Here is a 112,758-nt window from a genome sequence, read left to right as displayed (position 1 = left end):
CGCCGCCTCCCCCGCTGACGTGACGGAAGGGTCAGTACGCGTGATCGAAGGGTCATCACTCGTGATTTGAGGGTCGACACGGCGCCGGCCGCAAGCCCAGCCGTGTCGACCCTTCAATCACGAGTGTCGGCTCGGCAATCACGCGTGTCGACCCTCTGATCACGCGTGTTCGGCGGTGGGGGCCGTCAGGAGGCCGCGGTCGTAGGCGATCGCGACCGCTTCCGCGCGGCGGCTCGCGCCGAGTTTCGCCATCACGCGGGACAGGTGGACGCTCACCGTCTTTTCGCTGATGTACAGCTCTTCGCCGACCTGGCGGTTCGTGCGGCCCAGGGCCACGCGCTCGAGGACGTCGCGCTCGCGGTCGGTCAGCGGGTCGGCCACCGTGCGGGCCGGGGCCGCCGGCTCGACGCCCGCCAGCTCGACGCGGGCGCGGTGCGCCAGGTCGCGGACGGCGTCGCGCAGCGGGATCGCGCCGAGGCGGACGGCCACGGCGTGGGCCGCCTCGATGGCCGCGCCCGCGTCACCGTCCGCGGCCAGCAGGGCTTCGGCCTCGTGCCAGTGGCAGATCGCCTGCTCGTACACGGCGCCGTAGCCGAACGCCGCCGCCGCGGCCGCCCACTTCTCCGCGTCGCCCCGGCCGGTCAGGCAGGACGCCGCCGCCTCCAGCCGGGCCAGCCACGCCCGGCCCTCCGGCCCGAGCGTCCCGGACCGCGGTTGCCCGACGACCGCGCACATCCGGCCGTGCGCCAGCATCCGCTCGCCGGCCGCCACCGCGGCGGCGGCCGTGGCCTGGTCGCCGCGGACCCGGGCGTCGGCGGCGTGCGCGGCCGCGGCGGTCACCCCGACCGCGGCCACCCGGATGCCGGCCAGCAGACCGGGTTCGATCCGTTCCAGCCAGCCGATGAGGTCCTCGGCGCGGCGCACGGCCTCGGCGCGGTCGCCCCGCCAGTACGCCAGCTGGATGCCCGCGTCCCCGACCGACAGCGGGATCTGCATGTCCGCCGTCCAATGCCGGCGCAACCCGGCGACGAGCTTCGCGGCTTCGTCGAACCGGCCGCGCGCGACGACGAACAGCGACCAGATCGCCAGGATCCGCGCGGCGACCGCGCTGGACACCCCACGCCCGGCCCGGCTGGCGCTCTCGTCCGGCCAGTCGCCCATCAGGTAGCGCAGGGTCAGCTGCCGGGCGCGCAGCTCCAGCCCGTAGACGCTCCAGCTGAGCCCGGTCTCTTCCGCCCGGGCGACGCCGCTCGTGACGTGGTCCAGCGCTTCGGCGAAGTCGGCGTGGTCGTCGTAGCTCAGTGCCAGGAAGTACGTCGCGCGCATCTCGGTGTTCGGCGCGCCGGCGTCCCGTGCCTTCCGCTGTGCCTTGCGCAGCCACTCCCGTGCCTCGGCGGGATCGCCCGCGGAGTCGGCGAGCGTGCCCAGGGTGACCAGGGCCGCGGCCTCCGCGGCCGCCGCCCCGACCGCCTGCGCGTCGGCGACCGCGGCGCGCGCGCTCTCCAGCGCCGCCTCCGGCTGTTCGAGGATCCGCAGGAACCCGGCGCGGCCCGCCAGCACCCACGCGCGCGTGCCGCTCGGCTCGGTGTCCTTCACCAGGTCCCAGGCGCGGTCGATGGCCGCGGTCGCTTCGTCGAGGGTGCCTTCCAGCGCCAGCAGGGCCTCGGCGAGCCGCCGCCACGTCTTGGCCGCGCGGTCGGCCGCCGTGTCCGGCTTCAAGGCTTGCGTGGCCGACCGCGCGAAGGCCACAGCGCGCTCGGGCTCGCCGGACGTGCCCGCGAAGTAGGACGCCTCGTGCAGCAGCCGCAGCTCGTCGAACCCTTCGGGCCGCTCGGCCTCCGGGACCGCGTCCCAGATGGACAGTGCCTGCTCGACGTGCTGCAGCGCCGACCCGGGCGCGCCGAGCTTCTCGGCCTCGTCCATCGCGCGCAGCAGCGCCGGCAGCGCGGTGACCAGGTCGCTGCTCTGCATCGAGTGGTAGGCCAGCTTCGCGTCGTGGCCGCGGCCCTGCGGCCGCGCCCGGATCCGGGCGGCGTACGCCGCGTGCGTGCGCGACCGCTCCCCCGGCAGCAGGTCGCCGTAGACCGCTTCCTGCAGCAACGCGTGCCGGAACGTGTAGGAGCCGTCGGACAGCACCACCAGGACGTGGTGCTGGACGGCTTCGCGCAGCGCCTCGTCGAGCTCCAGCTCCCCCAGCCCCGAGACCTCGGCGAGCGCGCCGTGCATCACCGGCTCGTTCGCCACCGAGATCACGCGGGCCACCCGGCGGGTGTCCGGCGAGAGGCGCTCGAGCCGGGACAGCAGCACTTCGGCGAGCCCGGCGGGCAGGTCGTTGCACTCGGTCTGGGTGGCAAGCAGCTCCTCGGCGAAGAACGGGTTGCCCTCGGACCGGGCGACGATGTCGGCCACGACGTCGGCCGGCATCGGCTCGTCGGCCAGCGCCTCGACGAACTTCCGGGCGTCGGCGGTACCGAAGGGGTGCAGGTCGACGCGCTCGACGGTGGCGAGGCGGACCAGCTCCGACAGCAGGCCGCGCAGCGGGTGACGCCGGTGCACGTCCTCCTCGCGGTAGCTGCCCACGACCAGCAGCCGCTGCGCCCGCAGCCTGCTGAGCAGGAAGGACAGCAGGTTGCGGGTCGAGGCGTCGGCCCAGTGGAGATCCTCCAGCAGGATCACCACCGGGCGCGCCTGGGCGATCTCGGTCAGCACCCCCAGTACCGCGTCGAACAACTGCAGCTGGCCGAGATCCTGCTCGGGCCGGGGACGCACCATGGTCTCCCGGTCGTTCGAGGTCATCGGCGGGTGTTCGGCCGGGCGCGGTTCCTCCAGGCCCTGGCCCTGCGGCAGCAGCCGCCCGAGCGCGGGCCGGAGCCGCACCGCGGCGGCCACCGACGGGTCCGCCGAGCTGCCCAGCGGGGCGAGCGCTTCGGCGAACGGAAGATAAGGAAGACCGCCTTCGCGGACGTCGATGCAGCGGCCGGTGAGCACCAGCCCACCGCTCGCCTCGACGTGCTCGCCGAGCGCGGTCAGCAGCCGGGTCTTGCCGACCCCGGCGTCCCCCGAGAGCAGCACCGCGCCGGCTTCGCCACGTTCTGCCCTGGCGAAGGCGGCGCGGAGCCGCCGCATCTCGTGGGTACGGGCGACGAGCGGGATTCCGGAGCCGAGTCGGGGCACGATCAGCATTCTTGCCTACCCCACCGACAGTTTCCGACCGCTTATCGCCTTCGACACCATCTCGCCGCCCCTACCGGGCGGTCTCGCCGACGCCCGCGGTCTCCCGCGCGGCTTCGCGGCGCTCCTGCGCCGGCACGTCGACATCGGTGCGCGCGGCCCGCAGGTGGCGGACGGCGCGACGGGCGCGGACGGCCCAGGCGCTGCGCCCGGCCTTCCGCAGTTCCTCGGCCCGGTAAGCCGCTTCGGCCCGGACCGCGTCGAGCAGCAGATCGCTGTGCATCGTGTTTCCCCTTTGTCCCCGAGTTCTCCGGTTGGTAGCACTCAGGTTCGTCCTGAGGGTCGGCCTCAGGCATCGGGTGATCACGTGGCCCTGGACGCGAAAAGACCCCTTACTCCCGGCCGAGCCCAGCTCGACGGGGGTAAGGGGTCTTCGAAGCCGCCTCAGTCCTGCACGGGGCCGCCGGGCCGCACCGCGGCCAGCAGCCCCCGCCAACCGGATGCGGGGAGGCGGAAAGCACCACCTTCGGGGTCCTTCGAGTCGCGCAGCGCGGCACCGCCGGCGACGAACGCGACCTCGACGCAGTCGTTCCCGCCGCCGCTGTGGCTGCTCTTGCGCCACCGCACCCCGGACAGTGCCTCCGAAAACTCGTTCTCCATGGTCCCCAACTCCCTTACTGTGTTCTCGGTTCCAGATGGTGCACCGGAGCCGGTGCGGCAGCCTGTTCGGCGAACCGCCCGGCTGCCTCGGCGATCAGCTCCACCGAGTCGTCCGGCTTCAGTGCGGCCGCGCGCAGATGGTCGAACATCAGCCCGTAGCGCCGGACGTCTGTGGGTTCCTCCAGGTAGAGGCCGCTGGACGTGCTGTCGTCGACGTAGACGACGTCCGGGTCGGCCTGCTCGGGGAAGCCCATGATCAGGAAGGGACCCTCCATGCCCGGGTGCGCGCCGGCCCCGAACGGCACGACCTGGATGGTCACGTTCGGCTTCTCGGCGATCGCGAGCATGCGGTAGAGCTGTTCGGCCATCACCTCGGGGCCGTCGACGACGCGGCGCAGGACGGCTTCGTCCATCACCGCCCAGTACTCCGGCGGCGGGGTGTCGGACAGCAGCTCCTGGCGCGCCATCCGGGCGGCGACGCGGCGGCGGATCTCGGCGTCCTCGGCGTCCGGCCGCAGCGCCCGGATCACCGCGCGGGCGTACCTCTCGGTCTGCAGCAGGCCGGGCACCAGCAGCGCCTGGAACGCGCGCAGCGAGCTGGCGTCGGCTTCGAGCCCGACGAACGTGCCGGTGAAGACCTCGTTGTAGGCGTGCCACCAGCCACGCTTGCGGGCCTCCCTGGCCAGCTGGACGAGCGCCTCCTGCTCGTCGCCGGTGATGCCGTAGAGGGCCAGCATGTCCCGCGCGTCACGCGGGGTGACCCCGACGTGGCCGGTCTCGATGCGGCTGACCTTCGACGCGGAGCACTCGAGCTTCTCGCCCACCTCGTCGATCGTCAGGTCCGCGGCTTCGCGCAGCCGGCGGAGCTCACCCGCGAGCCGCCGGCGGCGAACCGTGGGGCTCTGTCCCCTTGCCATCGCGCACCTCCGGATGTCGACGGCGTCGTAGCCGTTCGCTCGCTGCCAGTATCCAACATGAACGGCCGGGTAATCGCACGGCACCGATTACCGGACCCCGACGCGCGTCGTATCTGCAATTTGCAGAATGCTTCTGTATGCTCGCATCCTGCACTGAGACAGGATGTGACAAGGGCGCGGCGGGATTGCTCCCCCAGCCCTGCTCAGGGCCTGTGATCAGCGTAGACGATGACCGCGCGGCTCGCCGTGTGATCATCGGGAGTGGAGGTCCGGGACCGTCCCCCGATCGGTCCCGGCCCTCTTCCACCACGCCGTTGCCTTATTGGCAGAACGATTATTCCGCCCATTCGTCGCCCGCAAGGGTGATTTCCGGCAAACTTTTTCAGAGGACGCGCAGGAGTCCTTCTTGGACGACCGTCGCGATGAGCGTGCCGTCCGCACCGAAGAACCGTCCCGTGGCGAGGCCACGCGCACCGGAGGCGGTCGGCGACGCGCTGTCGTAGAGGAACCACTCGTCGGCACGGAACGGCCGGTGGAACCAGAGCGCGTGGTCGAGGCTCGCACCGAGCACCTTGTCGGTGTCCCAGTAGACGCCGTGGCGCGCCAGCACCGAGTCCAGCAGGGTCATGTCCGAGGCGTAGGTCAGCACGCAGACGTGCAGCAGCTGCTGGTCGGGCAGCTTCCCGTCGGCGCGCATCCACACCTGGTTGCGCGCGGGCCGCTCACCGGTCTCGCGGGTGACCCACGGCGGTTCGTTGACGTACCGCACGTCGATCGGCCGCGGCCGGCTGTGCGCGCCGATCGCGTAGCCCTCGGCGCGTTCCATCAGCGTCGGCAGCGTGTCCGGGGCCGGGACGCCCTCGGGCATCTCCTCCGCGTGCTCGATGCCCGGCTCGTCCTTCTGGAACGACGCCGAGAGCGAGAAGATCGCCTTGCCGTGCTGGATCGCGATGACGCGGCGGGTGGTGAACGACCGGCCGTCCCGGATCCGGTCGACCTCGTAGATGATCGGCACGCTCGGGTCGCCGCCGCGGATGAAGTACGCGTGCAGCGAGTGGACCCGCCGCTCCTCGGGGACCGTGCGCCCGGCCGCGACCAGCGCCTGGCCGGCGACCTGCCCGCCGAACACCCGTACCGGCGAGTGGGCGGGCGAGACGCCGCGGAAGATGTTCTCCTCGATCTTCTCGAGGTCCAGCAGCGCGATCAGGCGGTCCAGCACCGGCTGGCCGCCACCCGGGATCTCCAGCTCGGTGGCGGCCGTCCTGGCCATTTCAGTCATGGCCAGACCTTATGTGCTGCGGGGGTGGGACGTCCCTTATGCGTGGTCGTCTTCACCGAGGCGGTGCACGTGGATGAGGTTCGTCGAGCCGACGGTGCCCGGCGGGGAGCCGGCCACGATGACGACCAGGTCGCCCTTCTGGTACTTGCCCATCTCCAGCATCGCGTGGTCGACCTGCTGGATCATCTGGTCGGTCGAGTCCACCCGCGGCACGATCTGGGTGGTGGTACCCCAGGTCATCGACAGCTGGCTGCGCACGCAGTCCTCCGGCGTGAACGCCAGCAGCGGCAGCCGCGTGTGCAGCCGGGCCAGGCGGCGCACGGTGTCACCGGACTGGGTGAAGGCGACCAGCGCCTTCGCGTTGAGCCGCTCGCCGATGTCGCGGGCGGCGTAGGAGATCACGCCGCGCTTGGTGCGCGGGACGTGCGTCAGCGGCGGCACGATCGGCGAGTCGGTCTCGACCGCCTCGATGATCCGGCCCATCGTCTGGACGACCTCGATCGCGTACCGCCCGACGCTGGTCTCGCCGGACAGCATCAGCGCGTCGGCGCCGTCGAGGACGGCGTTCGCGACGTCGGAGGCCTCGGCGCGGGTCGGCCGGGAGTTGTTGATCATCGACTCGAGCATCTGCGTCGCGACGATGACCGGCTTCGCGTTCTCGCGGCAGATCTGGATGGCGCGCTTCTGCACCAGCGGGACCTGCTCCAGCGGCAGCTCGACGCCGAGGTCGCCGCGGGCGACCATCACCGCGTCGAAGGCCAGCACGATGGCCTCGAGGTTGTAGACGGCCTCGGGCTTCTCGATCTTGGCGACGACCGGGAGCCGTCCCTTGCCGACGCGGTCCATCACCTGGTGGACCAGGTCGATGTCGGCGGGCGAGCGGACGAAGGACAGGGCGATGAAGTCCACGCCCAGCTCGAGGGCGAACTCGAGGTCCTCGATGTCCTTCTCGGACATCGCCGGCACGGAGACGTCCATGCCGGGCAGCGAGACGCCCTTGTTGTTGCTGACCGGGCCGCCCTCGGTGACCTCGCACACGACGTCCTGGCCGTCGACCTCCTTGACCACCAGGCCGACCTTGCCGTCGTCGACGAGCAGGCGGTCACCGGGCTTGGCGTCCTTCGCCAGGCCCTTGTAGGTGGTCGAGACGCGGTCGTGGGTGCCCGCGACGTCCTCGACGGTGATCCGGACGATGTCGCCGGTGTGCCACTCGACCGGGCCGCCGGCGAACGTGCCGAGGCGGATCTTCGGGCCCTGCAGGTCGGCGAGGATGCCGACCGCCCGGCCACTCTCGGCAGCCGCGGCCCGGATGAGGTCGTAGACCTCCTTGTGGTCGCCGTGGCTGCCGTGGCTGAAGTTCATCCTGGCCACGTCCATGCCGGCATCCACCAGGGCCCGCATCTTCTCCGGCGTGGCAGTGGCAGGACCCAGGGTACAAACGATCTTCGCGCGTCGGCTCACGTTCGCACAGCGTAGTCCCTCTCCCCGCGTTCGTCTGTACCGATCCCGAAAAGTTCAAGAAAACTGTTCAGAAACCTGCGGGTTCGGACTCTCTTCGGGGGTCCGGGTGGCGGTGACCCCGCCGGATGTCTCAGGAACGCTGACGGCGCGGCTGCTCGCTGGGTCCGACCCGGTCACGGGCCCACTCGTTGAACTCGCGCAGCTGCCGCCAGGCCTTCCGCACCCGTTCGAGGGCACCCCGCTCGTGCAGGACGTCGTCCGGCTCCCAGACCCGGACCGCGTACACCGAGCGGTAGCGCAGCAGGTCGAGCCGCGGGTGGTCGGCGTCGAACCCGCGGGGCTTCGACTTGAGCCGGTCGCCGCGGATCTCCCAGCCGGTCTTCTCGAGCTTCTGCAGGATCTTCCCGAGAGCTTCGCCGTGCAGCTCGGTGTCGACGGCCTGGCGGAACCGGGCGATCTGGTCGGAGGCCAGGTAGAAGCAGCCGCCGCCGGCGCGCAGGCCGGCCGGCCCGACCTCGACGTAGTAGGCGCCGCCGCCGCGGCCCTGCTCGATCACGCCGCCGCAGTGGGTCTTGTACGGCGTCTTGTCCTTGGCGAACCGGACGTCGCGGTAGGGGCGGAACACCTTGGGGTCGCCGAAGCCGTCGGAGAACTCCGGCGCCAGTTCCGCGAGCAGCGCCTCCATCGGGGCCCGGACGTCGGACTTGTAGGTCTCGACGTGGTCGTCCCAGTAGGGCTTCGAGTTGTCTTCCACGAGGCCGTCGTAGAAGTCGACGGCGTACTCGCCGAATCCGCTGAACGTCACGGGGTGGACCCTAATCCCGCGCACCGACAGGAATTGTCGGTCCCCCGGCGTAGCGTCCCGCCGCATGACGCACGAGGAGTACTTCGCGGCACTCGCCGAACCTCGGCGGGGCGAGCTGCGGGCGTTGCACGCGTTGATTCGCGAGTCGGCGCCGGACCTGGCGCCGACGATGGAGTTCGGCCTGCCCGGCTACGGCCGCTACCACTACCGGTACGCGTCGGGCCGGGAAGGCGATGCGGCGACCGTGTCGCTGGCCGGCCGCAAGAACCACATCTCGCTGTACGTCTCGTGCCTGGCCGGCGACCGGTACCTGCCGGAGCTGTTCGCCGACCGGCTCACCGGGGCGTCGGTCGGGAAGAGCTGCGTCCGGTTCAAGCACCTGTCCGATGTGGACATCGGCGTGCTCGGGGAGCTGCTGCGGGCCGCGGCGGAGACGCCACCCGCCGGGGCGGTGTGAAACCCGGTGCGACCGGCACGCCGCGCGCGGCCGGTCGCACCGGGAGCCCTTACTTCGCGACGGCGCCGATCAGCTCGCCGTCGGTGGTGTCACCCGAGAGTTCCCAGAACATCGCGCCGCCGAGCCCCTGCTGCTTGGCGTAGTCCACCTTGCCGCCGATGGTCGACGGGGTGTCGTAGCTCCACCAGTCGTTGCCGCACCTGGCGTACGCGGTGCCGGCGACGGTCCCGGTCGACGGGCACGACGTCTTGAGCACCTTGTAGTCCTCGATGCCCGGCTCGTACTTGGCCGGCGCCGCACCGGTCGCGGTGCCGCCCGGGGCGTCCTGGGTGACGCCGGTCCAGCCGCGGCCGTAGAAACCGATGCCCAGCAACAGCTTGCCCGCCGGGACGCCCTTGCCCTTGAGCTTCTGGATGGCGGCGTCGGAGTAGAAGCCGGCCGTCGGGATGCCGTCGTAGCTCGTGAGCGGCGAGTGCGGGGCGGTCGGGCCCTGCGCGGCGAACGCGCCGAAGTAGTCGTAGGTCATCACGTTGTACCAGTCGACGTACTGCGCGGCGCCCGCGTAGTCGGCCGCGTCGATCTTGCCGCCGTCGGTGCCGTCCGCGGTGATCGCCGAGGTGACGAGCTGCGAACCGAACTTGGCGCGCAGGGCGCCCATCAGGTTCTTGTACGCCGCCGCACCGCTGCTGTCGCAGCTCAGGCCGCAGGCGTTGGGGTACTCCCAGTCGATGTCGATGCCGTCGAAGACCCCGGCCCAGCGCGGGTCGTTGACGAGGTTGTAGCAGGAGTCCGCGAACGCCGCGGGGTTCTGCGCGGCCTGCCCGAAGCCACCCGACCAGGTCCAGCCGCCGAACGACCAGATGACCTTCAGGCCGGGGTGCTTGGCCTTGAGCTTCTTGAGCTGGTTGAAGCTGCCGGCGACGGGCTGGTCCCAGGTGTCGGCGACGCCGTCGACGCTGCCCGCGGCGTCGTAGGTCTTCTGGTAGTCGGCGTAGGCGTCACCGATCGCGCAGCCACCGTTCGTCACGTTGCCGAACGCGTAGTTGATGTGGGTCAGCTTGCTGGCCGAACCCGACGTCTCGATGTTCTTGACGTGGTAGTTGCGGTCGTAGACCCCCCACTCGGTGAAGTAGCCGACGACCTTGCCGACGGAAGCCTGGGTGGTTTCGGCGTCAGCGGTGGCCACCGGGGCGGTCGCGACCCCCGCGACCAGGCCCGCGGCGGCGGCCACGGTCAGCAGCGCCGAGAAGCTCTTCCTGCGGAAACGGGACATGCCTTCTCCCTCCGGAGAATTACTCACGGCCACGGTGCCGGAGTGGTGGGGACCACACCACCGTAAGTGGACTAGACCATTAGGTCAATGGTTCAGACCAAGAAGCCCTAGGCCGAGCGGCCCAGCGGCCCGGTCACGCATGCCTTGACAGGAATATGCCGCGCGGAGCACATTTCAGGGGTGATGCAGACGTTCGAGGTGCTGGCCGAGCCCCGCCGCCGCACGATCCTGGACCTGCTGCGCGACGGCGAGCGGTCGGTGGGCGAGCTGGTCGACGAGCTGGAGCTGAGCCAGCCCGCGGTGTCCAAGCACCTGCGGGTGCTGCGGGAGGCCGGCCTCGTGACGGTCCGGGTGGCGGCCCAGCGAAGGTGCTACGCGCTGCGGCCGCAGCCGCTGGCCGAAGTGGACGCCTGGCTGGCGCCGTACCGCCGGTTCTGGTCGGACCGCCTGGACGCGCTGGAACGCCGCCTGGACGAAACCGACCCGCGCTGACCGGCGCGCCCCCGTGTGGCCTGGGGGTGCTTACGCCTGGGCCTCGAACGTGATGCCCGCGGCCGCCGCGCGGCGCTCACCCCACTCGTACAGCGCCGTCAGCGCCGGGCGGAGCTCCTCCCCCACCTCCGTCAGGTGGTACTCGACGTGCGGCACCCGGCCGTCGAACTCGACCCGGCGGACGATCCCGTCCGCCGCCAGCTCGCGCAGCTGCTGGGTCAGCATCTTCTCGCTCACCCCCGGCATCCGGCGCCGCAGTTCGCCGTAGCGGTGCGCGCCCTCCTTCAGGTGCGCGAGGATCACCGGCTTCCACTTGCCGCCGATCAGGTCGACCGCCAGCTCCACCGCGCAGTGGTACCGCTTCATCCGCCCTCCCCACGAACCGGAAAGTACGTGGTTGCCCGACCGGGGCGACCACTGGTTGCCTGACCGGGTGATCGTGCCAGAAACCCCGCCGACGCCGACCCTCTACGACTGGGCCGGCGGCCACGAAGCCCTCGTGAAGCTGCTCGAGATCTTCTACGGCCACGTCCTGGAAGACCCGCTGCTCGAACCCGTCTTCCGCGGCATGGACCCCGACCACCCGAAGCACGTCGCGGTCTGGCTCGGCGAGGTCTTCGGCGGCCCGGCCGCCTACTCCGGGAACCACGGCGGCCACGCCCACATGGTCGGCCGCCACCTCGGCCGTGGCATCACCGAAGAGCAGCGCCGCCGATGGGTGAACCTGCTGCTCGACGCCGCCGACGAGGCCGGCCTGCCCGCCGACCCCGAGTTCCGCGCCGCCTTCGCGGGCTACCTCGAGTGGGGCAGCCGCCTGGCCGTCCTCTTCTCCGCCCCCGGCGCCGAGCCGAACCCGCACGAACCGGTGCCGCACTGGGACTGGCCGATGCCGCCCTGGCAGCCACCCGCGTCCTAGCCGCATAGTGAGGGCAGCCGGGAAGGAGGCTGCCGTGATCCGGGTCGACGGCCGGACCCTGCGGTGCGCGGACGTGGTGACCGCGGCGCGCACCGGGGGCCCGCTGGGTATCGACGTCTCGATCGCCGCGCTGCGCGGCGCCGAGAACGCGTGGAAGCTCGCCGAGGACCTCAGCACCCGGCGGCGGGTCTACGGCCGGACGACCGGCGTCGGGGCCAACAAGGACGACACCGTCGAAAGCTCGCGGGAGCACGGCCTCCGCCTGCTGCGCAGCCACGCGGGCGGCAGCGGCGACCCGATGCCGCCCGGCCAGGTCCGCGCGATGATGCTGATCCGGCTCAACCAGCTGCTGGCCGGCCGGTCGGGGATCAGCCCCGAGCTGATCGGCGCGCTGGCCGACGCGGTCCGCGCCGGCGCGCTGCCGCTGGTGCACCGGCTGGGCGCGATCGGCACCGGCGACCTCGCGCCGCTGGCCGAGACGGCGCTCGCGCTCACCGGCGAACGCGCGTGGGTCGAGGGGCACGTGCCGCCGGTGCCGGTGCACGCCGGCGACGCGCTGGCGTTCATGAGCAGCAACGCCGCGACGCTCGCCGAAGCGACCCTCGCGACCATGCGGCTCGACGCGCTGACCCGGGCGAGCCACGCCGTCGCGGCGCTGACCTACGTCGCGCTCGACGGCAACCCGGAGGCGTACGCGACGCCGGTGCACGAAGCGCGGCCGCACGCGGGGCAGGTCGCGTGCGCGGCGGAGATGCGGCGCCTGCTCGGCATGCACCAGACGCCGAAGCCGGGCCGGCGGATCCAGGATCCCTTCGGACTGCGGGCTTTTCCGCAGGTCCAGGGCCCCGCGCTCGACGCGATCCACTACCTGCGCGACGTCCTCGCCGTGGAGATCAACGCCAGCACCGAGAACCCGATGATCTCGACGGTCCACGGCGACGCCTACCACCACGCCCACTTCCACACGGCGTACGTGTCGACGGCGCTCGACCAGGCCCGGGCGACCGTGCACCAGGTGGCGGAGCTGTCGGTGGCCCGGCTCGGCGACCTGGTCGAGCCGGAGTTCACCGGGCTGCGGCCGTTCCTCGCGGCGGGCCCGGCGGGCAGCTCCGGCGTGATGATCCTGGAGTACGTCGCCCACGACGCGCTCACCGAGCTGCGGCAGGCGGCCCTGCCGGCGACGCTCGGCACGGCGGTCGTCTCCCGCGGCCTCGAGGACCACGCGAGCTTCTCGACGCAGGCAGCCCGCGCGGCGACGGCGGCGTGCGCGGCCTACCAGCAGGTGCTGGGCTGCGAGCTGGTCGCGGCGGTCCGCGCGCTGCGGATGCGGGACGCCGACCTGGTCGATCTCCCGGTCCGGGACGCGTTCGAAGCGGCGTCGGCGGTCCTCGACGCGAGTGTCGACGACCGGCCGCTCACCGACGACATCGCCGCCGCGGCCGGCGTCCTGGACGCCCTCGCCCGGATCTGAACGCGCCGCGGGGCCGCCCCCCGGTGGGGACGGCCCCGCGGCGGAAGTGCTCAGCCGAAGAAGACTTCGGCTTCCTGGTAGCGCTCGGCCGGGACGGTCTTCAGCTCGGCCGTCGCCTCGGACAGCTTGACGCGGACGATGTCCGTGCCCTTCAGCGCCACCATCACGCCGAAGTCGCCGTCGGCCACGGCGTCGACCGCGTGCAGGCCGAAGCGCGTCGCGAGGACGCGGTCGTACGCCGTCGGGGTGCCGCCGCGCTGGACGTGGCCCAGGACCACAGCGCGGGACTCCTTGCCGGTGCGGTGGGCGATCTCGTCGGCCAGCCAGGTGCCGATACCGCCGAGGCGGACGTGCCCGAAGGCGTCCTTCTCACCGGTGAGCAGCCGCTCCTCGCCGCCCTCGGGCAGCGCGCCCTCGGCGACGACGATGATCGGCGCGAACTCCTTCTCGAAGCGGCTCTCGACGTACGAAACGACCTGGTCGACGTTGAAGTGCCGCTCCGGCACCAGGATCACGCTCGCGCCGCCGGCGAGGCCGGAGTGCAGCGCGATCCAGCCGGCGTGGCGGCCCATGACCTCGACGACCAGCGCGCGGTGGTGCGACTCGGCGGTGGTGTGCAGCCGGTCGATCGCCTCGGTCGCGATGGAGACCGCGGTGTCGAAGCCGAAGGTGTAGTCGGTGGCGCCCAGGTCGTTGTCGATCGTCTTGGGCACGCCCACGACGCCGACGCCGTCGTCGGTGAGCCGCTTCGCGACGCCGAGGGTGTCCTCGCCGCCGATCGCGACCAGCGCGTCGACGCCCTGGTCGGCCAGGACCTGCTTGATCTTCTCGACGCCACCCTCGACCTTGTACGGGTTGGTGCGCGAGGACCGCAGGATGGTGCCGCCGCGGGTGAGGATGTCTTCGACGTCGTTGAGGCCGAGCGGCCGGCTGTCCCCGGTCAGCGGGCCGTTCCAGCCGTTGCGGAAGCCGACGAGGTCCCAGCCGTGGACCTCGATGCCCTTACGCACCACCGCGCGGATGACCGCGTTGAGCCCCGGGCAGTCGCCGCCGCCGGTCAGCACACCGACACGCATGAGAAGCCTCCGTCTGTTTTCTGGAGATGACAGTCACATTTCGTCGTCCGCCAGAGTAGCGGCTCACGTCTTGATCGGTGCAGCCCGTACCACCTGGAGAATCGGTCCGGCTCCGGCGTGTGCTAACTTGACGGCGTGCAGCGCTATTACTGGTTTACGAAGCCGGCCCCGGGTGGGCACGGCGGCGTGAACCTGCGCTGACCTCCACCCCCGAGCCGGATTTCGAACCGGCTCGGCGAGGGTCCCCCGCGCGGGTCGGTGTCCACCAGGAAGGAACACCCCCGCGATGACGCTCTCCGCCGGACCCGCCACCATCGGTGACCTCGACGCCGCGCGCACCACGTCGATCAGTCCGCTCATTTCGCCCGCGATGCTCCGGGAAGACCATCCCGTCGGCCCCGCCGTCGCCAAGGTCGTGAAACAGGGCCGCGCCGAAACGGTCGACATCCTCGACGGCCGGGACGACCGGCTGCTCGTGGTCGTCGGCCCGTGCTCGGTGCACGACCCCGAAGCCGCCCTCGACTACGCCCGCCGCCTCGCCGCGAAGGCCGAGGAACTGCGCGAAGACATCCACGTCGTGATGCGCGTGTACTTCGAGAAGCCGCGCACCACGCTGGGCTGGAAGGGCCTGATCAACGACCCGGACCTCGACGGCACGTTCGCCGTCAACAAGGGTCTGCGGATGGCGCGCAAGCTGCTGCTCGACGTCTCCGAGCTCGGTCTGCCGGTCGGGTGCGAGTTCCTCGACCCGATCACGCCGCAGTTCATCGCCGACATCGTGACGTGGGGCTCGATCGGCGCGCGGACCGCGGCGAGCCAGGTCCACCGCCAGCTGTGCAGCGCGCTGTCGATGCCGGTGGGCATCAAGAACTCGACCGAGGGCGACGTCCAGGTGGCGGTCGACGCGACCCGCGCGGCCGCGGCGAGCCACGTGTTCCCGGGCATCAACACCGACGGCCTGGCGGCGCTGCTGACGACGTCGGGCAACCCGGACTGCCACGTGATCCTGCGCGGCCACGCGGGCGGCCCCAACTACGACACCGCGACCGTCACCGAAACCCTGGCGCGGCTGGCGAAGGCGGGTCTGCCGGAGCGCGTGATCATCGACGCTTCCCACGGCAACAGCGGCAAGGACCACGTCCGCCAGGCCGCGGTGGTCCGCGAGCTGGCCGCCCGCATCGGCGGCGGCGAGCGCATCACCGGGCTGATGATGGAGAGCTTCCTGGCGGGCGGGCGGCAGGACCTCGACCTGGGCCACCCGGAGAAGCTGACGTACGGCCAGTCGATCACCGACGCGTGCATGGCGTGGGACGACACCGCGCCGCTGCTGGACGAGCTGGCTTCGGCGGTGCGGGCGCGCCGCTGAGAGGTCCCCGGCCCGGGGGTCCCCCGGTTCTTACGTTACCGGGGACCCCCGACAGTTTCGGGCGGTCAGCGCAGCAACGGCAGCGACCCGACCAGCCGGTCGACGCGCTTGCGCGGGCCGTGCAGCGCGACGCCGACACCGGCGAGGTCCGCGGTGGCCGTGGCCGCCATCTTGGCCGTGTACTCCTCGTACGTGCGGCAGCTCTGGGCGAGCGCGCTGAAGGCGACGAAGAACAGCTCGTCGTCTTCGGCGGCCGCCCGGACGATGGCGGCGATCTCCGCACGCGAGGCGGTCAGGATCGGGAGCGGCACGTGGATGATCCCGGCGTGCGTGACGCCGTCGGCGTCCTCGACATCGGCTCCGACGAGCCCCTCGACCCGGTGCCCGAGGGTCACCGAGAGGACGCCCGCGGCGTTGGCCGCCAAACCCGCGGGCAGCTCGGTGCCGACCACGACGGCGCACTTGTGCTGCGCCTTCACTTCCGGCTCCCGACGAAAACTCCGGCGAGCACCACGGCTCCACCCAGCAGCTGCCACGGCGTCACGCTCTCCCCCGCCAGCACCACCGCCCAGCCGAGCCCGGCCACCGGGACGATGTTGAGCAGGTTGACCGCGACGCTCGGCTCCAGCCCGCGGAGTCCGTGGTTGTACAGCAGGAAAGCCGCCACCGAGCACACCACCGCGAGAAAACCGATCCGCAGCACCGTTCCGCCGGACGGGACGGTCCACCGGGAAGTCTCCGTCAGCGACAGCAGGACGAACCCGCCCGCGCCCGCCAGCGTCTGGTAGTACGTCACCACGATCGGCGACGCGCCCGAGCCCTCCCGGCGCGCGACCAGGTTGTAGGCCGCCCAAGCGACGCCGCCGGCGACCAGCAGCACGTCGCCCCACAGGCGGTGGCCGCCGCCGGAGTGCTCCCGGACCACCAGCCAGACCCCGGCGAGCGCCACCAGCATGCCCACCAACCGGACCGGGGAGAACGCGGCGCGGCCGGACAAAGCCAGCGTGATAATCGGGTAGGCGGCGACGATCAGCGTCGCGTCGGACGCCGTCGCCAGGTCGACGCCCGCGTTCTCCAGCGCGAAGTACGCTGTGATCCCGAGCAGGCCGGCGCCGCCGATGGACAAGCGCTGCCGGGTGGACGGCCGGGGAAACCGGCGCGCCGCGACGCCGAGGACGAGCGCCGCGAGGACGAACCGCAGCGCGCCGAGCGTCATCGGGGGGACCTCCGCCAGCGCCACCTTGGTGACCGCGAACGAGCTGCTCCAGATCAGCGCCGCGGCCAGGACGGCGGCCACCGAGAGGCCGCGCGTTTCTGTGATCATGGCGCGAGACTAAGCAGCGAACGGGAAGCCCTCGACGAACGCCGTGCTAATTTCGGCCACACCGGCGAAACACCGAACTTCACGAGCCGGAGGGAGAACGGAGCGGTCCCGTGGACGAACTGGATTCGGCGCTGCTGACCCTGCTGCAGGAAGACGCCAAGCAGACCAACAAGGAGCTGGCCCGCAAGCTGCACATCGCGCAGTCGACGTGCCTGGAACGGGTGCGGGAGCTGACCCGGCGCGGGATCGTGCGCGGGCACCACGTCGACGTCGACCTGAAGAAGATCGGCCGGCCCGTGCAGGCGATGGTGGCGGTACGGCTGCGCCCGCCCGACCGCGCGGTGATCGAGTCGTTCCGCGCCTTCGTGGCGGGGCTGCCCGAGGTGCTGTCGGTGTTCGTGATGTCCGGCAGCGACGACTTCCTGCTGCACATCGCGGTCGCCGACAACGACCACCTGAGCGGGTTCGTCCTCGACCGGCTGACCCAGCGCAAGGAGATCGTCGACGTGCGGACGTCGGTGATCTTCAACCACTTCCGCCGCACGGTCGTCACGCCGGCCGGATGACCGTCAGCGGCGCCGGAAGTACTCCTCGATGATCTCCCAGCGCGCGAGGTTGTGCTTCGCGTCCGCGAGCGCGTCGTGCTGGTCGGTGGGGGCCGACGGCAGCTTCGGCTTGCCCGCGTCCTCCCACCGCTGGCGCAGGTCGCGGGTGAAGCGCGGCAGCTGCCTCGGCAGCGCCGGCATCGGGCCCCACAGCTGGGCGAGCGCGACGTGGTCGTACGCGGCGAACCACGCCCACAGCTCGATCCCGCCCGGCGGCTTGCCGAAGAACTCCAGCAGGTCGGCGCGGATCTTCTCGCGGCTGCGCCACGCGCGGTCGGCCGGCGACGGCAGCTTGTTCAGGACGTTGTCCCGGACCCATTGGCCGGCCTTCGCCGGGTCGAACTCGGTCGAGACCGCGTAGAACTCGCGGCCCCGTTCGTCAACGACACCGATGGACACCAGATCGATGGTCACGCCGTCTTCGATGAACTCGGTGTCGTAGAAGAAACGCACCGGTGAACCCTAGTGGGTCAGCCGACCTTGGATTCGGGCACCCGGGCCGCGTCCTTCGCGGACGGCTGGGCGGGCACCTCGGGCTTGACCCCGGCGGCCTCGGCGGCCAGCAGTTCCTTGGCCTTCGCCGCGTAGATGTCGACGTACTCCTGGCCGGAGAGCTCCATCAGCGCGTACATGATCTCGTCGGTGATCGACCGCTCGATGAAGCGGTCGCCCGCGAGACCCTCGTACCGCGAGAAGTCGAGGGGCTTGCCGAAGCGGACCTCGAGGCGGCGCGGCCACCACATCTTGGAGCCGATCGGGTTGACCTTGTCCGTGCCGATCATCGCCACCGGGACGACGACGCCGCCGGACTCCAGCGCGATCCGGGCGACCCCGGTCTTGCCCTTGTACAGGCGGCCGTCCGGGGAGCGGGTGCCCTCGGGGTAGATGCCGAGCAGGTGTCCGGCCTTGACCAGGCGGGTCGCGGTGTCGAGGGCGGCCTGGGCGGCGTTGCCGCCGGAGCGGTCGATCGGGAACTGGCCGACGCCGGTGAAGAACCACTTCTTGAGCAGGCCCTTGAAGCCGGGCTCGGTGAAGTACTCGGACTTGGCCGGGAAGGTGACCTTGCGCTTGACCCGCAGCGGCATGAAGAACGAGTCCGCGACCGCCAGGTGGTTGCCGGCCAGGATCGCGCCACCGCTCTCCGGGATGTTCTCCGCGCCGACGACCTTGGTCGGCCACAGCGTCTTGAGCAGCGGTCCGATGAATACCCACTTCATGAGCCAGTACAGCACCGGTGCCTCAGTCCTCCATCGCAGCTCAGCCCCATCAACCCGCGCGAGACAGCCTACGAACCCCGGTGGCCGCCGCACAACGGAGACCACCCGGTTACCACGCGGGCGCGATCGATCTCACAGGGAATTCCGGGCCCGGGCGGAGCCCCACAAGGTCCGCGAGCCGTGAGAGCATGGGGGAATCCACCGCTCACACGGAAGGCGATCGCATGGGCGTGCTCGCCGGCGCGGAACCGTTCGCACACACCGGTTCGGCCGAGACCGGGTTCCTGCTCTGCCACGGGTTCACCGGTACCCCCGCGAGCATGCGGGCCTGGGGTGATCACCTGGCCGGGGCCGGGTTCACGGTGCGCTGCCCGCTGCTGCCGGGGCACGGCACCCGCTGGCCGGACCTCAACCGCACGACGTGGGAAGACTGGTACGGCGCCGTCCGCGAGGCGCTGCTCGCGCTGCTGTCGACGTGCAAGACCGTGTTCGTCGGCGGCCTCTCGATGGGCGGCACGCTCACCCTGCGCCTCGCCGAGGAGTTCGGTGACCGGATCGCCGGGATCGTCCTGGTCAACCCGTCGGTGACGCGGCTGAAGTGGGACACGAAGCTGCTGCCGGTGCTGGGCCGGATCGTGCCGTCGGTGCCGGCGATCGCGAACGACATCAAGAAGCCGGGCGAGACGGAGCTGGCCTACCCGCGCACCCCGGTGCGCGCCGCGGCGAGCCTGGCGAAGCTGTGGGCGCTCGTGCGCGCGGACCTGGGCAAGGTGACGCAGCCGGTGCTGCTGCTGCACTCGGCGGTCGACCACGTCGTCGAACCGGAGAACTCGCGGCTGGTGCTGGCGGGCGTCTCGAGCACCGACGTCACCGAGGTCGTGCTGGAGAACAGCTACCACGTCGCGACGCAGGACAACGACGCCGAACTCATTTTCACGCGTAGCGTCGAATTCGCGAAGACGCACGCCGCACAGCCCGAGGAGACCGCATGAGCCGGGGGAAGGACGGACCGGAGGACGTCGACGCGACGTTCGCCGAGATCGTCGCCGACCTGCGGGCCGACGGGTTCGGGCTCCCCGAAGAAGACACCGCGGACAAGGCCGACAAAGCCGACCGGGCTGACCGCGCCGACAGGGCTGACAAAGCCGACAAGACCGGCACCGCGGGGCCCGGCTTCGGGGTGGAGAGCGAATCGCGCCGGAAGCCGGACCGGCCCGCCGAACCGCCGGTCGTGGACACCCCGCCGGAGCCCGGCTGGCGGTCCGGCGGCACGTCGTGGGACGCGACGATGTTCTCCGACGACCCGGCCGGCGACGACGAGCACTACGTCCCGCCGGAACCGCCACCACTGCCGCGGCCGAAGATGGGCGCGTTCCTCATCCTGCTGCTGTTCCTGGCCGGGCTGTTCCTGCTGATCCTGCCCGGCGCGATCGGCGTGGGCCCGACCGTGGCGACGCCGCTGGGCATCCTGGCGCTCGCGACGTCGATCGCGTTGCTGCTGCTGCGCGTGCGCCAGGGACCGCCGCCCGGCGCCGATCCCAGCAACGGCGCCCAGGTCTGACACAGGCGCGATGAACATCGAGTTCAGCCCCTCGCGGCGATCGACCGTCGGCGCGGAATGGGAGCTCGGCCTGGTCGACCGGCGCAGCGGCGAGCTGTCCTCGGTCGCCGAGCGGATCCTCGAGGCCGTCCGCCCCGACGGGCGGGCCGAGCACCCGAAGATCAAGCAGGAGCTGCTGCTCAACACCATCGAGATCATCACCGGGGTCTGCGACACGATCGCCGAGGTCAAGGCCGACCTGAACGAGTCGCTCGACGTCGTGCACGGTGTCGCCGACCCGCTCGGCGTCGAGATGTTCTCGGCCGGGACGCACCCGTTCTCGAACTGGTACCAGCAGAAGGTCACCGACAAGGAGCGGTACGCGAAGCTGATCGACCGGACCCAGTGGTGGGGACGCCAGATGCTGATCTACGGCGTGCACGTCCACGTCGGGGTCGACCACCGCGACAAGGTGCTGCCGATCCTCGACGGGCTGCTGAACTACGCGCCGCACCTGCAGGCGCTCTCGGCGTCGTCGCCGTACTGGGGCGCCGAGGACACCGGGTACGCATCGAACCGGGCGCTGATGTTCCAGCAGCTGCCGACGGCCGGGCTGCCGTTCCAGTTCCGGAAGTGGGCCGAGCTGGAGAGCTACACCGAGGACATGTTCACCACCGGCGTGATCGACTCGTTCTCGGAGATCCGCTGGGACATCCGGCCGGCGCCGCACCTCGGCACGATCGAGATGCGGGTCTGCGACGGGCTGCCGACGCTGGAGGAGGTCGGCGCGATCTCCGCGCTGACGCAGTGCCTGGTCGACGACTTCAGCGAGCGCTTGGACGACGGCGAGATCCTGCCGTCGCTGCCGCCGTGGCACGTCCAGGAGAACAAGTGGCGCGCGGCCCGCTACGGCACCGACGCGATCGTCATCCTGGACGCGGCCGGGCGCGAGCGGCTGGTCACCGACGACATCGCCGACCTGCTGGACCGGCTGGAGCCGGTGGCGCGGCGCCTGGACTGCGTCGCCGAGCTGCGCGACGTCGAGAAGATCCTGCGGTACGGGCCCAGCTACCGGCGGCAGCGCGCGGTCGCGCAGGCGCACAAGGGCAGCCTCAAGGCCGTGATGGCGTCGCTGGTCGCCGAGATGCGCGACGGGACGCTGAAGGGCTAGAGCTTGTCGAGCCGGGTGCGGAGCGTGCCGGGGCCGAGGATCGACGCGCCGAGGGCTTCGACGCGCCTTTTGAGCTCCCGATCGGCCGTCGCCACCAGGACCTTGGCCTTCTCCTGGGCGACGACTTCGACGATCTTCGAGTCGCCATCGGTGTCCGCGGCGACGACCTCCACGCCCGGGACACCGGTGACGTGCTTGGCCTTGCCCTCGACGACCAGGACGATCCGCGGCCACCAGGTGACGGCGGCGTCGTCCGGGTCCGGCACGCCGGCTTCGACGAGTTTCGCGAGCTGGTCACGCAGGCGCTCGGCGGCACCGTGCCGATCGCGCCACCAGCCATCCGGCCGCGAGCCGACGACGTTGGCGCCGTCGACGACCAGGACCAGCTCCTGCCCGACGCGGTCGCGCAGGTCCGGCCAGGCGGCGGCGAAGTCGCGGTGCAGCCGGTAGGAGGGCACATCGTCGGGATCCACCCAGCGCACCTCCGCACTTTCGGTGTTGGCGACCCGCGCCTCGGCCCCATCGGCCAGGGCGAGGACGGTGGTGTAACTCCACTCCCCATGGTCCACCACGGACGCCGACACCGCGCGGAAGGCCTCGGCGGGAACAGAGGCTTCTTCGAACGCTTCGCGGGCAGCGGCGGTCACGGCGGTCTCACCGGCTTCGATGGCCCCGCCGGGAAGTGCCCAGGTCCGGCCGTGGTGCACCCACCAAGCCCGGCGCTGGAGAAGAACGCCACGCGCCGGATCGACGAGCAGCAGGCCGGCCGCACCGTACCGGCCCCAGTGCAGATGCCCGCAGGAACACCGGACGAAGACGCTCGCGGACGGGGCACTCACCGGTCCAGCCTGTCACAGGTCGGCCGCGGATCACGTCTCAGAGGAAGCCGAAGCTGGCCCCCGGCGCCCGCGAGCGAAGAGCCGCGGGAAAGGCCACGGCAGCAGACGGACGGCAACACGAACGGGGCCCACACCCCCCGCAACCCCGATCCGAAGCCAGAACACGGCCGGCGTCGCCGGCCGTAGTCACAATCGGGCTTCGGGGTGGCGGGGAAGACCCACGACGGGGTCGGCTACGGCCCGAGTCAGACCGGAGTCTTCGCCGCTTCCAACGCCAGCGCCGCCGCGCCCACGATCGCCGTGTCATCGCCCAGGTGCGCGGTCCGAATCCGAGCCAACGGCCGGTGCCGAGCCCCTGTGATGGCGCCCGCGTAGTGCTCGCGCGCCTCGTCCAGAAACAGCGGAGCCGACTCCGACACTCCCCCGCCGATCACGATGATCTCCGGGTCGAACACATCCGCCACCAGCGCCAAACCCTCGCCGAGCCACTTGGCCAGCTCGGCCATCGCCAGCTGCGCGATCGGGTCGCCATCACGCGCCGCGCCGGCCACCCGGCGGCCGGTCACCGAACCCGGGTCGCCCGCCACCTGCGGGGCCAGCACCGTCGAGCGGCCCGGGTGGCGCGTCAGCAGCTCCACCGCCGTCGCCGCCAGGGCCGTTCCGCTGCAGTAGCGCTCCCAGCAGCCGTACTTGCCGCACGGGCACGGCCGCCCGCCGCGGACCACCGTCAGGTGGCCCAGCTCGGGCGCCACGCCGTACGCGCCGCGGAACAGCTTGCCGTCCAGCAGCAGCCCGGCGCCGATGCCCGTGCCCAGCGCCACCAGCGCCGCCACGTGGGCGCCGCGGGCCGCGCCGAACCGGTGCTCGCCCACCATCGCCGCGTTGACGTCGTGCTCCAGCAGCACCGGCAGGCCGACGCGCTTCTCGATCCGATCCGCGACCGGTGCGCCGCGCCAGGCCAGGTGCGGCGCGAACATCACCGACCGGCGGTCGCGCGCCACGAACCCGGCCACGGCCAGGCCCACCCCGGCCACCTCGTGCCGGTTGCGCAGGCCCTCGATGACGCCGGCGATGGCGTCCTCGAGGGCGCCCTCCTCGCTCGGCGTCGCGACGCGTGCCGTGTCCAGCAGGGAGCCGCGCTCGTCCACCACGCCGGCCCGGACGCTCGTCCCGCCGACGTCCACCCCTATCGTCCGCACTCAGCTCTCCCACTCGTCGCGCCGGCGGACGGCGATGTGCTGCACCCGCACCGACACCGAAGCGTCCGCCGGCGGTCGCGGCGCGGGGCGGAACCCGGGCATGTGCACGCCCTCGTCCGGCTCCCAGCGGTCCGCGAGCACCGCTCGGAGCAACGCCACGAGCTGCGCCAGCTGTTCCAGGAGCCTCGCGGCGAACTCGGGACGCTCACCGCGCACCACCGCGACGATCGCACACAGCGGGCACCAGCCGCACCCCGAGCCGTCCGGTTTCGCCTGGTCAGGGTCCCCGTGCCCGGCGGCGACGACCCCTTCGAGCCACGGCGCCGCCTTCTCCACGACCATTTCGACGAGCAGGCGGATCTCCTCGGCCAGCCGCGGCCCGGCCGCCTCGTCCTCTTCGCTCACCCGCGTCCCCGGTTCCCGGCCAGGTTCACGACCAGGCCGTCGGCGTCGGATTCCGCGCCGGTGATCCGGCACGGCCGCAGCGACTCCGGCAGGGCGATGAGCCTGCGGAAGCCGTCCACGGTGATCGCCAGGTCGTCGTCGACGCGGGCGAGGTCGACCTCGGTGTCCCGCGCGAGCGGGATCGCGATGCGCAGCGTGTAGCCGTCCGGCGCCGGGCGGACCCGCAACAGCGGCGTGACCGGGGTGCCGTCGCCGGCCAGCGGATCGCCGTCGCCGTAGAGCCCGGCGGCGATCTCCAGCAGCGCGGGCAGCCCGACCGGCTCGACGGCCCGGTGCTCGACGCGGGACACCGCCGTGAACCCGGCGGCGGACAGTTCGGCCAGCACGGCGTCCTGCTGCGCCCGCCGGGTGCGCAGCCAGGACCCGGCGCCGCCGCGCCAGAACCCGGGCGCGGGCATCAGCCGGTTGGCGATCAGGCCGTCGACGGCGATCCCGCGCAGGGCCAGGGAGCTGAGCGTGCGCCGCGCTTCGGCGACGACGACCCGCTCCGGCGTCAGCACCAGCCGGACCGTGGTCACCGACGGCTCGGTGAGCAGTGCGCGCAGGGCGTCCAGGTGGACGCCGAGCCGGCGCACGGAGTCCGAGACGCGGCGGCCGAACACGCGGGTCAGGTAGCCGGAGAAGGCTTCGGGCAGGGCGAGCAGCCGCAGTGTCTCGGCCGTCGGCCCGCAGTCGACGACGATGGTCTCCCACGGCCCGTCTTCGGCGAGCCGCCGGACTTCGGTGAGGGCGAGCAACTCGTCGACGCCGGGCAGCACCGTGAGTTCCTCGGCGTCCAAAGTGTCGAGGCCGGCGCCGGACAGGACCGACTGCACCTCGGCCCGCAGCCGGTGCCAGGTGGTGTCGACCAGCGTCCGCGAGTCGATCTGGACGGCGGAGAGCAGAGCGTCCACTTCGGACGGTTCGGCGCCGAGACCGCGCCCGAAGGCGTCGCCGAGCGAGTGTGCCGGGTCGGTGGACACGACGAGCGTCTTCCTGCCGCGAGCGGCCAGGGCGGCGCCGGTGGCCGCGGCCAGCGTCGTCTTCCCGACACCCCCCTTGCCGGTGAACAGCAGGATCCGCACGCGGCTACCCCTCGGCCCGCTTCTTGAGCTCCTTCAGCGCGGTGTCCATGACCATCTTCTCGGCCTTGCGGCGCAGCAGGCCGATCATCGGCAGCGCCAGCTCGACCGACAGCGTGTACGTCACGCGGGTGCGGCCGCCGAGGTCCTCCAGCGCGTACCGGCCGTTCTGCGCCTTCTGCATCTGGCCCTTGACCAGGTGCCAGCTGACGCCGAGGCCGTCACCGTCCCAGTCGTACTCGAGGGTGTAGACGTCCTTGATCGGGCCCGCGTCGAGGGTGAGCTTGACCTGCTTGGCGCGCCCGTCACCGTCGGTGTCGAGGACCTCGGTCTGCCGGACGGCCTTGGCCCATTCCGGGTACGCGGGGAAGTCGGCGATCACGGCCATCACCCGGCTGGGCTCGGCGTCGACCTCGATGGACTGTGTGGACTGCTCGGCCATGGGACGAAGCGTAGCCGCCGCGGTCGGTCACCAGCGCAGCACGTACGGCTGCCCGGTCTCCTTGAAGTGACCGACGTTACGGCACTCGGTCAGCCCGACCCGGGCGCGTGGGGCGAGCGGCTGGTGCACGTGCCCGAACACCGACCAGCGCGGCCGCTGGGCGTGGATGAGGTCGAGCAGGGCCGTCGAGCCGATCTCGGCGCGGCGCGCGACGACGTCGTAGGTCAGCTCCGGCAGCGCCGGCGGGCCGTGCGTGCAGAGGACGTCGACCTCGGTGAGCTGGGCCACACTCGCGTCGTAGTCTTCGCGAACGCGCAGGTAGGGACGCCAGGCGGCGCCCTTGCGGGGACGCGGCACGACGCCGTCGGGCAGCAGCGCGCCGCCGACGAACCCGAACCGCAGGCCGCCGATCTCGGCCACCTCCCCGTCGAGGACCCGGATGCCCTCGCCGGCGAACTCGGGCCACAGCGCCGGGGTGTCGACGTTGCCGGGGGTGGCGTAGGTGGGCGCGGTCATCGCCGCGAAGAGCGCCGCGTACTGGGTGCGGATGGCCTCGTCGACGGCGCCGGCCGGGTCGTCGAGGCTCGCCCAGAGCGTCCGTGAGTAGGCAACGGTTTCGTCACGGGTGCCCTCCCGGCGCAGGCGGGCGAACCCGGCCACCTTCTCCGCGCCGAACAGGGCGCCCATGATGCCCTTTTCGTGGTCGTGGTAGTCGACGAAGTCGACCAGGTCGCCGAGCACGACCAGGGCGTCGGCCCCGTCTCCCGCGCGCTTCAGCCCGTCGACGTTGCCGTGCACGTCCGAGACGACGTGTACCCGCACCCCTGGCCCCCTCTAGCTTTCGCCGCGTGGAGGAACGCCGGGCTCGCGCCCGTCCTCCAGGATCTCCTTGAGCCCGAGCGCGATCTCCTTCGCCGCGCGGGCCCGCCGGTCGAACTCCCGGCGCAGGTCGCGTGGCGCCAGTTCCCGGGGCGTCCCGGCCGCGTCAGCGGGCGTCGCCCGCAGGAAGTAGTGCAGCAGGGTGCCGTCGAGCACCGGCTCGAGCCAGACCTCCATCGTACCGACGAGCGCGCCCCGCACGGTCCAGCGCAGGCCCTTGTCACCCCGGTCGGTGTAGACCTCGAGGACCAGGTCGGGCCAGTAGCGCCGCCAGGACGCCGGTGCGGCGAAGACCGCGGCCACGGTGGCCGGCGGAACGGCGAGGAACGTCTCGTCGACGATGTCGAGTGAGGGTGGCGCGTTCACGTGCGAAGAATGTCACGCCCTCGCCGTGCGACGGCGATCAGCATGGTCTTAAGGTGCTCACCACGCTAAGTTGACTGGCGGGTAACAGCGGTGTCGCCTGCCGCACGCGTTGAACACGGAGGTCCACGTGCGCGAATACAGCGCTCCCGCCGGCAAGCCGGTGGCCGACGACGAGAACATGTCCGATGTCGTCTGGGCGAACGCCGAGCGGTTCTCGGACGTGGTGAGCTTCCGCCGCCAGGTCGACGGAACCTGGCTGGACGTCACGGCCAAGGAGTTCGCCGGCCAGGTGCTGGCGGTGGCCAAGGGCATGGCCCAGGCCGGGATCGGCCGCGGCGACCGCGTCGCCATCATGTCCAAGACCCGCTACGAGTGGACGCTGATCGACTTCGCCATCTGGGCGGCGGGCGCGGTCACGGTGCCGATCTACGACACCTCCTCCCCCGAGCAGGTGTACTGGATCCTCTCCGACTCGGCCGCGAAGGGCGTGTTCGTCGAGACGAACGCCCACGCCGCGGCGGTCGAGGAGATCCGGGACCGGCTCACCGAGCTGGACAACACGTGGCAGATCGAAGGTGACTCCCCCGCCGTCGAAGAGCTGGCCGCGATGGGCGCGTCGCTGTCGGACGACGAGCTGCACGAGCGCCGCCGCGAGGTGAGCGCGGGCGAGCTGGCCACGATCGTCTACACCTCGGGCACCACCGGCCGCCCCAAGGGCGTCGAGCTGACCCACCGCAACCTGCTGGCCGAGATCCGCGCCGACATCGAGGCGTTCCCGCAGCTCATGGAGCAGGGCAACTCGCTGCTGGTGTTCCTGCCGCTGGCGCACGTGCTGGCCCGCGCGATCGCCGTGACCGCGCTGTCCGCCCGCGTCACCCTCGGGCACACGCCGGACGTCAAGAACCTGGTCGCGGACCTGGGCACGTTCCGGCCCACGTTCGTCGTCGCCGTGCCGCGCGTGTTCGAGAAGGTCTACAACTCGGCGAAGCAGAAGGCCCACGGCGACGGCAAGGGCAAGATCTTCGACGCCGCCGAGGCCACCGCGGTCGCCTACAGCGAGGCGCAGGACAAGGGCGGCGCCGGGCTCGGGCTCAAGCTGAAGCACCTGGTCTTCGACAAGCTCGTCTACGGCAAGCTGCGCGCGGCCCTCGGCGGCCGCTGCGTCGCGGCGGTCTCCGGCGGTGCCCCGCTCGGCGCGCGGCTCGCGCACTTCTTCCGCGGCATCGGCGTCCCGGTGTTCGAGGGCTACGGCCTGACCGAGACGTCCGCGGCGGCGAACGTCAACACGCAGACGGCGTTCCGCGTCGGCACGGTCGGCAAGCCGGTCAACGGCACGTCGGTCCGCATCGCCGACGACGGCGAGGTCATGCTCAAGGGCGACGTCGTGTTCGGGGCGTACTACAACAACCCGCAGGCGACGGCCGAGTCCCTCACCGACGGCTGGTTCCACACCGGCGACCTGGGCGAGCTCGACTCCGACGGCTTCCTCAAGATCACCGGCCGCAAGAAGGAGATCATCGTCACGGCGGGCGGCAAGAACGTCGCCCCGTCCGGCCTCGAGGACACGATCAAGGCGGCCCCGCTGGTCAGCCAGGCCATGGTGGTCGGCGACCAGCGCCCGTTCATCGCGGCGCTGGTGACGGTGGACGAGGAGTACTTCCCGTCGTGGAAGTCCCAGCACAACAAGCCCGCCAACGCTTCGGTCGCGGACCTGGCCACCGACGCCGATCTCCTCGCGGAGATCCAGGCCGCGGTCGACGAGGCCAACCGGCAGGTGTCCAAGGCCGAGGCGATCAAGAAGTTCACGGTGCTGGCCAACGACTTCACCGAGGCGGGCGGGGAGATCACGCCGAGCCTCAAGCTGAAGCGCAACGTGGTGACGAAGAACTACGCGAACGACATCGAGAGCCTGTACAAGAAGTAGCGAACCGCCGTCGAGGCCACCTCGCGGACGTCCGCGAGGTGGCCTCGACGGGTTTCACCGGGCGCGTTCCGCCGCGATGTGGTCGCGGTACCAGCGGTAGCTCGCTCTCGGGGTGCGGGCCTGCGTCGTGTAGTCCACGTGGATCAGGCCGAACCGGTGCTTGTACCCGTGCGCCCACTCGAAGTTGTCCAGCAGGGACCAGCAGAAGTACCCCCGCAGGTCCACCCCCGCCGCCGCGGCCGTGCGCGCCGCTTCGATGTGCTCGCTCAGGAACGAAATGCGCTCGTAGTCGGCGAAATCGCTGCGGTCGGCGTACACGCAGCCGTTTTCCGTGACGTACATCGGCGGGAGCCCGGGATAGCGGTTGTGCAGGCCGACCAGGGCTTCGGTGAGCCCCTCCGGCTCCACCGGCCAGCCCATGCCCGTGCGCGGGACTTCCGGCAGGCGGGTCGTGTCCACGCCGATGTCGGCCACGGTCCGCAGCGCCGGGTCCGGCTCGCGGTGCGGGGCGTCCGCGACGTGCAGCCGGTAGTAGTAGTTGACGCCCAGGTAGTCCAGCGGGACGCCGATCGTCTCCAGGTCGCCGTCGTGGCGGAACGAGAAGTCCGAGACGCCGGCGAACATCGCCGCCAGTCCCGGCGCGTACCGGCCGCCGAACAGCGGGTCGGTGAACTGGCGCCGCAGCAACGTGTCCTGGCGGGCCGCCGCCGCGGCGTCCGCGGCCGAGTCCGACACCGGCACCGCCGGCGACTGGTTGAGCACGATCCCGAACCGGTGCTGCGGCGACGCCTGCGCGCGCATCGCCCGCACCGCCAAGCCGTGGCCCAGCAGCAGGTGGTGGGCGGCGGCGAGCGCGCCGTGTCCCTCACGCGCTCCCGGTGCGTGCCGCCCTTCACCGTACCCCGCGATGGCGCACGGGTACGGCTCGTTCAGCGTCGTCCAGTGGTCGACGACGTCGCCGAGCTCCTCGTGCACCAGCGCCGCGTATTCGGCGAAGCGCGACGCCGTGTCGCGCGAACGCCACCCGCCGGCGTCCTCCAGGGCCTGCGGCAGGTCCCAGTGGTACAGCGTGAGGAACGGCTCGATGTTCTTCTCCCGCAGCGCTTCCACCAGCCGCCGGTAGAAGTCGAGGCCCCGGCGTTCGGCGTGCCGGCCGTCCGGCTGGATCCGGGGCCACGAAACGGAAAAGCGGTAGGAGTCGACGCCGAGGTCGCCCAGCAGCGCGAGGTCGGCGCGCCAGCGGTGGTAGTGGTCCGCCGCCGGCTCGCCGGTGTCACCCCCGGCGACCGCGCCGGGGACCGCGGCGAAGGTGTCCCAGATGGACGGTCCACGGCCGTCGGCGGTCGTCGCACCCTCGATCTGGAACGCCGAGGTGGCTACGCCCCAGCGGAAGCCGAGCGGGAAGCTGGAAGTCACGATGAGCTCCGGGAGGTCAGCCCTTGAGCGCGCCCTGCATGATGCCGCCGACGATCTGGCGGCCGAACAGCAGGAACACGAGGAGGACGGGGACGGTGCCGATGGTGGCGGCGGTGAGCACGAGGGTGTAGTCGGTGGTGTAGCCGCTGGCCAGGCTGGAGAGCGCGGTCTGGACGGTCGGGTTCTCCGGGACCAGCACGACCAGCGGCCAGAAGAAGTCGTTCCACGCCTGCATGAACGTGAACAGCCCGAGCACCGCCGCGGCCGGGCGGGCGGCCGGCAGCGCGACGTGCCAGAACAGCCGCAGCGAGCCGCAGCCGTCCATCCGCCCGGCCTCCAGCAGTTCCAGCGGCAGTGCCCGCTCGAAGTACTGGCGCATGAAGAACACGCCGAACGCGGTGACCAGGCCGGGCACGATCACCGCCTGCAGCTGCCCGGCCCAGCCGAAGTCGGCCATCATCATGTACAGCGGCACGACGCCCAGCTCGGTCGGGATCGCCTGGGTGGCGACCACGAGCAGCAGCAGCACGGTCCGGCCGCGGAACTTCAGCTTGGCGAAGGCGAACCCGGCCAGCGTCGAGAACAGCACCACGGACACGGTGATCGTGCCCGCGACGATCATCGAGTTCCCGAGCGCCAGCGCGAAGTTCGACTCGTCGAAGACACGGGCGATGTTCTCGAACAGGTGCCCGCCCGGCACCAGCACGGGCGGGACGCTGCCGACGGCTTCCGTCGTCTGCGACGAGACGACGAACGACCAGTACACGGGGAACGCCGAGCCGGCCAGGATCGCGATCAGCGCGGCGTAGGTCCACGGGCTCGCGACCCGGCGCACGAGGCGCCGGGCCCGCCCGGGGGCCGCCGGCGGCGCGGGCGCGGCCGGGGTCAGCACGGTGGTCATGTCGGCTCCTCAGTCCGTTTGGATGCGCCGGGTCACCAGGTACGACACGCCCGCGACGAGCATCGTGGCCACGGCCAGGATCAGCGCGATCGCCGAGCTGTAGCCGAAGTCGTACTTGGTGAAGCCCTGCTCGTAGAGGTAGAGCGCGGCCGTCTGGAACTGCCGGTCCGAACCCCCGGTGGCCGCGGCCGTGCCGGGGTTGAACAGCAGCGGCTCGGCGAGCAGCCGCATGTTCCCGGTCGTCGCGATCACCGTCGAGAAGATGATCTGCGGCCGCAGCAGCGGCACGGTGATCCGCCAGAACTGCTGCCACCCCCTGGCGCCGTCGAGCGTGGCGGCCTCGTACATGGTCGACGGGATCGCCTGCATCGACGCCAGGAAGATCAGCGCGTGGTAACCGGTCCAGCGCCACACCACCATCGCCGCGATGGCGGTGTGCGAGCTGGCCGTGCCGGCCTGCCAGTCGACGTGGCCGCCGCCGAACCAGCTCAGCGCCCAGTTCACCAGCCCGAAGTCGCGGCCGAAGAGCTGCGCGAAGATGATCGTCACCGCCGCCACCGAGGTGATGTTCGGCAGGATCATCCCCATCCGGAACAGCGTCCGCCCGCGCAGCCTGCGGTTGAGCAGGTGCGCGATGCCGAGCGCGAACAGGATCTGCGGGATCGTGGTCAGCAGCCAGAGGCTGACCGTGTTCCCCATCGCGTTCCAGAAGTACGGGTCGTGGAACAGCAGCTGCTCGTAGTTGCCGAAGCCGATGAACGTCGCGCCCTCGGCGTCGAGCAGGTTGCGCTTCTGCAGTGACACGAAAGCCGTGTACAGCAGCGGGAACAGCCCGAAGACGCCGAAGATCAGGAAGTACGGGCTGATGAAGCCGAACGGCGACAGCTTGACGTCCCACTTGTGCCGCCGGTCGGCCCGGGAGAGCGTCATCACTTGATCTTCGCGACGTCACCGACCAGCTGCTGCCACGCCGCCGCGCCGTCCTGCTTGCCCTGCTCGACGCGCTGCATCGCGTTGCCGAACTCGGTCTGCACGTCGCCGGCCTTCGGGCCCTGGTACTGCGGGTTCAGCTTCTTCGCGGCGTCGGTGAAGAGCTTGCCGACGGGCGCGTTGTTGAAGAACGGGTTGGTGTAGCCGGTGATCTTCGGGTCGGTGTAGAGCGACGGCGTCGAGGGCAGCAGGCCCTGGCTGGTGAAGACCTTCGCCTGCTGCTCGGGCGCGGTCAGCCACGCGGCGAGGTCGGCGGCTTCCTTGGTGTGCTTGCCCTGCTTGGGGATCGTGAGGTACGAGCCGCCCCAGTTGCCGCCCCCACCGGGCACGCTCGCGACGTCCCACTTGCCCGAGGTGTCCGGCGCCTGGTCCTTGATCTTCGTCATCATCCAGGCGGGGCAGGTGACGGTCGCGAACTGGCTCTGCGTGAACCCGGTGTTCCAGGTCGGCGTGCTGTAGAGCAGGCCGGCGCTCAGGTTCGCCTTGACGGCGTCGACGACCTGGTCCCAGCCCGTGCGCAGAGCCGGGTTGCTCGCGACGACGATCTGGTCGCTCTGGTCGTAGTAGCCGACCGGAGCCTGGCCGAAGATCGCGTTGAGCACGGTCGGGCCGCCGTCCATCCACTTGACACCGTTCGGTGCCTTCGCCTGGAATCGCTTGCCCGCGTCGAAGAACGCCTGCCAGGTGGGCCAGAGCGCGGAGACGGCGTCGCGGTCGGCGGGCAGCTGGGCGGCCTCGAACAGGTCGCGGCGGTAGCAGATGGCCAGGCCGCCGACGTCGGTGCCGTAGCCGATCTGCTGGCCGCCCTTGGCCAGCGAAGCCGACCACTTCCAGCCCAGCCAGCGGTCCTTGAGCTTGTCGCCGCCGACGGTGTTGAGGTCGACGAACTTGTCCGGCGTCGCCTTGAACTGGGCGACGTACCCGGTGTCGATCGCCTCGATGTCCGCGGCGCCGCCACCGGTGGCCAGGTGCGCGGCGAGGCTCTTGTGGTGGTCGGAGTACGACGCGGTCCGCTCGGTGATCTCGATGTCCGGGTGCGCGGCCTGGTACTCCTTGATCAGGTCGGTGTAGCCGAAGTTGCCGAAGAGGCCGAGGCTGAGCTTGACCTTCTCACCGCCGGCGTCACTGCTCCCGCAGGCGCTCAAGGCGGTGACCGCGGCCAGGACAGCACCCGCCACGGCGATCAGGCGGGTCCGTCGGGTTGTCGTTTTCGGGCGCATGAGATCTCCGTTGTTCTGCGGGCCGGTCGGAAAACGCGGGACCTATGAGAGCGCTCCCAGTAGTGTTTCGTCAAGTAACGAAAAGATAACACGCTCTGGCATTTACCCAGCCAGAGATCATGTGCTAGGAATGTAACCGGTTACAAGGTAGGAGGCCCGCATGGTTACCGCCCGGGAGATCGCCCAACTCTGCGGGGTGTCGGTCGCGACCGTGTCGCGGGTCTTCAACCGCCCCGCCACGGTGAGCGCGACGACGCGCGAAAACGTCGAGCGCGTCGCCCGGGAGCTCGACTTCTCGCCGAACGAGTCGGCGCGAGCGCTGTCACGCCAGCGCTCGGCGATGGTCGGGCTGGTCTGGGACACCGACCACCGGCGGCCCGGCTGGCGGCACCCGTTCCTGCAGGACCTGTTGCTGGGCCTCAAGTCCGCGCTCAGCTCGCACGGCTACCACCTGCTGATGCTCGCGACGAGCGACGACGCCCGCGACCGCAACCCCGGCGTGTCGCTGGCCGACCCGATCGGGTACGTGAGCATGACCCGGCGCCACCACCTGGCCGGGCTGGTGCTGATCGACAGCGGCACCGACGCCGAGGCGTTCACGACGTTCGCCCAGTCCGGGCTGCCGTGCGTCGCGCTCGACGTGCCCCTGTCCGGGCCGCGCGCGACCTACGTGACCTCGGACAACGCCGCGGGCGCCGCGGAAGCCGTCCGGCACCTCGCCGCGCTCGGGCACGACCGGATCGCGACGATCACCGGTCCCCGCGGCAACTCCCCCGCCGCCGCGCGCACCGAGGGCTACCGCCGCGGGCTGGCCGAAGCCGGGCTGCCGGCGCGCGAGGACTTCGTGGTCACCGGGGACTTCTACCGCGAAAGCGGGTTCGTCGGGATGCGGCGGCTGCTGGCCCGCAAGGACCCGCCGACGGCGGTGTTCGCGGCCAGCGACGAGATGGCGGTCGGCGCCCTGCTCGCGGCCCGCGCGGCCGGGTTGTCGGTGCCGGCGGACCTGTCGGTGGTCGGCTTCGACGACATCGAGGTGGCGTCCCTGGTCGACCCGGCGCTGACGACGGTGGCCCAGGACAAACCGGGCTTCGGCACCGCGGCGGCGGGCGCGCTGCTGGCGATGATCGACAACGCCGGCGCCCCGGAACCGGTGCGCCTGCCGACGAAACTGGTGGTCCGCGACTCGTGCGGCCCTACGCGGTGATCTTCGCGTCCCAGTCGATGTGGTGCTCGTAGACCCAGCCCGGCTTTTCGCCGACGTCCTGCCCCGCGCTCGACGCGACCAGCTTCTCGACGCGCTCGCGGCGAAGTCCTTCGTACGCCGCGAAAGCCGACGCCGGGTCCCGCAGGTCGCGCAGGCACTGCGCGAGCACGACGCTGTCTTCGATCGCCATCGACGCACCCTGCGCGTCGGCCGGGGCCGCGGCGTGCGCGGCGTCGCCGACGAGCACCATGTCCGGCGTCGACCAGATCCGCGTGCTCGGGACGTCGTAGGAGTGACCGCCGAAGACCTCGTCGCCGGTGGCGGCGATGATTTCCGTGCAGGGCAACGGTTCCCCGGCGAACGCCGCGTACGCGAACTCGCGCCACCCCTCAGGAGTCACCGCCGCGATCGCCTCGCGGGAGCGCTCGGCGTCGGGGATGCGGGCGAACCAGAACGTCGCGCCGTCCGGGGCGGTCGTGAACCCGAAGGCCGCCTTGCTCCCGCGGACCATGCGGTAGATCCCGGCCGCCGACGGCAGCCCGCGCGCCCGCGTGTAACCCCAGACGACGGTCTGGCCGGTGTAGCGCGGGGCGTCGGCGTCCGGGTCGATCAGCTTCCGGACCACCGAGTGCAACCCGTCCGCGCCGACTAACACGTCACCCGTTTCGGTGGTGCCGTCGGCGAACTCGACGGTAACGCCGGTGCCGTCCGGCTTCACGCCGACCAGGCGCTTGCCGCGTTCGACGGGGACGGCCCGGCGCGCGGCTTCGTCCTGCAGGACGCGGTAGAGCGTCGCGCGGGTCAGCGTGCGCGGTCCGTCGAGGCCTTCGGTGCCGAACTCGCGCCGCCCGGCCGTTTCCCCGTTCGGGGCGACGAGCTCGACGCCGTGGGCGGCGAACGAACTGTCGATCACCGGCCGTTCGGCACCGATCGCGCGCAGGGCGTCCATGCCGTTGTGCATGATCGTGAGGAACGCGCCGGCGTCGTCCCCGCCGGCCGGGTAGGCCTCGAAGACCACCGGATCGTGTCCCGCGAGCTTCGCCGCCATCGCCGTGACCGTGCCGGCGATCCCGCCACCCGCGACCAGTACCCGCACTTCGCATCCCCCCGTGAACTCCGCGTGCCGCCGATCACGACGTTACCGTGACGGCGGCACGCGGCGCTCACTCCTTGGCGCCACTGGTGGCGATGTCGCCGTTGAGGCCGCGCGGGTAGAAACCGCCCGAGGACACCTTGTCCGGGTTGAGGTAGGCGATGTTGAGCACGCGGTCGGCCGAACGCCCGAACGCGATGCCGTTCGCGTCCGCGGGGACGAGGTTCGCCTTGCCGTCCTTGAGCACGCCTTCGTCGTCGTCGGCCTTGCCGTCCAGGCTGTCGCGGGCGTCGGAGATCTTGTTCGTGATGTCGCCGAGGCCGCGTTCGAACAGCTGCCCGCGCACGATGCCCGCGTGGTAGGCCTCGACCGCGAGGATGCCCGCCGCCGCGTCGAGGAACGTCTTGTTGTTCACCAGCGGCGCCGCGCCCTTGTAGGCGGACACGCCGACGTCCTCGAAGAGGAACGCGGCGAGCAGGAAGTTGTTCTCGCTCGCGAACGGGTCGAAGGTCTGGCCTTCCTTGATGACCCCGGCGGCCTGCATGGCGGCGGTGAAGCTGTTCTGGAAGTCGATCTCCGGCTGCGCGACGGCGGCCTTGTCGAGCGCCTTGCGCAGGAACGTCACGTGGGCGACCTCGTCGCCGGCGATCTCCTGGACGATCTGCTTGGTGTGCTCGCTCTTGAACTTGACCGCGTGCCCACCGGAGACCTTGCCCAGGTTGCCGACGCCGTTGACGTACTTCTCGTTCAGCCCGTAGCCGTAGACGGCGAACGAGTACAGGTTCGCCTCGAGGTACTCCAGGTTGAGCGCGAAGTTCAGCACCGCGGCGTCGCTGGCGGCGGCGTCCTGCGCGTTCTTCTCCGGGTACTGCGAAGTCGCGCCCGCCGAGCCGAGGCCCAGCGACAGCGCGGTTCCGAGCGCGCCGGCTCCCGCGACGCCGAGCCCCGCTGCTCCCGCAGCCTTGAGGAAGCGGCGGCGGTCGGTCGCGTTCTCCGCGCTGCGCTCGACGAGCTGCTGTGTGTAGCGTTTTCCGAACACCGGGGGACGTCCTCTCGTGACGAGTTCGTCCACCTCACCCAACGGTGATACGTACCTGGACGGCCCCCGGCTCGGTCAAATCGGGAAAAAGTTCTTCCCGATTTCGTTTGCCCAGGTCAGGCGCGTTCGGCCGCGGCGAGCCGGACGCACACGGCGAGTGCGCGGACGGCCTCTTCGACGTCGGCGAGCACCGGGAACGTCGGCGCGATGCGGATGACCGCGTCGGCCGGGTCGTCGCCGTGCGGGTGGGTCGCCCCGGCGGGGGTCAGCGCGACACCGGCCTCCTTCGCCAGCCGCACGACCTCCTTCGCGGTGCCCTCGGGCACGGTCAGCGACACGAAGTACCCGCCGGTCGGCTTGGTCCACGTCGCCAGGCCCGAGTCGCCCAGCTCCTCGGTGAGGATGCGGTCGACGGCCTCGAACTTCGGGCCGATGATCTCGGCGTGCTTGCGCATGTGCGCGCGGACGCCGGCCTCGTCCTCGAGGAAGAGGGCGTGGCGCAGCTGGTTGACCTTGTCCGGGCCGATGGTGCGCTTGCCGATGTTGCCGACCCACCAGGCCAGGTTGGCCTCGGAGGCACCGAAGAAGCCGACGCCGGCACCGGCGTGGGTGATCTTCGAGGTCGAGCCGAAGACGAACACGCGGTCGGCGTTCCCCGCCTCGGTGGCCAGCGCGAGCAGGTCGGCCAGGGCCGGCTCGGCGTCGGTCAGGTGGTGCACGGCGTAGGCGTTGTCCCAGAAGATCCGGAAGTCGGGCGCCGCGGTGGTCATGGTGGCGAACCGCTTGACGACGTCGTCACTGAACGTGACGCCGGTCGGGTTGCTGTACTTCGGCACGCACCAGATGCCCTTGACGGCGGAGTCCTCGGCGACGAGGCGCTCGACGACGGCCATGTCGGGGCCCTGGTCGGTCATCGGCACCGGGACGAGCTCGATGCCGAAGCGCTCGGTGAGCGCGAAGTGGCGGTCGTAGCCCGGGACGGGGGCGAGGAACTTGAGGGTGGGCTCGTCGGCCCAGCGGCGCTCGGCGCCGGGGAGCTTGGAGAGCAGGGCCTGGACGACGGCGTCGTGCATCAGCTCGAGGCTGGAGTTGCCGGCGGCGAGCAGCTGCCCGGCCGGGACCTGCAGCGCGCCCGCGAAGATGCGGCGCAGCTCCGGCAGGCCCTTGAGGCCGCCGTAGTTGCGGACGTCGGTGCCGTCCTCGGCCTTGAAGGTGCCGTCGCCGGGGAGGGTCAGCAGGCCGTTCGCGAGGTCGAGCTGCGCCGGGGACGGCTTGCCGCGGGTGATGTCGAGGGAGAGGCCGCGGTCGACCAGGGCCGCGTAGTCGCGGCGGGCCGTGTCGACGTCGACGGAAGCAGTGGTCATGGCGTCAACGCTAAACCCGGCGTCGATACCATTTCGGGGCGGGTCCTGGCTAGGGTGGTTGGTGTGCACTTGGTAGTCCACGCCGACCAGCGGCAGTTCTCGTTGCGCGACTCCGGTTCCCGGCTGGACGGCAGCGGCTGGACGGCGCTCGCCGTGGAGTTCCACCGGATAGCGTCCGAGCCGGCCGGCCTGGCGATCTCGACGGCGCGCTCGGACCTGGTGGAGTCGTCGATCACGCTCCTGCCTTCGCCCCCGGCATTGGCGACCGACGCGGAGCACGTCGTGGAAGCGGATCTTCCGGTTCCGAGCGGGAAAGTCGTGATTTCCGGACCCGCGGACTACCCGTCGCAGGAAAAGTTCTTTTCGGTGTTGCCGGGGTTGTACCGGGCGCGGGTGTCGTACGTGCCGGCCGGGCCACCGGTGGCGGAGTGGAACGACCACGAGTTCGGCGAGCATTACCGGTATGTGGTGGAGATGTGGCCGGTGGTGTCGGAGTCGGGTGTCGAGGTGCTGAGGCAGGGCGCCGCGGTCTGGGACGGTTAGAGCGCCGTCAGGGTCGCCGACTTACCCTGCGAAGTCGATGTCACTTCAAGGGCACTCTTCCCAGACGCATCTTGGTCGTTATTTTCTTGTTGAGTCCGTCGGCGCCGATCTTCTCGGAGAGTGCGGCGAGTGCCTCAAAATATCCGAGGTAGTAGTCGACTTTCCTCAACTGCCGTTCGACGGCAACACACGGCGCGAGCTTCTCCCACAACGTCTCGCATCCGACCCCGAAGAAGGAGATCATCGGCCGGGCCGGCGCGAGACGATGACCCACCAGGAGGCCGACATGATCGAAATACTGCGCAACCCGCTCAGCCGCCCTCCTTACCTCGTCCGGCAAGTCCCGCAGGGCCGGAGCCGACTCCACGTCGAATTCCGACATCTCGAAGACCGTTCGCCGTGCCATCTTGAGATCGTCTGACCGGTACTCCTCGAACAACTTCAAGATCGCAGCCACCGCGTTCGCGTTCCGCGCGGACCGCCACTGTCGTCGCATCGATACCGCCGCAATTGTCAGAGCGATAGCGGAGATGATTATCGGAAGCACGTCAAGCGCGACCTGAGTTGTCATTTCTCGACCTTAACCCTGCGACGTCGATCTGGTAATCAACCCGCCAGGAGCTTTCCGAACACGACTAGAGCGCCGTCAGGGTCGCCAGTTTCCAGCGACCGTCGATCCGCTTCGCCGTCACCGCCAGCTGGGCCACGGACGACGACGGCGCACCCCCGCCCTGCGTCACCGTCTGCTGGTCGAGAAACAACAGCAGCGAAGCATCATCACCCACCAGAGTCCGCACCCCCACCGCCCGGACCGTCGTCGTCCGCACCAGCTTCTCCGCCGAAGCCCGCGTACGCGCCGAAGCGAACTGATCGCGGTACTGCCCGACGGCAGCCCCCGTCAAGACCTCCGAAGCCGCCCGCTCGGTGCGCGCGAGGTTCGCGTAGTCGTACGAGAACACCGACTTGACCGCGTCACTCACCTCGGACGAAACCGACGCGGTCGCCGCCTGATCCACCAAAGCCGCATTGTCGCCCGGGGACAGCGAGGCCGTCTCGATGCCGAACCACACCGCGCAGCCCAGCGCCACCACCACGACCGCCGCCAGCACTCTCCTCATGAGCCCGCCGCCTGGACGCCCGAGATCTTCCACCCGTCCGGGGAACGCGTGACGTCCACCGTCAATCGGTTCAGGCGGGGAGAAGCCGCCGAACCGCCCGTCGAGACCCGGACGTCCAGGACCGCCAGCAGACGAGCCGACCCGTCGGACACCTCCGTCACCGCCGCCTGGACCAGCGAAGCGGACGAAACTGTCCTGGCCGTCGTCGCCCGGTCGATCTGGACCTGGCGATCCCCGCTCAGGTCCTTTCCGTACTGACCCGTCGTCGCCGCGATCCAGCGGTCCACGTCCGCGCCCGCCGAGCGGTAGTCGATCGTGTTCAGCGTGACCAGTTCCGGGCCCGCCGCCGCCAGCACGGCGTCGCGATCGCGGCCCCGGGCGAAAGAGTCGTCGGACGAGGCCCGCCACCACGTATAACCGGTCGCCGAAGCGGCCAGCACCGCGAGCACCACCGCGACGATCAAAACCCTCACGGCGCGCCCAGCAGCTTGCCCAGCCCGCCCGCCGACGGCCCGGTCAGCAGGCTCAGCATCCCGGGCAGCTGCTGCGGAGCGGGCGCCGCCTTCTGCTGGGGCGCGGCCGGGATCGCCGGTGGCTTTCCCGCGTACGGCGCGTTCTGCGACCCGCGCACCCCCGTCGGGCTGCCCGGCGGCTCCGCGCAGTACGCGTTCATGTTCACCGGTGCCTCGGTCTCGTCGTTCGCCGGACGCTGCTTCGTGCCTTCGTAGCCCTTCGTGCACGAAGCCGGGTCGAAGAAGTTCAGCACCACGCCCAGGTGCCCGGTGCCGTCCGGGGACGTCGACGGCGAGAACGCCGAGATGATCGGGTAGGCCACCAGCAGTTCCTCGATGGCGTCCTTGCGCGACGTCGTGATCTGCGCGGTGGTCAGCAGGTTGGCGAGCAGCACGCCCAGGTCGGTCCCGGACGCCGCGAGCACGTCGCTGATCTGGCGGCTCAGCCGCGGCGCCTCCGCGATGACGCGCCGCAGGTCCGGATCGGACGCCTTCAGCTGCCCGGCGATCGTCTTCAGCCCGGAAGCGAAGTCGGTGATGTTCGCCGCCTGCCGCTCCTGCGTGTCCAGCACGATCCGCGAATTCGCCAGCAGGCCTTGCGTTTCCGGCACGTACCGCGCGGCCACCGCGGTCACCGAGCCGGTGCTGTCGAGCAGCTGCTGCAGTTCCGGACCCGCGCCGGCGAACGCGTTGTACGTCTCGTCGACGACCGTCCGCAGCGACTCCGGGTGCACGCTCGCGACCAGGTCGTCGAGGTGCGTCAGCACGGTGTCCGGCGACGGCGGCAGCGACGTCCGGTCCACCGTGATCACCGACCCGTCCGCCAGGAACGGCCCGCCGTCGTGCTGCGGGAGCAGGTCGACGAACTGCTCCCCCACCGCCGAGCGGTTCGCCACCTGCGCGTGCGCGTCGGCCGGGATGTCCGGGGCGCCGGCGTCGATGTCGAGCGCGACGTCGACGCCGTGCTCCGTCAGCGTCATCCCGGTCACCCGCCCGACCGTGACCCCGCGGTAGGCGACCTCGGAGTTGACGAAGATGCCGCCGGAGTCGGTCAGCTGCGCGGTGACGACGTAGCCGCGGTTGCCGAAGAGCCGGTCCAGCCCGGCGTAGCGGCCGCCCGCGTAGACGACCGAGACGACCGCGATGACGACGAACGCGACCAGCTGGACGCGGACCTTGCGCGTGGTCACCGGCCACCCCCGATCAGGCCGAGCAGCCCGCCCAGCAGATCGGGACCCGCGCTCTGCGGACCCGGTCCGAGGTCCGGCAGGGGCAGCGGCGGAGCCACGGCCGACGGCTGACCGCCGATCCCCGAAGGCAGCGCGATCGGCGGCTGCGACGAGTTGGTGAAGTTCTGGATCAGCGTGTCCAGATCGAGGTTCACGTTCGCCTCGACGTTCGCGTAGTCGCCCTTGATCACGTTGCCCGCGTAGTCCGGGAACGGGTACGTGAGCAGGATCTGCAGCGCGTTCGGCAGGTTCGACCCGGCCTCGCCGAGCTTGGTCAGCGTCGGCTGCAGCGCCTTGAGGTTCGCGACCAGTTGGTCACGGCTCTTCGTGACCGTGTCGGTGGCGACGCCGGAGAGCGTGTTCAGCGCGTTCAGCATGCCGACCAGCTGGTCACGCTGGTCGGTGACGATCTTCAGGCCCGGCGCGAGGTTGTCGAGCGCGTTCGACAGGTTCTGCGTCTGGCCCGCCAAGGTGTGGGACAGCTTCCCGAGCCCGTCGATCGCGCGCAGGATCTCGGTCCGGTGCCCGTCGAGCTGGGTCGCCAGTTCGTCCACACGCGACAGCAGCGCGCGGATCTCCGGCTCGTTGCCCGACAGCGCGTCGTTCAGCTCGTGGCTGATCTTCTGGATCTGCTCGACGCCGCCGCCGTTGAGCAGCAGCGAAAGCGCGCCGAGCACCTCCTCGACCTCGGGGTTGCGGTTGGTGCGCCCGAGCGGGATCTGCGCGCCGTCGCTCAGTTTCCCGGTCGCCGGTTCGGCCGTGGGCACGCTCAGCTCGACGAACTTCTCGCCCAGCAGCGAAGACTGCTTCAGCTCGGCGTGGGCGTTGGCGGGCAGCGCGATGTCGCCGTTGACGGTCATCGCGACCAGCGCGGACCGCGTGTCCGGCGTCAGGCTGATCTTGTCGACCCGCCCGACCGCGACGTCGTTGACCTTGACGCTGGACTGCGGCACCAGGTCGAGCACGTCGGTGAACAACGCCGTGACGTGGTACGGGTGGTCGCCGACGTCGGCGCCGCCCGGCAGCGGGGTGCCGTAGAGGCCGTTGAACCCGCCGTCGCTGCAGGCCGCCAGCACGAGCACACCGGCGAGCATTCCCGCGAGCCGCTTCACTTCGCACCGCCCGCGAGCTGTTCCATGACGTCGACGAGCGGGAGCGGCAGGGGCGGGAGCGTCCCGTTCTGCAGCGAGTTGAGCACCTGCGGGATCGTCGGCAGCTTCAGCACGCCGTCGAGCACCGGCGCGAGCTGCTTGCAGATGTTCCCCAGCGTGTCGGGGACTTCCTTCGGCGTGCCCGCGCTGATCAGCCGGCACACGGTGAGGATCGGCGGGTTGGTCAGCTCGTTCAGGTTGTCGCGGACGGCGATGGTGCCCGACGCGGCGTCGTAGGAGTTGATGAAGTTGGTGGCGCCGGTCGGCGCGATGTCGAGCACCTCGGCGAGCGACGCGCGCTGGTCGACCAGCACCTTCGACAGCGACGCCAGCTTGTCCACATTGGACTCCAGGGCGCCTTTGTTGTCGTTGACGAACTGCTGGACGTCGCCGAGCGCCCCGCCGAGCGACTGCAGCGCGGCCCCGACGTCGGAGGAGTCCGCGGCGAGGAACTGGCTGACGTCGGCGACGCGGCCGTAGAACTCGTTGAGCTGCTGGTCGCTCTGGGCCAGCGCACCGGTGAACGAGTTCAGGTTCTGCACGGTCGAGAACAGGTCGTCCTTCGAACCGTCGAGGGTCTTCGCGAGGTCGGCGAGCCGCCCGACCGTCGAGTTCAGCGAAGCACCATTGCCCTGCAACGTGTTCGCCGCGGTGTCCAGGACACCGGACAGCGCGCCGTCCTTGTTGGCGCCGTTCGGACCCAGCGCCGTCGACAGCTTGTCCAGGCTGGAGTACAGGTCGTCCAGCTCCACCGGCGTCGCCGTGCGGTCCTTCGCGAGCACCGTGCCGGTGGCCAGGACCGGGCCGCTGTCGTAGGCCGGGGTCAGCTGGACGTAGCGGTCGCTGACCAGGCTCGGCGCGACGACGACCGCGCCGACGTCGGCCGGCAACGGCACGTCGTCGACCCGCATGTCCACGCGCACGGCGTCGCCCTGCGGCGTGACGTCGGTGACCCGCCCGACCGGCACGCCGAGCACGCGCACCGACGAACCCGCGTAGAGCCCGACGGTCTTGCCGAAATACGCCGAGAGCGTCGTGCCGGTGGAAGCGCGGAACACTAGGAAGAGCCCGGCGGTGAGGAGCAGCGCGAGGACGCAGGCGAAGGCCAGCCACGTCACCAGGCTGCGGCCGCGGTAGGTCCGGATGGTCATCGGCCGCCCACCCCCTGGTTCGGCGCCGCGATCGGCGGGGTGCAGCCCTCGGGGTTGATGTGCAGGCCGGCCGCGGTGATCGTCGGCGGCAGCAGCCCGCACAGGTAGCCCTCGAACCAGCGGCCGTTGCCGGTCGCGTTCGCGCCGACGCGGGCGAACGGCGCCATCAGCTGCAGGCTCTTGTCGAGGTTGCCCTGGTTGCGCTGCAGGATGTCGGTCACCTTGCTCAGTTTGTCCAGCGTCGGCTTGAGCTGCGCGCGGTTGTCCGCGACGAGCCCGGACAGCTGCTGCGAAAGCTGCTGGGTGCCGGTGAGCAGCGCGTGGATCGCCGTCTTGCGGTTCTGCAGCTCGGTGAGCAGCAGGTTGCCGTCGCTGATCACGCGTTGCAGCTGGGTGTTGCGGTCCGACAGCGTCTTGGACACCTGGCTCGTGTTCGCCAGCAGCGTGTGCAGGTCGTTGTCGCGGGACGACACCGTCTTGGCCAGCGAAGACAGCCCGTTGAGGGTGTCCTTGAGGTACTGCGGGCTGTCCTTGAGGCTGTCGGAAAGCGCGTTGAAGCTGTCCGCGAGCTGCTTCGTGTCGATGTCGCCGACCGTCGTCGACAGCTGTTCGAAGGCGTCCTGCAGCTGGAACGGCGTGCGCGTGCGGGCCTGCGGGATCGTCGTGTTCGGCTCTTGGGCGCCGCCGCCCTTCGGGTCGAGCGCGAGGTACTTCTCCCCCAGCAGCGTCTTGATCTCGATGGACGCCGTCGTCGCGTCGCCGACCCGGATGTCCTTGACGCGGAAGCGCACGAGCACCTGCTTGCCGGCCAGGGTCACCGACGACACCGTGCCGACCTTGACGCCGGCGACCTCGACCTCGTTGTCCGGCGCCAGCCCGGCGGACTCGCCGAAGTACGCCGAGTACGTCGTGCCGTTGCCGAAGAACGGGAGCTGGTCGGAGAAGTACGTCGTGGCCGTGACGAGCACGATCAGCACGAGCGCGACCGCGCCGACTCCCGCCTGGTTGCGATCCTTCAGCCGCTTCACGGACCACACCTCTCCGCGCGTTGCGTGCCGGGAATGGGGATGATCGGCAGGGTGATGTCGAGCGAGGAAATGCCGATGGTGCCGGTGATCCCGCACAGGTAGTAGTTGAACCAGCTGCCGTAGCTCAGCGTCCGGGTGAACTTCTCCAGGTTGCCCGGCAGCACTTCGAGCAGGTGGTTGAGCAGCACGCCGGAGTCGCCGAGGTTCTGCAACAGCACGCCGAGCCGCGCGACGTCGTCCTTCAGCGCCGGCCGCGCGTCCGCGAGCAGGCCCGTCGTGGACACCGCGAGGTCGCCGAGCGCGCTGACCGCGTCCCCGATCGGCTTGCGCTGCTCGGCCAGGCCGCTGACGAGCTTCTGCGTCTGCTCGATGAGGTCGCCGAGCTGCGGGCCGTGCGCGTTGACCGTGCCGAGCACGGTGTTGAGGTTCGCGATGACCTGCCCGATCACCTGGTCCTTGCTCGCGATCGCCGTGGTGAGTGACGCGGTGTGCTGCAGCAGGCTGGTGATCGTGCCGCCTTCGCCCTGGAAGACGCTGATGATCTCGGCCGAAAGCTGGTTGACGTCCTTGGGGCTCAGGGCCTTGAACAGCGGCTTGAAGCCGTTGAACAGCACGGTGAGGTTCAACGCGGGCTTGGTGCGCTCGGGCGGGATCGTGCCGCCGTCGGCCAGCGCGCGATCGCCCGGGACGTCGGTGCCGAGCGCGAGGTAGCGCTGGCCGACGAGGTTGCGGTACTTGATCGTCGCGGTCACCGTCTCCGGCAGCCGGTAGGCGTGCTCGACGTCGAACCGCACCTCGGCGAGGTTCTGCTCGCCTTCGACCACCCCGATCTCGTCGACCTGGCCGACCTTGACCCCGGCGATGCGGACGTCGTCGCCTTCCTTGAGGCCGGACGCGTCGGTGAACTTGGCCAGGTAGCCGGACGTCTCGCCGAAGTTGGTGTTCGCGATGGTGGCCGCGAGGACCCCGGTGAACAGCACCGTGACGACGGCGAACACCACGAGCTTGATCAGGGACGGAACGAAGCTCCTCACTTCAGCTCCACCTCCGCCCCGCGGTAGAGCGGCCCCACGAGCAGGCCCGCCCAGCCGGGCACGTCGCCGGGCGACGTCCCGAGCGCGGGTGAGGCGAGCAGGGCGATCAGCTCGCTTTCGTAGGCCGAGCCGACGATCGAGCCGTCGCCGCCGACGGCACCGCCCCCGGCGGGCAGCTCGCCGGACGGCGACTTCGGCGGCGCGGGCTTGCTGGAACCGTCCTTGATCGCGCCGTCCGGCGGGTACTGCGGCCAGACGCCCGGCTTCGGGACCTGCGGGTAGCAGCGCGGTCCGCGTTTGTCCTCGTACTTCGGCTCGTCGACGCCGGGCAGGTACTTGCCCCGGCTGGCGGCGAACTCGATGGTGACCCGGCTGACCTCGGGGTGCGCGGTGCCCTTGCCGAACGCCAGCTCGGCCGGCCCGACCTCCCCGGCGAGCTGTTCGAGCAGGCACGGGTACTCCGGCGCGTACTTGGCGAGCACGTCCAGCGTCGGCTGGACCGCCGTGGTGAGCCGGATGAGATTGTCCTTGTTGACCTGCAGGAAGCTCGTCAGGTCGACCGAAGCGGCGGTGACGGTGGCGTAGAGGTCGCTCAGCTGCGCGCGCTGGTCGACGATCGTCCGGCTCGTCGTCGTCAGGTCGGACAGCGCCTGCAGCAGGTCCGGGGCGGCCTTGTCGTAGGTGTTCGCGACGTTCGCGAGCCCGGTGATGTCGGCCTTGACGTCCGGCAGCGACGGGTTGAGCTTGCCGAGGTAGTCGCTCAGCTGCACGAGGGTCTGGCCGAGCTGCTTGCCGCGGCCTTCGAGCGCGGTCGACACCGCGGTCAGCGTGCTCGACAGCTTCTCCGGCTGGACGGCCTGCAGCAGCGGCATCACGTCGTCGAGCACCTTCTGCAGCTCGATCGCGGTGCTGCTGCGGTCCTGCGGGATGACGTCGCCCGCCTTGATCGGTCCCTGTGAAGATCCGGGCAGCTGCAGCGAGACGTACCGCTCGCCGAAGAGCGTCTTGGGCAGCAGGCGAGCCGAGACGTTCCTCGGGATGACGTGCGTCTTGTCCGGGTCGAGCGCCAGCTCCAGCTCGGCGTGGTCGCCCTTCGCCAGCACCGACCGGACCTCGCCGACGAGCATGCCGCGGACCTTGACGTCGCCGCCGGTGCGCAGCTGGCTGCCGACGTGGTCGGTCTCGAGCTTCACGAGCGTCACCGGCGTGAACGCCTTGTTGTAGACGGCGAGCGTGAACGCGATGAACAGGGCGGCCACGAGCAGGAAGGCCAGCCCCAGCACCTGGTACCGGAGCCGCTGCCCGAGCTCGCGCCTCATCCGGAGATCCTCACCGTGGTGTTCGCGCCCCAGATGGCGAGGGACAAGAAGAAGTCCAGCACCGAGATCAGCACGATCGACGTCCGCACCGCGCGGCCCACCGCCACGCCGACGCCGGCCGGGCCGCCGCTGGCGTTGAAGCCGTAGTAGCAATGGGAAAGGATCACGAGCACGCTGAACACGATCACCTTCCCGAACGACCACAGGACGTCGCCGGGAGGCAAGAAGAGCGTGAAGTAGTGGTCGTAGGTGCCCGCGGACTGGCCGTAGAGCCAGATGGTGATCTGCCGGGACGCGAGGTAGCTCGACAGCAGGCCGACCGCGTACAGCGGGATCACCGCGGCGACGCCGGCGAGCACCCGCGTCGTCACCAGGTAGGGCATGCTCGGCACGCCCATGACTTCCAGCGCGTCGATCTCCTCGGAGATCCGCATCGCGCCGAGCTGCGCGGTGAAGCCGCAGCCGACGGTCGCGCTCAAGGCGAGCCCGGCCGAGAGCGGCGCGACCTCGCGCGTGTTGAAGTAGGCGGAGATGAACCCGGTGAGGGCGGCCGTGCCCAGCTGGTTCAGCGCGGAGTAGCCCTGGAGACCGACGATGAGACCGGTGAACAGCGTCATCCCGATCATCACGCCGAGCGTGCCGCCGATGACGGCGAGGCCGCCGGTGCCGAAGCAGACTTCGGTGAGCAGCCGCAGCGTTTCCCGGCTGTAACGGCGGATCGTGCGCGGCGACCAGGCGAGCGCCTTCGCGGCGAAGGCGAGCTGCTTGCCGAGGCCTTCCAGGCTCTGGCCCGGACGCGCGATGTACTCGAGCGTCCGGTCGGTGGTGTCGAGGGGTTCCGCCGTCATCACATGGCCTTCGGCGGGACGATCCGCAGGTAGATCGCGGTCAGCACGACGTTGATGAGGAACAGCAGCAGGAACGTGATGACGACGGCCTGGTTGACGGCGTCGCCGACGCCCTTGGGCCCGGGCGGCGGGTTCAACCCGCGGAACGCCGCGACGACCCCGGCGACGAAGCCGTACAGCAGCGCCTTGATCTCGCTGACCCAGAGGTCCGGCACCTGGGCCAGCGCGTTGAAGCTGGCCAGGTACGCGCCGGGCGTGCCGCCTTGGAGGACCACGTTGAAGAAGTAGCCGCCGAGCACGCCGACGACACTGACCAAGCCGTTGAGCAGCACCGAAACGACCATCGCGGCGAGCACGCGCGGCACGATGAGGCGCTGGATCGGGTTGACGCCGAGGACCTCCATGGCGTCGATCTCTTCCCGGATCTTGCGCGCGCCGATGTCCGCGCAGACCGCGCTGCCGCCGGCGCCCGCGACCAGCAACGCCGTGATCAGCGGGCTGGCCTGCTGGACGATGGCGAGCGCGCTGGCCGCGCCGGTGAACGACTGCGCGCCGATCTGCGCGGTCAGCGAGCCGAGCTGCAGCGCGATCACCGCGCCGAACGGGATGGCGACGAGCGCGGTCGGCAGGATCGTGACGCTGGCGAAGAACCAGCACTGCTGGATCCACTCGCGGGTCTGGAAGGGGCGCTTGAAGATCGCGCGCAGGACCTCCCACGAGAGCGTCGCGAGGCGCCCGACCTGGGTCAGGGCCGCGGTGCCCGGGAGCGTGCCCGTGCTCTCGCTCACCACACCTCCCAGTAGGTCGTCGCTGACCTCCGAGTGTTCTCCATACCCGGTGCCCGATTTTCGTTAGCGGTGTTAACTGATCACGTCAGAAACTCAGGTTGAGCGCGTGCGACGCCGTGGCGCCGCCGTCCGCGATGAACTCCGCTCCCGTGCAGTACGCGCTTTCGTCGCTGGCCAGGAACAGCACCAGCTTCGCGACGTCCTCGGGCTGCCCGACGCGGCCGAGCGCGACCTTCTTCCCGACGTACGACATGTCGACTTTCTGCCCGCCCGCGGCGGTCTCGACCATCTGCGTGTCGATCGCGCCGGGGTGGACCGAGTTGACGCGGATGTGCTTCCTCCCGAGCTCCATCGCGGCGACCTTGGTCATCCCGCGGATGGCGAACTTGCTCGCGGTGTAGGCGACGAGGTAGGGCATCCCGGCCAGTCCCTCCACAGAGGACACGTTGACGATGGAGCCACCGCCGGCGGCGGTCATCGGTTCAACGACCGAGCGCATCCCGAGAAACGCCCCGATCTGGTTCACCCGGATGACGCGTTCGTAATCGGCCAGCTTCGTCTTGCCCAGTTCCGAGAAATGGAGGATGCCCGCGTTGTTGACCAGCACGTTCGGCGCGCCGAACTCGGTGGTCACGCGGTCGAGGGCGGTGACCCAGCTGTCTTCGTCGCCGACGTCGAGGTGCTGGTAGACGGCCTGCTCCCCCAGTTCGGCGGCGAGCTGCTTGCCCTCGTCGTCCAGGATGTCGGCGATCAGCACCTTCGCGCCTTCGGCGACGAACGCGCGCGCGGCGGCCGCGCCCTGGCCGCGCGCCGCTCCGGTGATCAGGGCGATCTTCCCGTCCAGCCTCATGACTCTCCCAGGATCTCGGTGGCGGCGAACATCCGGCCGGGGTCGCGGTCGGCGAAGAAGGAGCTGACCGACGTCTCGAGCTCGTCGAGGGACCAGCGCTGCTCGATCCGCGGCGCCCCGACCAGCGACACCGCGCCGCCGTGGACGATGAACACCTGGCCGTTGACGTGCTCGGCCGCGGGCGAAGCGAGATAGGCGACAAACGGGGCGACGTGCTCGACCGAGAGCGGGTCGGCACCCTCGGCGGGAGGAGCACCGAACACGCCCTCGGTCATCGCCGTCCGCGCGCGCGGGCAGATCGCGTTGGCGCGGACGCCGTACTTGGCCAGGCCGCGAGCGGCCGACATGGTGAGCGCGGTGATGCCCGCTTTGGCGGCGGCGTAGTTGGGCTGACCGGGCGAGCCGATGAGGAACGCCTCGGACGCGGTGTTGACCAACCGGCCGTACACCGGCTGTCCGTCCGCTTTGGACTTGTCGCGCCAGTACTTCGTGGCGTTGCGGGACAACAGGAAGTGGCCGCGCAGGTGGACGCGGAGCACGGTGTCCCACTCGTCGTCGGACATCGAGAAGAGCATCTTGTCGCGCAGCACGCCCGCGTTGTTCACGACGATGTCGAGCCCGCCGAGGTCGAGCGCGGCGGCCACGAGGGCGTCCGCGGTGGCCCGCTCCCCCACGTCGCCGGCGACCGCCACGGCCCGGCCACCAGCGGCTTCGATCTCTTCGACGACGTCCTTCGCTTCGGTGACGTCGTTGACGACGACCGTGGCACCCCGGGCCGCCAGGGCGAGCGCTTCGGCCCGTCCCAGTCCCGCGGCGGCGCCGGTGACGATCGCTGTCCTGCCGGTCAGGCTCACGCGCGGCCTCCTCGTCGAGTCCTGTGACCGGGCCTACACTAGAATCTGTTCTCGCCCTTTGCAAGAGATTCAGTGAACAGTGCTAACTGGCGATGAACAGGGCGTTCTTCGGACACCCTTTGACCGCATCTGTAACTTGTTCTACTCGATCGGCAGGCACCGGGCCCGGCTGGATGACGAGTTCTTCGTCGTCGTCGAGGTCGAAGACGTCCGGCGCGAACCCCAAGCACACCGCGTTCGCCTCGCAGAGCGAACGATCGACGCCGATCTCCATGCTTCCTCCGCCGCGTGAGTCCTGGTACAACTAGAACAGGTTCTACTATAACGCCGGATCGAGGTGACGGGTGCGGATCGACTACACACCGGAGCAGCGGGCACTGGCCGCGGAGCTCCGGGAGTACTTCGCCGAGCTGATGACGCCGGAACGTCGGGCCGGCCTCCGCGGCGCCGAGTACGGCGACGGCCTGGCGTACAAGGAGATCGTCCGCCAGCTGGGCAAGGACGGCTGGCTGGCGCTCGGCTGGCCGGAGGAGTACGGCGGGCAGGGCCGGCCGATGCTCGACCAGCTCATCTTCACCGACGAGGCGGCCGTCGCCGGGGTGCCGGTCCCGTTCCTCACGGTGAACACCGTCGGGCCGACCATCATGCGCTACGGCACCGACGAGCAGAAGGCGTTCTACCTGCCGAAGATCGCGGCCGGCGAGCTGCACTTCTCGATCGGCTACTCCGAACCGGAGGCCGGCACCGACCTGGCGTCGTTGCGGACGCGCGCGGTGCGCGACGGCGACGAGTACGTCGTCACCGGGCAGAAGATGTGGACCAGCCTGATCGAGCACGCCGACTACGTGTGGCTCGCGGTCCGGACCGACCCCGAGGCGAAGAAGCACCGCGGGCTGTCGATCCTGATCGTGCCGACGTCGGCTCCCGGGTTTTCGTGGACCAAGGTGCACACCGTCGCGGGTGCGGGCACCAGCGCGACGTACTACGACGACGTGCGCGTGCCCGTGTCCGCGCGCGTCGCCGAGGAGAACGCGGGCTGGCCGCTGATCACCAACCAGCTCAACCACGAGCGCGTCGCGCTGACGTCGTCGGCGCCCGTCCGCAAGGCTCTCGCCGACGTGCTGGCGTGGGCGAAGGAGACCGGCGCCATCGACCAGGAATGGGTGCGGGTGCACCTCGCGCGGGTGCACGCCGGCGCGGAGTACCTGAAGCTGCGGAACTGGCGGATCGCCTGGGCGGCCGCGGCGAGCGAGCTCGGACCGGCCGAGGCGTCGGCGACGAAGGTGTACGGCACGGAGTTCGCGATCGAGGCCTACCGCCTGCTGATGGAGGTGCTGGGCGCGGCTGCCGTCGTCCGCGACGGCTCGCCGGGCGCGCTGCTGGCCGGGCGGATCGAGCGGCTGCACCGGTCGGCGCTGATCCTCACCTTCGGCGGCGGCACCAACGAGATCCAGCGGGACATGATCGCCGCGACCGCCCTCGGCCTGCCCGTCACGCGCTAGGAGCGTCTCATGGACTTCACCCCCTCCGAGGCGTCGGCCGACCTGGCCGCGCTGACCCGGCGGATCGTCACCGACAAGGCCACGCACGACCCGCACGGCACCGGCGGCTTCGATGCTCCACTGTGGACAGCCCTGGGCCAGGCGGGCGTCCTCGATGCGGCGCTGCCGTCGTCGCTCGGCGGCGGCGGGTTCGGCCTGCTGGAGCAGTGCGCGGTGCTCACCGAGATCGGCCGCGCGGTGGCCGCGGTCCCCTACCTGCCGTCGATCACGATGGCGGCGTCGGCGCTGGCGGAGTTCGGCACGCCGGAGCTGGTGGACCGCTGGGTGCTGCCGGTGCTGCGGGGAGAACGCGTTCTAGCGGTGGCGTTGTCCGGTTTCACCGCTTCGGACGGCGTGCTGTCGGGCTCGCAGACCGCGGTGCACTTCGGCGCGTTCGCCCACGGCTTCCTCGTGGCGGCGTCCGGCGAGGTCTTCCTGGTCGACGCGTCGGCGCCGGGCGTCTCGGTCCGGCCCCAGCAGACGGTCGACCACGCGGACGCTTGCCTGCTGGAACTGTCCGAGGTTCCGGGGGTTTCGCTGGGCGACATCGGCGAATGGCTGCGCCTGCGCGGGACGGCCGGGGTGTGCGCGCAGCAGCTCGGCGTGGTCGAGCGGGCCCTGGAGCTGACCGCGGCGTACGCGGCGGAGCGGAAGCAGTTCGACCACGTGATCGGCGGGTTCCAGGCGGTCCGCCAGCGCCTCGCGGACGCGTACGTCGACGTCGAGGCGGTCCGGCTGACGTCCCTGCAGGCGGCCTGGCGGCTGGCGTCGGACCTCCCGTCGGCGGAAGCGGTGGCGACGGCCAAGTTCTGGGCGGCGGAGGCGGGCCATCGCGTGGCCCACACGACGGTCCACATCCACGGCGGCGTCGGCATCGACGTGGACCACGAGGTCCACCGCTACTTCACGGCGGCGAAGCGTCTGGAGTTCCTGCTGGGCCCGGCCACCCCGCAGCTCCAGGCCCTGGGCACCGAACTGGCAACCGGCGCCTGACCGCCAACCCGCGTACCCAGCCAGTCGGCCGACCCCGGCCGCGAGCTAGCTCGAAGCCGCGTAGGTCCAGAACTCGCGCATCAGCCGGGTCGGTTCCGGGCTCGTCATCTCGACCTGCGTCAGCAGGATCGTGACCGTGCCCGTCGCCGGGAGCAGGTGCCAGGCCGTTCCCGCGCCGCCGACCCAGCCGTAGCGGCCGGGGACCTCCCACGGCTGCGTCGCCTCGACGTCGACCGAGCCGCCGTACCCCCAGCCTTGGCCGTGCAGGAACACCCGCCCGGCCTCCCGCTGGGCCGGCGTCAGGTGGTCGGCCGTCATCCGGTGCACCGACTCCGCCGTGAGCAGCCGGTGGTCGCCGGCCGTACCCCCGTCCAGCAGGAAACGCGCGAACGCGAGCAGGTCGTCGGCCGTGGACACCAGGCCCCCCGCGCCGGACGGGAACGGCGGCGCCGCGCTCCAGCGCCCCTCCGGCGAGTCGATCAGCCGCAGCCCCGCCCCGCTCGGCCGGTACGCGCTGGTGAACCGGCCCAGCGCCGCGGTCGGCACGGCGAACCCGGTGTCGGCCATGCCCAGCGGCTCGAACAGCCGCTCCGCCAGGAACTCCGGCAGCGGCCGGCCCGACACCCGCGCGATCAGCACGCCCTGCAGGTCCGAACCGGTGTCGTAGAGCCACGCCTCCCCCGGCTGGTGCAGCAGCGGGACCTGCGCCAGCGCGGCCGTCCACTCGTCCGGCGCCAGGGCCCGCGGTGCCGCCGCCGGATAGCCGAGCACCTGCAGCAGCAGGTCGACCGCGGGCAGCGTCATGTCCGCCGCGAGGCCGTACCCACAGCGGAACGTCAGCAGGTCGGCCACCGTGATCGGGCGGACGGCGGGCACGACGTCGTCGATCGGCCCGGCCGGCGTCCGCACGACCACCGGCGACGCCAGCTCCGGCAGCCACCGCGCGATCGGGTCGTCGAGGGCGAGCTCGCCGTCGTCGACGAGCAGCAGCACCGCCGCGGCGACGATCGGCTTGGTCAGCGACGCGATGCGGAACAGCGAGTCTCGCGCCATCGGCACGGTGCCCTCGGCGTCGGCCGAGCCCACGGCCGCCACTTCGACCAGGTCGCCCTGCGCGACGAGGGCCACCGCGCCGGGCAGGTCCGTGGCGTACTGCTTCAGCAGTTCGGTCAGCAAGGTTCAGTCCAGGGGGTTGATGGCGCGCAGGCGCCGCGGGCCGGTGTCGGGCCGCGACGGCGGCGGCCCCAGCACGAGACGGGCGTTGGCGACGAAGGCGCCGTCGGGCGACGCGAGGATCGGGTCCAGCACCAGGGACCGCACCTCCGGGTTGTCCTCGGCGAGCGCGGCGACGCGCAGCACCATGTCCTGCAGGGCGGCGAGGTCGGCGGGCTCGTCACCGCGGTAGCCGGTGAGCAGCGGCGCCGTCCGCGGCTCGCGCAGCAGCGTGGCCGCGTCCACGTCGGTGAGCGGCACCGCCCGGTAGGCGCGGTCGCCCAGCAACGTGCTGACCAGCCCGGACAGCCCGAACGACACGAGCGTGCCGAACGACGGGTCGTCCTGCAGCCCGATCACGCACGACAGGCCCTTCGGCGCCATCCGCTGGACGTACACGTCGTCGTCATCGGAGATCTCGCGCAGCGTTTCGTAGGCGGTGCGCACCGAGTCCGCCGACGCCAGGTCGAGCCGCACCCCGGCCAGGTCGGGCCGGCCGCGCAGCCGCTCGTCGACGGCCTTCAACGTCACCGGGTAGCCCAGCTCGGCCGCCGCCGCGACGGCTTCGTCCACTGTGGACGCGACGCGGAACGGGACGACGTCGATGCCGTAGCAGCCCAGCAACCGCACGACGTCGGTGTCCGACAGCAGCGTCGTCCGGCCGTCCTCGCCTTCGAGGAGTTCGCGGACGATCACCTGCGCCTGTTCGGTGTGGATCCCCGGCGGCGTCACGAGCGTGCCCTGCGGGCGCTGCCGCCAGGCCGCGTACCGGACGATCCGGGCGAGCGCGTTCACCGCGCGTTCCGGGCTCGGGTACGACGGGATCGACCCGCGCGTCGGCACACCGTCGTCCGTCGACACGGCCAGTTCGCGCGGCACGCCTTCGGCGGCGAGGAACGTCGAGACGATCGGCTTGTGCTGGCCCAGTTCGACCACGGTTTCGCGCAGGGCGCGCGCGTACGCCGTGCCGGGGATGGCCACCGGCGGCGCGAACACCACGACCAGCGCGTCGGCGTCCGGCGAGGTGAGGGCCTCGCCGACCGCCTTGGCGAAGTCGTCCGGCCCGGCCTGCGGGCCGACGTCCACGGGATCGAACGCCAGCCGCAGGCCCTGCATCCGGGCGGTGTCGGCGGCCAGCAGCCCGATCGCGCTGGAGTTGCCGACGATCCCGATCCGCGGCCCGGCGGGCAGCGGCTGGTGGGCGAACACGAGCGCGGTGTCGAACAGCTGCGCCAGCGAGTCGACCCGGACGACGCCGGCCTGCTCGAACAGGGCCTGGACGCTGGCTTCGTCGATCTCCGTCGACGTCGCGGCCAGCTGCGGGCGCACGGCGTGCCGCCCCGACTTCACCGCGACGATCGGCTTCGTCCGCGCCAGTCGCCTGGCCAGCCGCGCGAACTTGCGCGGGTTGCCGAAGGACTCGAGGTACAGCAGGACGAGGTCGGTGTCCGGGTCGGTTTCCCAGTACTGGAGCAGGTCGTTGCCCGAGACGTCGGCGCGGTTGCCCGCCGAGACGAACGTCGACAGGCCGAGGCCGCGCGACTCGGCGTCGGCGAGGATCGCGGTGCCGAGCGCGCCGGACTGGCAGAAGAACCCGGTGCGCCCGCGCACGGGCAGGCGCGGAGCGAGGGTGGCGTTGAGCCGGACGCCGGGCGCGGTGTTCAGCACGCCGAGCGCGTTCGGGCCGACGACGCGCATGCCGTGCGCCCGCGCCTCGCCGACCAGCCGCAGCTCGGCGTGCAGGCCGTGCGGCCCGGCTTCGGCGAAGCCGCTGGACAGGATCAGCAGCGTCTTGACGCCCTTCGCGAGGCAAGCGTCCAAAACGGACTCGACGGACTCGGCGGGCACCGCGACGACGGCCAGGTCGACCGAGTCCGGGATGTCCAGCACCGACGGGTACGCGCGGACACCGCGGACCGAGCGGTGCTCCGGGTTGACCGGGTAGACGGTGCCGGTGAACGCGGCGGCGAGGAGGTTCGCGAAGGCGACGTGCCCGACCTTGCCCGGCTCGGCGGACGCGCCGATCACCGCGACCGACGTCGGGTGCAGCAGGTTGTGCACGCTGCGTGCCTCGGCGGCCTGTTCCCGGGAGCGCGCGACCGCGAGGGACTCCTCGGTCGGGTCGATGTCGAACTCCAGGTGCAGCACGCCTTCCTCGAACTCGCGGCTGACCTGGTAGCCGGCGTCACGGAAGACCCGCACCATCGCGGCGTTCTCGGCGAGGACCTCGGCGACGAACCGGCGCAGCCCGCACTCCGCCGCGGCCGCGGCGAGGTGTTCCAGCAGGATCGAACCGAGCCCACGGCCCTGGTGCGCGTCGCTGACGACGAAAGCCACCTCGGCCGACGGCCCGTGGTCGAGCCGTTCGTACCGGCCGACCGCGACGATGTCGTCGCCCAGGAAGGCGGCGAACGCGACCCGGTCGTGGTGGTCGACGGTGGAGAACCGCTTCAGGTCCTTCTCGGGAATCCGCGGGTAGGCGCCGAAGTAGCGGAAGTAGCGGGTGCGCTCGGACAGCTTGCCGTGGAAGGCGACGAGGCCGTCGGCATCGGTGGGGACGACCGGGCGCAGGTGGACGGTGCCGCCGTCGGACAGCACGACGTCGGCTTCCCAGTCGCGGGGGTAGTCGAAGGGGTCCCGGCCGGCCATCGTCAGTCCCTGGGGTCATCCGGGTCGAGCCCGTGCAAGGGGAAGACGGCCCGGCGGGTGTCCCGGACGGCGACGTCGACCGGGTCGTCCTCGCCGTCGCCCCACGGCTTGAACTCGGTTTCGCGGTCGTCGGTCATCGCTCGCGGCAGCTCGGCGTTCGGAGCGGCCTTGGTGACCGTTTCGACCCAGCCCGGCGGCAGCGGAGTTGCGGGGGCGACGTCCCGGTCGAGGACGGTGGCGATCAGGTGCGTCCACGACCGCGGGACGACCCGGATCAGCTGGTAACCGCCCCCGCCGACGGCGATCCACTTGCCGCCCGCGTACGTCTCGGCGAGGTCGCGGAGGGTGGCGTAGATGGTGCGGTGCCCGTCGACGGACAGCGAGAGGTCGGCCAGCGGATCTTCCTCGTGCGAGTCGACACCGCACTGGGTGAACAGCAGCTGCGGCTCGAAGTCGGCGAGCAGGGAGGGGACGACGGCGTTGAAGGCACGCAGCCACCCGGGATCCCGGGTCCGCGGCGGCAGCGGCACGTTGACCGAGGTGCCGTCGGCCTTCCCGCGGCCGGTCTCGGCGGAGTAGCCGGTGCCCGGCCAGAGCGTGAAGGGGTGCTGGTGCATGGAGATGGTGAGGACGCGGGGGTCGTCGTAGAAGGCGGCCTGGACGCCGTCGCCGTGGTGGACGTCGGTGTCGATGTAGGCGATGCGCTCGAAACCGTGGTCGAGCAGCCACGAGATGGCGACGGCGCAGTCGTTGTAGACGCAGAACCCGGACGCCTGGTCGCGCATGGCGTGGTGCAGGCCCCCGGCGATGTTGACGGCCCTGGTGGCCTCGCCTTCGGCGATCTTCCGGGCGGCGAGCAGCGTCGAGCCGACGACGAGGGCGGAGGCGTCGTGCATGTCGGAGAAGACGGGGTTGTCGGAGGTCCCGAGCCCATGCCCGACGTCCCACCCGACGAGCGGCGCCTCCCGCACAGCGGCGATGTATTCGGGGGCGTGGATCCGGAGCAGCTCCTCGTCCCCGGCACCGGAGGGGATGAGGAGCGGAACGTCGTCGAGCACGCCGAGCTCGGTGGCCAGCCGGACGGTCAGCTCCAGCCGGACGGGGTTGAACGGATGGTCCCCGCCCAGGTCATAACCGAGAAGGGCGGAGTCCCAAACAACAGCCGGCGACATGCGGTCGACTGTAGTGCCGATCGCGCCGGTCCGTGGACTCGGAAGCGCCGTGGCCCGGTTCGCGCGCTTCGCCAGACCCGCCAGGCGCGAACAGGCGATGCCGGAGTCGCAGTCGCGGGTGACACCCCGCCGCGCCCTGGCCGCTCTCACCCCTGCGTGGGTCGCGCACAGTGCCCCCGCCGGCGCCGGCGGGGGCTCGTCGCGGCAGAGTGCCCGTCGCCGTCGGCCAGGTCAGCCCGGAAGGGCGCCCGTCGCGGCGGGGCGTTCGGGGTCTCGGGACCAGTGGGACCACGAGCCCGCGTACAGCCCCGCGCCCGGGTGGCCGGCCAGCTCCAGTGCCAGCACCACCGAACTCGCCGTCACGCCCGAGCCGCAGTACGCGCCGACCGGCTCGCCCGGGCGCAGGCCCAGGTCCGCGAACCGGGCGGCCAGCTGGTCGGGCGCGCGCCAGTGGCCGGCGTCGTCCGTGTGGGCCGCGAACGGTGCGTTCACCGCTCCCGGGATGTGGCCGGCGCGCGGGTCGACCGGCTCGGTCTCGCCTGTGTAGCGGGGCGTGGCGCGGGCGTCGAGCAGCAGGCCGTCTCGGGCGAGCGCCGCCGCTTCGTCCGCGTCGAGCACCGGCATGCCGCCCGGACGGACCGTGAGGTCGCCCGGCTCCGGCCGCGGCTCCTCCGTGCTCACCGGGTGGCCGCCGGCGGTCCACGCAGCGTAACCACCGTCGAGCACCGCCACCTCGTCGTGGCCGGCCCAGCGCAGCAGCCACCACGCCCGCGCGGCCACCGAGCCGTCGGCGTCGTCGTAGACCACCACCGGCGCGCCCGTCCGCACCCCGGCCGCGCGCAGGTCGCGCTGCAGGGCGGCCGGGTCGGGCAGCGGGTGCCGGCCGCCCTCGCCCGGCTCGCCCGCCAGCACGTTGTCGAGGTCGGTGAACACCGCGCCCGGCACGTGGCCTTCGCGGTGGGAATCGGCGCCGGGCGGGCCGGCGAGCCGCCAGCGGACGTCGAGGACGACGGGCCGGTCCCCGGCCGGGCCGGCCAGCGCGGCGGCGAGGTCGGTGGTGCTGATCAGCGGACGCATGCCTCCCATCTTCCAGCGGCCGCCCACCCGGCCGCGCCGGGGTGCGGACATATCCGTCACGGGCGAGTCGTTATCTCCAAGGCCCGCCGCTGCTGTCGGGGTCAACGACTACGATGAGCAACGCGGACGAAGGGGACAGCGTGAACGATCTCATCGACACCACCGAGATGTACTTGCGTACGATCTACGAACTCGAAGAAGAAGGTGTCGTCCCGCTGCGCGCCCGCATCGCCGAGCGCCTGCAGCAGAGCGGCCCGACCGTGAGCCAGACCGTCGCCCGCATGGAGCGCGACGGGCTGGTCGTGGTGGCCGACGACCGGCACCTCCAGCTGACCGACCACGGCCGCGAACTGGCCATCGCCGTCATGCGCAAGCACCGCCTGGCCGAGCGCCTCCTCGTCGACGTCATCGGGCTCGAGTGGGAGCACGTGCACAACGAGGCGTGCCGGTGGGAGCACGTGATGAGCGAGGCCGTCGAGCGCAAGCTGGTCAAGCTGCTCGACCACCCGACCACCTCCCCCTACGGCAACCCGATCCCCGGTCTGGACAAGCTGGGCGACGGCGACCCGGCACCGCCCGCCGAGGCCGACCTCGTCCGGCTCGACGAGTTCGCCCGCACCGGCGGCGGCCGCGTCGAGATCCGGCGCATTGCCGAGCACGTCCAGCTGGACGAGTCGCTGATGACCGAGCTCAAGTCCGTCGGCATCGTGCCGGGCGGCACGGTCACCATCGGCCGCGCCAACGGCGGCACCATCGAGGTCACCGGCGGGGACACCACCGCCCAGGTCGCCAGCTCCGCGCTGCACGCCGTCCTGGCGCTGGCCAGGTGAGCCCGGCCTCGGAGGCCGCGGCGGCGTTCCGCACGGTGCACGGCGGCGAGCCCGCCGGCGTGTGGTCCGCGCCGGGGCGCGTCAACCTGATCGGCGAGCACACCGACTACAACGACGGCTTCGTCCTGCCGTTCGCCCTGCCGCACCGCCTGGCCGCGGCGGCGTCCCCCCGCGAGGACGGCGTCCTGTCCGTGGCCACCCTGGGCGACGACGGCCAACTCCAGCGCTCCGGCGACCTCAAGATCACCGACCTGGCGCCGGGCACCGTCGACGGGTGGGCCGCGTACCCGGCGGGGGTCGCCTGGGTACTGCGCGACCAGGGCTTTTCGGCCGGCGCGGACGTCGTCATCGCCGGGGACGTGCCTTCGGGGGCGGGGCTGTCCTCCTCTCACGCGCTCGAGTGCGCGGTGTCCCTGGCGTTGCTGGGCCTGGCCGGGCTGGAGCTGGGCGCGCCCGGTGACCGCGTCCCGACGCGGCCCGAGGTCGCGCGGTGGGTCCAGCGTTCGGAGAACGACTTCGTCGGGGCACCCACCGGCCTGCTCGACCAGACGGCCTCCCTCTGCTGCACCGAATCCCATGTGCTGTTCCTCGACGTCCGGTCGGGTGAGCAGGAGCAGGTGCCGTTCGGCCTGGCCGACGCCGGGCTGCAGGTGCTGATCATGGACACCCGCACGAAGCACTCGCACGCCGAGGGCGGGTACGGCGAGCGCCGCCGCGGCACCGAGCGGGCCGCCGAGCTGCTCGGCGTCAAGGCGCTGCGCGACATCACCGTCGACGGGCTCTCCGCGGCCCTCGACCGGCTGCCCGAAGACCTGGTGCCGCTCGTCCGGCACGTCGTCACCGAGAACCAGCGGGTCCTCGAAGTGGTCGAGCTGCTGCGCGCGGGCCGGCTGGCCGACATCGGCCCGTACCTGGACGCCTCGCACGTCAGCATGCGCGACGACTACCGGATCTCCACGGCCGAGCTGGACCTCGCGGTCGACTCGGCGCGGGCGGCCGGCGCCCTCGGCTCCCGGATGACCGGCGGCGGTTTCGGCGGCTCGGCGATCGCGCTGGTCCGCGACGCCGACCTGGACGGGGTCAAGGCGGCCGTCGAAGCGGCGTACGAGAAGGCCGGCTACCGGCGGCCGCGGATGTTCACCGCGGTGCCTTCCCGCGGCGCCGGGCGCGACGAGCTCTGAGGCCGCGCGGGTCCGTGCGGGGCAACCCCCGCGCGGACCCGCGCGTCGCCATGGGGGAAGACTGAGGCTTGTTCGGGCCGGCCCGTCGCGCCCCGCGTGCGGAGCGCCGGTCGGCACGAATGGCAGGCGACGGGCGACGGCTGGACAAGCCTCACCGTGGCGGACAGTCACCCTCGGCAGGAAGGCCTGGAAGTGTCGGAGCAGAGCAACGCCCTGAAGCTGGTCGTCACGGGCGGAGCCGGGTATGTCGGCAGTGTCTGCGCCGCCCGGCTGATCGAGGCCGGGCACCAGGTCACGGTCGTCGACGACCTGTCCACCGGGCACGCCGACGCCGTCCACCCGGACGCGCGGTTCGTCGAGGGCGACGCGGCGGAGGTGGCGGGCAGCCTGCTGCGCGAGGGCTTCGACGGCGTGCTGCACTTCGCGGCCAAGTCGCTGGTCGGCGAGTCGATGACAGAGCCGGCGAAGTACTGGGAAGGCAACGTCGTCACGTCGCTGCGGCTGCTCGAGGCCATGCGCGAGCACGGCACGCCGCGCCTGGTGTTCTCCTCGACCGCGGCGACCTACGGCGAGCCGGAGCAGTCGCCGATCCCGGAATCCGCGCCGGCCCGGCCGACCAACACCTACGGCGCGACGAAGCTGGCCATCGACCACGCGATCACCAGCTTCGCCGTCGCGCACGGGCTGGCGGCGGTGAGCCTGCGGTACTTCAACGTCGCGGGCGCGTACGGCGCGTTCGGGGAGCGCCACACCACGGAAACCCATCTGATTCCCCTCGTCCTCCAGGTCGCCACGGGCGACCGCGAACAGATCAAGATCTTCGGCGACGATTACCCGACGCCGGACCACACGGCGATCCGCGACTACATCCACGTCGCCGACCTCGCCGACGCGCACCTGCTGGCGCTGAAGCACGCCACCGCGGGTGCGCACCGCATCTACAACCTGGGCAGTGGCACGGGCTTCTCCGTTCTCGAGGTGATCGAGGCGTGCCGCGAGGTGACGGGCCACCCGATCCCGGCCGAGGTGGCACCGCGGCGGGCGGGCGATCCGTCGGTCCTCGTGGCGGCCAGTGACCGGGCACGGGAAGAGCTGGGCTGGAAGCCGGAGCGGACCGAGCTGACCGGGATCGTGCGGGACGCTTGGGAGTTCACCCGGGCTCGGTAGGGCTGAGGTCGGTGGGGCTTGGTCGGCTGCCGCGCTTGTGCAGTGGCCGGCAAGCCCTGAGCGATCCCGCGGGCAATGCCGGACCGGACGGCTTCGCCGCGACCGGGATCGTGCGCGACGCTTGAAAGCTCACCCGAGCCCGGCACAGCCGAGGCCACCAGAACACTTGGCGGCCACCGCCCCACGCAGCGGTCGACAAGCTTGAGCAATCCCGCGCGCGAACGCGGGAGCGGAAGCCTTCGCCCACCCGAACCGACCAGGTTCGAGCGCGACGCCCGGCACTTCACCCTGGCCCGGCACCCAAGCGGAAGCCACCGCCGACCTTCACCCCGGCTCCGGCGCCGCTCAAGGCTTTGCTCGAGAATCCTCCAGACCTCCGCACGCGGCCCCCAGTGGCAGGAACACGCCGGGCTCGGTGAAGTCCGTCGGATCCAAGCCGAAACCGGACAACCCGGTCTGGTCCGCGGCCAGTGCCAGGCCCAGCAGCTGTTCCGGCGACATGCCGTGGTTCAGCACCGTCCACAACAGCCTGGCCAGTACGTGGTTCTGTCTCGCCTCCAGCGCGTTCTCCAAGGCCATGCCCGCGAACGTGCCGTCGCCGCGCATGAAGGCCGTGTAGCCCAGCAGGGCCGCCGCTTCCGCGCGTTCCGGCGCCGGGAGCTCCTGGACGAGCGTCAGCCACAGGCGTTCCGCTTCCCGCGCGGCCGGGGCGTGGGGTGGGACCGCCATCGCCAGGCACACGTCCCGGATTTCCGGGACCTTCAGCGCGTTCGCCAGCAGGACCGCTTCCTCGTCCGTCGGCGGCTCCGAGCCGCGCCGCTGACGCTCGAACGCCGCTCGGATCACCGAGGCCGCGTCGGACACGCACGTCGCGTCGGGCCAGGGCAAGGACGGCGTCATCGCCGCAGCCCGGCGAGCGAGGGCTTCCGGGGAACGCGGAGCCAGCAACGCCTCCAGCTCGTGGCGGCTGTCGAACGCCACCGAGCCGCTCTCCGTCGCCATCGCCGCCATCACGGTCGCCCGGGGGTCCGGCAGCTTGCCGCCGCAGTCCGGGTCCGTGTAGCAGCCCCACGGCGCGTCTTCGGCGATGTCCGCCACCCACATCGCGTGCAGCACCGGGAGGCCGACCTCGCCGAGGGCGTCCGCCAGCAGCTCGACGAAGCCCGCGTGGGGTGGTGGGCTGCCGGGTCTTCGGCGGCCGCCGAGCACTACCACTGTCACGCCCGTGTGCGGGACGAGAGCGAACCGGGGAGCGAGGGCCCGGGCCTGCTGGACATCGTCGTCCGGGTGGGGGAGGTCGCCGCGCAGCACCAGGCCGAGGCGGTCGCCCCGGTGCCCGAGCAGGACGACGGAGTTCGCGGGCCGGAAACCGACCAGGTAAGGGAGCGCGGCCAGGAGCTGCGCGGAGCTTCGGAGGTCGACCGGCGGACGGCCGGTCGGGGTGGCAGTGGTCATGCCTCCACTTTGGGGCCGGCCGGGGCCGGTTGGGGCGGTGGCGGCAAATCTGTGGATGGGCGGGGCCGATGTGGACGGAACCGGCCGGGAGCCGGCCGGGCGGCGGGTTCTTGTCGGCGGGGCGGGCTATGCTGCCCGGCCCCACCGACCGGTCCGGCTCAGCCGCAGTGCTCGAACCCGCTTTCGTAGGTGTTGCTGCCGACCGAGCCGCCCCACTTCACGCAGGTGGCTCCGGCCGCCTTCTTCACCGGCCCGGCGTAGTAGGTGAAGCTGCCGGAGTCGGTCACCCGCGCCGAGCCCTGGACCTCGAGGAACGCCGAGACCGGGCTCGCCGTGCCGAGCGACGTCGCCTTCAGCGTCGTCACGCAGTTCGCCGCGGTCGAGGCGTTGTACAGCAGGTACGTCGTGCCGGACGAACCCGCCAGCGCCTGCTGGTCGACGACGGAGAAGCCCGACCCGCAGACCTCTTCGGCCGAATACGGGTTGCCGCCGCAGTTGTTCTTGCTCGTGAAGTCCGTGTGCCCGTAGTACGGCACGGCGACGCCGTTCAGCTTCGCCTTCTGCACGACACCGTTCAGCCGCTCTTCGAAGTGCAGGTGCGGGCCGGTGACCCCGCCGGTCGCGCCCGCCTTCCCCAGCTCCTTGCCGCCGGCGACCGACTGCCCGACCGAGACCTCCTGGGCCGACAGGTGCGCGTACCGGGTGCGCCAGCCGCTGCCGTGGTCGACCTCGACCCACTTGCCGTAGCTCGTGCTGCCCTCGTCGGCCACCCGCGTCACCGTGCCGGACGCCGCGGCGAGCACCGGCATGCCCGTGATGCCCGACTTCTGGAAGTCGACCGAGTACTCCGGGCTGTGGCCGCTGAACGTCGCCGCGGTCACCGTGACCCCGCACTTGAACGGCACCTGGAAGTTCGGCGCGGCGGACGCGGTCGCCTGCCCGGCGAGGGTGAGGCCGAGCGCGGGCAGCGCCGCGGCGGCGGCGAACACGGCGAGCCGTCGCAACCTGGACATGGGGGAACCTCCTGACGAACGGGACATCTCGACACCGCACAGCGAAGCTCCTGTCGGTACATTTTCCGTACAAGCACCTGCGGAGGACACCCGGATGACGCCCCGACGAGCCAAGTTCCCCTCAGCACAGGGCTGGCTGCGCTGGGCGCTCATCGCGGTGCCGATGGTCACCGCGATGCCTCGCGCGCACACGCTCGCCTGGGTGCTGATCGTGGTCACCCTCGCCCTGTCGATCCCGATGCCGTGGATCCAAGACCTCGGCGCCCGGACACCGTCGGCGGTCTTGGCGCTCGCCGTGATCGCGTCCGCGGGTGCGCTGTGGGTGGTCCTGCCCGGCAGCTGGGCGTCGGTGGCGATGTTCAGCACGACGTTCTTCGTGGTGCTGCGGCAGTCCCCGGTGCCGATCGTGCTGGCGGTCGCGCTGAACGCCGCGCTGATCACCGCGGTCTGGGTGATCCGCCAGGATCCCTGGGAAAGTGCCTTGTCGACGTACGCGGTCCTCGCCGTGATCACGCTGATGGGGCTGAACCGGCGGACCCGGCTGGCCCGGATCGAGCAGACCGAGCTGGCACTGGCCCGCGCGCAGACGGCGACCGAGGAGCACGCCCGCGCGGCGGCGCTGGCCGAACGCGCCCGCATCGCCCGCGAGCTGCACGACGTCCTCGCGCACTCGCTGGCCGGGCTGTCCCTCAACCTGCAGGGCGCGCGGCTCATGCTGGTGCGCGACGGGGCGAGCCCGGACGCCGTCGCCCAGGTCGAACGGGCCCAGAAGCTGGCGTCGGAAGGCCTCGCCGAGGCCCGCAAGGCCGTCGCGGCCCTGCGGGAGGACGCCGTCCCGGTCGAACGCACGATCGCGGACCTGCTCGCCGCCTACCGGCTCGACAGCGGGGCCCGCGCGGACCTGACGGTCGAGGGCGAGCCGCGCGAGCTCGACCCAGCGGTCGGTACCGCCCTGGTCCGCGCGGTGCAGGAAGCGCTGGTCAACACGCGCAAGCACGCGACGAAGGCCGAGGTCGACGTCACCCTGGACTACAGCGCGGGCAGCGTCGCGCTGACCGTCGCCGACCGGCAGGGCAGGCGTCCGCCGGACGCACCGGCGGCAGGCTACGGTTTGCGCGGGATGAGCGAACGGGTCGCGCTGCTCGACGGGCGGCTCGAGAGCGGGCCGGGGGAGGACGGATGGCGGATTCACCTGACGGTGCCGGCGTGACGCTGCGCGTCGTGCTGGCCGACGACCAGGCGGTCGTCCGGGAAGGCCTGGTCACGCTGCTCGGGCTGCTCCCGGGCGTCGAGGTGGTCGGCGCCGCCGCCGACGGCCTGGCCGCGCTCGACCTCGTCGCCGAGCACCACCCCGACGTCGTGCTCGTGGACCTGCGGATGCCGCGCTGCGACGGCGTCGAGACCACCGAGCGGATCCGCGCCGAGCACCCGGGCACCGAGGTCGTCGTGCTGACCACGTACGCCGACGACGAGTCGCTGCTGGCCGCGCTGCGCGCCGGCGCCCGCGGTTTCCTCACGAAGGACGCCGACGCCGAGGCGATCGCCAGGGCGCTGCGCTCGGCGGCCGCCGGACAGTCCACAGTGGATGGTGAACTGCAGCGGCGGCTCGTCGAGGCCGCCACCCGCAGCACACCCACGCGGGTCAAGGAGATCGAAGGCCTGACCGCCCGCGAGATCGAGGTGCTGCGGCTGATCGCGGCGGGCCTGTCGAACACGGAGATCGCGCGCACGCTCGTGGTGAGCGAAGCGACCGTGAAGACCCACGTGAACCACCTGTTCACCAAGGCCCGGCTGCGGGACCGCGCGCAGGCCGTCGCCTTCGCCTACCGGACGGGCATCGCGGACTGACTCACCTCGCGGGCGGGATGTTCGCGTTGTGGTGGAACACGTTCCGCGGGTCGTAGTCCGCCTTGATCCGGGCGAGCCGTTCGTACTTCGCGGGACCGTACGAGGTCCGGACCCGGTCGGCTTCGTACTCGGCCATGAAGTTGACGTACCCCGCCGAGTTGGACGAGAACGGCACGAGCGCCTCCCAGAACTCGCGCACCCACGCGCGGTCCGCGGCGAACGGCTCCGGTTCGGTCGCGAGCGAGTCGATGTTGATCAGGATGCTCTCCCGCCGCGGGCCGCCGAACGCCGTCGCGTCGTCGTCGACCTCCGTGAAGGCACCGCGCATCGAGAAGATCGGCATGATCGACATCGGTGAGGTCTTGCGCGGCAGGAAGTCCGCGATCACCTCGATGACCTCGTCGGTGAACCCGTCGGCGTAGGCGGCCTTTTCGTAGCCGAGGATCCCCCACGGAGCGGCGTCGTCGAGCATCCGCTGCAGCTCCACGTACGGGATCGGCGAGACGAACTCGAACAGCGGCGCCGGCCCGGACCGCGCCGCCCGGACCGCCTCGGCGTGCTGCGCCTCCCCCGAGAACCCGGCGACCAGCAGGGCGTAGCCGGGCCGGAAGTGGTGACGCTCGGGGACGAACGGCGCCGGCGGCGCGTTGAGCCCGGCGACGAGCGCGCCCATCTCGCCGGGCAACGTCGCGAGCACCTCGCGGGCCTGGGTCAGCGCGGCGACGCCGTCCTCGAGGCCCCAGAAGAACAGGCCCAGGTGGACGAGCGGGCCGACGGGGTGCAGCCGGAACTCGAACTCGGTGACGACCCCGAAGTTGCCCCCGCCTCCGCACAGCGCCCAGAACAGGTCGGGGTGCTCCTCGGCGGACGCGCGCAGGACGTCGCCGCCGGCCGTGACGACCTCGGCCGAGAGCAGGTTGTCGCAGGACAGGCCGTGCTTCCCGGTGAGCCAGCCGAAGCCGCCGCCGAGGGTCAGGCCGCCGACGCCGGTGTGGCTGATCGTGCCGCCCGGCACCGCGAGCGCGTGCTCCTGCGTGGCGGCGTCGAGCTGGGCCCACGTCGCGCCGCCGCCGCAGCGCGCGGTGCGGCCGGCGGGGTCGACGCTGATCGCGTCGAGGGAGCTCAGGTCCAGCACGAGGCCGCCGTCCACGACGGCCGCACCGCCGTAGTTGTGGCCGCCGCCGCGCACCGAGACGTCGAGGGCGGCTTCGCGGGCGTAGGTGAGCGCCGTCGCGACGTCGGCAGGCCCGGCGGGCCGGACGACGACGGCAGGGTGGCGGTCGATCTCCCCGTTCCAGACCGACCGGGCGACGTCGTAGCCGGGTTCCCCGGCGGTGAGGACGGCTCCGGACAGCCGGGTGCGCAGGCTCTCCAAGGTGGGTTCGGCGGTCGAGGTCATGGCGAGTCCTCTCACAGCGGATCGAACGCACATAAGTCGCCTGACCTGCGAAGATCGTTACCGTCAGCGATCGTCACCACGGTCGGTGAGCAGCAGTCGCTGGGTGAATCCCGCCGCCGCGAGCCGGCCGAATGCCCGCTCGACCACGGGCGGGACGACCTGCGGGACCACGAAGCCGCGCGCGGCGTACTCGGTGATCCGCTGCGTCTCGCCGACGAGCATGCTGATCACGCGGTCGGCGTCCTCCTCGCCGCTGAGGTGGTCTTCGAACGACGCCGCTTTCGACGCGCACACGATGTCGATGCCGGGCCAGAGCCGCTTCGCCGTGGCGTAGGCCCGTCGCTGCTGGTACGGCCGCGTCACCAGCGTCACCGACCGGATCTCCCGCTCGGCGAGCAGCTTGCGGGTGAACACGATGTTCTCCCCCGTGTTGCGCGCCGCGGGTTCGACCAGGATCGCCTCGTCGGGCACGCCGAGCTCCAGCGCGATCTCGCGGTAGTGGACCGCTTCGCCGCGCGGGAAGCGCTCCACCGTCGTCGGCGCGTTGGCCCCGGTGAACACCACGAGCGGGAACCGTCCGGCGTGGAACAGCTCCGCCGCGTGGACGGCGACGCCGGGATCGCGGCTGCCCAGCCCGATCCCGGCGTCGGACCGCCGGGGCTCGTGCCGCAGGTCGTGGTAGTCCCACAACGTGCGGACGTCGGCGTCCAGGTACTCCGGCAGCATCAGCCGAACGCGGCTCGCAGGGCCGGCTTCCCGCCCGTGACCGGGAGCGTCACCGACGTCTTGGTCAGGTCGAGCGCCAGTCCCGCGCCCGGCTTCGGCCGCAGCGTGTAGTCGTGGTCGCTGGACGCCAGCAGGAACTCCAGGCGGTGGCCCGCCGCGAGGATGTAGTCCTTCGGCATCAGCTCGACGCCGATCCGGTAGGTCTGCCCGGGCGTGATCGGCTCGGTCCGGGCCGGCGACGTGCGGTTCTGCGGGTCGGTCCAGCCGCGGCTGATGATGTGGGATGTGCCGTCGGCGGCGCGGTCGAGCAGGATCACCGAAACGTTCGCCGCGGGCCGGTCGAACGCCAGCGCCAGGTCGGCCCGGACGGTGCCCGAGAGACGTACGGACTGCTTCGCCGCCGAAGTGGCGTACAGCAGCCGGTTGCCCGACGACGCCAGGCCGGCCAGCTGCTCGACCGTCTTCGACGAGTCGTCGGCGAGCGTTTCGACGGCCGCCGTGCCCGGCACCGGGTTGCGCGTGTCGATGGCGCCCTTCGACCGGCCGCCCGGCCACGGGTACACGCGGACGTCGGCGGTGCCCGGCGCCGGCCAGTCGGCCTCGTCGGTCCACGACAGGTCTTCGCGCTGGATCGTCGCCTTCGGCTCGTTCTGGATGCCGTTGTCGATCCCGTAGAGGTAGTGCGACATCCACTTGTTCAGCGTCGTGAGCCAGACGTCGCGCCGCAGCGAGTACGGGTCGGCGTGGCCGGACTGGTGCAGCCAGATCTTGTGCTCGACCCCGTGCGCCTTCAGCGCTTCGTACCACTCGGCGACCTGGTCGGTCTTGACGTTCCAGTCGTTGAGGCCGTGCACCGCGAGGACCGACGCGTGGACCTTCGCGACGTCGTTGCGGTAGTTGCGGACGTCCCAGAACGGCGTGTAGTCGCCGGTGACGCGGTCCTGGTCGCGGGTGAGCCCGTCGATCACCGGGCGGCAGACCTGCCGGTCCGCGCGGGTGTAGACGTACTCGGCGAGCACGTCGGCGTCCTCGCCCTGGTAGCCGCCGGCGGCCACGACGGCGCCGTCGTTGCGGTAGTACTGGTACCAGCTGGAGATGGCGGCGATCGGCACGATCGTCTCGAGGCCTTCGACGCCGGTGCTCGCGACGGCGTTGGGCAGCGTCCCGTTGTAGGACACGCCCATCATGCCGGTCTTGCCGGTGCTCCAGTCCGCCTTCGCCGCGGCGCCGGCGGCGTCACGGGCGGGTGCGCGGCCGTTGAGCCAGTCGACGACCGAGCGGGCGCCGATCGTCTCGTTGACGTCACCCGTGGTCGGGCAGCCGGTCGAGAGGCCGCTGCCGAGCGATTCGCCGTACACGACGGCGAAGCCGCGCGCGGTGAAGTAGTCCTGGTAGCGCCAGGTGATCGGGGCGGCCGGGCCGACCCCGTGCGCGGCGACGCGCGGGCCTTCGGCTTCGCGGGCGTACCCGGGCGCGGACAGTTCGACGTCGACGTCGTGGTTGGCGACGTCGTTGCCGCCGGCGTAGTACGGGCTCGCCTGGTAGACGACGGGGACCTTCAGGCCCTGCTGCGTCGCGCGCGGGCGCACGACCTGGGCGTGGACGAGGTCGTCCGTCCCGTCGTGGTCGCTGTCGACGGGCGCGGTGACCCAGACGTCCTCGCGGACGACGTCGGCCGGGTCGAACACGGGCTGCGCCTGGCCGCCGGTGAAGACCGGGCCGGGTGGATCGGCGGCTTCGGCGGTGACCGCCGCGAGCGGCAGGGTGGCCAGTGCGAGGAGCAGGACTGCGGTTCGTGCGGCTTTCACTCAAACCCCCAAGCCGGGCGAAGCGGACGACTGTCGAGACTTCCGCCCCGGCCTCGGGAGTGTCAAGAGACTAACGTCGGGGGCATGCCGACCGTGGAAGCGCCGATCGCCGCCGTGACCGTCTACCCGCAGCAGGCCCGGATCACCCGCCGGGGCAAGGCACCGCTCGACGGCGGGCCGCGCCTGACCTTCGCCGGGCTGCCGCCGGGCCTCGACCCGGCGTCCGTGCGCGTCACCGGCACCGGTCCCGCGCTGATCACCGGCGTCGACGTGCGCACCGAACAGCACGCGACGCCGGCCGACGCCGCGTTGCGCGCTTTGGTGGAGCAGCGACGCGCGGACCAGGCGACGCTCGACGGCGTCGTGGACGACGAAGCGGCCGAAACCATGAAGGTGGATTTGCTGACTTCGCTCGCGAAGCGCAGCGGCGGCAGCTTCGCGAAGGCGCTGGCGGCCGGAACCGCCGAGCCGTCGCGCGTCGCCGAAGTGACCGACGCGCTGAGTGCGCGGCTGGCGTCGGCGTTGAAGGCCCGGCGGGTGTTGAGCGAGCGGATCACCCGGCTGCGGGAAGACCTCGCCGCCTTGGATCGGCGGATCGAGTCCCACCGCGCACAGTCCTATCAGGACAGTACGACGGTCGTCGTGGAGCTGGAGATCGCGGATACGTCGGGGTCGGCCGAGCTGGAACTGTCCTATGTGGTCCAGGGCGCGAGCTGGCAGCCGGGCTACGACGTCCGCGTCCGCGACACTTCCGTCACCGTGGTGTCGTACGGCTTGGTCAGCCAGTACACGGGCGAGGACTGGCCGGAGTGCGAACTGGCCCTGTCGACGGCGCGGCCGGCGATTTCGGTGGTGGTGCCGGAGCTTTCGCCGTGGTACCTGGACCGCGTCCACCCGGTCCCGGCGACCCCCGCGGCGGCGTACGGCGGTTCGGGCGGCGGGATCCCGGAAGGTTCGCGAATGCGGTTCGCGGCGGCGGCCGCTGCTCCGATGGCACCGAAGTTCGCCGCGGTCGAGCAGGGGACGACGGCGGTGACGTACCGGCCGTCGCGTCCGGTGGCGGTGCCTTCCGGGGCCGAGGGGCATCGGACGACGTTGGCCGAGCTTTCGTTGACGGCGGTTTTGGGTTACGTGACGGCACCGCTGTTGGCCGAAGAGGCTTATCTGCGGGCAACGGTCGTCAATACGTCTTCGTTCGCGTTGCGGCCCGGGCGCGCTTCGGTTTTCCACGACACCGAGTTCGTGGGGACGACGACGTTGGACGCGTGGGCGCCCGGGGAGGAACTGGAGCTGGCGTTGGGGGTGGACGACCGGATCCGGGTCGAGCGGGAGCTGGTTCGGCGAACGGCGTCGAAGGCGACTTTGTCGGGGCAGAAGCGGCGTGAGGCGGAGTACCGGATTTCCGTCACGAACCACGGGCCGCGCTCGGCCGAGGTCACGGTGCTTGATCAGGCACCGGTTTCCCGGGACGACACGATCACGGTGCGGGATGTGAAGACTTCGCCGGAGCCGGTGGAGACGTCGGCGCTGGGTGAGCTCACGTGGAAGCTGACGCTGGGGGCGGGTGAGAGCAAGACGGTGACGTTGTCCTACCGGGTGGATGTCGCGAAGGGCGTGGAACTCTCCGGCTGGCGCGAGTAGCCCGGACCGATCCCGATTCCCGGAAAGCCGAAACAACGGGCCGGAAAACGCTACGATGCGCGACGCCGGGAGAGCGGCGGAATCGACGATCGGAGTCAGGGTGAAAACGGGGGCGGACGCCGCGCGAGCGGAGATCGTCGAGTTCTGGCGCACCGTGGAAATGTTCAGCCCGCAGACGGTGGACAAAGTCAACCGGGAGAAGGCGGTGTTCGGCGTCCGTCCGGGCCAGCCGTTGCCGTGGGACCCCGAGCACGACCTCGCACGCCGGAAACTGCTCCCGCACCAGGCCTGGCGACACGTCGTCTATCTGGGCGTCTACCGCCTCGACGAGGTGTTCGAGGCATTGGCGCGCGTCTTCGAACCGGACAAGGACAGCTACGACGAGCGCCCCACGGGGGACAGCGCGCTCGCCGCCTTCGTCGTGAACGAAGACGGATGCGCCCTGCTCGACTCCGAAGTCCTGTCCTGCTGCGCGTGGGCGACCGGTCAGGTCGTACGCGATCACCGCTGCGAGCCGGACTGGCCGGCGCTCTTCCAGGACGACCTGCTCCGCTTCTCCGGCGCGTGGCGGGATCTGGTGACCGACGAGCTGCACGTGGAGGGCGAAGCCCTGCAGTACGTCCCGCAGGTGCTCGACCACGAAGCGCTCACCGAATGCCTGGCCGCCGCGGTCGCCGCCGCCGGAACGGCCGGGACGCTGTCCAGCCCGGAGATCCGGATCAGCAGCCAGATCGTCGCCCGGCGCAAGGCGGACGACGTGGCCGGTCACGACTTCCTCAACAGCTTCATCTTGGACGACCTCGACCACGTCTCCCGCCGGGTGGCCGAAGGCCACTTCGGCGCCGCGCTGCACGATTACCTGCTGCCGCACGCCGCATTGCGCACGGCCGAGCGCGTCGACGTGCGCACCAATCCCGACGTCGTGCTGGCCGCGACGGCCCCCGACGCCGTGCCGGACGGCCGCTGGCCGAGCAAACCGGAGCACGCGCTCGCGCTCAACCAGCAGCTGGCGGTGAGCACGGCGCTGCGGACGGCGGACGAGGGTGGCGTGATGGGCGTCAACGGCCCACCCGGCACCGGCAAGACCACGATGCTGCGCGACCTCATCGCGGGTCTGGTGGTGCGACGCGCCCACGAGCTGGCCGCGCTGCCCGAGCCCGGCGACGCCTTCACCGGCCGGAAATCGACGTGGCGCACCGGGGACCGCAAACGGGCGCTGTCCCACTGGCGTCCGGAACTCACCGGCTTCGAGATCGTCGTTGCCTCGGCGAACAACGGCGCCGTGCAGAACGTCACCGACGAGATCCCGGCCGCGTCCGCCATCGACGAGAACTGGGCGGACCGGGCGGCCGCCGTCGACTACTTCCCCGCCATCGCCACCGCGTTGCTCGCACCGGACCCCGAGGCCGACCCGCGGAAGCCGCACGACGCGCCGTCCGACCACCCGGCTTGGGCGCTGATGGCGGCTCGGCTGGGGAACAAGGGCAACCGCGGCCGGTTCGTCAGCACGTTCTGGTACCACACTCCGGACGACCCCGAAGCGGACGACGCGTGGTACGGCCTGCTGTCCGTGCTCAAGGGCTACGAGCAAGAAATACCCGAGCAGTCCTGGTCCGCGGCCGTCCGCGAGTTCCGGGCCGTCGAAGCCCGCGTCGCCGCCGGCCGGGCCGAACGCGCGGAGTTCCACCAAGCCGGGCAACGCCTTCCGCGGTTGCGGAAGAGCGTGGTCCGCCGGCACGAAGACGTGTCGACCGCGGACACGCGAGTAGCGAAAGCGGAAGCCCGGCGCACAGCAGCCATCGGCGAGGAGAAAACCCGGGCCACCGAGGCACTCGGCATTGCTCAGAGCCGCCGAGCCGAGCTGGAGGAACTGGCCCGTGACCGCGTCGTCCACGCGGAACGGTTCGTCGAGGCGCGCCGGTCGGACCTCGAGCGCATCGGCACGGCCGGTCTCGCCGAAGCCGAACGGACCGTGCGGACACGACGAGCCGAGCTGGACGGCCGGGAGCAGGCCCTCCTCGCCCACCGGTCGGCCCTGCCCGGGACCTGGGACCAGCTGCGGACACTGGGGCGTGCGCGCAAGCAATGGGCCTGGCACCACGATCGGCTGGTCAACCAGGAAGGCGCGGCCAGGCAGGAGCTGGCGGCGGCGCAGCGGAGTCGCGAGGCCGTCCAGTGGGAGGTCACCACCGCTCAGCGCGCGTTCGACGACGCGGTGCGCGAGCTGAGCGAGGCGCGCGCCACGGTGACCGCCGGCATCCCCCTGCCGGACGTCGACTACCGACCGCTGGTCGCGGCCCGCCGGGAGGTGGCGCTCGCCGACCAGGAGCTGTCCACCGGGCTCCAGGCCCGGGCTGAGGCACAGCAGCGCCTGCAAGCCGACGAGCGCGAGCTTTCCGCGAGCACCGATCTGATCGAGAAAGCGAAGATCGCGCTCGGTCCGCACTTCCCCGACGACACCTGGTGGGAGGATCGCGAACGCCGGGAGTCGAGCGCACTGTGGACCGACGCCGGCTGGAACACCACGCGAAGCGAACTGCTGTTCGCCGCTTTGGCGCTGCACAAGGCATTCATGCGGCACGCGGCCACCAAGGTGCGGCAAAACCTCCAGGCCGCCATGGACGTTCTCAGCGGCGACGCACCTCGTGACGCGCCGGCCGAGGCGATCCGGGTCGCGTGGCAGAGTCTCTTCTTCGTGGTCCCGGTCGTTTCGACGACGTTCGCGTCCTACGCGCGCCTGTTCGGCCGTCTCGGCAAGGAGGCTCTGGGTTGGCTCCTCATCGACGAAGCCGGGCAGGCGACGCCGCAGAACGCGGTCGGCGCCCTGTGGCGGACGCGCCGCGCACTCGTCGTCGGCGACCCCCTCCAGCTGGAGCCGATCACCACATTGCCTTTCCGCGCCGAGCAGGCGATCCGCGCCGAACTGGGCGTCGACGAGCAGTGGCTGACCAGCCAGACGTCGGTCCAGCGCCTGGCCGACCGGCTCACCAGGCTGGGCACCCCGCTGCGTGACGACGAGGGCGAGACGTGGGTCGGGGTCCCGTTGACCGTGCACCGGCGGTGCGACCAGCCGATGTTCCACATCGTCAACACGGTCGCCTACGACGGTCTCATGATCGACGGCACCTCGCCGGCCTTGGGCCGGAAGTTCGCCGAATCCTATCCGGATCTCCCGGCGTCGAAGTGGATCGACGTGACCGGCGACAGTGCGCAGGGACACTGGATCCCCGACGAGGGCCGTCAGCTCGATCGCATCCTCGAAACGTTGACGCGGCTGGACTTCGACATGTCCGAGGTCATGGTGATCGGCCCGTTCCGGGACATCGCCCGCCAGGTCGCCATGCGCGCCGGCCGTCACCGTGGGCTGGTGGCCGGAACGGTGCACACCGCCCAGGGCAAGCAGGCCGACATCGTGATCCTGGTGCTCGGCAGTGCGCCCGACCGGCCGGGCGCCCGCAACTGGGCTTCGAGCAAACCCAACCTGCTCAACGTCGCCGTGAGCCGCGCCAAGCGACGGCTCTACGTGATCGGCGATCACCGGGAATGGGCGCGGTGGCGGTATTTCAAGACGCTGGCCGCGCACTTGCCCCATTCCGCACCGGTCGGGCGGTGACACCCGGTCCGCGACGCACCGCGGGCGCTCACCCGGCATCGGGTGAGCGCCCGCGTTCGTCCGTCGTGACCGGACGTCAGCCCTGGGAGATGTAGGCCTCCAGTTGTTCCTGGCTCTGCTCCAGCTGCTCCATCCGGTTCTTCACCACGTCCCCGATGGAAATGATTCCCGCGAGGCGGCCGTCGGCCAGTACCGGGACGTGGCGGATGCGGCGCTGGGTCATCAGCACCGACAGCTGGTCCACCGAATCATCCGGTGTGCAGCTCGCCACCAGCTTCGTCATGATCTCCGACACCGGCCCGTCCAGCAGGCCCGGACCGTGCTCGTTCAGGCGCCGGACCACGTCTCGTTCCGACACGATCCCCGCTATCGATCCGTCCGGGGCGACGACCACCATCGCGCCCACGTTGTTTTCGGCCAGGCCGGCCAGCAGCGCGGTCACCGTGGTCTCCGGGGTGACCGTTGCGACCGCCGACCCCTTCTTGCGCAGCAGATCCGCAATCCGCATGGCGATCCTTCCCGTCGGTGAGCTGGATCACCACAGGGTAAGGGCACCGGGACGTGCGCGAAAGTCCGGCAAACGGGGCGAATTCGTGGTATGAAAAAGTTTCAGCCGAGACGTTCGGCCAGGCCGTCCAAAGCCAGGCGGATGCCGGCCGCGTAGTCGTCGTCGCACAGGGCGTCCAGACGGCGCCGGGCCAGCTCCAGCTGCTCGCGCGCCGCCGCGAGATCACCCAGTTTGCGGTAGTCCTCGCCCAGGTTGAGGTGCAGCGACGGGTAGAACCCGCGCACGGCCAGCGACGAGTGGTATTCCTGGGCCCGCGAGTCGGTCAGCGAGTCCGCCGCCGCCAGCGCGCGCAGGTCCCACTCCAGCTCCTCCGCCGGGTCGTCGCAGACGTCGGCCAGGTGGTGCGCCAGCGCGACGCGGTGCAGCGGGTCGCCGTCCGGCCCGATCGACGCCCACAGCTCCGTGAAGGTCGCGTACGCGCCCGCGCGGTCGCCGCCGATGTGCTGCCGCAGGCCGGCGTCGATCGCCACCATCACGTCGTCGGTCATGCCGCTCCCTCGTCCGCCAGCGCCCGCAGCCGGGCCAGCCCCGGGCCGATCCGCTCGGCCGCGACCGCACCGTAGCCGAACACGAGCCCGTGCCGCCGCTCCCCCACGGCGAAGTCCCCCAGCGAGTACAGCCGGACGCCGTCGCGGCGCGCGCGGCGGACCAAAGGCGACAGATCCACCGGAGCGGACGCGCTCAGGTGCAAGCCCGCGGAAGACGGCAGCGGCGTCAGGAAATCGAAGTCCCGGAGGAGCGACGACAGCAGCTCGTGCCGTTCGCGGTAGACCTTCCGCATCCGCCGGACGTGCCGCGCGAAGCCGCCCTCGGCCATGAACGCCGCCAGCGCCGCCTGTTCGACGTTCGGCGCGTGCCAGTCGGTCAGGTACCGGGCCTTCACCAGCGACGGCACGAGCGACGGCGGCGCGACCAGGAAGCCCAGCCGCAGTGCCGGGGAGAGCACCTTCGAAAACGAGCCGACGTACACGACCCGGCCACGGGAATCCAAGCTGTGCAACGGTTCCAGCGGCCGGCCGGTGTAGCGGAACTCGGTGTCGTAGTCGTCCTCGACGAGCACGGCGTCGTTCCGCTCGGCCCAATCGAGCAGCTCGAGCCGCCGCTCCAGCGACATCGACAACCCCAGCGGGTACTGGTGCGACGGCGTCACGTACACCAGCCGCGTCCCGGCCGGGATGGCGCGGACGACGATCCCGGACGCGTCCACCGGCACCGGCGCGACCCGCACGCCGCGCGCGGCCAGCACCAGCCGCGGCGGCGGGTAACCGGGGTCCTCGACGGCGGCCACGTCCCCCGCGCGCAGCAGCACGCGCCCGACCAGGTCGGTCGTCTGCTGGGCGCCGGCGGTGACGACGACCTGGGCCGCGCTCGCCCGCACGTCGCGCGACACCCCGATGTGCCGCGCGATCTCGGCGCGCAACGCGGGGAGACCCTGCGGGTCGCCGTAGGTCATCAGGTCGGCCTGGCCCGCGCGCAGCCGCTGCGTGACGAGCCGGCGCCACGTGTCGAACGGGAACCGCGTCAGGTCCGGGACGCCGGGCCGGAAGTCGAACTCCGGCGCCGGGGCGAACGGCGCGGGCGGCGACGGCACCGCGTCCCACTCCGGCAGCGGCCGCACCCCCGAAACCGAGGACGGCGCGGGCCGGGTCAGCGACGAGGCCGTGACGAACGTACCCGCGCCGACGCGTCCGGCGAGGAACCCCTCGGCGGTGAGCCGGTCGTACGCCGCGCTGACCGTCGTCCGGGAGACCGCCAGCCGCTGCGCCAGCTCCCGCGTCGGCGGCAGCGCGTCACCGGACCGGATCCGGCCGTCCAGGATCGCCGCGCGCAGCTGCCGGTAGATCGCGTCGCGGTGCCCGCGCGTCCCGGACAGGTCGATGTGGACGTCCATCGCTCCAGATTGGCACACTGGAAGTGGTCGAGCTTTGGCACTGTTCGTGGTCCGCTCCCCCGCCTAGCGTGCGAAGCATGGATCGCCGCGAACTCGACCGCCGCAGCCTGCTCGTGCTCGACAAGCTTGTCGCCACCGTCACGCCCGCCGACCTCGCCCGCCCCACCCCGTGCGCCGGCTGGACCCTGGCCGACCTCCTCCGCCACCAGGTCAGCGAGAACCACGCGTTCGCGACCGCGGCCCGCGAAGGCTCGGCCCCGGACTGGGACGCCGGCGACCTGGGCGACGACGCCCCCGCCGCGTACCGGGCTTCCGTCGACGACTTCCTCGCCGCCATGGCCGACGACGCCGTGCTCGACCGGCAGCTCACGATCAACCACTTCGGCACGTTCCCCGGGACGGTCGCCGCGCACATGCACCTCGTCGACACCGTCGCGCACGGGTGGGACCTGGCCCGCGCGCTCGGCCTGCCCTACGAGCCGGACGCCGAAGCCGTGCACGTCGCGCTGAAACTGGCCGGGCGCATCCCCGACGAAGGCCGCGAGAAGAACGGCTCGTTCGCGCACCGCGTCGAGCCCGAAGCGGACGCGAGCGAACTCGACCGGTTCCTCGCCCTCCTCGGCCGCGACCCGGCGTGGACGGTCAGCTGACGTCGCCGGGCCCGGCGCTCCACGTGTCGCACGCCTTCGTCGTCTTGACGTCGTAGCCGGCCTTCGCCCAGGACAGCTGGTGCGCGCGCGAGCCGTGGGTGTCGCTGTCGTTGGCGCGGCCGTAGTCGGCGACGGCGGCGTTCGCCAGCGAGCGGCTGACCGAGCCCGAGCCGGCGACCGCGGCCAGGAACAGCGCGCCGAAGCAGTTCGCCTGCAGCTCGATCCGGCGGACGACCTCCTTGTCGGCCGCGCTGTCCTCGTTCGGCGAGGTCATCTTGTCCGCCGCCGCGGACAGGATGCCGCTCTCGCGCTGCACGTGGTGCCCGTACTCGTGGGCGATCGTCGCGATGTGCCGCGCCTTGTTGAGCCCGGCGTCCGACAGCATCCAGTCGGTCGGGGCGTAGATCGTGGTGTCGCCGCCGCAGTAGTAGGCGACGGCTTCGTTCTTCGTCGGCGCTTCGCCGCACGCGCTGTGCTCGGGCAAGGTCACCGAGACGGTCGCGGTCAGCGTCGGCTCGTTCGCCTTCCGCAGGGCCGGGCGCCACGACTGCTCCAGGCAGTCGACGAGCGCCCCGTAGTAGGCCTTGAGCTGGTCGGCGGCCCGGCCGAGATCGGGCAGCGAGCACGTGGCGGGTCCGGGCGTGATGCCGTCGGAGAGCAGCGGGTTGCGGGCCAGCTCGGGCACGGCCTTCGCGGGCTTCCCGTCCGAGCCGCCGCTGTACGCGCGGCCGGTGTCGACGCCCTGCGCCACGAACGCGTGCCCGTCGACCCGGTGCGGGATGGTGGCCGCGATCAGCGAGATCGCCAGCACGACGATCATGACGCCGGCGACCGCGCCCCAGAGCCGGTTGCGCGGCGGGGCGATCGGGACCGGGGGTGCGGCGGCCCAGTTCGGCGCCCAGGGGTTCGGTTCGGGCACCCACGCGGGCTCGGGAGACCGGGCCACCATCGGCGGCGGTGGTGGCGGCCCGGACTCGCCCGGACGTCCCGAGCCGTCGGTGTCGGTCACGTTCTCCCCCTGCTCGATGGCACCAGCATACGGACACCCGAAGAGGGGAGGATCACGAAACGAAAACACCGCCCGGTGGCCGGCAGGACCGCCAGCAGGCGAAACTGAACCTTGTTCCGGTCAGAACGGCGCTACGGGCCGAAACTTCGCTCACCTGCGTGACCGTTGCGCCGGGCGACGGCTGAATAAGGTTCACTGTCGGCATGAGTGTCGAGGATCCCCACCTGTGGCTGGAAGACGTGACCGGCGAGGAAGCGCTGGACTGGGTGCGCGCCCGCAACGGCGAGACGCTGGCCGAGCTGACCGAAAGCCCCCGGTTCGCCGAGCTGCGTGACGAGCTGCGCGAGGTGCTCGACGCCGACGACCGGATCCCGTACGTGCGCCGCCGCGGGGAGCTCCTCTACAACTTCTGGCAGGACGCGAGCCACCCGCGCGGCCTGTGGCGGCGCACGACGCTCGAGTCCTACCGGCGGCCCGAGCCCGAGTGGGAGCTGCTGCTCGACGTCGACGCGCTGGCCGAGGCCGAGGGCGAGAATTGGGTCTGGCAGGGCGCGACCGTGCTGCGGCCGGACTACCGCCGCGGCCTGGTCGAGCTGTCCCGCGGCGGCGCGGACGCCACGGTCGTGCGCGAGTTCGACCTGGACGCGCACGAGTTCGTCGAGGGCGGCTTCACCGTGCCGGAGGCGAAGACGCGGATCGGCTGGATCGACGAGGACCGCGTCTACATCGGCACCGACTTCGGTGAAGGCACGCTGACCAGCTCCGGCTACCCGCGGCTGGCCAAGGAGTGGCGCCGCGGCACGCCGCTCGAGGCGGCGACGACGGTCTACGAGGGCAAGCCCGAAGACGTCTCGATCGGCGCGTCCCACGACCCGACCGAAGGCTTCGAACGCGACTTCGTCAGCCGCTCCGTCGACTTCTACCGTTCCGAGCTGTACCTGCGGACGCCCGAAGCGCTGGTCAAGATCGACGTCCCCGACGACGCGAGCGCGTCCGTCCACCGCGAGTGGCTGCTGGTCCGGCCGCGCACGGCGTGGACGACCGGCGGCACCGAGCACCCGGCGGGGTCGCTGATCGGCATCCGGTTCGACGACTTCATGGCCGGCGACCGCGCCTTCACGACGCTCTTCACGCCCGACGACCACACCTCGCTCGACTACTGGGCCTGGACGCGCCACCACCTGCTGCTCGGCACGCTGCGCGACGTCCGCACCGAGCTGCGCACGCTGACACCGGGCCCGGACGGCTGGGCCGAAGAGCCGCTGTCCGGCGGGCCGGAGTTCGGCAGCGCGGACATCTTCGACACCGACCCCGACGTCAGCGACGAGTACCTGATCAACTCCAGCGGCTTCCTCCAGCCGTCGACGTTGAGCTACGGACACGTCGGCGAAGAGGTCGAAGTGCTGAAGCAGGCTCCGGCGTTCTTCGACGCTTCGGGCATGGAGGTCGCGCAGTACTTCGCGACGTCGGAGGACGGCACGAAGATCCCGTACTTCGTCGTCCGGCCCTCGGGCGCCGAAGGCGGACCGACGCTGCTGACCGGCTACGGCGGCTTCGAGGTCTCGCTGACGCCGTCCTACAGCGGGATGATCGGCCGCGGCTGGCTCGCGCGCGGCGGCACGTACGTCGTCGCGAACATCCGCGGCGGCGGCGAGTACGGGCCGAGCTGGCACACCCAGGCGATCAAGGCGCACCGCCACCGCGTGTACGAGGACTTCGCCGCGGTGGCCGCGGATCTGGTCGAGCGCGGCATCACGACGCCGGAAAAGCTCGGCATCCAGGGCGGCAGCAACGGCGGCCTGCTGATGGGCGTCATGCTGACGCGCTACCCGGAGCGGTTCGGCGCGATCGTCAGCCAGGTGCCACTGCTGGACATGCGGCGCTACCACCTGCTGCTGGCCGGCGCGTCGTGGATGGCCGAGTACGGCGACCCCGACGAAGCGGCCGAGTGGGAGTTCATCGCGAAGTACTCGCCGTACCAGAACGTCCACAGTGGACGCGCGTACCCGCCTTCGCTGTTCGTGACGTCCACGCGCGACGACCGCGTGCACCCCGCCCACGCCCGCAAGATGGTGGCGCGCATGCGTGAGCAGGGGCACGACGTCCGCTACCACGAGAACATCGAAGGCGGCCACGGCGCCGCGGCCGACAACGAGCAGCTGGCGTTCAAGTGGGCGCTGGTGTTCGAGTTCCTGTGGGAGCAGCTCACGAAGTACTGAGCCGTTGGTTACCAATCCGACCACAGTCACGGCCGGATGGCTTTCGTGGCAACGGTTGCCTGCCGCTCAGGGGCCGGCCTACTTTAGGTCGGATCAGTAACGTGCGCGAGCACGACGCCGCCGACGATCAGGGCCAGCGCGGCCACCCGGCCGACGCTGAGCGGGTCCTTGGTCACGACGACGCCGAGCACGATCGCGCCGACGGCGCCGATCCCGGTGAACACCGCGTAGGCGGTGCCCACCGGGACGGTGTCCATCGCGCGCGAGAGCAGGTACACCGCGGCGGCGCCGAGCACGAAGCACAGCAGCGTCGGCCACGGCTTCGTGAAGCTCTCCGTCGGCTTGATGCTCTGCGACCAGGCGATCTCGACGAGCCCGGCGCAGACGAGCGTCACCCAGCCCATGAGACGCCTTCGAGAGCCTGACGACGGGAAGCCACGCGGTCGGCTTCGCGCGCGGCGAGGTGCGGGTCGACCAGGGCGTTGGTCAGCTCGGCGTGCACGAACCGGACGTCGTCGACGTCGTAGTGCCCGGCGAAGAAGTCGCGCAGGTAGCGCTCGTGGTGGTCGAACGGGGCTCTGGGCGTCCCGGGCGCATACGTCCCGCCGCGGGCGCCGGCGACGACGAACGCCTTGCCCCGCAGGGACATTCGCGGGAACGTCACCTGGTCGATCCACGTCTTGAGCGCGGCGGGGATCGAGAAGTTGTACATCGGCGCGCCGATCAGGACGACGTCGGCTTCGAGCAGTTCGGTCAGCAGCGGTTCGACAATCGCCCAAGCCTGCTTCTGCGCCGGCGTCTCGACGACGTCGGCGTAGTGCGCGGGATTGGTGATGCTCGCGGTCAGGAGTGCGTCGCAGATTTCGGTCCAGGCCTCACCGATCACCGGGACCGGGTCGGCGGCGAGGTCGCGGTAGGTGCGGGTGCCCGCCCAGGTGGCGGCGTAGCGCGCGGACAGCTCGCGCGAGAACGACGCGCGGCGGGCGCTGGAGTCGAGGTGCAGCAGGTGGCTCACGATTTCCTCCTCAAGTGGACACGGCGTCCACTTGAGGTCAACTGGACGTCTTGTCCGCTTATTCCCTAGGCTCACGCCATGCCCGAACGCGCCGACGCCGCCCGCAACCGCGCGAAGATCCTCGCGGCGGCCGACGAGCTGTTCACCGCCCACGGCGCGGCCGACGTGACGATGGAGGACATCGCCCGCGCGGCCGGCGTCGGCCGCGGAACGCTCTACCGCCGCTACCCGGACCGCGCGTCGATCGCCGTCGCCCTCCTGGACGAGCACGAACGCCGGTTGCAGGAGTCGCTGCTGCGCGGCGACCCGCCACTGGGCCCGGGCGCGCCGCCGGCCGAGCGGCTGGCGGCGTTCTACGCGGCGATGGTGGAGCTGCTGGAGCGGCACGCGCACCTGGTGCTGGGCACGGAGGTGGGCCACTCCCGCTTCACGACGGGCGCGTACGGCTTCTGGCGCACGCACGTCCGGGTCCTGGCGGCGGGAGCCCCCGACCCCGACGTCCTGGCCGACATCCTGCTGGCGCCGCTCGCGCCGGAGCTGTACCTGCACCAGCGCGCGCGAGGCGTGTCGCCGGAGCGGATCACGGCGTCGCTGCGGGAACTGGCCGGCCTCCTCTAGTCGAGCCCACGTGGCCGGGCCCGCTTCGGGACGTACACGCGCTGCGGTTTCGGCTCTTCACCACGGATCCGCGCAAGGGCGGCTTCGAAGGCCGTGAGCACGTCGGCGACGAAGACGAGCCGGCCGACGCCGAGCCGGCGCAGCGCGGGCCCGTGGTCGGCGGCGACGGTGACCGCGACGCCGAGCAGCAGCACCCGCCAGGCCCCGAACACCGCGGCACGCACCGGTTTCGCCAAGCCCGCGAACCCGACCCGCAGCCGGTGGCAGTGGAAGGGCACGTGCCGTTCCTCGTCGGCGAGGATCCGGGCGGCGACCTGCGTGACGAGCGGGTCGCCGGCGCCGTCGCGCAGGGCGCGGTAGTACCGCAGCGCGACGACCTCGGCGATGAGCAGCACCATCAGCTCCAGCCGCAGCCCGAGTGCCCGCCGCAACCACACGAACACGGTGTCGGACCAATGCGTCGCGATGGTGGGCACTCCGGCGGCGCCGAGGAGCGCGGCGAGCATCCGCGCGTGGTTCTGCTCTTCGGCGACGAAGAGCCGGACGGCGGCGAGGTAGTCGCCGTCGCCGGCCTTGGCGATGAGGTTGGCGCCGTCCCCGGCCTCGCCGACCTGGAACCGTTGGATGCTGCGCGCGACGTCGGGGTGCAGCCGGGCCCCGCGCGCCCAGGGCGGATCCTCGCGACGGCGTCGGCACTCGGCTTCCGCTTCGAATTCCCGCAACCAGTTCATCGAACCCGATGATGCCGCCCGGCCGTGGATTTTCCGAGCGGCTCCGGTGGAGATCCCGTGAAGGTCGACGGCTACTAAGTTAGGATGCTAGCATCCTGTCATGGCGGACAAGGACGTCAAGCAGTTCAACGTGTACCTCCCCGTCGACCTGATCCGGGAGGTCAAGCACTACGCCGTCGACACCGGGCAGTCACTGTCGGCGCTCGTCACCGAGGCGCTTCGCCAGTACCTCGCCACCGAAGGAGAACAGCGATGACCACCACCGGGATCACGGCCGTGTACCTCGAGACGCACAACTGGGGGAAGGCGGCCAAGTTCTTCCAGACCCTCGGCTACGAAATCGACTTCGCGACCGACCACAATTCGGGGTTGCTGCGCAACGGCGACGGGCCCTACCTGTTCATCGCCGAGGTACCCGAAAGCCGGCCGATCGGGACGCAGCTCGTCCTGAAGACCGACAGCGACGTGCCACCCGACGTCGAGGTCGTGTCGCCGTTCGAGGACACCCACTTCGGGACGCGCGAGATGACGGTCCGTGATTCCGACGGGCGGGAGTGGATCCTCCAGGCCGGGAACTGAAGCAAGGACCGGGCTGCCGTCCACGGCCGCCGTTGTCCGGCGGCCGTCCCGGGAGGATGGGACGCCGGGACGGCCCGGCTGCTCGTCGGCCTCGGCTTCGACGCCCTGGCCACGACGAGCCTCGGCGTGGCCAACGCGGTGGCCGGACCCGCGCGACCCGGGCGGAGGTCCTGGCCAACGTCCGGGAGATCGCCGAGGCGACACCCCTGCCGGTGAACGCCGATCTCGAGAACGGTTTCGCCGACGACCCGGCGGAAGCGGGCGCCGACGTGCTGTACGCGCCGGGCCTGCGCACGCTCGACGAGATGCGCGCCGTGGTGTCGTCGGTGGGCAAGCCGGTCAACGTCGTGATGGGGTTCGCGGACCCGTCGATCACCCTGGAGCAGCTGGCCGGGATCGGCGTCCGCCGCGTCAGCATCGGCGCGGCGCTGTCCCGGCTCGCGTTGAAGTCCTTCATGGACGGAGCCCGCGAGATGCGCGCGGGCCGGTTCGGCTTCGTCGGCGACCTGCCGCCGATTTCCGAGCTGTGGCAGGCGTTCGACTGAGTCGGACGCCTGCCACAGCTCGACGGTCAGCTACAACCCGAAGTCGCGCCGCAGCCTTCGCAGGCGTAGCACGAGCCTGCCGGGCGCATCTTCGTTCCGCACGTCATGCACAGCGGGGCGTCCGCCGCCTTGCCGAGGCGGAGCTCCATCAGCTCCGTCGTCGTCTGGGCCTCGCGGTGCGGGTGCTCCGGCTCCGCCACGTGCGGCTCCGGCGTGGAGTCCACTGTGGACTGAAGGGCTTCGAGGTCGACCTTCGGGGCGCCGTAGGTGGCCTCCACCTCCGCCGATCGCTCGTCCGCCGACAGGATGCCCAGCTGCGCACGCTTCTCCTGCGGCAGGTAGTCCAGCGCCAGGCGGCGGAACAGGTAGTCCATCACGCTCGTCGCGATGCGGATGTCCGGGTCGTCGGTCATGCCCGCCGGCTCGAAGCGCAGGTTCGAGAACTTCGAGACATAGAACTCGAGCGGGATGCCGTGCTGCAGGCCCACCGAGATCGACATCGAGAACGCGTCCATCACGCCCGCCAGGGTCGACCCCTGCTTGCCCAGCTTGACGAAGATCTCGCCGAGGCCGTCGTCCGGGTACGAACCCGCCGTCAGGTAGCCCTCCGCGCCGCCGACGGTGAACGACACCGTCTGGCTCGGGCGCTTCTTCGGCAGGCGCTTGCGCACCGGCCGGTACTCGACGACCTTCTCCGGCTCCGCGGCCGCTTTCTCCTTCTTGGCCGTCGACAGCGGCTGGCCGACCTTGCAGTTGTCGCGGTAGATCGCGAGGGCCTTGAGACCGAGCTTCCAGCCCTGGAAGTAGATCTCCTCGACCTCTTCGACCGTCGCCGACTCCGGCATGTTGACCGTCTTCGAGATGGCGCCCGAGAGGAACGGCTGCACCGCGGCCATCATCCGGACGTGGCCCATCGGCGCGATCGAGCGCTCGCCGACCGCGCAGTCGAACACCTCGTAGTGCTCGGGACGCAGCCCCGGCGCGTCGACGACGTGGCCGTTCTGCGCCACGAACTCGACGATCGCCTCGACCTGCTCGTCCTGGTAGCCGAGCGCGGTCAGCGCGCGCGGCACCGTCTGGTTGACGATCTGCATCGAGCCGCCGCCGACGAGCTTCTTGAACTTCACCAGTGAGAAGTCCGGCTCGATCCCGGTGGTGTCGCAGTCCATCATGAAGCCGATGGTGCCGGTGGGCGCGAGCACCGATGCCTGCGCGTTGCGCCAGCCGTGCTTCGTACCGATGTCGAGACCCTTCTTCCACTCCTCCGTCGCCAGCGCGCGGACCGCGGCGTCGTTGGCGTGGTAGGTGCGGACGAGCTCGTTCGCCGCCGCGTGCTTGCGCATCACGCGCTGGTGCGACTCGGCGTTGCGCGCATAACCCTCGTACGCGCCGACCGCCTGGGCCATCTCGGCCGAGCGCCGGTACGACACGCCGGTCATCAGCGACGTGATCGCCGCCGCCAGCGCGCGGCCGCCGTCGGAGTCGTACGCGTGGCCCAGCGCCATGAGCAGCGCGCCCAGGTTCGCGTAGCCGATGCCGAGCTGGCGGAACTTCCGCGTCGTGTCGGCGATCGGCTCGGTCGGGAAGTCCGCGAAGCAGATCGAGACGTCCATCGCCGTGATGACGAACTCGACGGCGCGCGCGAACAGCGGCGCGTCGAACGTGCCCTCGGGCGTGACGAACTTGAGCAGGTTCAGCGAGGCGAGGTTGCAGCTCGAGTTGTCGAGGTGCATGTACTCGCTGCACGGGTTGGACGCGGTGATCCGGCCCGACTCCGGGCAGGTGTGCCAGTCGTTGATCGTGCCGTCGTACTGGATGCCGGGGTCGGCGCACTCCCAGGCCGCCTGCGCGACGTCGCGGAACAGCTTCTTCGCGTCGGTCCGCTCGATGACCTCGCCGGTGAGCCGGGCACGCAGGCCGAAGTCGGTGCCGTTCTCGACCGCCTGCATGAACTCGTCGGACACGCGAACCGAGTTGTTCGCGTTCTGGTACTGCACCGAGGAGATGTCCGCGCCGGAGAGGTCCATGTCGAACCCGGCGTCGCGCAGGACCTTGATCTTCTCCTCTTCGCGCGCCTTCGTCCGCACGAACTCCTCGATGTCCGGGTGGTCGATGTCGAGCACGACCATCTTCGCCGCGCGCCGGGTGGCGCCGCCGGACTTGATGGTGCCCGCGGACGCGTCGGCGCCGCGCATGAACGAGACCGGGCCGGACGCGGTGCCGCCGGAGGTCAGCAGCTCCTTCGAGGAGCGGATGCGGGAGAGGTTCAGGCCGGCGCCGGAGCCGCCCTTGAAGATCAGGCCCTCCTCGCGGTACCAGTTGAGGATCGACTCCATCGTGTCGTCGACGGCGAGGATGAAGCACGCGCTGACCTGCTGCTTCGAGGCCGTGCCGACGTTGAACCAGACCGGGGAGTTGAAGCTGAAGACCTGGTGCAGCAGCATCCAGGTGAGCTCGTGCTCGAAGATTTCGAGGTCCTGCGGCGCGGCGAAGTAGCCGTGGTCGCGCGCCGCCTTGACGTACGTCTTCACGACGCGGTCGATGAGCTGCTTGAGGCTGCGCTCGCGCTGCGGGCTGCCGACCGCGCCGCGGAAGTACTTGCTGGTGACGATGTTGGTGGCGTTGACCGACCAGGACGCGGGGAACTCCACGCCGCGCTGCTCGAAGTTCACCGAGCCGTCGCGCCAGTTCGTCATCACGACGTCGCGCTGTTCCCAGGTCACCTGGTCGTAGGGGTGCTTCCCCTCGGTGGTGAAGACCCGCTTCACGCTCAGCCCGCCGGCTGCCTTGCTCTTCTTGCCGGCGGCGGCGCCGGTCCTGGTTCCCACGGTTTCGGTCATCGGTCGAACCCTCACTCCCGCAGCGGGACGGTCAGTCGCCGTCTGCTCGCTGATCGCTCTCCTCCGGGGCAGCAGAACCCGCAATGGCCTCACGAAGATCGGCGATCTCCTTCTCGAAGTCCTCGACGGACGAGAAGGAGCGGTAGACGCTGGCGAACCGGAGGTAGGCGACCCCGTCGAGCTCACGCAGCGGGCCCAGGATGGCCAGGCCGACCTCGTGACTCGGGATCTCCGCCAGACCGGCGGAGCGGATCGACTCCTCCACGCGCTGCGCGAGCTGCTGCAGCGCGTCGTCGTCGACCGGCCTGCCCTGGCAGGCGCGGCGGACGCCGCTCACCACCTTGTCCCGGCTGAACTGTTCGGTGACCCCGGACCGCTTGACGACGGCGAGCACCATCGTCTCCGAAGTCGTGAACCGCCGTCCGCACGACGCGCACGAGCGCCGCCTGCGGATCGCCTGGCCTTCATCCACCTCTCGGGAGTCGACGACCCGGGAGTCCGCATGCCGGCAGAACGGGCACCTCATCCGCCGATCACCTTCCCCTCACGGCCGGCCGCCCCGGTCGACGCCCACGCGGCCACCATGCACCCCTGCACCTGGTGATCGTTTTGTGGACATCCGGTGGGTAAGAGCCGACCAGCTGTGGACAACTGCTGCCCAGTCTACCCCAACCTGTGGACCAACTACAGCGGTGTAACTACTACATATAGCGGGCGAGCGTAGAACTCGGAGGGGACGGACGCAAGCGGCGCGGCCGGGGCGGGACCCGCCCGGGTGAGGATGAATCGGTCTCGGGTCGGAGGCTCGGAGTGGCTTGGGACGGGCCGGGGAAGCCGCGGGGACGACATCACCCTGGTGGAGCAGTGGGACCGGGGGGTCGAGCGGCCCGGGCCGGTGTCGTGAAGGTGGCCGGGTTCCGCCTCCTGCGGGATCGGCGGTTTCACTGGAGCGGGTGATTCACGGCGGTCGTTCGGGACAGGCGGGACCGGCTCGTGCCGGTGGGCGTCGTTCGGTTCATTCAGGGTGGCCATTGGCCACCGGACTCATGTCACCCGAATGGAGCAGCGAGACCGGGGCGGCGAGCACCGTGTGGGCCTGGCAGCCTCGCAGGTGCGGCTCTCCCGCCACGATCGGCGGTATGCCGACGGGCAGTCATCCGCGAGGCACCCCTCTGCCGAGCGATCAGCGCCATCTCGGCGGACCGTCATCCGAGGGACAGCATCGACCGCGCGAACAGCAGCATTCCGGCGGGCCTGACAGCGCTGCGGGGGCCATCTCCCGCGCGATCGGCGGCATCCCGGCGGGCTCGACGGAGCCGCGGGGCACCCACCGCCGGGCGATCACCGACACCTCGGCAGGCAGTCACCCTCGAGCACCCGCTGACGCACGACCGCCGACACCTCGGCGAGCCAGCACCGCTGGACACCCTCCCTCGCGCAACCGGCGGCATCCCGGCGAGCGAGCAATCACTCCCGGAGCACCATCCCCCGCACGACCGGCCGCATCCCGGCAGGCGATCATCCCCGAGAAGGCGTCACGGTGCGGGAACGGCGTCGGCGACCGGGACCGTCAGCGGCAGCCCGGGCACCAGAATCGCCTCGTCCAAGCGGTTGAGGTCCTTGATCCGGGCGACGACCGCGCTCGCGTCGCTGTCCGGGGCGAACCGCGCGGCCAGCGAAGAAAGGGTGTCGCCCTGGCCGACCGAGACCGTCGCCGTGCGCTCCGGCACCGGTGCGTTCGCCGCCGCGCCGCCGCCGAACAGGCCCAGCCCGGTGACCACCAGGCAGCTCGCGACGGCGAGCGCGGCCAGCCACGGCCACCGCACCGGCACCCGGCGGGGCGCCGCGCACGGGGAGCCGGCCGGCCCGCGACCCGCGACGACCCGCGCGCGTGTCGGCGGGCGCTGGACCTCGCCGCGGCGTCCGCGCAGGACGCGCACGGGGCGGGGTGGCGCCGGGACCGGGATCGCCGGGCGGGCTTGCCCGCGTTCGGCCAGAATGGACATCCGAACCTCCTCGAAACCCTGGTGTCCGCCCGTTTCCGGGGCCGGTGCCGGCCCGTGGATCAAGGTCGAACAGGCGTTCTATCGAACGCCCGTGCGAAGGTCTACCACCTACCACCGACAAAATCGAGCGGACACGGCGTGTCGATCGAACAGATGTTTGAAATCGTCGTGCCCGGGGGCTAACGTCGGTGACCAGGGCATCTGCCGGGCAGATGCCGCCGGCGAGCCTGCCCGCACCCCGCGGGCGGCGGCCGGCGCGCGATACGTGCAGCGAACGTCTGGGAGGCGACGCAAGTGGCGAAGGAGAACAAGGCGGGCAGGACCAGTGGGTCCCCCGGGGGCAGTGTGCACCCCATGCCCGAGGTCTACGACGTGGACGAGACTCTCACCGTCCGCCAGCAGCAGGTGCTCGACGTGATCCGCGGCTGGGTGAGCCGCTTCGGCTACCCGCCGAGCGTCCGCGAGATCGGGGAGGCGGTCGGGCTGACGTCGACGTCGTCGGTCTCGCACCAGCTGCGTGCCCTGCAGCGCAAGGGTTACCTGCGGCGGGACGCGAACCGCCCCCGCGCGGTCGGCGTGCTCTCGGCGACCGACGACAACCCCATGGGCATCGAGATGGACCAGCAGCCGGTCATGCCGAAGGCGGCGTACGTGCCGCTGGTCGGCCGGATCGCCGCCGGTGGCCCGGTGCTGGCCGAGCAGGCCATCGAGGACGTGTTCCCGCTGCCGCGGGAGATCGTCGGCGAGGGCGAGCTGTTCCTGCTGAAGGTCACCGGCGACTCGATGATCGACGCGGCCATCACCGACGGCGACTGGGTCGTGGTCCGGCAGCAGCCGGACGCCGACAACGGTGAGATCGTCGCGGCGATGATCGACGGCGAGGCGACGGTCAAGACGTTCAAGCGCAAGGGCGGCCACATCTGGCTGATGCCGCACAACGAGGCGTACGACCCGATCCCCGGTGACGACGCCACGGTGCTCGGCAAGGTCGTGGCCGTGCTGCGACGCCTTTGAGAGGTGGCTTCCGGGCTATCGCACGGCCCGAAAGGTTCACCTGATCAGATGATCTTGGCCGTGGGGAGCCGAGATCGGCAGTGGAGCCACCGCGGGCGTGATCCCGCCGGCGGGCAGGACGGGAAGCCCGGCCCGTCCCCCGCCGAGCCGGACGACGTGCTCGTGTTCGCCCCTCCGTGCGATGCGCAGGACGCGCGGCCGCAGCGGCCGCGCCCCGCACCGCGCGGAGGGGGCGGCCGGTTCACCGGACAGCCGATGCGGGAGAGCGCCGCGATTCGAGTCCCGCAGACGTTTCAGCCGCGGCGGCGCCGCAGCCTGTTGAACCCGAACCACCCGAGCCCCACCGCGGCGACCGCGATCCCCGCCGCCGGCAGGACCGGTACTCCCCCACTGTCCGAAGCGGACCCGCCGCTCGCGCTCGACGTCGGCTTTCCGTCCGTCGAAGGCGCCGAAGCCGCCAGTGCGGCCGCTCCGCGAACCGCGCGGATCGGCTCACCGACGCCTTCGCTTCCCGACAGCAACGTCCCGTCCGGGTCGAACGCGATCGCCTCGCCCTGCTTCTCCCCCGGCAACGGAATCCGCACCGGCGTCCGCTGCAACGCCGCCAGCACGTCGCCGTCCGGCGCCGGATAGACATACGCATCCGTATAGGTCCGCAGCGCCACGACACTTCCGTCGGCCGACGTCGCGCCGCCCGTCACGAGCACCGAACCGAACGAGCCCACCGGGCCGCCCTGGGTGTCGGTCTCCGAGAGCCTCACCGTGCCGACCTTCTCCAGGTTGGTCGGCCCGGGGCTGGCCAGCGGCCCCGACGGCCGGTACACGCGGGCCTCGCCGAGGATGTCCTTGGTGATCAGGTACAGCGTCCCCGCCTTGTCCATGATCAACGCTTCGGTGTCGTGCTGGCCGTCCGGGTACGTGAGCCGGTGCAGCGTCAGCTTGCCCTCGGGACTCATCTCCAGCAGGGCGACCGTCAGCCGGCCCTTCTTGTTGTCCCCGGTGTCGGACAGCCACAGCCGGCCGTCGGACGTCCGGGCCAGGTCTTCGACGTCGAAGGGATCGGTCTTGTCCGTGAGGACCTTCTGGACCTTGCAGTCTCGGCCCAGGACGAACACCTGGACCTTGCTGCCGCCGTCGTTGATCGCGTACAGCTTCGAGCCGTCGGACACCAGGCCGGACAGCTCGCCGATCCGGGAGTCCTTCACCGTGCACAGCGTCTCCGGGGCCGCCGGAGCCGCGGAAGCCGGGACGGGCCCGCTGAGAACGCTCAAAGAAACTGCCGCGAAAGCGACCACCCAGCGCACCCAGCCACCTCCGTAGTGTGCGATCCCCGTGGACCGCACACTACGGAGACGTCTCAGGCCCTGGTCGAGTTGGTCTCGTACTCGCGCAAAGCCGCGGCGAAGTCCGGGCGGACCCGCACCAGCAGGCGCGTGCCCTCCTCCACGTGCTCCTCTTCGAGCACTTCGCCTTCCGCGTGCGCCCGCGCGACGAGCTCCCCGCGCGTGTACGGCACGAGGACCTCGACCGTGACCTCCGGCCGCGGCAAGCGGTCGGCGATCACCTCGACGAGCTCCGCGATGCCCGCCCCGGTCCGCGCCGAGACCGGCACCGAGCCGGCCAGCGCGTGCCGCAGCCGGGCGAGGCTGACCTCGTCGGACGCGTCGATCTTGTTGATCACCAGCAGCTCCGGCGGGAGCGGCTCCTTGCGCTTGCGCGTGATCTCGCCGAGCACCTCGCGCACGGCGCTGACCTGCTCCTCCGGCGCCGGGTCGGCCCCGTCCACCACGTGCAGCAGGAGGTCCGCGTCCGCGGCCTCCTCCAGCGTCGAGCGGAACGCGTCCACCAGCTGGTGCGGCAGGTGCCGCACGAAGCCGACGGTGTCGGTCAGCGTGTAGCCGCGCCCGTCGGCGGTCTGCGCGCGCCGCGTGGTCGGGTCGAGGGTGGCGAACAGCGCGTCCTCCACCAGCACTCCGGCTCCGGTCAGCGCGTTGAGCAGGCTCGACTTGCCGGCGTTGGTGTAGCCGACGATCGCCACGCTGGGCACCTCGTTGGCCAGCCGCCGCCCGCGCTTGGTCTCGCGGATCGTGTCCATGGCGGCGATCTCCCGGCGCAGCTTCGCCACGCGCTTGTTGATCCGCCGCCGGTCGGTCTCGAGCTTGGTCTCACCGGGACCACGCAGGCCCACGCCGCCGTTCGCGCCACCCGCGCGGCCACCGGCCTGCCGGGACAGCGACGCACCCCACCCGCGCAGGCGCGGGATCAGGTACTGCAGCTGGGCCAGCTCGACCTGCGCCTTGCCCTCCTTGGACCGGGCGTGCTGGGCGAAGATGTCGAGGATCAGGGCGGTCCGGTCGATGACCTTGACCTTGACCTTCTCCTCGAGCTGCCGCAGCTGGCCCGGCGAGAGCTCGCCGTCGCAGATCACGGTGTCGGCGCCGGTCGAGACGACGATGTCGCGGACTTCCCGCACCTTGCCCGAGCCGATGTAGGTGGCCGGGTCCGGCTTGGTCCGCCGCTGGATGAGCCCTTCGAGGACCTCCGAGCCCGCCGTCTCGGCCAGGCGCGCCAGCTCGGCCAGCGACGCCTCGGACTGCAGGGCGCTGCCCTCGGTCCACACGCCGACCAGCACGACGCGTTCGAGCCGCAGTTGCCGGTACTCGACCTCGGTGACGTCGTCGAGCTCGGTGGACAGCCCCGCGACACGGCGGAGCGACGCCCGGTCCTCGAGCTCCATTTCGCCTGTCGACGGGTCGCCGTCGTACAGGTCGTCGTCGTGGTCTTCGGTGTGTGTCAGTTCTGTCATCGTGCCTCCATGTTCCCACGATTCGCCGCGGGAACCGAACTTTTACGTGCTGGGATAGGTGGCGAGGTAGACCGCGGTGCGCTCCGCGCCGGGACGGCGGGGGCGCGCGCGGAACTCCTCGAGCAGGGCGTTGAGCCGGGTTTCCAGCTCAGCCCGCTCCTCGGGGGCCACCTGGACGACCAGGCGTGTCTGGTGCACGCCCTCGAATCCGGTGTCGGCGATCTCGGCCAGATAGGCCTCGAGTACCGCCTGCTCCACGTCCTTGTCACCGCATGAGTCGAGTGTCCACGACAGCCCCGTCGAAAGATACGGAATTTCCTTCGCGCCCCGGGCTCCGCGGCGCGGCGGCTGCGCGGCCAGGAGTCCGGTCTCGACGAGCTTGCGCACGTGGTGCAGGGTCGTCGCGGGGTCCCGCCCGAGCCGTCCGGCGAGCTCCTTGTTCGTGAGCGCCTCCGAGAAGGTCAACCGGATGATGCGCAGCCGTATTCCGGAGGCCAGGGCGGCAGCCTCGGCTTCGGTGGCGGCACGTCGTTTCTCAGAGGGCACGCGCACAGCCTAGAGCGAACAGTGATTGACACTTTCCAATCACTCGCGGCAGACTCGGGAACCATGCACCGGGGGTCACTCTTCCGTCACGCCGACTTCAGGCGGCTCTTCGCCGGCGACACGGCCAGCCAGTTCGGCGTGTTCGTCGGGAACACCGCCGTCCCGCTGCTCGCGGCGGTGACATTGGCCGCGACGCCGTTCGAGATGGGCCTGCTCACCGCGGCCGAGACGCTCGCCTTCCTGCTCATCGGGCTGCCCGCCGGCGTGTGGGTCGACCGGATGCGCCGCCGCCGGGTCATGCTCACCGCCGACCTCACGCGGGCGGCGCTGCTGCTGAGCGTGCCGGTCGCCTGGTGGGCGGGGGTGCTGACGCTCGCCCAGCTGCTCGTCGTCGTGTTGTTCGTCGGCATCGCGACGGTGTTCTTCGACATCGCCTACCAGTCGTACCTGCCCTCGCTCGTCGGCCGGGAGCACCTCCTCGAGGGCAACGCCAAGCTGCAGGCCGTCCAGTCGACCGCGCAGATCGCCGGGCCGAGCGCGGCCGGCGTACTGGTCCAGCTGGTGACCGCGGCGAACACGGTGCTGGTCACCGGCCTCGGCTTCGTCACCTCGGCGCTGTGCCTGCTGCGGATCCGCGCGGAGGAACCCGCGCCGCGGCGCGACGGCCACGCCCGGCTGCTCCCGCAGATCGCCGAGGGCCTGCGGTTCGTCTTCTCCGACAAGCCGTTGCGGGCGATCGTGGGCACGACGGCGACAGCGAACTTCTTCAACGGCGCGTTCATGGCCGTGTACGTGCTGTTCCTGACCCGGACCGTCGGGCTGCCGCCGGCCGCGGTGGGCGCGCTCATGGCGGTCGGCGGCGCCGGCGGCATCCTCGGCGCGGTCTGCTCGGGCGCGGTCACCCGCCGGGTCGGCCAGTCCCGCGCGATCTGGCTGGTCCCGCTGGTCACCGCGCCCGGCTACCTGCTCATCCCGCTCGCCGCGCCGGACTGGCGGCTCGGGCTCTCCGGGTTCGGGCTCGTCTTCAGCGGGTTCGGGATCATCATCTACAACATCGCGCAGGTTTCGTACCGGCAGGCGATCTGCCCGGACCGGCTGCTCGGCCGGATGAACGCGAGCGTGCGGTTCGTCGTCTGGGGCACCATCCCGCTCGGCGGCCTGCTCGGCGGCGCGCTCGGCGAAGGACTCGGGCTGCGCGGCGCGATGTGGGTCGCTGTCACCGGCGAGGCCGCCGCGGTCCTGTGGGTCGTGTGCTCGCCCTTGCGGCACCTGCGCGACCTGCCGACCGAGGCGAAAAGCGATTCCGCGGCCGCCTAGAGTTGCTTCATGAGTACCCCATACGAGCGCCCACAGGTCCCGGACAAGGTCGGTGTCGACGGTCTGGAGGCCAAGTGGGTACCCGTATGGGAGTCCACCGGCGCGTACCGGTTCGACCGCACCAAGACCCGGGACGAGATCTACTCGATCGACACCCCGCCGCCGACGGTCAGCGGGTCGCTGCACATCGGGCACGTCTTCTCCTTCACCCACACCGACGTCCTCGCGCGGTTCAAGCGGATGCGCGGGCTCGAGGTGTTCTACCCGATGGGGTGGGACGACAACGGCCTGCCGACCGAACGCCGGGTGCAGAACCACTTCGGCGTCCGCTGTGAGCCGTCGCTGCCCTACGACCCGGACTTCCGGCCGCCGGAAAAGCCGGGCAAGGACGTCGTCGCGATCTCGCGGCGCAACTTCATCGAGCTGTGCGAAATCCTGACCGAAACCGACGAGAAGACCTTCGAAGCGTTGTGGCGGCAGCTCGGGCTGTCGGTCGACTGGACGATGACCTACCAGACGATCGGGCACGACTCACGGCTGATCTCGCAGCGCGCGTTCCTGCGCAACCTCGAACGCGGTGAGGCGTACCAGGCCGAAGCGCCGACGCTCTGGGACGTCACGTTCCGGACGGCGGTGGCGCAGGCCGAGCTGGAGGACCGTGAACGCCCGGGTGCCTTCCACGACCTCGCGTTCACGGCCGAAGACGGCTCCGACGTCGTGATCGCGACGACCCGGCCGGAGTTGCTGCCCGCGTGCGTCGCGCTGGTCGCCCACCCGGACGACGAACGCTTCAAGCCGCTCTTCGGGAAAACCGTGCGGACGCCGGTGTTCGGCGTCGAGGTGCCCGTGGTGGCGCACCACCTGGCGGACCCGGAGAAGGGCCGCGGCATCGCGATGGTGTGCACCTTCGGCGACACGACGGACGTCACGTGGTGGCGCGAGCTGCGCCTGGCGACGCGGGTGGTGCTGGGCCGCGACGGCCGCTTCCTGCCCGACGCGCCGCACGGCGTGCCGGCGGACGCGTACGCGCCGCTGGTGGGCAAGACCGTCCACACGGGACGCGAGATCATGGTCCGCCTGCTGCGCGAAACCGGTGCCCTGCAAGGGGAACCGCGGCCGATCACGCACTCGGTGAAGTTCTACGAAAAGGGCGACAAGCCCCTGGAGATCGTCGCCAGCCGGCAGTGGTACCTGCGCAACGGCGGGAACGACCCGGCGTTCCGGGAAAAGATGCTGGCCCGCGGCGAAGAGCTGACCTGGGTGCCGAAGCACATGAAGGTGCGCTACTCGTCCTGGGTCGAGAACCTGGCCGGCGACTGGCTGGTCAGCCGCCAGCGGTTCTTCGGCGTGCCGATCCCGTTGTGGTACCGGCTCGACGCGCACGGCGAGCCCGACTACGACGCGCGCCTGCTACCGGACGACACCGCCTTGCCGGTCGACCCGAGCAGCGACGTCCCGCCGGGCTTCACCGAAGACCAGCGCGGTGTTCCGGGCGGGTTCGTCGCCGAAGCGGACGTGATGGACACGTGGGCGACGTCGTCGCTGACGCCGCAGATCGTCGGCCGCTGGAGCCTCGACGACGACCTGTTCTCGCGGGTGTTCCCGATGGACCTGCGGCCGCAGGCGCACGAGATCATCCGCACCTGGCTGTTTTCGACGGCGGTGCGCGCGGAGCTGGAGCACGGCGTGCTGCCGTGGCGGGCGGCGTCGATCGCGGGCTGGGTGCTCGACCCGGACCGCAAGAAGATGTCGAAGTCCAAGGGCAACGCGACGACCCCGGTGGACCTGCTGGAGCGGTTCGGCTCGGACGCGGTCCGCTACTGGGCGGCGAGCGCACGTCCCGGCGTCGACACGGCGGTGGACGAAGGCCAGATGAAGGTCGGCCGCCGCCTGGCGACGAAGCTGCTCAACGCGAGCCGGTTCGTGCTGGGCCTCGGCGTGCCTTCTTCTTCCGCGGTGGCGGTGGAACCGCTGGACCGGGCGCTGCTGGCGTCGCTGGCCGTCGTCGTCGAGCAGGCGACCACGGCGTTGGAGGCGCTGGACTACGCGCGGGCGTTGCAGGTGACGGAGACGTTCTTCTGGACGTTCTGCGACGACTACGTCGAGCTGGTGAAGGGCCGCGCGTACGGCGACAGCGGTCCCGAGGGAGCTTCGTCGGCCCAGGCGGCGCTGGTGACGGCGTTGTCGGCGGTGCTGCGGCTGTTCGCGCCGTTCCTGCCGTTCGCGACCGAGGAGGTCTGGTCGTGGTGGCAGGAGGGGTCGGTGCACCGGGCGTCGTGGCCGTCGCCGGAAGCGGCCGAAGGTGACCCGGAGCTGCTTTCCCTCGCCGGGCAGGTCATCGCGGGAGTGCGCCGCGCGAAGACGGACGCGAAGGTCTCGATGCGCACGGCGGTGGAGACGCTGACGGTGACCGGCCCGGCCGAGGTGCTGGCCCGGTTCGCGGCGATCGAGCCGGACATCCGCGTCGCGGGCGCGATCGCGGACGTCAAGACGCAGGAAGGCGACTTCGCGCTCGAAGCCGAGATCGGCGGCTGACGTCGGCGGGCCCGGCGGAATTCCTGCCGCGGAAACGGGAATTCCGGCGGGTCGGCCCGTTAATCTCTGGCCATGAGTACGGATGCGCCGGGAGCGGACCGTCCCTCGGCAGCCGGAGACGAGTTCGCCATCGCCGCCGCTGACCTGCTGCGACCGTTCCGGCCCTTGCTCGAACCGGCCTCGGCCGAGCCGGCCCCCGAGCCGACGCGGCAGCTGGCGGACTCCATCGGCCGCGCGATCGACGGGTTCTGGCCCTGGGTCGAACGAACCGCCAGGGCCTCGGGCAAGAGGGTCGATGAACTCAACCGGCGGGCCGCGCCGCCGAACTGGGTCGCCGACGGCAAGGCGGAGGTCGACTACTTCGCGGCCGTCCGGCTCTCGTTGGAGCAGGGTGTCCCCCTGGCCTGGGTGCCCGACCCGGAAACCGTCAAACTGCTCCTGGCCGCCCACGGCGAAGACGCCGCGGCCTCGCTCCACGCCGTTCTGGACGACCGCCGCGAAGTGATCCTCGACCACTGCGACCACCGCCTTGACGAGGTGGACCGGGCTCCCAGCGGGTCGCCGTCGGTCCGGGTCGCCCGGGAAGCGGTCCAGGCGCTTCGTCTCGATCTCCCGTCGCCGGCCCAGTCGGTGGCCACGAACCTCATCGACGAGCTGCTCCGGACCGCGTTCACGATCGTCTACGGCGGCCGGCACGACCAGGTCAAGACGCTGAGCCGCGTCCAGACGCTGTCGGAACGCGCCCACAGCGCGGGGTTGTCGTTCCTCGCGTCGCTCGGCATCCTGCGCGAACTGGCCACCGTGATGCCCTTACTCCACGCGATGACGCCGTGGTGGCCGGAAAGCCGCACACCCGCCCCCACGACCTTCAGCCGGCACGTGACCAGTCACTTCATCACGGCGCCGGGTCAGGTCACGCGGACCAACGCGCTCGTGGCGGTGCTGACGGCCGTTTCCTTGCTCAGCCAGGAGCACGACTCCCGCTGGGGCACCTGGAAGATCATGAACGCGCTCTGAACCGGCCGGCTGCCGCCGTCAGGAACCGGCGGCGGCCCACCAGGCTTCGTCGATCTCGCCGCGCGCCACGATCTCCGCGGGGCCCGACAACGTCGAACCGCCGCGGGACACCGTCACCTCGACCCGGCCGCCCGGGATGTCCACTGTGGACGCTCCGGTGTCCGTGCCCGCCAGGTGCAGCGCCGCCGCCACCGCGGCCACCGTGCCCGTTCCGCACGCCCGGGTCTCCCCCACGCCGCGCTCGTGCACACGCATCCGCAGCGCGCCCTCGCCGAGGCGGTTGACGAACTCCAGGTTGACCCCGTGCGGGAAGACGTCGTGGTCGAAGTCGGGCTGGTCGCGCAGGTCGAGGTCCGCGACGTCGTCGTCGAGCAGCGACACCAGGTGCGGGTTGCCGACGTCGACGGCCACGCCGGAGAACGGACGGCCGGCCACCACGGTCACGGAGGTGCCGGTGATCGTCGCCGGCCCCATCCCGACGGTCACCGAGCGGTCGGGGTGCACCACCACGGGGCGGTCGCCGGCGCGGGTGCCGACGACGAACTCGCCCTCGGTCGCGAGACCGGCGTCGACGAGGTAGCGGGCGAAGACGCGCACGCCGTTGCCGCACATCTCGGCGATCGACCCGTCGGCGTTGCGGTAGTCCATGAACCACTCGCCACCGGACGGGATGTCCAGCGCCGCGGCGCGGACGACGCGCAGCACACCGTCGGCCCCGAGGCCGCGTTGCCGGTCGCACAACGCGGCGACCCTCGCCTCGGTCAGCTCGAGGCGGCCCGCCGCGTCGGGGAGCAGCACGAAGTCGTTCTGCGTGCCGTGCCCCTTGAGGAACTCGATTCCGCCCATGGGGGAAAGATTACCGGCCCAGGGTATCCAGGACGCGTGCGGCCAGCCCGGTCTCCGCGCCGTCGTACCAGTGGATCCGCTTGTCGCGCCGGAACCAGGACCGTTGCTTCCGGACGAAGCGCCGCGTGGCCTGCGCCGTCGCCGCGGCGGCCGCCTCGAAGTCGCCTTCGCCGTCCAGCTCGGCGAGCACCTGCTGGTAGCCCAGCGCTCGCGACGCCGTCTTCCCTTCTCGCAAGCCGCGCTCCAGAAGCGCGCGGACTTCGTCGACCAGGCCGGCGGCGAACATCCGCCGGACCCGTTCGTCGACGCGCTCGTCGAGCTCCTCCGGCTGCCGGTCGACGCCGATCACGACCGTGTCGTAGCGGGCCGGGCCGGGCTTCGGCAGGTTCGCCGAGAACGGCTCGCCGGTGATCTCGATGACTTCGAGGGCGCGCACGATCCGGCGCGTGTTGGTCGGCAGGATCGCGGCCGCCGCGGCCGGGTCGCGTTCACTCAACCGGGTGTAGAGGGCGGGCGTGCCGGCTTCGGCCGCCTCGGCGTCCAGCCGCGCGCGCACCGCCGGGTCGGTGCCCGGGAACCGCAGGTCGTCGAGCACGGCCTGGACGTAGAGGCCGGATCCGCCGGTCAGCACCGGAACCCGGCCCGCGGCCAGCAGCCGCTCGATCTCGGCGCGCGCGTCGCGCTGGTAGGCCGCGACGGACGCGGTCTCGGTGACGTCCAGGACGTCGAGGAGGTGGTGCGGGACACCGCGTCGCTCGGCCGCGGTGGCCTTGGCGGTGCCGATGTCCATCCCCCGGTAGAGCTGCAGCGCGTCGGCGTTGACGACCTCGCCGCCCAGCTCCAGCGCCAGCTCCACGGCCAGCGCGGTCTTGCCGGTGGCCGTCGGCCCGACCACCGCCACGGGACGGGTTCCGGGCGGTGCGGCGGGGCTGGTCACGACGGCTGACGATACCGGCGGGCCGCCACGGAGCGTCCACCGGAAGTAGGATCACGAGCTTCGAGTGGCCCATCCAGTACCACGGTGCGCGCTGAGCTGCTTGAATGCCGCGTGGGGCCGTAGCATCCGAGCACGGCCCGTGACGACCGCACTACCCGGCCCCGCTTCCGCGGCGGGGCGCCCGCACCAGCGGGCGTACAGGCGATAAGGAGCCTGCGATGGCCCAGGAGAACACTTCCACCGGTACCCCGGCCCCGCACCCGGTGCCGCACGCGCTGCACGCCGGGCACGCCGCCCCGCCCGTGCCGCTCGCCGAGACCACCCCGTCCACCTGGGGCCGTATCGACGAAGAGGGGACCGTTTACGTCATCACCCCCGACGGTGAGCGCGCGGTCGGCGTCTGGCAGGCGGGCACCCCCGACGAGGGCCTGGTGCACTACGCCCGCCGCTTCGACGACGTGCGTACCGAGGTCGAGCTGCTGGAGACCCGGCTGGCCTCCGGGGCCGGCGACCCGAAGCACGCGCTGTCGAGCGCCACCCAGATCCGGGACGGCCTGGCCGAGGCCGCCGTGGTCGGCGACCTGGCCGCGCTCGCCGCGCGGCTGGAGTACGTCATCGGGCACGCCGAGAAGGCGCTGGCCAGCGCGAAGGCGGAGCGTGAGGTGGCCCGCGCGGCCGCGGTCGCGCGGAAGCAGGAGCTGGCCGAGGAGGCCGAGAAGATCGCCGCCGACTCCACCCAGTGGAAGGCGGCGGGCGACCGGCTGCGCGCGATCCTGGACGAGTGGAAGACGGTCAAGGGCGTCGACCGCAAGACCGACGACGAGCTGTGGAAGCGGTTCTCCAAGGCCCGCGAGGGCTTCAACCGGCGACGCGGGTCGCACTTCGCCGAGCTGGACAAGCAGCGCGCGTCGGCCAAGACGCGCAAGGAAGAGCTCATCGCCGAGGCCGAGGCCATCAGCGAGTCCGAGGACTGGGGCGAGACCGCGGGCCGCTACAAGGACCTGATGACCGAGTGGAAGGCCGCCGGCCGCGCGCCCAAGGACAGCGACGAGGCCCTGTGGCAGCGGTTCCGCGCGGCGCAGGACAAGTTCTTCGCCCGCCGGTCCGCGGTGTTCTCCGAGCGCGACGCCGAGTTCTCGACGAACGCGTCCCGCAAGGAGGAACTGCTGGTCGAGGCGGAGAAGATCGACGCCGCGTCGAACTTGGAAGCCGCGAAGAACGCGCTGCGCAAGATCCAGGAGCAGTGGGACGAGATCGGCAAGGTCCCGCGCGAGCGCATCCGCGAGCTGGACGGCCGGCTGAAGGCGGTCCAGGACTCGGTGAAGTCGGCGGAGGACTCCCGGTGGCGGCGCACCGACCCGGAGGCGCAGGCGCGGGCCGCGCAGTTCCGCGAGCGTGTCGAGCAGTTCGAGTCGCAGGCGGCGAAGGCTCGTGCTGCCGGGGATGAGCGTCGGGCGAAGAAGGCCGACGAGCAGGCTGCTCAGTGGCGGGAGTGGCTGGAGGCCGCCGAGGCCGCGGTCGCCGATCGCTGAGGTTTGTTTCGGAGGGTCTCTTCGTCACGGCGAAGAGACCCTTCGGCGGTTATCGGACGGTTAACGCGTCACCCGAAGCGGTGCGACGCCTCGCACGGCCAGGTGTCTTCCGGCGCTTTCCCCGCTCGCGAATGCTCCACTTCGATCATGAGCAAGCCATCGAACCTCGTGTCCGCGCTGGTCATCGCCTGCACCGTCGCGCTCGCCGCGCCGACCGTCGCGCTGGCCGCCACCGGGCCCGCCCCCGCCGTCGTCCAGGGCAAGAAGAAGCACAAGGCCAAGGTCGAGGCCAAGGCCGACAAGAACCGCGTCAAGGTCGGCGAAGAGACGAAGATCAAGGGCTCGTTCGCCGACCTCGGCGGGCAGGAGAGCGTCTCCGGCGGCGAGCCCGTGATCGTCCAGCAGCTCAAGGCCGGTGTCTGGGTCGACCTGACCACCGGCACCTGCCGGCCGAACGGGAACTTCGTGTTCAGCCTGAGCTTCAGCGTCCGGGCCAGCCTGACGCTGCGGGTCTTCCACCCGGAGACCGAGCTCTACGTCAGCGCGGTCTCCAGCGTGATCGGCCTCGTGGTGATCTAGTTCCGCGAGAACGCGGTCCGCATCCACGACACCGCGAGGCAGATCATCGCGATCCAGGCGATGATCAGGCCGTACCCGGGTCCGCCGCCCGCGGCTCCGCTGGCGTGCGACGACTGCTGCGACCAGATGGCCAGCAGCCCGTCCACCGAGGCGAACCAGCCGCCGGCGGCGCACACCCAGGCCAGCCACCAGCGGCGCGTCACCAGCGCCAGCGCCGAGGCGAGGATGCCGACGCCGGTCGACGTCGCCGCGAACAGCTGCGGGATGCCGCCGCCTTCGCCGGCCAGCACCCGCCAGCCCGCGTGCTCGCCGACCCACGGCAGGAGCAGGGAGATCAGCAGCACGAACGAGAACACCGCGATGGTGAACCCGCGCCGGCCCAGCTCCACCGTGCGCGACGCGCGGTAGCCCACCTCGTCGATCTCGGCGGCCAGCTCGGCCAGCTCGCCGTTGCCCTTGGACTCCGTCACAGCGCACACCCGCTCACCGGCTCAGGCCGGACGGCCGGGGCACCGAAGCCCGGCAAGCCCAGCGTGACGCCGCTCGTCTTCGGCCGGAGCCCCGCCTCCGCGTTGTCGCCGGCGCGCGTGCGCCGGTGGGACAGCAGGTCGCCGTCGGCGACCAGGTGGTGCGGGGCGCCGTAGGTCACGACCGTCTCGACGACGTCACCCGGGCGAACCTGGGCACCGCCCGGCGTGAAGTGCACCAGGCGGCCGTCGCGGGCGCGGCCGCTCATCCGGTGCGTCTCGGCGTCCTTGCGTCCCTCGCCCGCGGCGACGAGCAGCTCGACGCGACGGCCGACGATCTTCTTGTTCTCTTCCCAGGAGATCGCGTTCTGCATCTCGACCAGCCGTTCGTAGCGCTCCTGCACGACGGCCTTGGGCAGCTGGTCCGGCATCGTCGCGGCCGGCGTGCCGGGGCGGATCGAGTACTGGAAGGTGAACGCGCTGGAGAAACGGGCCTGCGCGACGACGTCGAGCGTGGCCTGGAAGTCCTCCTCGGTCTCGCCGGGGAAGCCGACGATGATGTCGGTGGTGATGGCCGCGTCCGGCATCGCCGCGCGGACCTCGTCGAGGATCTTCAGGAACCGCGCCGAGCGGTACGAGCGCTTCATCTCCCGCAGCACGCGGTCGGAGCCGGACTGCAACGGCATGTGCAGCTGGTGGCAGACGTTCGGCGTCTCGGCCATCGCCTCGATGACATCGGTGGTGAAGGACGCCGGGTGCGGCGAGGTGAAGCGCACGCGCTCCAGGCCGTCGATGGCGCCGGTGGCGCGCAGCAGCTTCCCGAAGGCGAGCCGGTCGCCGAACTCGACGCCGTAGGAGTTCACGTTCTGGCCGAGCAGCGTGACTTCGAGCACGCCCTCGGCGACGAGCGCCTCGACCTCGGCGAGGATCTCGCCGGGCCGGCGGTCGCGTTCCTTGCCGCGCAGGGCGGGGACGATGCAGAAGGTGCAGGTGTTGTTGCACCCGACCGAAACGGACACCCAGCTCGCGTAGGACGATTCGCGGCGCGCGGGCAGCGTGGAGGGGAAGGTCTCGAGCGACTCGAGGATCTCGACTTCGGCCTCGGCGTTGTGCCGCGCGCGTTCGAGCAGCGTCGGCAGCGACCCGATGTTGTGGGTCCCGAAGACGACGTCGACCCAGGGAGCCCGCTTGACGATCTCCCCGCGGTCCTTCTGGGCGAGACACCCCCCGACGGCGATCTGCAGGTCGGGGTTGGCGATCTTGTCCGGGCGCAGGTGGCCCAGGGTGCCGTAGAGCTTGTTGTCGGCGTTCTCCCGCACGGCGCAGGTGTTGAACACGATCAGATCGGGCTTGGCGCCGTCTTCGACGGGCGCGTACCCGGCGTCCTCGAGCTGCCCGGCGAGGCGCTCGGAGTCGTGCACGTTCATCTGGCAGCCGAAGGTGCGGATCTGGTACGCCCTGGGTGCCTGGTTCTCGGTCATCGTCCTTCAGGGTAACCCCGGCCTGACCAGGTGAAGCCGCCGCCTGCCGTGGGCCGGGCAGCGGGCCGTGACCGGCTGGGGGATCGCGGCGCGCGCCTCACCCGTCAAGTCGCCGGTGAGCACCTCGTGCTCGCCCGCTTCGAGGGCGCCGGGGCCCTCCTGGCCACCCGGCTCAAGGAGCCGAGGAGGCGACCGCGCGCTCCCGGGCCAAGGCCCGCCGGGCACCGGTGACGGGCCCGTGACGCCGCGAGGGCGCTGCCGCGACGTGCCGGGTGCCATCCTGCTGCCGCTATGGCTGTGCCCCTCAAGGTCCGCGCGCCGCAACCGGCGACTCCGGTCGTGTCCGCGGCGCCGGGCCCGCGCGCGGCGGCTCCGGGGCCCGCCGCTTCGAAGCCGGTGGCCGGCAACGCCGCGGTAGCCGCCGAAATGAGCGGGACGCGGCCCGGGTGGTCCGGGCGGTTGCTCGCCGGGCAGAACCTCGTCGGCAACCAGGCCGTCGCGGCCGCGGCCAAGGCGGGGCCCACCGGCCGCACGCCGCGGCCGCCGGCCAAGCCGGCGCCACCTCTCCCGAAGGACCCGAAGACCACCGAGGACCGTGCGAAGGCCGCCGCGGCACCGTCGGCGGGGGTGGCCGGCCGCCCGGTCGACGGCGTGCGCCTGGACGGGCCGCTGAGGCTGGCGCTGCCGTCCTTCGCGCGCCGGTTCGACGCGCCGGCCGCGCTGCCGCCGGTCCGCGCTCCCGGCGCCGGTGACCGGGACGCGCTCGCCTCGGCTTCGCGGGCGTTCGCCCGGCTGGTGGACCGGGCCCGGCGTGCCCACGAGGCTCAACGGTCGCTGCTGGAGCGGCTCGGCCGGGCCGCCGTGGACCGCCATGACCGGGTGGACGGCCGGGCCCGGTCCCGGGTCGCGGCGGCCGAGCACGAGCTGGACGACCTGCGTCTGGACTCGCTGGGCACCGTCGACGCCGCGTACGAGGAGGGCACCGTCGGGCTCGACCTCGCCGTGCGGCGGGGCCGCCGGCAGGTGGCCTCCGCCTCCGCGAGCGCGCTGCGCCGGGTGCGGGCCAACGCCGATACCGCGGGCGAACAGGTCACTGCGATCGTCAACGACCTGGCGGTGGGCTACACCGACCTTCTCGAGCAGAGCGCGGTCGCGATCACCACCGCGAGTGGACAGGCGATCGCGGCGGTCCAGGCCTACGGCGCGTCCGCCGCGAAGCTCTTCCCGGGCGGGGCGACGCCGATGGTGGAAGCGGAAAACGAGGCACGGCGCCAGGCCGTTCCGAGCGTGGCCGACGCGGCCGTGAAAACGCTCGCAGACGCGTCGAAGACGCAGTCGGACGCGTACCGCGCCCAGATCCAGCCGGTGCGCGACAAGTTCAACGAGAGCGAGCTGGCCAAAGCGCTGGAGACCCGCAAGACCGAGATCGACACGAAGGGCCGCGCCGCGGTGCGGAAGGCCACCAGCACGGCCTACGGCGCACTCGGCAAGCAGGCCACGAGCGGCCACGAAGCGCTGCGCCGGATGGCCGGCGAGGCCCGCGAGTCGATCGCCGTGCGGCACAAGGCGGCCCGGGACCGCCTGGTCGACGACGCCAACGCGCTGCTGCACGGCTCGCACGCGCAGGCCGGCGCGGAGCTGACCGGGCTCGGGACGGCCGCGACGACCGGGCTGGCCGCGTTCGGCCAGGTGACCACGTCGGTGCGCGACGGGCTGGAGCCGGCGGCGGAGAACGGCGCGGAAAGCCTGCGCCGGACGACGGAAAAGGCCGTCGGCGACACCGGGCCGAAGGTGGACCAGCTCGGCGTCGCGCAGCAGCGCCTGGTGACTCGCGCCGACGCGTCGACCGGCGCGGTGGTGAACGAGGTCGAGCGGACCGCGACGACGGCCTCCGGGCGGGCGCGGGCGGAATTGGCGGCCGCGCTGCGCGGGACGGGAAAGGCGGCCGCGCAAGGGATCGCCGGCTTCGTGGGCGGGCACGACGCGTCCTTCGCGGCCACGGCCCGCGGCATCCGCCAGGTCGCGGACGCGTGGGCCATGCCGCTGAAGCAGGTGTTCGGCACGGCGGTCCGCAAGACGAAGGCGGCGATGACCGCGCCGTTCACCGAGTGGAAAACGGCGACGGACGCCGGGCGGGACAAGTACATCCGCGAGATCTTCACGCCGTTCCTCGACCCGGGCAAGCGGCTGGCCGGCGAGATCGACGCGGCCGCCGTCGGGGTGGCGTCGGACCTGGAGAAGCGCGAGTTCGCCCTGGTGGACGCGTTCGGTGGCTGGGGCACCGACGAGGCGAAGGTGTCGAGGTCCCTGCGCGGCCTGACCCCGGCACAGGCTCGCGCGCTGCGCTGGCTGTACGAATCCGCGCACGGCACGCTCGACGCGGCGCTGACCGACGAGCTCAGCGGCGACGAGCTCGAATCCGCGCGGGCCTACCTTCGGGGTGACCAGGCCGCGGGCGCCGCGGCCGAGCTGCGGGCGTCCACCCACTGGTACAACGACGACGAGGCGCGCATCGAGGAGCTGATGCGCAACCTCAAGCCCGAAGAGCTCGAGAAGCTCAAGGGCAGCAGGGAAGGCGCGGAAGCGCTCGCCGAGGTGCGCGACAGCCTCGGCGGCACCGACCTGAAGGTGTTCGACGCGCTCGCGGCCGGCAACCAGAACCTCGCGGACGCGTTCCGGATGAAGGACCGGATCGACGACGCCCGCCGCGCCGGCGACCTCGACGCGATCCACGACACCCTCATCGAATACGGCAAGGCGCCGGCCGAGCGCGGCCGCGCCCAGGCCACGGCGGACGAGCGCCGGGTGGCGGTGCAGCAGGAGCTCGCGGGGATCATCGGCGGCACGACCGGGGTTTCGCCGCAGCAGGCCGCCGCCGCGGTCGAGAAGTACACGCTCGCGCCGATCGAGGTGACCGTCACCGACGCCGAGGGCGGCTCGACGGTCGAGACGCGGGAGATCACCGGCGCGAACCGGGACCTCGCCGTCGCGCTCATCCGCGGCGGCGAGAACACCGTCGCGGCGCGCGCGGCCCGGCTCGGCGTCGAGACGCAGCGGCCCGGCGGCCCGAACCTGCTCAAGCTGGACGCCGCGCTCGTCGACCCGCGGCTCAAGCCCGGCGCGAAAGTACCGGAGCAGGACCGGAAAGCCGCGCTGGACGAGCGTGACGAGGTTTTCCGGAAGTACGCCGCCGACTACGGCGGCGGCGCCCAGGCCGGGACGCCCGCGTCCGCGAAGACCTACCTGGAAGGACAGCTCAAAACCGCGTACGGCGACGACAAGGACGCCGGTGAGCTCGCCGTCCGCCTCGCGCACGAGGACTACCCGACCCCGAAGACGGCCGCGCTCGCCCTCGAGTACGCCTCGAAGGGCGCCGGCACCGACGAAGAGCTGATGTTCCGCTTCGTCGAGCGGATGGACCGCGACGAGATCGCCGCGATGCGCGTCGAATACCAGGGTCTCACCGGTACCGCGCTCGACGACGACCTCGGCACCTTCGGCGGACAGGGCTGGTTCACCGAGCTTTCCGGCGACGAGCGGCTGCGGATGGAACGGGCGCTGCTCGGCGTGCCCCGCAACGACCGGGAACGCGCCGAGGTCGCCGCGTTCACCATGCAGCAGCAGCGGGACGAAACCGGCTGGCTCGGTTCTTGGCTGGCCGGCGACAGCATGGCGGACCGGGATCTGGCGTCGGCGCAGTCCCGGCTCACCACTTCGCTGGGCGGCGCGACCGTGCGGGTCGACGACAAGGGCGACCCCGTCTGGACCGACGCGGCGGGCCGCCCGATCGCCGCGGGTGGCGGCTTGTTCGACAAGGACGGCAAGTACACCGGCGCGGATCCGCGGGAGTTCGCCTCCGCCGTGCGGGTCAGCAAGCTGGCGGCCGGGAACTACGCCGCCGCGATCGACCGCTACGCGTCGGTGCTGACCACCGCGGTCATGGTGATCGGCGCGATCGCCGCCGCCGTGGCGACGGTGGCCACCGGCGGCGCGGCCAGCCCGCTGCTGATCGCCGCCATCGCCGGGCTGACCGGCCTCGGCTCGATGGCCGTGCACAGCGCGGTCAGCGGCGGCCGGTACGGCTGGGAGCAGGCCGCGGTCGACCTCGGCATGACGGCGGTGCAGGCACTCACCGCCGGCGTCGGCCAGCACCTGTCGATCGTGGCGCGCGGCGGCGCCCAGAGCCTGGCCGCCGGGATGACGACGCTGCGGTCGGCCGAGGGCCTGGCCCCGACCATGGGCGGCATCACCGGCAGCACGCTGGGCGACCTGCTGGTCATCGGCGGAGCCACCGGCGGCCTGGGCGGCTTCGGTGGCGCGCTGCTGGACGAAGCCACCTGGCGCAAGGGGCTCGGCGAAGGCTTCGCGGCCCTGTTGGAGGCGACGCTGACGGGTGCGCTCGCGGGCATGGCGAGCACGGTGACCTCTCAGGCCTTCGAGTCCCTGCCGGCCGGCCGCGGCACCACCCTCGGCGAAGCGCTCGGCGGCTCACTGGCGGCCCGCACGGCGTTGCGCGGAACATCGTCGTTCCTCGGCGGCGCGACGGGCAAGGGCGTGGAGCTGGGCATCGGCGCGGCAACGGGCAAGCTCCCGGGCGACGCCGGCGACATCCTGCAGGAGATGGGCAAGGCCGGGCTGGAGTCGGCGGTGCAGGAGAGCGCGGCCGGGCCGCTCGAAAAACCGGCCAGGCTTCGCGGACCGGCGGAGTCGGTCGAGGTGGCCCGCCGGGCGGCGAGGTCGACGCGGACCGACACCGGCGACGTCGCCCCGGGTGCGGTCGCGAACCTGCTCAGGAAGCTGCCCGGCCTGCCGGACGATTCGCCGGCCTCGATCCGCGCGCTGGTCGCGACAGTGTTCGACGGCGACGTCGTGCTGGAGCCGGTCGGCGGTTACGACGGCCGGGCCCGGACCACGCGTCCGGTGTACCGGGTGACGGTGGACGGCGAGCCGGCCGGCTACGTCAAGATCGTGCCGGACGGCGCCGAGTTCGCCCGCGAGCTGTCGGCCGCGGACCGGCTCGGCCAGGCCGAGCTCAACGGGTTCGGCGTGCCGGACGTCCTCGCCGTCGCCTCGGTGCCCGGCCCGGAGGGCACCCGCCGCGGCGCGCTGTTCTCCGCGGCGGCCCCCGGCGTTTCGGTGGACGCCCTGCTCCGCCGAGTACCGCTGGCTTGGGACCGCGACCGGGCGATGGACGACCTGCGCCGGGCGGTCACCGGCGTCGCCGAGGGCATGGCCGAACTGCACCGCGGCGGCGAACGGCAGGCGTCCCCGGCCTACCTCGCCCCGCACGCCGCCACGATCCGCGAACACCTCGCCGAGCTGGCCGCCCGCCGCCCGCTCCTCGACGAGCTCGGCATCGATCTCGACCGGATCCAGGCCGCGCTGGACACCACCTTGGCGCGGGCCATGGCCGACCCCGGCCCGGCCGGCCTGGCGCACGGCGACGCCCACCTGGGCAACTTCCTCTGGGACGCCGACGCCGGGGTGTCGATGATCGACGCCCCGACCCTGCACCAGTCGATGAACGCCGCCGGCGACGCCATCGGTACGCCGGCCCGGGACGTCTCCCTGTTCACCCAGCGCATCGGCCACTTCGGGTACGAGTCCGGGCTGTCCCCGGCGGAGATCACCCAGCTCCGCCAGGACTTCGCCGACGCTTACGTGCGCGGCGGCGGCCCGGACGTGCCCGTGCCGGTACGGGCGATGTTCGACGCCCGCGCGGCGGCGCACCGGCTGGCCCGGGCCATGACCCGCTTGGAGGAACGGCCCGATCCCCGCCGGGCGCCCGACGTCGGCGCCGCCACCGCCGCCCTGCAGGACGCCCTGGGTCTCGACTCCACCACGGCGAACCGGCTCGCCGAACGCTTCGCCGGCCAGTTACCCGGGACCCCCGACTACCGCCGTGCCTGGACCGCGATCGACAACGTCCGCAGCTACCTGCAGACCACTGCCGACCCCGAGGTCCGGGCCCGCTTCGAAGCCCAGTACGGCGGCAAGATCCGCGAACTCCAGTCGGACCAGGCCAAGAAGTTCAAGGCACTGTGGGACGACCTCTTCCCCCATCAGCGGGACGAGTTCACGCTTTCCCCCGAGAAGAGCCGCCAGGCCGAAGAGGTGGTCCGAGCCCTGGCGGCGGACGCTCGTGGGCTCATGGACCGGCTGGCGGAGTTCGCGGTGACGACCGGGGATCCGGCGCTGGCCAGGGACACCGTGGGACGGACCGCGGACCTGAAGGGCACCGCGGCCTGGGAAGCGTCGTTCCGGGCGACCCAGACCAAGATCGACGACGTCGTCGCCGGTTTCACCTACCACGGCCAGGAGATCGGGTACATCGGCAGCATGAAGTCCGGCCTGCGCGGTCCGCACAAAGGGAAGACCCGCTTCGACCCGTACGACTTCGACGTCGACCTCTACGTGGTGGTCGACCGGGAGACCTTCGCCGAGTTCGCCGCCGAGTACCCGGACTTGCTGGACACCGAGGGCACGAAGATCATGCCCGATGGCGGGGAACCGGAAGACCTCGTCCGGCTCGGCAGGCGGATAGGCGCGGCGCTCAAGGAGAAATTCCCGCACGTCAAGGGAATCGAGGATTCCACGATCGCGCTCCGCGCGGAACAGCCCTGGTAAGATCACCCCGATGGCGAAAGAGTCCGGATGAAACGACAGAAGATCCGTTTCAGCGCCCGCGCGGATACCGACGAGGCGCCGGAGCAGGTCGCCGCGCGCGTCGGGCGAGCACTGGGCTGCACCTTCGCCCGAGGCGAATTCCAGCGGCGGCCCGCGCAGGTCGCGTCCGTCTTCGGTCTGAAGATCTCCGCGATCGGCGTTTCCGGTGCCGGCGGCAAGAATGTGGTCAAACTCGTCGGTGAGGTCGCCGAGGAGGGTTTTCTCTACGCACCTGGCGGCAGCGACGACGTCGAATACGAACGCGTGGACATCAGCGCTTACGTGGTCGATCTGCTCACCATTCGCACCGGCTTGCCGTGGTACCGGCCCACTCCCGAGGACTACGCGGCCGAACGCGAGGCGAGCCGCGGGCTCGACGACTGGCTCGGCGGGGTCGGCGCCGACGAAGAACGGTGACGACCTCGAGCCCGCGGGTGCGGGCGGAGATCTCCATGGTCGCGCTCCAGGTGCAACTCGAACCGATCCTGCGGGCGATCGCGGCGGACCGGACCGGCGCGGCCCTGCAGGAGCTGCGGCCGCGGGATGACGACTACGCGAAAGTCTTCGTGCGCGACACCGTGGAACCGGCCCGGCAGCAGTACGAACAGACCTGGACCTCCGGGATCGGCTTCCGTTGGCCGACCGGCCGTCAGAGCCTCCGCGTCCACCTCGCGCCGGCCGGTGCGCTCGCCGATGACAACGCCCTGTCGCACTCCTTCCCCGGTGGCTACCGTTCGGTGGCGGCCCGCTTGCTGCCGACGCGGGTGTGGGCCGCCTGGCGGTACCTCTCCCCCGGGCAGTCCGCCGGTCTTTCCTACGACGGCCTGGTCTGGTGCGACGACCACTGGGCGTTCTTCCCGAAGCCCTACCGCGTGTTGGCCACCGGCTGAACCTGCTCTGCACCAACGGATGGCGCGACGCCGGTGGGTTCGTCTACCGGATGCGCGACACCACGACGGTCGGCTGGCTGCGCGACCTCGAGCCGTTCTGG

At 71.5% G+C, this 112,758-nt stretch carries 106 protein-coding genes (2 of these 106 running past the window's edge); 38 read left to right on the top strand and 68 right to left on the bottom strand.

The window, feature by feature from the left end:
• Positions 1-18: the 3' end of a succinic semialdehyde dehydrogenase gene (locus tag AA23TX_RS09310; RefSeq protein ID WP_155542157.1), read on the top strand. The gene continues 1,593 nt to the left of window position 1, outside the view; 18 of the gene's 1,611 nt are visible here — the last part of the coding sequence; its start codon lies beyond the left edge, outside the window; the stop codon is at positions 16-18.
• Positions 19-159: 141 nt separating this feature from the next.
• On the opposite strand, the gene AA23TX_RS09305 is transcribed toward AA23TX_RS09310, so the two are convergent.
• The 7 genes from AA23TX_RS09305 to AA23TX_RS09275 all read right to left on the bottom strand — a co-directional run bounded on the left by AA23TX_RS09305 (position 160) and on the right by AA23TX_RS09275 (position 8,293).
• Positions 160-3,183, bottom strand: coding sequence for a helix-turn-helix transcriptional regulator (locus AA23TX_RS09305; RefSeq protein ID WP_155542156.1), 3,024 nt, complete (start codon positions 3,181-3,183; stop codon positions 160-162).
• A 61-nt stretch (positions 3,184-3,244) separates the two neighbouring features.
• Entirely contained in the window at positions 3,245-3,454 is a 210-nt protein-coding gene (locus tag AA23TX_RS09300) for a hypothetical protein (protein WP_155542155.1), read from the bottom strand.
• A gap of 161 nt (positions 3,455-3,615) precedes the next feature.
• Positions 3,616-3,831 carry a DUF397 domain-containing protein gene (locus tag AA23TX_RS09295; RefSeq protein WP_155542154.1) on the bottom strand — a complete coding sequence of 72 codons (216 nt, stop codon included), beginning with the start codon at positions 3,829-3,831 and terminating at the stop codon, positions 3,616-3,618.
• Positions 3,832-3,845: 14 nt separating this feature from the next.
• Positions 3,846-4,748, bottom strand: a complete 903-nt coding sequence (locus tag AA23TX_RS09290) for a helix-turn-helix domain-containing protein (RefSeq protein ID WP_155542153.1) — start codon at positions 4,746-4,748, stop codon at positions 3,846-3,848.
• A 382-nt stretch (positions 4,749-5,130) separates the two neighbouring features.
• Positions 5,131-6,027 (bottom strand): acyl-CoA thioesterase, encoded by an 897-nt coding sequence (locus tag AA23TX_RS09285; RefSeq protein ID WP_155542152.1) that lies wholly within the window; start codon positions 6,025-6,027, stop codon positions 5,131-5,133.
• Between the two features lie 36 nt (positions 6,028-6,063).
• Positions 6,064-7,488 (bottom strand): pyruvate kinase, encoded by a 1,425-nt coding sequence (gene pyk, locus AA23TX_RS09280; RefSeq protein WP_155542151.1) that lies wholly within the window; start codon positions 7,486-7,488, stop codon positions 6,064-6,066.
• 130 nt (positions 7,489-7,618) lie between these two features.
• A complete protein-coding gene (locus tag AA23TX_RS09275; protein ID WP_155542150.1) occupies positions 7,619-8,293 on the bottom strand; it encodes a DUF2461 domain-containing protein in 675 nt (224 codons plus the stop codon).
• Between the two features lie 64 nt (positions 8,294-8,357).
• Here AA23TX_RS09275 and AA23TX_RS09270 point away from each other — a divergent pair, with 64 nt between their 5' ends.
• On the top strand, positions 8,358-8,750 hold the full coding sequence (locus AA23TX_RS09270) for an iron chaperone (protein WP_155542149.1): 393 nt from the start codon (positions 8,358-8,360) through the stop codon (positions 8,748-8,750).
• 49 nt (positions 8,751-8,799) lie between these two features.
• On the opposite strand, the gene AA23TX_RS09265 is transcribed toward AA23TX_RS09270, so the two are convergent.
• The gene (locus AA23TX_RS09265) at positions 8,800-10,023 is read right to left on the bottom strand and encodes a glycoside hydrolase family 18 protein (protein ID WP_155542148.1); all 1,224 of its coding nucleotides are present in this window, start codon (positions 10,021-10,023) and stop codon (positions 8,800-8,802) included.
• Positions 10,024-10,206: 183 nt separating this feature from the next.
• On the opposite strand from AA23TX_RS09265, the gene AA23TX_RS09260 reads away from it, so the two are divergent.
• Entirely contained in the window at positions 10,207-10,515 is a 309-nt protein-coding gene (locus AA23TX_RS09260) for an ArsR/SmtB family transcription factor (protein WP_196425426.1), read from the top strand.
• Positions 10,516-10,545: 30 nt separating this feature from the next.
• On the opposite strand, the gene AA23TX_RS09255 is transcribed toward AA23TX_RS09260, so the two are convergent.
• Positions 10,546-10,881 carry a winged helix-turn-helix transcriptional regulator gene (locus AA23TX_RS09255; protein WP_155542146.1) on the bottom strand — a complete coding sequence of 112 codons (336 nt, stop codon included), beginning with the start codon at positions 10,879-10,881 and terminating at the stop codon, positions 10,546-10,548.
• Between the two features lie 67 nt (positions 10,882-10,948).
• Between AA23TX_RS09255 and AA23TX_RS09250 the strand changes: the two genes are divergently transcribed.
• Positions 10,949-11,431, top strand: coding sequence for a group II truncated hemoglobin (locus tag AA23TX_RS09250; RefSeq protein ID WP_155542145.1), 483 nt, complete (start codon positions 10,949-10,951; stop codon positions 11,429-11,431).
• A 34-nt stretch (positions 11,432-11,465) separates the two neighbouring features.
• The gene (locus AA23TX_RS09245; RefSeq protein ID WP_155542144.1) at positions 11,466-12,902 is read left to right on the top strand and encodes an aromatic amino acid ammonia-lyase; all 1,437 of its coding nucleotides are present in this window, start codon (positions 11,466-11,468) and stop codon (positions 12,900-12,902) included.
• A gap of 50 nt (positions 12,903-12,952) precedes the next feature.
• Here the strand turns inward: AA23TX_RS09245 and AA23TX_RS09240 are convergent, their stop codons facing one another.
• Positions 12,953-13,978, bottom strand: coding sequence for a 6-phosphofructokinase (locus tag AA23TX_RS09240; protein ID WP_155542143.1), 1,026 nt, complete (start codon positions 13,976-13,978; stop codon positions 12,953-12,955).
• 286 nt (positions 13,979-14,264) lie between these two features.
• Between AA23TX_RS09240 and AA23TX_RS09235 the strand changes: the two genes are divergently transcribed.
• Positions 14,265-15,344 carry a 3-deoxy-7-phosphoheptulonate synthase gene (locus tag AA23TX_RS09235; protein ID WP_155542142.1) on the top strand — a complete coding sequence of 360 codons (1,080 nt, stop codon included), beginning with the start codon at positions 14,265-14,267 and terminating at the stop codon, positions 15,342-15,344.
• A 65-nt stretch (positions 15,345-15,409) separates the two neighbouring features.
• On the opposite strand, the gene AA23TX_RS09230 is transcribed toward AA23TX_RS09235, so the two are convergent.
• Positions 15,410-15,823 carry a DUF2000 domain-containing protein gene (locus tag AA23TX_RS09230; protein ID WP_196425247.1) on the bottom strand — a complete coding sequence of 138 codons (414 nt, stop codon included), beginning with the start codon at positions 15,821-15,823 and terminating at the stop codon, positions 15,410-15,412.
• Positions 15,820-16,668 (bottom strand): DMT family transporter, encoded by an 849-nt coding sequence (locus AA23TX_RS09225; RefSeq protein WP_155542140.1) that lies wholly within the window; start codon positions 16,666-16,668, stop codon positions 15,820-15,822. The genes AA23TX_RS09230 and AA23TX_RS09225 overlap by 4 nt, the downstream gene beginning before the upstream one ends.
• A 110-nt stretch (positions 16,669-16,778) precedes the next feature.
• Between AA23TX_RS09225 and AA23TX_RS09220 the strand changes: the two genes are divergently transcribed.
• A complete protein-coding gene (locus AA23TX_RS09220) occupies positions 16,779-17,234 on the top strand; it encodes an Lrp/AsnC family transcriptional regulator (RefSeq protein ID WP_155542139.1) in 456 nt (151 codons plus the stop codon).
• A 3-nt stretch (positions 17,235-17,237) separates the two neighbouring features.
• Here the strand turns inward: AA23TX_RS09220 and AA23TX_RS09215 are convergent, their stop codons facing one another.
• Positions 17,238-17,726 carry a polyadenylate-specific 3'-exoribonuclease AS gene (locus AA23TX_RS09215; protein ID WP_155542138.1) on the bottom strand — a complete coding sequence of 163 codons (489 nt, stop codon included), beginning with the start codon at positions 17,724-17,726 and terminating at the stop codon, positions 17,238-17,240.
• A 17-nt stretch (positions 17,727-17,743) separates the two neighbouring features.
• Entirely contained in the window at positions 17,744-18,505 is a 762-nt protein-coding gene (locus AA23TX_RS09210; protein ID WP_155542137.1) for a lysophospholipid acyltransferase family protein, read from the bottom strand.
• 209 nt (positions 18,506-18,714) lie between these two features.
• Between AA23TX_RS09210 and AA23TX_RS09205 the strand changes: the two genes are divergently transcribed.
• The 3 genes from AA23TX_RS09205 to AA23TX_RS09195 are packed head-to-tail and all read left to right on the top strand — an operon-like array spanning position 18,715 to position 21,201.
• A complete protein-coding gene (locus AA23TX_RS09205) occupies positions 18,715-19,482 on the top strand; it encodes an alpha/beta hydrolase (protein ID WP_155542136.1) in 768 nt (255 codons plus the stop codon).
• On the top strand, positions 19,479-20,051 hold the full coding sequence (locus AA23TX_RS09200; protein ID WP_155542135.1) for a hypothetical protein: 573 nt from the start codon (positions 19,479-19,481) through the stop codon (positions 20,049-20,051). The genes AA23TX_RS09205 and AA23TX_RS09200 overlap by 4 nt, the downstream gene beginning before the upstream one ends.
• Before the next feature lie 10 nt (positions 20,052-20,061).
• On the top strand, positions 20,062-21,201 hold the full coding sequence (locus AA23TX_RS09195; protein WP_155542134.1) for a glutamate--cysteine ligase: 1,140 nt from the start codon (positions 20,062-20,064) through the stop codon (positions 21,199-21,201).
• Here AA23TX_RS09195 and AA23TX_RS09190 read toward each other — a convergent pair.
• The 7 genes from AA23TX_RS09190 to AA23TX_RS09160 all read right to left on the bottom strand — a co-directional run bounded on the left by AA23TX_RS09190 (position 21,198) and on the right by AA23TX_RS09160 (position 26,452).
• Positions 21,198-22,040 (bottom strand): NUDIX domain-containing protein, encoded by an 843-nt coding sequence (locus AA23TX_RS09190; RefSeq protein WP_155542133.1) that lies wholly within the window; start codon positions 22,038-22,040, stop codon positions 21,198-21,200. The two genes, AA23TX_RS09195 and AA23TX_RS09190, sit on opposite strands and share 4 nt — an antisense overlap.
• A 245-nt stretch (positions 22,041-22,285) precedes the next feature.
• The gene (locus tag AA23TX_RS09185; protein WP_155544338.1) at positions 22,286-23,224 is read right to left on the bottom strand and encodes an ROK family protein; all 939 of its coding nucleotides are present in this window, start codon (positions 23,222-23,224) and stop codon (positions 22,286-22,288) included.
• Positions 23,225-23,239: 15 nt separating this feature from the next.
• The gene (locus AA23TX_RS09180) at positions 23,240-23,644 is read right to left on the bottom strand and encodes a hypothetical protein (protein WP_196425246.1); all 405 of its coding nucleotides are present in this window, start codon (positions 23,642-23,644) and stop codon (positions 23,240-23,242) included.
• Complete coding sequence (locus AA23TX_RS09175) at positions 23,641-24,768, bottom strand: ArsA family ATPase (RefSeq protein WP_155542132.1); 1,128 nt, start codon at positions 24,766-24,768, stop codon at positions 23,641-23,643. Before AA23TX_RS09175 ends, AA23TX_RS09180 begins: the two co-directional genes overlap by 4 nt.
• Before the next feature lie 4 nt (positions 24,769-24,772).
• Complete coding sequence (locus tag AA23TX_RS09170) at positions 24,773-25,207, bottom strand: SRPBCC family protein (RefSeq protein ID WP_086678751.1); 435 nt, start codon at positions 25,205-25,207, stop codon at positions 24,773-24,775.
• Positions 25,208-25,234: 27 nt separating this feature from the next.
• Complete coding sequence (locus tag AA23TX_RS09165; RefSeq protein WP_155542131.1) at positions 25,235-26,029, bottom strand: metallophosphoesterase family protein; 795 nt, start codon at positions 26,027-26,029, stop codon at positions 25,235-25,237.
• A gap of 12 nt (positions 26,030-26,041) precedes the next feature.
• Positions 26,042-26,452, bottom strand: coding sequence for a polyketide cyclase / dehydrase and lipid transport (locus tag AA23TX_RS09160; RefSeq protein ID WP_155542130.1), 411 nt, complete (start codon positions 26,450-26,452; stop codon positions 26,042-26,044).
• A 127-nt stretch (positions 26,453-26,579) separates the two neighbouring features.
• Here AA23TX_RS09160 and AA23TX_RS09155 point away from each other — a divergent pair, with 127 nt between their 5' ends.
• Positions 26,580-28,376 (top strand): AMP-dependent synthetase/ligase, encoded by a 1,797-nt coding sequence (locus tag AA23TX_RS09155; protein ID WP_155542129.1) that lies wholly within the window; start codon positions 26,580-26,582, stop codon positions 28,374-28,376.
• 54 nt (positions 28,377-28,430) lie between these two features.
• Here AA23TX_RS09155 and AA23TX_RS09150 read toward each other — a convergent pair whose 3' ends face one another.
• From AA23TX_RS09150 to AA23TX_RS09135, 4 genes are read right to left on the bottom strand one after another with little or no spacing between them, the layout of a single operon-like run.
• On the bottom strand, positions 28,431-29,792 hold the full coding sequence (locus AA23TX_RS09150) for a GH1 family beta-glucosidase (protein WP_155542128.1): 1,362 nt from the start codon (positions 29,790-29,792) through the stop codon (positions 28,431-28,433).
• Between the two features lie 16 nt (positions 29,793-29,808).
• The gene (locus tag AA23TX_RS09145; RefSeq protein WP_155542127.1) at positions 29,809-30,693 is read right to left on the bottom strand and encodes a carbohydrate ABC transporter permease; all 885 of its coding nucleotides are present in this window, start codon (positions 30,691-30,693) and stop codon (positions 29,809-29,811) included.
• Between the two features lie 9 nt (positions 30,694-30,702).
• Positions 30,703-31,623, bottom strand: coding sequence for a carbohydrate ABC transporter permease (locus AA23TX_RS09140; RefSeq protein WP_155542126.1), 921 nt, complete (start codon positions 31,621-31,623; stop codon positions 30,703-30,705).
• Positions 31,623-32,903 carry an ABC transporter substrate-binding protein gene (locus AA23TX_RS09135; RefSeq protein WP_155542125.1) on the bottom strand — a complete coding sequence of 427 codons (1,281 nt, stop codon included), beginning with the start codon at positions 32,901-32,903 and terminating at the stop codon, positions 31,623-31,625. Before AA23TX_RS09135 ends, AA23TX_RS09140 begins: the two co-directional genes overlap by 1 nt.
• 160 nt (positions 32,904-33,063) lie before the next feature.
• On the opposite strand from AA23TX_RS09135, the gene AA23TX_RS09130 reads away from it, so the two are divergent.
• A complete protein-coding gene (locus tag AA23TX_RS09130; RefSeq protein ID WP_155542124.1) occupies positions 33,064-34,107 on the top strand; it encodes a LacI family DNA-binding transcriptional regulator in 1,044 nt (347 codons plus the stop codon).
• On the opposite strand, the gene AA23TX_RS09125 is transcribed toward AA23TX_RS09130, so the two are convergent.
• The 3 genes from AA23TX_RS09125 to AA23TX_RS09115 all read right to left on the bottom strand — a co-directional run bounded on the left by AA23TX_RS09125 (position 34,097) and on the right by AA23TX_RS09115 (position 37,603).
• Positions 34,097-35,203, bottom strand: a complete 1,107-nt coding sequence (locus AA23TX_RS09125) for an FAD-dependent monooxygenase (protein WP_155542123.1) — start codon at positions 35,201-35,203, stop codon at positions 34,097-34,099. The two genes, AA23TX_RS09130 and AA23TX_RS09125, sit on opposite strands and share 11 nt — an antisense overlap.
• 67 nt (positions 35,204-35,270) lie before the next feature.
• Complete coding sequence (locus tag AA23TX_RS09120) at positions 35,271-36,239, bottom strand: ferritin-like domain-containing protein (RefSeq protein WP_155544336.1); 969 nt, start codon at positions 36,237-36,239, stop codon at positions 35,271-35,273.
• A 116-nt stretch (positions 36,240-36,355) separates the two neighbouring features.
• On the bottom strand, positions 36,356-37,603 hold the full coding sequence (locus tag AA23TX_RS09115; protein WP_155542122.1) for an aspartate aminotransferase type Ic: 1,248 nt from the start codon (positions 37,601-37,603) through the stop codon (positions 36,356-36,358).
• A 63-nt stretch (positions 37,604-37,666) separates the two neighbouring features.
• Here AA23TX_RS09115 and AA23TX_RS09110 point away from each other — a divergent pair, with 63 nt between their 5' ends.
• Entirely contained in the window at positions 37,667-38,146 is a 480-nt protein-coding gene (locus AA23TX_RS09110; protein WP_155542121.1) for a hypothetical protein, read from the top strand.
• A 40-nt stretch (positions 38,147-38,186) separates the two neighbouring features.
• Here the strand turns inward: AA23TX_RS09110 and AA23TX_RS09105 are convergent, their stop codons facing one another.
• From AA23TX_RS09105 to AA23TX_RS09040, 14 genes are all read right to left on the bottom strand, one after another.
• On the bottom strand, positions 38,187-38,717 hold the full coding sequence (locus AA23TX_RS09105; RefSeq protein WP_155542120.1) for a DUF4760 domain-containing protein: 531 nt from the start codon (positions 38,715-38,717) through the stop codon (positions 38,187-38,189).
• A 64-nt stretch (positions 38,718-38,781) separates the two neighbouring features.
• Positions 38,782-39,264 carry a hypothetical protein gene (locus AA23TX_RS09100; protein ID WP_155542119.1) on the bottom strand — a complete coding sequence of 161 codons (483 nt, stop codon included), beginning with the start codon at positions 39,262-39,264 and terminating at the stop codon, positions 38,782-38,784.
• The gene (locus tag AA23TX_RS09095; protein ID WP_155542118.1) at positions 39,261-39,737 is read right to left on the bottom strand and encodes an Rv1363c family protein; all 477 of its coding nucleotides are present in this window, start codon (positions 39,735-39,737) and stop codon (positions 39,261-39,263) included. The genes AA23TX_RS09100 and AA23TX_RS09095 overlap by 4 nt, the downstream gene beginning before the upstream one ends.
• Positions 39,734-40,966 carry an MCE family protein gene (locus AA23TX_RS09090; protein ID WP_155542117.1) on the bottom strand — a complete coding sequence of 411 codons (1,233 nt, stop codon included), beginning with the start codon at positions 40,964-40,966 and terminating at the stop codon, positions 39,734-39,736. Before AA23TX_RS09090 ends, AA23TX_RS09095 begins: the two co-directional genes overlap by 4 nt.
• Positions 40,963-42,099 (bottom strand): MCE family protein, encoded by a 1,137-nt coding sequence (locus tag AA23TX_RS09085; protein WP_155544335.1) that lies wholly within the window; start codon positions 42,097-42,099, stop codon positions 40,963-40,965. The genes AA23TX_RS09090 and AA23TX_RS09085 overlap by 4 nt, the downstream gene beginning before the upstream one ends.
• A 14-nt stretch (positions 42,100-42,113) precedes the next feature.
• Positions 42,114-43,307 (bottom strand): MCE family protein, encoded by a 1,194-nt coding sequence (locus AA23TX_RS09080; RefSeq protein ID WP_155542116.1) that lies wholly within the window; start codon positions 43,305-43,307, stop codon positions 42,114-42,116.
• Entirely contained in the window at positions 43,304-44,335 is a 1,032-nt protein-coding gene (locus tag AA23TX_RS09075) for an MlaD family protein (protein WP_196425245.1), read from the bottom strand. Before AA23TX_RS09075 ends, AA23TX_RS09080 begins: the two co-directional genes overlap by 4 nt.
• Entirely contained in the window at positions 44,332-45,369 is a 1,038-nt protein-coding gene (locus AA23TX_RS09070) for an MCE family protein (RefSeq protein WP_155542114.1), read from the bottom strand. Before AA23TX_RS09070 ends, AA23TX_RS09075 begins: the two co-directional genes overlap by 4 nt.
• Entirely contained in the window at positions 45,366-46,688 is a 1,323-nt protein-coding gene (locus AA23TX_RS09065) for an MCE family protein (protein WP_155542113.1), read from the bottom strand. Before AA23TX_RS09065 ends, AA23TX_RS09070 begins: the two co-directional genes overlap by 4 nt.
• On the bottom strand, positions 46,685-47,536 hold the full coding sequence (locus AA23TX_RS09060) for an MlaE family ABC transporter permease (protein ID WP_167384618.1): 852 nt from the start codon (positions 47,534-47,536) through the stop codon (positions 46,685-46,687). Before AA23TX_RS09060 ends, AA23TX_RS09065 begins: the two co-directional genes overlap by 4 nt.
• Positions 47,536-48,324, bottom strand: coding sequence for an MlaE family ABC transporter permease (locus AA23TX_RS09055; protein WP_155542112.1), 789 nt, complete (start codon positions 48,322-48,324; stop codon positions 47,536-47,538). Before AA23TX_RS09055 ends, AA23TX_RS09060 begins: the two co-directional genes overlap by 1 nt.
• Positions 48,325-48,409: 85 nt before the next feature.
• Positions 48,410-49,174, bottom strand: coding sequence for a glucose 1-dehydrogenase (locus tag AA23TX_RS09050; RefSeq protein ID WP_155542111.1), 765 nt, complete (start codon positions 49,172-49,174; stop codon positions 48,410-48,412).
• Entirely contained in the window at positions 49,171-50,028 is an 858-nt protein-coding gene (locus AA23TX_RS09045) for a 3-oxoacyl-ACP reductase (RefSeq protein ID WP_155542110.1), read from the bottom strand. Before AA23TX_RS09045 ends, AA23TX_RS09050 begins: the two co-directional genes overlap by 4 nt.
• An 82-nt stretch (positions 50,029-50,110) precedes the next feature.
• Positions 50,111-50,302 (bottom strand): ferredoxin, encoded by a 192-nt coding sequence (locus AA23TX_RS09040; protein WP_155542109.1) that lies wholly within the window; start codon positions 50,300-50,302, stop codon positions 50,111-50,113.
• 70 nt (positions 50,303-50,372) lie between these two features.
• Here AA23TX_RS09040 and AA23TX_RS09035 point away from each other — a divergent pair, with 70 nt between their 5' ends.
• Together AA23TX_RS09035 and AA23TX_RS09030 are read left to right on the top strand one after the other, a co-directional pair.
• Positions 50,373-51,530 carry an acyl-CoA dehydrogenase family protein gene (locus AA23TX_RS09035; RefSeq protein ID WP_155542108.1) on the top strand — a complete coding sequence of 386 codons (1,158 nt, stop codon included), beginning with the start codon at positions 50,373-50,375 and terminating at the stop codon, positions 51,528-51,530.
• 9 nt (positions 51,531-51,539) lie between these two features.
• Positions 51,540-52,562 carry an acyl-CoA dehydrogenase family protein gene (locus tag AA23TX_RS09030; protein WP_155542107.1) on the top strand — a complete coding sequence of 341 codons (1,023 nt, stop codon included), beginning with the start codon at positions 51,540-51,542 and terminating at the stop codon, positions 52,560-52,562.
• A 45-nt stretch (positions 52,563-52,607) separates the two neighbouring features.
• Here the strand turns inward: AA23TX_RS09030 and AA23TX_RS09025 are convergent, their stop codons facing one another.
• The 4 genes from AA23TX_RS09025 to AA23TX_RS09010 all read right to left on the bottom strand — a co-directional run bounded on the left by AA23TX_RS09025 (position 52,608) and on the right by AA23TX_RS09010 (position 58,672).
• Positions 52,608-53,738, bottom strand: a complete 1,131-nt coding sequence (locus AA23TX_RS09025) for a serine hydrolase domain-containing protein (RefSeq protein ID WP_155542106.1) — start codon at positions 53,736-53,738, stop codon at positions 52,608-52,610.
• A 3-nt stretch (positions 53,739-53,741) separates the two neighbouring features.
• Entirely contained in the window at positions 53,742-56,423 is a 2,682-nt protein-coding gene (locus tag AA23TX_RS09020; protein WP_155542105.1) for a bifunctional acetate--CoA ligase family protein/GNAT family N-acetyltransferase, read from the bottom strand.
• 2 nt (positions 56,424-56,425) lie between these two features.
• Entirely contained in the window at positions 56,426-57,595 is a 1,170-nt protein-coding gene (locus AA23TX_RS09015; RefSeq protein ID WP_155542104.1) for an acetoin utilization protein AcuC, read from the bottom strand.
• Between the two features lie 231 nt (positions 57,596-57,826).
• Entirely contained in the window at positions 57,827-58,672 is an 846-nt protein-coding gene (locus AA23TX_RS09010; RefSeq protein WP_155542103.1) for a sulfurtransferase, read from the bottom strand.
• A 113-nt stretch (positions 58,673-58,785) separates the two neighbouring features.
• Between AA23TX_RS09010 and AA23TX_RS09005 the strand changes: the two genes are divergently transcribed.
• From AA23TX_RS09005 to galE, 3 genes are all read left to right on the top strand, one after another.
• Complete coding sequence (locus AA23TX_RS09005) at positions 58,786-59,502, top strand: iron-dependent transcriptional repressor DtxR (protein WP_155542102.1); 717 nt, start codon at positions 58,786-58,788, stop codon at positions 59,500-59,502.
• On the top strand, positions 59,499-60,683 hold the full coding sequence (gene galK, locus AA23TX_RS09000; RefSeq protein ID WP_155542101.1) for a galactokinase: 1,185 nt from the start codon (positions 59,499-59,501) through the stop codon (positions 60,681-60,683). The genes AA23TX_RS09005 and galK overlap by 4 nt, the downstream gene beginning before the upstream one ends.
• Before the next feature lie 192 nt (positions 60,684-60,875).
• Entirely contained in the window at positions 60,876-61,850 is a 975-nt protein-coding gene (galE, locus tag AA23TX_RS08995; RefSeq protein ID WP_155542100.1) for a UDP-glucose 4-epimerase GalE, read from the top strand.
• A gap of 345 nt (positions 61,851-62,195) precedes the next feature.
• On the opposite strand, the gene AA23TX_RS08990 is transcribed toward galE, so the two are convergent.
• Entirely contained in the window at positions 62,196-63,305 is a 1,110-nt protein-coding gene (locus AA23TX_RS08990; RefSeq protein WP_155542099.1) for a DUF4192 domain-containing protein, read from the bottom strand.
• A 158-nt stretch (positions 63,306-63,463) separates the two neighbouring features.
• Positions 63,464-64,318, bottom strand: a complete 855-nt coding sequence (locus AA23TX_RS08985; RefSeq protein WP_155542098.1) for a M23 family metallopeptidase — start codon at positions 64,316-64,318, stop codon at positions 63,464-63,466.
• Between the two features lie 94 nt (positions 64,319-64,412).
• On the opposite strand from AA23TX_RS08985, the gene AA23TX_RS08980 reads away from it, so the two are divergent.
• Together AA23TX_RS08980 and AA23TX_RS08975 are read left to right on the top strand one after the other, a co-directional pair.
• Complete coding sequence (locus AA23TX_RS08980; protein ID WP_155542097.1) at positions 64,413-65,528, top strand: sensor histidine kinase; 1,116 nt, start codon at positions 64,413-64,415, stop codon at positions 65,526-65,528.
• The gene (locus AA23TX_RS08975; protein ID WP_155544334.1) at positions 65,525-66,166 is read left to right on the top strand and encodes a response regulator; all 642 of its coding nucleotides are present in this window, start codon (positions 65,525-65,527) and stop codon (positions 66,164-66,166) included. The genes AA23TX_RS08980 and AA23TX_RS08975 overlap by 4 nt, the downstream gene beginning before the upstream one ends.
• Position 66,167: 1 nt before the next feature.
• Here the strand turns inward: AA23TX_RS08975 and AA23TX_RS08970 are convergent, their stop codons facing one another.
• The 3 genes from AA23TX_RS08970 to AA23TX_RS08960 all read right to left on the bottom strand — a co-directional run bounded on the left by AA23TX_RS08970 (position 66,168) and on the right by AA23TX_RS08960 (position 70,099).
• Positions 66,168-67,565: an FAD-binding oxidoreductase gene (locus tag AA23TX_RS08970; protein ID WP_155542096.1), complete on the bottom strand. Its 1,398-nt coding sequence runs from the start codon at positions 67,563-67,565 to the stop codon at positions 66,168-66,170.
• A gap of 63 nt (positions 67,566-67,628) precedes the next feature.
• Positions 67,629-68,291 carry a YdcF family protein gene (locus AA23TX_RS08965; RefSeq protein WP_155542095.1) on the bottom strand — a complete coding sequence of 221 codons (663 nt, stop codon included), beginning with the start codon at positions 68,289-68,291 and terminating at the stop codon, positions 67,629-67,631.
• Positions 68,291-70,099, bottom strand: coding sequence for a Xaa-Pro dipeptidyl-peptidase (locus AA23TX_RS08960; protein ID WP_155542094.1), 1,809 nt, complete (start codon positions 70,097-70,099; stop codon positions 68,291-68,293). The genes AA23TX_RS08965 and AA23TX_RS08960 overlap by 1 nt, the downstream gene beginning before the upstream one ends.
• Positions 70,100-70,183: 84 nt before the next feature.
• On the opposite strand from AA23TX_RS08960, the gene AA23TX_RS08955 reads away from it, so the two are divergent.
• On the top strand, positions 70,184-71,740 hold the full coding sequence (locus tag AA23TX_RS08955) for a DUF4139 domain-containing protein (protein WP_155542093.1): 1,557 nt from the start codon (positions 70,184-70,186) through the stop codon (positions 71,738-71,740).
• Positions 71,741-71,840: 100 nt separating this feature from the next.
• Positions 71,841-75,353: a DEAD/DEAH box helicase gene (locus AA23TX_RS08950; RefSeq protein WP_230862400.1), complete on the top strand. Its 3,513-nt coding sequence runs from the start codon at positions 71,841-71,843 to the stop codon at positions 75,351-75,353.
• Between the two features lie 76 nt (positions 75,354-75,429).
• Here the strand turns inward: AA23TX_RS08950 and AA23TX_RS08945 are convergent, their stop codons facing one another.
• The 3 genes from AA23TX_RS08945 to pdxR form a co-directional block, all read right to left on the bottom strand.
• Positions 75,430-75,861 (bottom strand): CBS domain-containing protein, encoded by a 432-nt coding sequence (locus AA23TX_RS08945; protein ID WP_155542092.1) that lies wholly within the window; start codon positions 75,859-75,861, stop codon positions 75,430-75,432.
• Between the two features lie 101 nt (positions 75,862-75,962).
• Positions 75,963-76,409, bottom strand: coding sequence for a hypothetical protein (locus tag AA23TX_RS08940; protein WP_155542091.1), 447 nt, complete (start codon positions 76,407-76,409; stop codon positions 75,963-75,965).
• Positions 76,406-77,812 (bottom strand): MocR-like pyridoxine biosynthesis transcription factor PdxR, encoded by a 1,407-nt coding sequence (pdxR, locus tag AA23TX_RS08935; protein WP_155542090.1) that lies wholly within the window; start codon positions 77,810-77,812, stop codon positions 76,406-76,408. The genes AA23TX_RS08940 and pdxR overlap by 4 nt, the downstream gene beginning before the upstream one ends.
• Before the next feature lie 77 nt (positions 77,813-77,889).
• On the opposite strand from pdxR, the gene AA23TX_RS08930 reads away from it, so the two are divergent.
• On the top strand, positions 77,890-78,462 hold the full coding sequence (locus AA23TX_RS08930; RefSeq protein WP_196425243.1) for a TIGR03086 family metal-binding protein: 573 nt from the start codon (positions 77,890-77,892) through the stop codon (positions 78,460-78,462).
• Here AA23TX_RS08930 and AA23TX_RS08925 read toward each other — a convergent pair.
• Complete coding sequence (locus tag AA23TX_RS08925) at positions 78,455-79,411, bottom strand: neutral zinc metallopeptidase (RefSeq protein ID WP_155544332.1); 957 nt, start codon at positions 79,409-79,411, stop codon at positions 78,455-78,457. The genes AA23TX_RS08930 and AA23TX_RS08925 overlap by 8 nt on opposite strands.
• Positions 79,412-79,674: 263 nt before the next feature.
• Here AA23TX_RS08925 and AA23TX_RS08920 point away from each other — a divergent pair, with 263 nt between their 5' ends.
• On the top strand, positions 79,675-81,690 hold the full coding sequence (locus AA23TX_RS08920) for a prolyl oligopeptidase family serine peptidase (protein WP_155542088.1): 2,016 nt from the start codon (positions 79,675-79,677) through the stop codon (positions 81,688-81,690).
• Between the two features lie 83 nt (positions 81,691-81,773).
• Here AA23TX_RS08920 and AA23TX_RS08915 read toward each other — a convergent pair whose 3' ends face one another.
• Both AA23TX_RS08915 and AA23TX_RS08910 read right to left on the bottom strand, forming a co-directional pair.
• Positions 81,774-82,094 carry a DMT family transporter gene (locus tag AA23TX_RS08915; protein ID WP_155542087.1) on the bottom strand — a complete coding sequence of 107 codons (321 nt, stop codon included), beginning with the start codon at positions 82,092-82,094 and terminating at the stop codon, positions 81,774-81,776.
• Positions 82,082-82,705, bottom strand: coding sequence for an FMN-dependent NADH-azoreductase (locus tag AA23TX_RS08910; protein ID WP_196425242.1), 624 nt, complete (start codon positions 82,703-82,705; stop codon positions 82,082-82,084). Before AA23TX_RS08910 ends, AA23TX_RS08915 begins: the two co-directional genes overlap by 13 nt.
• Positions 82,706-82,783: 78 nt before the next feature.
• Between AA23TX_RS08910 and AA23TX_RS08905 the strand changes: the two genes are divergently transcribed.
• Complete coding sequence (locus AA23TX_RS08905; RefSeq protein ID WP_155542086.1) at positions 82,784-83,323, top strand: TetR/AcrR family transcriptional regulator; 540 nt, start codon at positions 82,784-82,786, stop codon at positions 83,321-83,323.
• Here AA23TX_RS08905 and AA23TX_RS08900 read toward each other — a convergent pair.
• Positions 83,320-84,054 carry a ferritin-like domain-containing protein gene (locus AA23TX_RS08900; protein ID WP_155542085.1) on the bottom strand — a complete coding sequence of 245 codons (735 nt, stop codon included), beginning with the start codon at positions 84,052-84,054 and terminating at the stop codon, positions 83,320-83,322. The genes AA23TX_RS08905 and AA23TX_RS08900 overlap by 4 nt on opposite strands.
• Positions 84,055-84,154: 100 nt before the next feature.
• On the opposite strand from AA23TX_RS08900, the gene AA23TX_RS08895 reads away from it, so the two are divergent.
• The 3 genes from AA23TX_RS08895 (at position 84,155) to AA23TX_RS08885 (ending at position 85,178) form a co-directional block, all read left to right on the top strand.
• Positions 84,155-84,310 (top strand): ribbon-helix-helix domain-containing protein, encoded by a 156-nt coding sequence (locus AA23TX_RS08895; RefSeq protein WP_155542084.1) that lies wholly within the window; start codon positions 84,155-84,157, stop codon positions 84,308-84,310.
• A complete protein-coding gene (locus AA23TX_RS08890; protein WP_155542083.1) occupies positions 84,307-84,633 on the top strand; it encodes a VOC family protein in 327 nt (108 codons plus the stop codon). Before AA23TX_RS08895 ends, AA23TX_RS08890 begins: the two co-directional genes overlap by 4 nt.
• A 212-nt stretch (positions 84,634-84,845) precedes the next feature.
• Entirely contained in the window at positions 84,846-85,178 is a 333-nt protein-coding gene (locus AA23TX_RS08885; RefSeq protein ID WP_196425241.1) for an isocitrate lyase/phosphoenolpyruvate mutase family protein, read from the top strand.
• A 26-nt stretch (positions 85,179-85,204) separates the two neighbouring features.
• On the opposite strand, the gene AA23TX_RS08880 is transcribed toward AA23TX_RS08885, so the two are convergent.
• The 3 genes from AA23TX_RS08880 to AA23TX_RS08870 form a co-directional block, all read right to left on the bottom strand.
• Entirely contained in the window at positions 85,205-88,018 is a 2,814-nt protein-coding gene (locus AA23TX_RS08880; protein ID WP_155542081.1) for a vitamin B12-dependent ribonucleotide reductase, read from the bottom strand.
• Between the two features lie 31 nt (positions 88,019-88,049).
• A complete protein-coding gene (nrdR, locus tag AA23TX_RS08875; protein ID WP_155542080.1) occupies positions 88,050-88,544 on the bottom strand; it encodes a transcriptional regulator NrdR in 495 nt (164 codons plus the stop codon).
• Between the two features lie 1,009 nt (positions 88,545-89,553).
• Positions 89,554-90,024 carry a LysM peptidoglycan-binding domain-containing protein gene (locus tag AA23TX_RS08870; RefSeq protein WP_155542079.1) on the bottom strand — a complete coding sequence of 157 codons (471 nt, stop codon included), beginning with the start codon at positions 90,022-90,024 and terminating at the stop codon, positions 89,554-89,556.
• A gap of 354 nt (positions 90,025-90,378) precedes the next feature.
• Between AA23TX_RS08870 and lexA the strand changes: the two genes are divergently transcribed.
• Positions 90,379-91,038, top strand: coding sequence for a transcriptional repressor LexA (gene lexA / locus AA23TX_RS08865; RefSeq protein WP_196425240.1), 660 nt, complete (start codon positions 90,379-90,381; stop codon positions 91,036-91,038).
• A 293-nt stretch (positions 91,039-91,331) separates the two neighbouring features.
• Here the strand turns inward: lexA and AA23TX_RS08860 are convergent, their stop codons facing one another.
• Genes AA23TX_RS08860 through AA23TX_RS08850 form a run of 3 tightly spaced genes read right to left on the bottom strand, consistent with a single transcriptional unit; the run spans position 91,332 to position 94,390 of the window.
• Positions 91,332-92,342 carry an SdiA-regulated/phytase-like domain-containing protein gene (locus AA23TX_RS08860; RefSeq protein WP_155542077.1) on the bottom strand — a complete coding sequence of 337 codons (1,011 nt, stop codon included), beginning with the start codon at positions 92,340-92,342 and terminating at the stop codon, positions 91,332-91,334.
• A gap of 53 nt (positions 92,343-92,395) precedes the next feature.
• On the bottom strand, positions 92,396-93,844 hold the full coding sequence (gene hflX / locus AA23TX_RS08855; RefSeq protein ID WP_155542076.1) for a GTPase HflX: 1,449 nt from the start codon (positions 93,842-93,844) through the stop codon (positions 92,396-92,398).
• A 42-nt stretch (positions 93,845-93,886) separates the two neighbouring features.
• A complete protein-coding gene (locus tag AA23TX_RS08850; protein ID WP_155542075.1) occupies positions 93,887-94,390 on the bottom strand; it encodes an ArsR/SmtB family transcription factor in 504 nt (167 codons plus the stop codon).
• 63 nt (positions 94,391-94,453) lie between these two features.
• On the opposite strand from AA23TX_RS08850, the gene AA23TX_RS08845 reads away from it, so the two are divergent.
• The 3 genes from AA23TX_RS08845 (at position 94,454) to AA23TX_RS08835 (ending at position 99,259) form a co-directional block, all read left to right on the top strand.
• The gene (locus tag AA23TX_RS08845; protein WP_155542074.1) at positions 94,454-95,707 is read left to right on the top strand and encodes an MFS transporter; all 1,254 of its coding nucleotides are present in this window, start codon (positions 94,454-94,456) and stop codon (positions 95,705-95,707) included.
• A gap of 9 nt (positions 95,708-95,716) precedes the next feature.
• Positions 95,717-98,242, top strand: a complete 2,526-nt coding sequence (gene valS, locus AA23TX_RS08840; RefSeq protein ID WP_155542073.1) for a valine--tRNA ligase — start codon at positions 95,717-95,719, stop codon at positions 98,240-98,242.
• A 72-nt stretch (positions 98,243-98,314) separates the two neighbouring features.
• Positions 98,315-99,259, top strand: a complete 945-nt coding sequence (locus AA23TX_RS08835) for a hypothetical protein (RefSeq protein ID WP_155542072.1) — start codon at positions 98,315-98,317, stop codon at positions 99,257-99,259.
• An 18-nt stretch (positions 99,260-99,277) separates the two neighbouring features.
• Here AA23TX_RS08835 and dapF read toward each other — a convergent pair whose 3' ends face one another.
• Together dapF and miaA are read right to left on the bottom strand one after the other, a co-directional pair.
• Positions 99,278-100,105 carry a diaminopimelate epimerase gene (dapF, locus tag AA23TX_RS08830; protein ID WP_155542071.1) on the bottom strand — a complete coding sequence of 276 codons (828 nt, stop codon included), beginning with the start codon at positions 100,103-100,105 and terminating at the stop codon, positions 99,278-99,280.
• 10 nt (positions 100,106-100,115) lie between these two features.
• Complete coding sequence (gene miaA, locus AA23TX_RS08825; RefSeq protein WP_155542070.1) at positions 100,116-101,042, bottom strand: tRNA (adenosine(37)-N6)-dimethylallyltransferase MiaA; 927 nt, start codon at positions 101,040-101,042, stop codon at positions 100,116-100,118.
• Between the two features lie 218 nt (positions 101,043-101,260).
• Between miaA and AA23TX_RS08820 the strand changes: the two genes are divergently transcribed.
• Complete coding sequence (locus AA23TX_RS08820) at positions 101,261-102,574, top strand: DUF349 domain-containing protein (RefSeq protein ID WP_155542069.1); 1,314 nt, start codon at positions 101,261-101,263, stop codon at positions 102,572-102,574.
• Between the two features lie 147 nt (positions 102,575-102,721).
• Positions 102,722-103,153: a hypothetical protein gene (locus tag AA23TX_RS08815; protein WP_155542068.1), complete on the top strand. Its 432-nt coding sequence runs from the start codon at positions 102,722-102,724 to the stop codon at positions 103,151-103,153.
• On the opposite strand, the gene AA23TX_RS08810 is transcribed toward AA23TX_RS08815, so the two are convergent.
• Positions 103,150-103,623, bottom strand: a complete 474-nt coding sequence (locus AA23TX_RS08810) for an Rv2732c family membrane protein (RefSeq protein WP_155542067.1) — start codon at positions 103,621-103,623, stop codon at positions 103,150-103,152. The two genes, AA23TX_RS08815 and AA23TX_RS08810, sit on opposite strands and share 4 nt — an antisense overlap.
• Positions 103,620-105,101 carry a tRNA (N6-isopentenyl adenosine(37)-C2)-methylthiotransferase MiaB gene (gene miaB / locus AA23TX_RS08805; RefSeq protein ID WP_155542066.1) on the bottom strand — a complete coding sequence of 494 codons (1,482 nt, stop codon included), beginning with the start codon at positions 105,099-105,101 and terminating at the stop codon, positions 103,620-103,622. The genes AA23TX_RS08810 and miaB overlap by 4 nt, the downstream gene beginning before the upstream one ends.
• Before the next feature lie 291 nt (positions 105,102-105,392).
• Here miaB and AA23TX_RS08800 point away from each other — a divergent pair, with 291 nt between their 5' ends.
• The 4 genes in view from AA23TX_RS08800 to AA23TX_RS08785 are tightly spaced (at most 27 nt apart) and all read left to right on the top strand, a layout consistent with a single transcriptional unit that may run on beyond the window.
• Positions 105,393-111,728: a phosphotransferase gene (locus tag AA23TX_RS08800; RefSeq protein WP_155542065.1), complete on the top strand. Its 6,336-nt coding sequence runs from the start codon at positions 105,393-105,395 to the stop codon at positions 111,726-111,728.
• Between the two features lie 27 nt (positions 111,729-111,755).
• Positions 111,756-112,184, top strand: a complete 429-nt coding sequence (locus tag AA23TX_RS08795) for a hypothetical protein (RefSeq protein WP_155542064.1) — start codon at positions 111,756-111,758, stop codon at positions 112,182-112,184.
• The gene (locus AA23TX_RS08790) at positions 112,181-112,657 is read left to right on the top strand and encodes a hypothetical protein (RefSeq protein WP_155542063.1); all 477 of its coding nucleotides are present in this window, start codon (positions 112,181-112,183) and stop codon (positions 112,655-112,657) included. The genes AA23TX_RS08795 and AA23TX_RS08790 overlap by 4 nt, the downstream gene beginning before the upstream one ends.
• Positions 112,600-112,758, top strand: the 5' end (the start) of a protein-coding gene (locus AA23TX_RS08785) for a hypothetical protein (RefSeq protein WP_196425239.1). It continues 570 nt past the right edge of the window; only the first 159 of its 729 coding nucleotides appear in the window; it begins with the start codon at positions 112,600-112,602; its stop codon lies off the right edge, out of view. Before AA23TX_RS08790 ends, AA23TX_RS08785 begins: the two co-directional genes overlap by 58 nt.

The sequence above is a fragment of the Amycolatopsis camponoti genome (assembly GCF_902497555.1).
GTDB lineage: Bacteria > Actinomycetota > Actinomycetes > Mycobacteriales > Pseudonocardiaceae > Amycolatopsis > Amycolatopsis camponoti.
The sequence above is the reverse complement of the archived record's forward strand: the minus strand, read 5'-3'. Positions and strand labels throughout refer to the sequence as shown.

What these genes read in the sequence shown, in the direction of transcription:
- AA23TX_RS09305 (WP_155542156.1), bottom strand. Translation starts at nt 3,183, where the DNA reads ATGCTGATCGTGCCCCGACTCGGCTCCGGAATCCCGCTCGTCGCCCGT.
- AA23TX_RS09300 (WP_155542155.1), bottom strand. Translation starts at nt 3,454, where the DNA reads ATGCACAGCGATCTGCTGCTCGACGCGGTCCGGGCCGAAGCGGCTTAC.
- AA23TX_RS09295 (WP_155542154.1), bottom strand. Translation starts at nt 3,831, where the DNA reads ATGGAGAACGAGTTTTCGGAGGCACTGTCCGGGGTGCGGTGGCGCAAG.
- AA23TX_RS09290 (WP_155542153.1), bottom strand. Translation starts at nt 4,748, where the DNA reads ATGGCAAGGGGACAGAGCCCCACGGTTCGCCGCCGGCGGCTCGCGGGT.
- AA23TX_RS09285 (WP_155542152.1), bottom strand. Translation starts at nt 6,027, where the DNA reads ATGACTGAAATGGCCAGGACGGCCGCCACCGAGCTGGAGATCCCGGGT.
- AA23TX_RS09270 (WP_155542149.1), top strand. Translation starts at nt 8,358, where the DNA reads ATGACGCACGAGGAGTACTTCGCGGCACTCGCCGAACCTCGGCGGGGC.
- AA23TX_RS09265 (WP_155542148.1), bottom strand. Translation starts at nt 10,023, where the DNA reads ATGTCCCGTTTCCGCAGGAAGAGCTTCTCGGCGCTGCTGACCGTGGCC.
- AA23TX_RS09260 (WP_196425426.1), top strand. Translation starts at nt 10,207, where the DNA reads ATGCAGACGTTCGAGGTGCTGGCCGAGCCCCGCCGCCGCACGATCCTG.
- AA23TX_RS09255 (WP_155542146.1), bottom strand. Translation starts at nt 10,881, where the DNA reads ATGAAGCGGTACCACTGCGCGGTGGAGCTGGCGGTCGACCTGATCGGC.
- AA23TX_RS09240 (WP_155542143.1), bottom strand. Translation starts at nt 13,978, where the DNA reads ATGCGTGTCGGTGTGCTGACCGGCGGCGGCGACTGCCCGGGGCTCAAC.
- AA23TX_RS09235 (WP_155542142.1), top strand. Translation starts at nt 14,265, where the DNA reads ATGACGCTCTCCGCCGGACCCGCCACCATCGGTGACCTCGACGCCGCG.
- AA23TX_RS09225 (WP_155542140.1), bottom strand. Translation starts at nt 16,668, where the DNA reads ATGATCACAGAAACGCGCGGCCTCTCGGTGGCCGCCGTCCTGGCCGCG.
- AA23TX_RS09205 (WP_155542136.1), top strand. Translation starts at nt 18,715, where the DNA reads ATGGGCGTGCTCGCCGGCGCGGAACCGTTCGCACACACCGGTTCGGCC.
- AA23TX_RS09200 (WP_155542135.1), top strand. Translation starts at nt 19,479, where the DNA reads ATGAGCCGGGGGAAGGACGGACCGGAGGACGTCGACGCGACGTTCGCC.
- AA23TX_RS09195 (WP_155542134.1), top strand. Translation starts at nt 20,062, where the DNA reads ATGAACATCGAGTTCAGCCCCTCGCGGCGATCGACCGTCGGCGCGGAA.
- AA23TX_RS09170 (WP_086678751.1), bottom strand. Translation starts at nt 25,207, where the DNA reads ATGGCCGAGCAGTCCACACAGTCCATCGAGGTCGACGCCGAGCCCAGC.
- AA23TX_RS09145 (WP_155542127.1), bottom strand. Translation starts at nt 30,693, where the DNA reads ATGACCACCGTGCTGACCCCGGCCGCGCCCGCGCCGCCGGCGGCCCCC.
- AA23TX_RS09140 (WP_155542126.1), bottom strand. Translation starts at nt 31,623, where the DNA reads ATGACGCTCTCCCGGGCCGACCGGCGGCACAAGTGGGACGTCAAGCTG.
- AA23TX_RS09135 (WP_155542125.1), bottom strand. Translation starts at nt 32,903, where the DNA reads ATGCGCCCGAAAACGACAACCCGACGGACCCGCCTGATCGCCGTGGCG.
- AA23TX_RS09130 (WP_155542124.1), top strand. Translation starts at nt 33,064, where the DNA reads ATGGTTACCGCCCGGGAGATCGCCCAACTCTGCGGGGTGTCGGTCGCG.
- AA23TX_RS09115 (WP_155542122.1), bottom strand. Translation starts at nt 37,603, where the DNA reads ATGACCACTGCTTCCGTCGACGTCGACACGGCCCGCCGCGACTACGCG.
- AA23TX_RS09105 (WP_155542120.1), bottom strand. Translation starts at nt 38,717, where the DNA reads ATGACAACTCAGGTCGCGCTTGACGTGCTTCCGATAATCATCTCCGCT.
- AA23TX_RS09100 (WP_155542119.1), bottom strand. Translation starts at nt 39,264, where the DNA reads ATGAGGAGAGTGCTGGCGGCGGTCGTGGTGGTGGCGCTGGGCTGCGCG.
- AA23TX_RS09085 (WP_155544335.1), bottom strand. Translation starts at nt 42,099, where the DNA reads ATGCTCGCCGGTGTGCTCGTGCTGGCGGCCTGCAGCGACGGCGGGTTC.
- AA23TX_RS09080 (WP_155542116.1), bottom strand. Translation starts at nt 43,307, where the DNA reads ATGACCATCCGGACCTACCGCGGCCGCAGCCTGGTGACGTGGCTGGCC.
- AA23TX_RS09065 (WP_155542113.1), bottom strand. Translation starts at nt 46,688, where the DNA reads ATGAGGCGCGAGCTCGGGCAGCGGCTCCGGTACCAGGTGCTGGGGCTG.
- AA23TX_RS09060 (WP_167384618.1), bottom strand. Translation starts at nt 47,536, where the DNA reads ATGACGGCGGAACCCCTCGACACCACCGACCGGACGCTCGAGTACATC.
- AA23TX_RS09050 (WP_155542111.1), bottom strand. Translation starts at nt 49,174, where the DNA reads ATGAGGCTGGACGGGAAGATCGCCCTGATCACCGGAGCGGCGCGCGGC.
- AA23TX_RS09040 (WP_155542109.1), bottom strand. Translation starts at nt 50,302, where the DNA reads ATGGAGATCGGCGTCGATCGTTCGCTCTGCGAGGCGAACGCGGTGTGC.
- AA23TX_RS09030 (WP_155542107.1), top strand. Translation starts at nt 51,540, where the DNA reads ATGGACTTCACCCCCTCCGAGGCGTCGGCCGACCTGGCCGCGCTGACC.
- AA23TX_RS09020 (WP_155542105.1), bottom strand. Translation starts at nt 56,423, where the DNA reads ATGGCCGGCCGGGACCCCTTCGACTACCCCCGCGACTGGGAAGCCGAC.
- AA23TX_RS09015 (WP_155542104.1), bottom strand. Translation starts at nt 57,595, where the DNA reads ATGTCGCCGGCTGTTGTTTGGGACTCCGCCCTTCTCGGTTATGACCTG.
- AA23TX_RS09010 (WP_155542103.1), bottom strand. Translation starts at nt 58,672, where the DNA reads ATGCGTCCGCTGATCAGCACCACCGACCTCGCCGCCGCGCTGGCCGGC.
- AA23TX_RS09005 (WP_155542102.1), top strand. Translation starts at nt 58,786, where the DNA reads ATGAGCAACGCGGACGAAGGGGACAGCGTGAACGATCTCATCGACACC.
- AA23TX_RS08990 (WP_155542099.1), bottom strand. Translation starts at nt 63,305, where the DNA reads ATGACCACTGCCACCCCGACCGGCCGTCCGCCGGTCGACCTCCGAAGC.
- AA23TX_RS08985 (WP_155542098.1), bottom strand. Translation starts at nt 64,318, where the DNA reads ATGTCCAGGTTGCGACGGCTCGCCGTGTTCGCCGCCGCCGCGGCGCTG.
- AA23TX_RS08980 (WP_155542097.1), top strand. Translation starts at nt 64,413, where the DNA reads ATGACGCCCCGACGAGCCAAGTTCCCCTCAGCACAGGGCTGGCTGCGC.
- AA23TX_RS08970 (WP_155542096.1), bottom strand. Translation starts at nt 67,565, where the DNA reads ATGACCTCGACCGCCGAACCCACCTTGGAGAGCCTGCGCACCCGGCTG.
- AA23TX_RS08965 (WP_155542095.1), bottom strand. Translation starts at nt 68,291, where the DNA reads ATGCTGCCGGAGTACCTGGACGCCGACGTCCGCACGTTGTGGGACTAC.
- AA23TX_RS08955 (WP_155542093.1), top strand. Translation starts at nt 70,184, where the DNA reads ATGCCGACCGTGGAAGCGCCGATCGCCGCCGTGACCGTCTACCCGCAG.
- AA23TX_RS08945 (WP_155542092.1), bottom strand. Translation starts at nt 75,861, where the DNA reads ATGCGGATTGCGGATCTGCTGCGCAAGAAGGGGTCGGCGGTCGCAACG.
- AA23TX_RS08940 (WP_155542091.1), bottom strand. Translation starts at nt 76,409, where the DNA reads ATGACCGACGACGTGATGGTGGCGATCGACGCCGGCCTGCGGCAGCAC.
- pdxR (WP_155542090.1), bottom strand. Translation starts at nt 77,812, where the DNA reads ATGGACGTCCACATCGACCTGTCCGGGACGCGCGGGCACCGCGACGCG.
- AA23TX_RS08930 (WP_196425243.1), top strand. Translation starts at nt 77,890, where the DNA reads ATGGATCGCCGCGAACTCGACCGCCGCAGCCTGCTCGTGCTCGACAAG.
- AA23TX_RS08925 (WP_155544332.1), bottom strand. Translation starts at nt 79,411, where the DNA reads ATGGTGGCCCGGTCTCCCGAGCCCGCGTGGGTGCCCGAACCGAACCCC.
- AA23TX_RS08920 (WP_155542088.1), top strand. Translation starts at nt 79,675, where the DNA reads ATGAGTGTCGAGGATCCCCACCTGTGGCTGGAAGACGTGACCGGCGAG.
- AA23TX_RS08915 (WP_155542087.1), bottom strand. Translation starts at nt 82,094, where the DNA reads ATGGGCTGGGTGACGCTCGTCTGCGCCGGGCTCGTCGAGATCGCCTGG.
- AA23TX_RS08905 (WP_155542086.1), top strand. Translation starts at nt 82,784, where the DNA reads ATGCCCGAACGCGCCGACGCCGCCCGCAACCGCGCGAAGATCCTCGCG.
- AA23TX_RS08900 (WP_155542085.1), bottom strand. Translation starts at nt 84,054, where the DNA reads ATGAACTGGTTGCGGGAATTCGAAGCGGAAGCCGAGTGCCGACGCCGT.
- AA23TX_RS08895 (WP_155542084.1), top strand. Translation starts at nt 84,155, where the DNA reads ATGGCGGACAAGGACGTCAAGCAGTTCAACGTGTACCTCCCCGTCGAC.
- AA23TX_RS08890 (WP_155542083.1), top strand. Translation starts at nt 84,307, where the DNA reads ATGACCACCACCGGGATCACGGCCGTGTACCTCGAGACGCACAACTGG.
- AA23TX_RS08880 (WP_155542081.1), bottom strand. Translation starts at nt 88,018, where the DNA reads ATGACCGAAACCGTGGGAACCAGGACCGGCGCCGCCGCCGGCAAGAAG.
- nrdR (WP_155542080.1), bottom strand. Translation starts at nt 88,544, where the DNA reads ATGAGGTGCCCGTTCTGCCGGCATGCGGACTCCCGGGTCGTCGACTCC.
- AA23TX_RS08870 (WP_155542079.1), bottom strand. Translation starts at nt 90,024, where the DNA reads ATGTCCATTCTGGCCGAACGCGGGCAAGCCCGCCCGGCGATCCCGGTC.
- lexA (WP_196425240.1), top strand. Translation starts at nt 90,379, where the DNA reads ATGCCCGAGGTCTACGACGTGGACGAGACTCTCACCGTCCGCCAGCAG.
- hflX (WP_155542076.1), bottom strand. Translation starts at nt 93,844, where the DNA reads ATGACAGAACTGACACACACCGAAGACCACGACGACGACCTGTACGAC.
- AA23TX_RS08845 (WP_155542074.1), top strand. Translation starts at nt 94,454, where the DNA reads ATGCACCGGGGGTCACTCTTCCGTCACGCCGACTTCAGGCGGCTCTTC.
- valS (WP_155542073.1), top strand. Translation starts at nt 95,717, where the DNA reads ATGAGTACCCCATACGAGCGCCCACAGGTCCCGGACAAGGTCGGTGTC.
- AA23TX_RS08835 (WP_155542072.1), top strand. Translation starts at nt 98,315, where the DNA reads ATGAGTACGGATGCGCCGGGAGCGGACCGTCCCTCGGCAGCCGGAGAC.
- dapF (WP_155542071.1), bottom strand. Translation starts at nt 100,105, where the DNA reads ATGGGCGGAATCGAGTTCCTCAAGGGGCACGGCACGCAGAACGACTTC.
- AA23TX_RS08820 (WP_155542069.1), top strand. Translation starts at nt 101,261, where the DNA reads ATGGCCCAGGAGAACACTTCCACCGGTACCCCGGCCCCGCACCCGGTG.
- AA23TX_RS08815 (WP_155542068.1), top strand. Translation starts at nt 102,722, where the DNA reads ATGAGCAAGCCATCGAACCTCGTGTCCGCGCTGGTCATCGCCTGCACC.
- miaB (WP_155542066.1), bottom strand. Translation starts at nt 105,101, where the DNA reads ATGACCGAGAACCAGGCACCCAGGGCGTACCAGATCCGCACCTTCGGC.
- AA23TX_RS08800 (WP_155542065.1), top strand. Translation starts at nt 105,393, where the DNA reads ATGGCTGTGCCCCTCAAGGTCCGCGCGCCGCAACCGGCGACTCCGGTC.
- AA23TX_RS08795 (WP_155542064.1), top strand. Translation starts at nt 111,756, where the DNA reads ATGAAACGACAGAAGATCCGTTTCAGCGCCCGCGCGGATACCGACGAG.